106 protein-coding genes and 1 pseudogene (1 of these 107 cut by a window edge) are annotated in these 112,156 nt (G+C 60.1%); 50 read left to right on the forward strand and 57 right to left on the reverse strand.

Going from position 1 to position 112,156, the window contains the following annotated elements:
- Positions 1-155 precede the first annotated feature (155 nt).
- A complete protein-coding gene (locus ACYSTU_RS23685; RefSeq protein ID WP_499001931.1) occupies positions 156-563 on the reverse strand; it encodes an HPF/RaiA family ribosome-associated protein in 408 nt (135 codons plus the stop codon).
- A gap of 200 nt (positions 564-763) precedes the next feature.
- Entirely contained in the window at positions 764-1,711 is a 948-nt protein-coding gene (locus tag ACYSTU_RS23690) for a LysR substrate-binding domain-containing protein (RefSeq protein WP_499001933.1), read from the reverse strand.
- A gap of 135 nt (positions 1,712-1,846) precedes the next feature.
- On the opposite strand from ACYSTU_RS23690, the gene ACYSTU_RS23695 reads away from it, so the two are divergent.
- Together ACYSTU_RS23695 and ACYSTU_RS23700 are read left to right on the forward strand one after the other, a co-directional pair.
- Positions 1,847-3,223, forward strand: a complete 1,377-nt coding sequence (locus ACYSTU_RS23695) for an L-serine ammonia-lyase (protein ID WP_499001936.1) — start codon at positions 1,847-1,849, stop codon at positions 3,221-3,223.
- A 263-nt stretch (positions 3,224-3,486) separates the two neighbouring features.
- On the forward strand, positions 3,487-3,804 hold the full coding sequence (locus ACYSTU_RS23700; protein WP_016771632.1) for a DUF3509 domain-containing protein: 318 nt from the start codon (positions 3,487-3,489) through the stop codon (positions 3,802-3,804).
- On the opposite strand, the gene ACYSTU_RS23705 is transcribed toward ACYSTU_RS23700, so the two are convergent.
- A complete protein-coding gene (locus tag ACYSTU_RS23705; RefSeq protein ID WP_016771633.1) occupies positions 3,801-4,301 on the reverse strand; it encodes a phosphate-starvation-inducible protein PsiE in 501 nt (166 codons plus the stop codon). The two genes, ACYSTU_RS23700 and ACYSTU_RS23705, sit on opposite strands and share 4 nt — an antisense overlap.
- Before the next feature lie 336 nt (positions 4,302-4,637).
- On the opposite strand from ACYSTU_RS23705, the pseudogene ACYSTU_RS23710 reads away from it, so the two are divergent.
- A pseudogene (locus ACYSTU_RS23710) lies at positions 4,638-4,892 on the forward strand (YebG family protein); the annotation flags it as partial.
- A 169-nt stretch (positions 4,893-5,061) separates the two neighbouring features.
- On the opposite strand, the gene ACYSTU_RS23715 reads toward ACYSTU_RS23710, so the two are convergent.
- Entirely contained in the window at positions 5,062-6,081 is a 1,020-nt protein-coding gene (locus ACYSTU_RS23715) for a Glu/Leu/Phe/Val dehydrogenase family protein (protein ID WP_016771635.1), read from the reverse strand.
- Between the two features lie 184 nt (positions 6,082-6,265).
- Here ACYSTU_RS23715 and ACYSTU_RS23720 point away from each other — a divergent pair, with 184 nt between their 5' ends.
- The gene (locus ACYSTU_RS23720; RefSeq protein WP_024011653.1) at positions 6,266-7,069 is read left to right on the forward strand and encodes a SirB1 family protein; all 804 of its coding nucleotides are present in this window, start codon (positions 6,266-6,268) and stop codon (positions 7,067-7,069) included.
- 140 nt (positions 7,070-7,209) lie between these two features.
- On the opposite strand, the gene maiA is transcribed toward ACYSTU_RS23720, so the two are convergent.
- Genes maiA through hmgA form a run of 3 tightly spaced genes read right to left on the reverse strand, consistent with a single transcriptional unit; the run spans position 7,210 to position 10,470 of the window.
- Positions 7,210-7,845 (reverse strand): maleylacetoacetate isomerase, encoded by a 636-nt coding sequence (maiA, locus tag ACYSTU_RS23725; RefSeq protein ID WP_136491971.1) that lies wholly within the window; start codon positions 7,843-7,845, stop codon positions 7,210-7,212.
- 12 nt (positions 7,846-7,857) lie between these two features.
- On the reverse strand, positions 7,858-9,162 hold the full coding sequence (gene fahA / locus ACYSTU_RS23730; protein WP_136491970.1) for a fumarylacetoacetase: 1,305 nt from the start codon (positions 9,160-9,162) through the stop codon (positions 7,858-7,860).
- A 3-nt stretch (positions 9,163-9,165) separates the two neighbouring features.
- Positions 9,166-10,470 (reverse strand): homogentisate 1,2-dioxygenase, encoded by a 1,305-nt coding sequence (hmgA, locus tag ACYSTU_RS23735; protein WP_122750886.1) that lies wholly within the window; start codon positions 10,468-10,470, stop codon positions 9,166-9,168.
- A 163-nt stretch (positions 10,471-10,633) separates the two neighbouring features.
- Between hmgA and ACYSTU_RS23740 the strand changes: the two genes are divergently transcribed.
- Positions 10,634-11,413: an IclR family transcriptional regulator gene (locus ACYSTU_RS23740; protein ID WP_024011648.1), complete on the forward strand. Its 780-nt coding sequence runs from the start codon at positions 10,634-10,636 to the stop codon at positions 11,411-11,413.
- Positions 11,414-11,440: 27 nt separating this feature from the next.
- Here ACYSTU_RS23740 and ACYSTU_RS23745 read toward each other — a convergent pair whose 3' ends face one another.
- The 4 genes from ACYSTU_RS23745 to ACYSTU_RS23760 form a co-directional block, all read right to left on the reverse strand.
- Positions 11,441-14,905, reverse strand: a complete 3,465-nt coding sequence (locus tag ACYSTU_RS23745; protein WP_499001943.1) for a dermonecrotic toxin domain-containing protein — start codon at positions 14,903-14,905, stop codon at positions 11,441-11,443.
- A 151-nt stretch (positions 14,906-15,056) separates the two neighbouring features.
- Positions 15,057-17,612 carry a LuxR C-terminal-related transcriptional regulator gene (locus ACYSTU_RS23750; protein WP_499001946.1) on the reverse strand — a complete coding sequence of 852 codons (2,556 nt, stop codon included), beginning with the start codon at positions 17,610-17,612 and terminating at the stop codon, positions 15,057-15,059.
- Between the two features lie 138 nt (positions 17,613-17,750).
- Positions 17,751-19,118, reverse strand: coding sequence for a DUF1329 domain-containing protein (locus tag ACYSTU_RS23755; RefSeq protein ID WP_039759308.1), 1,368 nt, complete (start codon positions 19,116-19,118; stop codon positions 17,751-17,753).
- A gap of 23 nt (positions 19,119-19,141) precedes the next feature.
- Positions 19,142-20,935 (reverse strand): DUF1302 domain-containing protein, encoded by a 1,794-nt coding sequence (locus ACYSTU_RS23760; protein WP_038860649.1) that lies wholly within the window; start codon positions 20,933-20,935, stop codon positions 19,142-19,144.
- Positions 20,936-21,645: 710 nt separating this feature from the next.
- Here ACYSTU_RS23760 and ACYSTU_RS23765 point away from each other — a divergent pair.
- Entirely contained in the window at positions 21,646-21,834 is a 189-nt protein-coding gene (locus ACYSTU_RS23765; RefSeq protein WP_136491966.1) for a hypothetical protein, read from the forward strand.
- Entirely contained in the window at positions 21,834-22,094 is a 261-nt protein-coding gene (locus tag ACYSTU_RS23770) for a hypothetical protein (protein WP_016771644.1), read from the forward strand. The genes ACYSTU_RS23765 and ACYSTU_RS23770 overlap by 1 nt, the downstream gene beginning before the upstream one ends.
- A gap of 43 nt (positions 22,095-22,137) precedes the next feature.
- Here ACYSTU_RS23770 and ACYSTU_RS23775 read toward each other — a convergent pair whose 3' ends face one another.
- The 4 genes from ACYSTU_RS23775 to ACYSTU_RS23790 form a co-directional block, all read right to left on the reverse strand.
- Entirely contained in the window at positions 22,138-23,049 is a 912-nt protein-coding gene (locus tag ACYSTU_RS23775) for an SDR family oxidoreductase (protein ID WP_136491965.1), read from the reverse strand.
- A gap of 152 nt (positions 23,050-23,201) precedes the next feature.
- Positions 23,202-24,104, reverse strand: a complete 903-nt coding sequence (locus tag ACYSTU_RS23780) for an alpha/beta fold hydrolase (RefSeq protein ID WP_499001952.1) — start codon at positions 24,102-24,104, stop codon at positions 23,202-23,204.
- Positions 24,104-24,886, reverse strand: a complete 783-nt coding sequence (locus ACYSTU_RS23785) for a class II aldolase/adducin family protein (RefSeq protein ID WP_499001955.1) — start codon at positions 24,884-24,886, stop codon at positions 24,104-24,106. The genes ACYSTU_RS23780 and ACYSTU_RS23785 overlap by 1 nt, the downstream gene beginning before the upstream one ends.
- A gap of 175 nt (positions 24,887-25,061) precedes the next feature.
- Positions 25,062-25,517, reverse strand: coding sequence for a flavodoxin (locus ACYSTU_RS23790; RefSeq protein WP_024011641.1), 456 nt, complete (start codon positions 25,515-25,517; stop codon positions 25,062-25,064).
- Positions 25,518-25,669: 152 nt separating this feature from the next.
- Between ACYSTU_RS23790 and ACYSTU_RS23795 the strand changes: the two genes are divergently transcribed.
- Together ACYSTU_RS23795 and ACYSTU_RS23800 are read left to right on the forward strand one after the other, a co-directional pair.
- A complete protein-coding gene (locus tag ACYSTU_RS23795) occupies positions 25,670-26,146 on the forward strand; it encodes a PAS domain-containing protein (protein WP_016771648.1) in 477 nt (158 codons plus the stop codon).
- Between the two features lie 54 nt (positions 26,147-26,200).
- The gene (locus tag ACYSTU_RS23800; RefSeq protein ID WP_024011639.1) at positions 26,201-26,806 is read left to right on the forward strand and encodes a hypothetical protein; all 606 of its coding nucleotides are present in this window, start codon (positions 26,201-26,203) and stop codon (positions 26,804-26,806) included.
- Positions 26,807-26,809: 3 nt separating this feature from the next.
- Here the strand turns inward: ACYSTU_RS23800 and ACYSTU_RS23805 are convergent, their stop codons facing one another.
- Positions 26,810-27,769 (reverse strand): MerR family transcriptional regulator, encoded by a 960-nt coding sequence (locus tag ACYSTU_RS23805; protein WP_038861127.1) that lies wholly within the window; start codon positions 27,767-27,769, stop codon positions 26,810-26,812.
- A gap of 211 nt (positions 27,770-27,980) precedes the next feature.
- Between ACYSTU_RS23805 and ACYSTU_RS23810 the strand changes: the two genes are divergently transcribed.
- The 5 genes from ACYSTU_RS23810 (at position 27,981) to ACYSTU_RS23830 (ending at position 30,486) form a co-directional block, all read left to right on the forward strand.
- Positions 27,981-28,550, forward strand: a complete 570-nt coding sequence (locus tag ACYSTU_RS23810) for a putative antibiotic biosynthesis monooxygenase (RefSeq protein WP_217879347.1) — start codon at positions 27,981-27,983, stop codon at positions 28,548-28,550.
- A gap of 58 nt (positions 28,551-28,608) precedes the next feature.
- On the forward strand, positions 28,609-29,319 hold the full coding sequence (folM, locus tag ACYSTU_RS23815) for a dihydromonapterin reductase (RefSeq protein ID WP_217879346.1): 711 nt from the start codon (positions 28,609-28,611) through the stop codon (positions 29,317-29,319).
- Positions 29,320-29,391: 72 nt separating this feature from the next.
- Positions 29,392-29,763, forward strand: a complete 372-nt coding sequence (gene folX / locus ACYSTU_RS23820) for a dihydroneopterin triphosphate 2'-epimerase (RefSeq protein WP_016771653.1) — start codon at positions 29,392-29,394, stop codon at positions 29,761-29,763.
- 95 nt (positions 29,764-29,858) lie between these two features.
- Positions 29,859-30,155: a DUF1244 domain-containing protein gene (locus ACYSTU_RS23825; protein ID WP_016771654.1), complete on the forward strand. Its 297-nt coding sequence runs from the start codon at positions 29,859-29,861 to the stop codon at positions 30,153-30,155.
- Positions 30,148-30,486 carry a HopJ type III effector protein gene (locus ACYSTU_RS23830; protein WP_122881963.1) on the forward strand — a complete coding sequence of 113 codons (339 nt, stop codon included), beginning with the start codon at positions 30,148-30,150 and terminating at the stop codon, positions 30,484-30,486. The genes ACYSTU_RS23825 and ACYSTU_RS23830 overlap by 8 nt, the downstream gene beginning before the upstream one ends.
- A 195-nt stretch (positions 30,487-30,681) precedes the next feature.
- Here ACYSTU_RS23830 and trxB read toward each other — a convergent pair whose 3' ends face one another.
- Positions 30,682-31,644, reverse strand: a complete 963-nt coding sequence (gene trxB, locus ACYSTU_RS23835; RefSeq protein ID WP_016771656.1) for a thioredoxin-disulfide reductase — start codon at positions 31,642-31,644, stop codon at positions 30,682-30,684.
- A gap of 312 nt (positions 31,645-31,956) precedes the next feature.
- Between trxB and cysZ the strand changes: the two genes are divergently transcribed.
- Both cysZ and ACYSTU_RS23845 read left to right on the forward strand, forming a co-directional pair.
- Complete coding sequence (gene cysZ, locus ACYSTU_RS23840) at positions 31,957-32,709, forward strand: sulfate transporter CysZ (RefSeq protein WP_130887177.1); 753 nt, start codon at positions 31,957-31,959, stop codon at positions 32,707-32,709.
- 40 nt (positions 32,710-32,749) lie between these two features.
- The gene (locus ACYSTU_RS23845) at positions 32,750-33,949 is read left to right on the forward strand and encodes a glycosyltransferase family 4 protein (protein ID WP_499001964.1); all 1,200 of its coding nucleotides are present in this window, start codon (positions 32,750-32,752) and stop codon (positions 33,947-33,949) included.
- Between the two features lie 127 nt (positions 33,950-34,076).
- On the opposite strand, the gene ACYSTU_RS23850 is transcribed toward ACYSTU_RS23845, so the two are convergent.
- The 3 genes from ACYSTU_RS23850 to ACYSTU_RS23860 form a co-directional block, all read right to left on the reverse strand.
- A complete protein-coding gene (locus ACYSTU_RS23850; RefSeq protein ID WP_499001967.1) occupies positions 34,077-35,180 on the reverse strand; it encodes an NADH:flavin oxidoreductase in 1,104 nt (367 codons plus the stop codon).
- Positions 35,181-35,335: 155 nt separating this feature from the next.
- Complete coding sequence (locus tag ACYSTU_RS23855; RefSeq protein WP_016771660.1) at positions 35,336-35,818, reverse strand: glutathione peroxidase; 483 nt, start codon at positions 35,816-35,818, stop codon at positions 35,336-35,338.
- 123 nt (positions 35,819-35,941) lie between these two features.
- Positions 35,942-36,427 (reverse strand): FKBP-type peptidyl-prolyl cis-trans isomerase, encoded by a 486-nt coding sequence (locus ACYSTU_RS23860; RefSeq protein WP_016771661.1) that lies wholly within the window; start codon positions 36,425-36,427, stop codon positions 35,942-35,944.
- Between ACYSTU_RS23860 and ACYSTU_RS23865 the strand changes: the two genes are divergently transcribed.
- From ACYSTU_RS23865 to yihG, 3 genes are read left to right on the forward strand one after another with little or no spacing between them, the layout of a single operon-like run.
- On the forward strand, positions 36,396-36,722 hold the full coding sequence (locus tag ACYSTU_RS23865; RefSeq protein WP_073473919.1) for a DUF3565 domain-containing protein: 327 nt from the start codon (positions 36,396-36,398) through the stop codon (positions 36,720-36,722). The two genes, ACYSTU_RS23860 and ACYSTU_RS23865, sit on opposite strands and share 32 nt — an antisense overlap.
- A 51-nt stretch (positions 36,723-36,773) precedes the next feature.
- Positions 36,774-38,873: a phosphate acetyltransferase gene (pta, locus tag ACYSTU_RS23870; protein ID WP_024011632.1), complete on the forward strand. Its 2,100-nt coding sequence runs from the start codon at positions 36,774-36,776 to the stop codon at positions 38,871-38,873.
- The gene (yihG, locus tag ACYSTU_RS23875) at positions 38,874-39,779 is read left to right on the forward strand and encodes a 1-acylglycerol-3-phosphate O-acyltransferase, YihG family (protein ID WP_122610824.1); all 906 of its coding nucleotides are present in this window, start codon (positions 38,874-38,876) and stop codon (positions 39,777-39,779) included.
- 153 nt (positions 39,780-39,932) lie between these two features.
- On the opposite strand, the gene cysN is transcribed toward yihG, so the two are convergent.
- The 3 genes from cysN to ACYSTU_RS23890 form a co-directional block, all read right to left on the reverse strand.
- The gene (gene cysN / locus ACYSTU_RS23880; protein ID WP_499001972.1) at positions 39,933-41,831 is read right to left on the reverse strand and encodes a sulfate adenylyltransferase subunit CysN; all 1,899 of its coding nucleotides are present in this window, start codon (positions 41,829-41,831) and stop codon (positions 39,933-39,935) included.
- 9 nt (positions 41,832-41,840) lie between these two features.
- Complete coding sequence (gene cysD / locus ACYSTU_RS23885; RefSeq protein WP_016771664.1) at positions 41,841-42,758, reverse strand: sulfate adenylyltransferase subunit CysD; 918 nt, start codon at positions 42,756-42,758, stop codon at positions 41,841-41,843.
- A 250-nt stretch (positions 42,759-43,008) separates the two neighbouring features.
- Positions 43,009-43,767, reverse strand: a complete 759-nt coding sequence (locus ACYSTU_RS23890; protein ID WP_024011629.1) for a Nif3-like dinuclear metal center hexameric protein — start codon at positions 43,765-43,767, stop codon at positions 43,009-43,011.
- A gap of 104 nt (positions 43,768-43,871) precedes the next feature.
- On the opposite strand from ACYSTU_RS23890, the gene algW reads away from it, so the two are divergent.
- The 3 genes from algW (at position 43,872) to ACYSTU_RS23905 (ending at position 47,955) form a co-directional block, all read left to right on the forward strand.
- The gene (gene algW / locus ACYSTU_RS23895) at positions 43,872-45,029 is read left to right on the forward strand and encodes a Do family serine endopeptidase AlgW (RefSeq protein WP_016770590.1); all 1,158 of its coding nucleotides are present in this window, start codon (positions 43,872-43,874) and stop codon (positions 45,027-45,029) included.
- Positions 45,030-45,117: 88 nt separating this feature from the next.
- Positions 45,118-47,223: a TonB-dependent siderophore receptor gene (locus ACYSTU_RS23900; RefSeq protein ID WP_499001977.1), complete on the forward strand. Its 2,106-nt coding sequence runs from the start codon at positions 45,118-45,120 to the stop codon at positions 47,221-47,223.
- A 12-nt stretch (positions 47,224-47,235) separates the two neighbouring features.
- Entirely contained in the window at positions 47,236-47,955 is a 720-nt protein-coding gene (locus ACYSTU_RS23905) for a DUF4198 domain-containing protein (RefSeq protein WP_499001979.1), read from the forward strand.
- 193 nt (positions 47,956-48,148) lie between these two features.
- Here the strand turns inward: ACYSTU_RS23905 and hisC are convergent, their stop codons facing one another.
- The 10 genes from hisC to ACYSTU_RS23955 all read right to left on the reverse strand — a co-directional run bounded on the left by hisC (position 48,149) and on the right by ACYSTU_RS23955 (position 56,115).
- Positions 48,149-49,201 carry a histidinol-phosphate transaminase gene (hisC, locus tag ACYSTU_RS23910; protein WP_499001982.1) on the reverse strand — a complete coding sequence of 351 codons (1,053 nt, stop codon included), beginning with the start codon at positions 49,199-49,201 and terminating at the stop codon, positions 48,149-48,151.
- A gap of 3 nt (positions 49,202-49,204) precedes the next feature.
- Positions 49,205-50,542: a histidinol dehydrogenase gene (hisD, locus tag ACYSTU_RS23915; protein ID WP_499001985.1), complete on the reverse strand. Its 1,338-nt coding sequence runs from the start codon at positions 50,540-50,542 to the stop codon at positions 49,205-49,207.
- Positions 50,543-50,667: 125 nt separating this feature from the next.
- Complete coding sequence (gene hisG, locus ACYSTU_RS23920) at positions 50,668-51,303, reverse strand: ATP phosphoribosyltransferase (protein ID WP_016771668.1); 636 nt, start codon at positions 51,301-51,303, stop codon at positions 50,668-50,670.
- A gap of 128 nt (positions 51,304-51,431) precedes the next feature.
- Positions 51,432-52,697, reverse strand: coding sequence for a UDP-N-acetylglucosamine 1-carboxyvinyltransferase (gene murA / locus ACYSTU_RS23925; protein ID WP_016771669.1), 1,266 nt, complete (start codon positions 52,695-52,697; stop codon positions 51,432-51,434).
- 22 nt (positions 52,698-52,719) lie between these two features.
- Entirely contained in the window at positions 52,720-52,959 is a 240-nt protein-coding gene (locus ACYSTU_RS23930) for a BolA family protein (protein WP_016771670.1), read from the reverse strand.
- A 115-nt stretch (positions 52,960-53,074) separates the two neighbouring features.
- Positions 53,075-53,380, reverse strand: coding sequence for an STAS domain-containing protein (locus tag ACYSTU_RS23935; RefSeq protein ID WP_016771671.1), 306 nt, complete (start codon positions 53,378-53,380; stop codon positions 53,075-53,077).
- A complete protein-coding gene (locus tag ACYSTU_RS23940; protein ID WP_499001990.1) occupies positions 53,377-54,030 on the reverse strand; it encodes an MlaC/ttg2D family ABC transporter substrate-binding protein in 654 nt (217 codons plus the stop codon). Before ACYSTU_RS23940 ends, ACYSTU_RS23935 begins: the two co-directional genes overlap by 4 nt.
- 11 nt (positions 54,031-54,041) lie before the next feature.
- Positions 54,042-54,509 carry an outer membrane lipid asymmetry maintenance protein MlaD gene (gene mlaD, locus ACYSTU_RS23945; protein ID WP_016771673.1) on the reverse strand — a complete coding sequence of 156 codons (468 nt, stop codon included), beginning with the start codon at positions 54,507-54,509 and terminating at the stop codon, positions 54,042-54,044.
- Positions 54,509-55,306 (reverse strand): lipid asymmetry maintenance ABC transporter permease subunit MlaE, encoded by a 798-nt coding sequence (mlaE, locus tag ACYSTU_RS23950; protein ID WP_016771674.1) that lies wholly within the window; start codon positions 55,304-55,306, stop codon positions 54,509-54,511. The genes mlaD and mlaE overlap by 1 nt, the downstream gene beginning before the upstream one ends.
- On the reverse strand, positions 55,306-56,115 hold the full coding sequence (locus tag ACYSTU_RS23955; protein WP_076565862.1) for an ATP-binding cassette domain-containing protein: 810 nt from the start codon (positions 56,113-56,115) through the stop codon (positions 55,306-55,308). Before ACYSTU_RS23955 ends, mlaE begins: the two co-directional genes overlap by 1 nt.
- Before the next feature lie 272 nt (positions 56,116-56,387).
- Here ACYSTU_RS23955 and ACYSTU_RS23960 point away from each other — a divergent pair, with 272 nt between their 5' ends.
- The 10 genes from ACYSTU_RS23960 to ACYSTU_RS24005 all read left to right on the forward strand — a co-directional run bounded on the left by ACYSTU_RS23960 (position 56,388) and on the right by ACYSTU_RS24005 (position 63,391).
- Positions 56,388-57,362 (forward strand): KpsF/GutQ family sugar-phosphate isomerase, encoded by a 975-nt coding sequence (locus ACYSTU_RS23960; protein WP_024011623.1) that lies wholly within the window; start codon positions 56,388-56,390, stop codon positions 57,360-57,362.
- A complete protein-coding gene (locus ACYSTU_RS23965) occupies positions 57,362-57,886 on the forward strand; it encodes a KdsC family phosphatase (RefSeq protein ID WP_016771677.1) in 525 nt (174 codons plus the stop codon). The genes ACYSTU_RS23960 and ACYSTU_RS23965 overlap by 1 nt, the downstream gene beginning before the upstream one ends.
- 8 nt (positions 57,887-57,894) lie before the next feature.
- Entirely contained in the window at positions 57,895-58,467 is a 573-nt protein-coding gene (gene lptC / locus ACYSTU_RS23970; protein ID WP_024011622.1) for an LPS export ABC transporter periplasmic protein LptC, read from the forward strand.
- Positions 58,454-58,999: a lipopolysaccharide transport periplasmic protein LptA gene (lptA, locus tag ACYSTU_RS23975; RefSeq protein WP_016771679.1), complete on the forward strand. Its 546-nt coding sequence runs from the start codon at positions 58,454-58,456 to the stop codon at positions 58,997-58,999. Before lptC ends, lptA begins: the two co-directional genes overlap by 14 nt.
- On the forward strand, positions 58,999-59,724 hold the full coding sequence (gene lptB / locus ACYSTU_RS23980) for an LPS export ABC transporter ATP-binding protein (protein ID WP_024011621.1): 726 nt from the start codon (positions 58,999-59,001) through the stop codon (positions 59,722-59,724). Before lptA ends, lptB begins: the two co-directional genes overlap by 1 nt.
- Before the next feature lie 166 nt (positions 59,725-59,890).
- Positions 59,891-61,381, forward strand: coding sequence for an RNA polymerase factor sigma-54 (locus ACYSTU_RS23985; RefSeq protein WP_016771682.1), 1,491 nt, complete (start codon positions 59,891-59,893; stop codon positions 61,379-61,381).
- Between the two features lie 73 nt (positions 61,382-61,454).
- Entirely contained in the window at positions 61,455-61,763 is a 309-nt protein-coding gene (hpf, locus tag ACYSTU_RS23990) for a ribosome hibernation-promoting factor, HPF/YfiA family (RefSeq protein ID WP_007912419.1), read from the forward strand.
- A 12-nt stretch (positions 61,764-61,775) separates the two neighbouring features.
- On the forward strand, positions 61,776-62,240 hold the full coding sequence (ptsN, locus tag ACYSTU_RS23995) for a PTS IIA-like nitrogen regulatory protein PtsN (RefSeq protein ID WP_499001998.1): 465 nt from the start codon (positions 61,776-61,778) through the stop codon (positions 62,238-62,240).
- Positions 62,241-62,242: 2 nt separating this feature from the next.
- Entirely contained in the window at positions 62,243-63,100 is an 858-nt protein-coding gene (gene rapZ / locus ACYSTU_RS24000) for an RNase adapter RapZ (RefSeq protein WP_499002001.1), read from the forward strand.
- A 15-nt stretch (positions 63,101-63,115) separates the two neighbouring features.
- Complete coding sequence (locus tag ACYSTU_RS24005) at positions 63,116-63,391, forward strand: HPr family phosphocarrier protein (protein WP_016771685.1); 276 nt, start codon at positions 63,116-63,118, stop codon at positions 63,389-63,391.
- 34 nt (positions 63,392-63,425) lie between these two features.
- Here ACYSTU_RS24005 and ACYSTU_RS24010 read toward each other — a convergent pair whose 3' ends face one another.
- The 6 genes from ACYSTU_RS24010 to pmbA form a co-directional block, all read right to left on the reverse strand.
- Positions 63,426-64,319 carry a ZIP family metal transporter gene (locus ACYSTU_RS24010; protein ID WP_499002004.1) on the reverse strand — a complete coding sequence of 298 codons (894 nt, stop codon included), beginning with the start codon at positions 64,317-64,319 and terminating at the stop codon, positions 63,426-63,428.
- A 29-nt stretch (positions 64,320-64,348) separates the two neighbouring features.
- The gene (locus tag ACYSTU_RS24015) at positions 64,349-64,960 is read right to left on the reverse strand and encodes a superoxide dismutase (protein ID WP_123443393.1); all 612 of its coding nucleotides are present in this window, start codon (positions 64,958-64,960) and stop codon (positions 64,349-64,351) included.
- A 1-nt stretch (position 64,961) separates the two neighbouring features.
- Positions 64,962-65,402, reverse strand: coding sequence for a DUF2753 family protein (locus ACYSTU_RS24020; RefSeq protein ID WP_016771688.1), 441 nt, complete (start codon positions 65,400-65,402; stop codon positions 64,962-64,964).
- Between the two features lie 27 nt (positions 65,403-65,429).
- On the reverse strand, positions 65,430-66,806 hold the full coding sequence (locus tag ACYSTU_RS24025; RefSeq protein ID WP_499002007.1) for a class II fumarate hydratase: 1,377 nt from the start codon (positions 66,804-66,806) through the stop codon (positions 65,430-65,432).
- The gene (locus ACYSTU_RS24030) at positions 66,787-67,194 is read right to left on the reverse strand and encodes a hypothetical protein (protein ID WP_016771690.1); all 408 of its coding nucleotides are present in this window, start codon (positions 67,192-67,194) and stop codon (positions 66,787-66,789) included. The genes ACYSTU_RS24025 and ACYSTU_RS24030 overlap by 20 nt, the downstream gene beginning before the upstream one ends.
- A gap of 252 nt (positions 67,195-67,446) precedes the next feature.
- The gene (pmbA, locus tag ACYSTU_RS24035; protein ID WP_024011613.1) at positions 67,447-68,793 is read right to left on the reverse strand and encodes a metalloprotease PmbA; all 1,347 of its coding nucleotides are present in this window, start codon (positions 68,791-68,793) and stop codon (positions 67,447-67,449) included.
- Positions 68,794-68,901: 108 nt separating this feature from the next.
- Between pmbA and yjgA the strand changes: the two genes are divergently transcribed.
- On the forward strand, positions 68,902-69,426 hold the full coding sequence (yjgA, locus tag ACYSTU_RS24040) for a ribosome biogenesis factor YjgA (protein ID WP_016771692.1): 525 nt from the start codon (positions 68,902-68,904) through the stop codon (positions 69,424-69,426).
- A gap of 51 nt (positions 69,427-69,477) precedes the next feature.
- Here yjgA and tldD read toward each other — a convergent pair whose 3' ends face one another.
- The 8 genes from tldD to mreB form a co-directional block, all read right to left on the reverse strand.
- A complete protein-coding gene (gene tldD / locus ACYSTU_RS24045) occupies positions 69,478-70,920 on the reverse strand; it encodes a metalloprotease TldD (protein ID WP_016771693.1) in 1,443 nt (480 codons plus the stop codon).
- Positions 70,921-70,924: 4 nt separating this feature from the next.
- Positions 70,925-71,785 (reverse strand): carbon-nitrogen hydrolase family protein, encoded by an 861-nt coding sequence (locus ACYSTU_RS24050; protein WP_499002013.1) that lies wholly within the window; start codon positions 71,783-71,785, stop codon positions 70,925-70,927.
- A gap of 127 nt (positions 71,786-71,912) precedes the next feature.
- A complete protein-coding gene (locus ACYSTU_RS24055) occupies positions 71,913-75,716 on the reverse strand; it encodes a YhdP family protein (protein ID WP_499002016.1) in 3,804 nt (1,267 codons plus the stop codon).
- Positions 75,717-75,791: 75 nt separating this feature from the next.
- Positions 75,792-77,249, reverse strand: coding sequence for a ribonuclease G (gene rng / locus ACYSTU_RS24060; RefSeq protein WP_016771696.1), 1,458 nt, complete (start codon positions 77,247-77,249; stop codon positions 75,792-75,794).
- Positions 77,250-77,307: 58 nt separating this feature from the next.
- Positions 77,308-77,904, reverse strand: a complete 597-nt coding sequence (locus tag ACYSTU_RS24065; RefSeq protein ID WP_499002019.1) for a Maf family protein — start codon at positions 77,902-77,904, stop codon at positions 77,308-77,310.
- A gap of 37 nt (positions 77,905-77,941) precedes the next feature.
- On the reverse strand, positions 77,942-78,433 hold the full coding sequence (gene mreD, locus ACYSTU_RS24070; protein WP_024011608.1) for a rod shape-determining protein MreD: 492 nt from the start codon (positions 78,431-78,433) through the stop codon (positions 77,942-77,944).
- The gene (mreC, locus tag ACYSTU_RS24075; RefSeq protein WP_080902498.1) at positions 78,433-79,536 is read right to left on the reverse strand and encodes a rod shape-determining protein MreC; all 1,104 of its coding nucleotides are present in this window, start codon (positions 79,534-79,536) and stop codon (positions 78,433-78,435) included. Before mreC ends, mreD begins: the two co-directional genes overlap by 1 nt.
- 140 nt (positions 79,537-79,676) lie before the next feature.
- Positions 79,677-80,714 carry a rod shape-determining protein MreB gene (gene mreB, locus ACYSTU_RS24080; protein ID WP_002555108.1) on the reverse strand — a complete coding sequence of 346 codons (1,038 nt, stop codon included), beginning with the start codon at positions 80,712-80,714 and terminating at the stop codon, positions 79,677-79,679.
- 211 nt (positions 80,715-80,925) lie between these two features.
- Here mreB and gatC point away from each other — a divergent pair, with 211 nt between their 5' ends.
- The 6 genes from gatC to ACYSTU_RS24110 all read left to right on the forward strand — a co-directional run bounded on the left by gatC (position 80,926) and on the right by ACYSTU_RS24110 (position 86,212).
- Complete coding sequence (gatC, locus tag ACYSTU_RS24085) at positions 80,926-81,213, forward strand: Asp-tRNA(Asn)/Glu-tRNA(Gln) amidotransferase subunit GatC (RefSeq protein ID WP_024011606.1); 288 nt, start codon at positions 80,926-80,928, stop codon at positions 81,211-81,213.
- A 16-nt stretch (positions 81,214-81,229) separates the two neighbouring features.
- Positions 81,230-82,681: an Asp-tRNA(Asn)/Glu-tRNA(Gln) amidotransferase subunit GatA gene (gatA, locus tag ACYSTU_RS24090; RefSeq protein ID WP_024011605.1), complete on the forward strand. Its 1,452-nt coding sequence runs from the start codon at positions 81,230-81,232 to the stop codon at positions 82,679-82,681.
- A 10-nt stretch (positions 82,682-82,691) separates the two neighbouring features.
- Positions 82,692-84,137, forward strand: a complete 1,446-nt coding sequence (gene gatB / locus ACYSTU_RS24095) for an Asp-tRNA(Asn)/Glu-tRNA(Gln) amidotransferase subunit GatB (RefSeq protein WP_016771702.1) — start codon at positions 82,692-82,694, stop codon at positions 84,135-84,137.
- 218 nt (positions 84,138-84,355) lie between these two features.
- Positions 84,356-84,727 (forward strand): septal ring lytic transglycosylase RlpA family protein, encoded by a 372-nt coding sequence (locus ACYSTU_RS24100; RefSeq protein ID WP_499002024.1) that lies wholly within the window; start codon positions 84,356-84,358, stop codon positions 84,725-84,727.
- Between the two features lie 97 nt (positions 84,728-84,824).
- Complete coding sequence (locus ACYSTU_RS24105; protein ID WP_499002151.1) at positions 84,825-85,835, forward strand: calcium/sodium antiporter; 1,011 nt, start codon at positions 84,825-84,827, stop codon at positions 85,833-85,835.
- Entirely contained in the window at positions 85,832-86,212 is a 381-nt protein-coding gene (locus ACYSTU_RS24110) for a carboxymuconolactone decarboxylase family protein (RefSeq protein ID WP_024011602.1), read from the forward strand. Before ACYSTU_RS24105 ends, ACYSTU_RS24110 begins: the two co-directional genes overlap by 4 nt.
- A gap of 100 nt (positions 86,213-86,312) precedes the next feature.
- On the opposite strand, the gene ACYSTU_RS24115 is transcribed toward ACYSTU_RS24110, so the two are convergent.
- The 5 genes from ACYSTU_RS24115 to kdgD form a co-directional block, all read right to left on the reverse strand.
- Positions 86,313-87,254, reverse strand: a complete 942-nt coding sequence (locus ACYSTU_RS24115) for an AEC family transporter (protein ID WP_016770674.1) — start codon at positions 87,252-87,254, stop codon at positions 86,313-86,315.
- A gap of 284 nt (positions 87,255-87,538) precedes the next feature.
- Complete coding sequence (gene garD, locus ACYSTU_RS24120; protein WP_016771706.1) at positions 87,539-89,092, reverse strand: galactarate dehydratase; 1,554 nt, start codon at positions 89,090-89,092, stop codon at positions 87,539-87,541.
- An 11-nt stretch (positions 89,093-89,103) separates the two neighbouring features.
- A complete protein-coding gene (locus ACYSTU_RS24125; protein ID WP_499002029.1) occupies positions 89,104-90,465 on the reverse strand; it encodes an MFS transporter in 1,362 nt (453 codons plus the stop codon).
- 100 nt (positions 90,466-90,565) lie between these two features.
- Positions 90,566-92,011 (reverse strand): aldehyde dehydrogenase family protein, encoded by a 1,446-nt coding sequence (locus ACYSTU_RS24130; RefSeq protein ID WP_499002032.1) that lies wholly within the window; start codon positions 92,009-92,011, stop codon positions 90,566-90,568.
- A 71-nt stretch (positions 92,012-92,082) separates the two neighbouring features.
- Entirely contained in the window at positions 92,083-92,994 is a 912-nt protein-coding gene (gene kdgD / locus ACYSTU_RS24135; RefSeq protein ID WP_016771708.1) for a 5-dehydro-4-deoxyglucarate dehydratase, read from the reverse strand.
- A 298-nt stretch (positions 92,995-93,292) separates the two neighbouring features.
- Between kdgD and ACYSTU_RS24140 the strand changes: the two genes are divergently transcribed.
- Together ACYSTU_RS24140 and ACYSTU_RS24145 are read left to right on the forward strand one after the other, a co-directional pair.
- A complete protein-coding gene (locus tag ACYSTU_RS24140) occupies positions 93,293-93,673 on the forward strand; it encodes a hypothetical protein (RefSeq protein ID WP_130902191.1) in 381 nt (126 codons plus the stop codon).
- A 206-nt stretch (positions 93,674-93,879) separates the two neighbouring features.
- The gene (locus ACYSTU_RS24145; RefSeq protein WP_499002037.1) at positions 93,880-94,239 is read left to right on the forward strand and encodes a hypothetical protein; all 360 of its coding nucleotides are present in this window, start codon (positions 93,880-93,882) and stop codon (positions 94,237-94,239) included.
- A 5-nt stretch (positions 94,240-94,244) separates the two neighbouring features.
- Here the strand turns inward: ACYSTU_RS24145 and ACYSTU_RS24150 are convergent, their stop codons facing one another.
- From ACYSTU_RS24150 to ACYSTU_RS24165, 4 genes are all read right to left on the reverse strand, one after another.
- Complete coding sequence (locus ACYSTU_RS24150) at positions 94,245-94,991, reverse strand: FadR/GntR family transcriptional regulator (RefSeq protein ID WP_024011597.1); 747 nt, start codon at positions 94,989-94,991, stop codon at positions 94,245-94,247.
- Between the two features lie 190 nt (positions 94,992-95,181).
- Positions 95,182-96,909: an ABC transporter ATP-binding protein/permease gene (locus tag ACYSTU_RS24155; RefSeq protein ID WP_110603712.1), complete on the reverse strand. Its 1,728-nt coding sequence runs from the start codon at positions 96,907-96,909 to the stop codon at positions 95,182-95,184.
- 96 nt (positions 96,910-97,005) lie between these two features.
- Positions 97,006-97,566, reverse strand: coding sequence for a response regulator transcription factor (locus ACYSTU_RS24160; protein ID WP_003221630.1), 561 nt, complete (start codon positions 97,564-97,566; stop codon positions 97,006-97,008).
- Positions 97,559-98,821: an ATP-binding protein gene (locus tag ACYSTU_RS24165; RefSeq protein ID WP_136491945.1), complete on the reverse strand. Its 1,263-nt coding sequence runs from the start codon at positions 98,819-98,821 to the stop codon at positions 97,559-97,561. Before ACYSTU_RS24165 ends, ACYSTU_RS24160 begins: the two co-directional genes overlap by 8 nt.
- A 411-nt stretch (positions 98,822-99,232) precedes the next feature.
- On the opposite strand from ACYSTU_RS24165, the gene ACYSTU_RS24170 reads away from it, so the two are divergent.
- The gene (locus ACYSTU_RS24170) at positions 99,233-99,949 is read left to right on the forward strand and encodes an SIMPL domain-containing protein (RefSeq protein ID WP_016771714.1); all 717 of its coding nucleotides are present in this window, start codon (positions 99,233-99,235) and stop codon (positions 99,947-99,949) included.
- Between the two features lie 168 nt (positions 99,950-100,117).
- Here ACYSTU_RS24170 and ACYSTU_RS24175 read toward each other — a convergent pair whose 3' ends face one another.
- On the reverse strand, positions 100,118-100,480 hold the full coding sequence (locus ACYSTU_RS24175) for a DUF6124 family protein (protein ID WP_499002041.1): 363 nt from the start codon (positions 100,478-100,480) through the stop codon (positions 100,118-100,120).
- A 1,171-nt stretch (positions 100,481-101,651) separates the two neighbouring features.
- Between ACYSTU_RS24175 and ACYSTU_RS24180 the strand changes: the two genes are divergently transcribed.
- From ACYSTU_RS24180 to ACYSTU_RS24215, 8 genes are all read left to right on the forward strand, one after another.
- A complete protein-coding gene (locus ACYSTU_RS24180; RefSeq protein ID WP_016771716.1) occupies positions 101,652-103,277 on the forward strand; it encodes an ABC transporter substrate-binding protein in 1,626 nt (541 codons plus the stop codon).
- A gap of 300 nt (positions 103,278-103,577) precedes the next feature.
- A complete protein-coding gene (locus tag ACYSTU_RS24185) occupies positions 103,578-105,176 on the forward strand; it encodes an ABC transporter substrate-binding protein (RefSeq protein ID WP_136491941.1) in 1,599 nt (532 codons plus the stop codon).
- Positions 105,177-105,352: 176 nt separating this feature from the next.
- Positions 105,353-106,774 (forward strand): OprD family porin, encoded by a 1,422-nt coding sequence (locus ACYSTU_RS24190; protein WP_136491940.1) that lies wholly within the window; start codon positions 105,353-105,355, stop codon positions 106,772-106,774.
- A gap of 77 nt (positions 106,775-106,851) precedes the next feature.
- Entirely contained in the window at positions 106,852-108,447 is a 1,596-nt protein-coding gene (locus ACYSTU_RS24195) for an ABC transporter substrate-binding protein (protein WP_024011590.1), read from the forward strand.
- 73 nt (positions 108,448-108,520) lie between these two features.
- A complete protein-coding gene (locus ACYSTU_RS24200) occupies positions 108,521-109,531 on the forward strand; it encodes an ABC transporter permease subunit (protein ID WP_016771720.1) in 1,011 nt (336 codons plus the stop codon).
- An 11-nt stretch (positions 109,532-109,542) separates the two neighbouring features.
- A complete protein-coding gene (locus tag ACYSTU_RS24205) occupies positions 109,543-110,469 on the forward strand; it encodes an ABC transporter permease subunit (RefSeq protein ID WP_016771721.1) in 927 nt (308 codons plus the stop codon).
- 10 nt (positions 110,470-110,479) lie between these two features.
- A complete protein-coding gene (locus ACYSTU_RS24210; protein WP_016771722.1) occupies positions 110,480-111,448 on the forward strand; it encodes an ABC transporter ATP-binding protein in 969 nt (322 codons plus the stop codon).
- On the forward strand, positions 111,448-112,156 hold the 5' portion of the coding sequence (locus ACYSTU_RS24215; protein ID WP_071174376.1) for a peptide ABC transporter ATP-binding protein. The gene runs 272 nt beyond the window's last position; only the first 709 of its 981 coding nucleotides appear in the window; it begins with the start codon at positions 111,448-111,450; its stop codon lies beyond the right edge, outside the window. The genes ACYSTU_RS24210 and ACYSTU_RS24215 overlap by 1 nt, the downstream gene beginning before the upstream one ends.

Consider the following 112,156-nt stretch of genomic DNA (forward strand, 5'->3'; position numbering starts at 1 on the left):
TGAAAACAACCGGATCGACTCCCTCTCCCTCGGGAGAGGGCTGGGGTGAGGGGCTACGGTCTTAAACCCTGCGAGCAATCACCAACACCACAAACAAAAAAACGGGCCTGCATCAGCAGGCCCGTTCTCCTTGTGTGACTTGTGAAATCAGCGCATCAACTGTTGATCGCTGCCTGTTCGTTCTCGTCGAATTCTTCCGCCAACAGCTTGTCGTTGGCTTTGCCGCTAAATGGCACTACAGCGGCGCGTGGTTTACCTCGCAGTTTGCCGAACAGATGATCCAGTGCGTGCTCGAGTTTTTCGGCAGCACCGTCGATCGCCTCTTCCAGCGAATCGGCTTTGTGGGTCACGGAAATCGGTTGGTGGCCTTTTGGCCGCGCTTCCAGTTGGCAGCGCAAGTCATGGGGACCTGGTTTTTCGCCGTTCTCGTCGCTCAGGTGGACTTCGACACGGGTCAGGTCTTCTTCATAACGGTCGAGCGTGCTCTCAATAGTTGTACGTACCCACTCCTCCAGTCGCTTACTGCTTTGAATATGGTTATCGCTGTTGACTTGGATTTGCATAGTTCATCCCTTATTTCAGCTAGCTCGCTGGAGGCCTTGAAGTGAATTTCCTGACCTCCTGGTTACAACAATCGGCCCGAGCGGCGAACATTTCAACCCCTGAAAAAAGAAAAATATTCATTCGCAAAAAAAGCCGGACAACCGAGCGAGGCGCTGTTAATGTCGGGAGTTGGGTCGACCCGCTCCGCAGAAAAATCTGCTCACATCTGCTGCTCGGTCAGCGGGTGCAAACTGCGAAAAATCCCTGCCTCCTCCACCAGCCAGTCGTGCACAGCGCGCACGCCCGGATGGCTCAACGCCCCCGGTGCATACAGCAGCACATAGCGTTTATGGTTGGGCACCGACAAGCCGAACGGCACGATCAAAGTGCCGCGCTCCAGCTCATCGTTGAGCAACGTGCGCCGGGCAATCGCCACGCCCATGCCAGCGATCGCCGCTTCGATGGTCAGGTGATTGCGATTGAATGTGTGGCCGCGTCGCACATCGGCGCCTTCGAAGCCGATCGCGTTCAGGTAGAACTCCCATTCCGCGTACTCGTAACTGCCACGCCAGGCGGTGATATCGTGCAGCAACGGGAAATGCATCAGATCCGCCGGCCCGTGCAACGGCGGTCGCCCGCGCAACAGGCTCGGCGCGCACACCGGGAAAATCTGCTCGTCGAGCAAGGCTGTGGATAACAATCCTGGGTAACTGCCATCGTTAAGGTCGATGGCCAGATCGAAATCGCCCTCATGCAGTGGCACGCTGCTGTCCTCGGCCACCAGGCGCAACTGGATATCCGGAAAGCGTTGCTGCAAGCGCGGCAGGCGCGGAGTCAGCCACTTGCCAAGAAACGACGGGATCGAGCGCAACCGCAGAGTCCCGCTGATCATCCCGGCGTCCAGCCGGCGCAATTCCGCATCGATGCTGCCATAGGCTTCATTGACGGTAATCGCCAGCCGCTGCCCCTGTGCACTCAACTCAACGCCGCGCGCGCGCCGATGAAACAGGCGAAAGCCCAGGCGCTCTTCCAATTGGCGAATCTGCTGGCTGACCGCGCCCGGGGTGATGTGCAGCTCTTCGGCACAACGGGTGAACGACAGGTGCCGCGCGGCACAGGCAAACACCTGCAGCCAGACATAGGTCTGGGCATGCAATTGACGACTCATTGTTTAGTCCTGCTAAAGGCTGTCTTAGGAGGTTTCGTTGGTCACCTCGAAGCGAGGCAGTCATTATCGCCGACATTGCGCTTGTCCGACAAAAAATGGCAGCGATTCCTACTCCATTGCTTGTAAGGGTTTAGCATGGCTATCAGTGTTTTCGATCTATTCAAAGTGGGCATCGGCCCGTCCAGTTCCCATACCGTCGGTCCGATGCGTGCAGCGGCGACCTTTGCCCAGGCTCTGATCGATCAGCATCTGCTCAATGATGTGCGACGCGTGCAGATCCGCCTGTACGGTTCGCTCTCGGCCACCGGCGTTGGCCACGCCACTGACCGCGCAACGGTCATGGGCCTGATGGGCGAGTGGCCGGACAGCATCGATCCTTCGACCATCGATCCACGCATCCAGCAACTGCGCGAAACCGGGCAACTGTCCCTCGCCGGTCAACGTTCAATTGCTTTTGACTGGCAGAGCGATCTGCTGCTGCTCGACGAGAGCCTGCCCTACCACCCCAATGCGATGTCGCTGAGCGCCTTTGGCGCAAGCGCCGAGCTGTTCACGCAAACCTATTACTCGGTGGGCGGCGGTTTCATCGTCGAAGCGGCTGAAGCCGAGTCTGGTGTGGCGCCAACCAGCGACGTGGTGTTGCCCTATGATTTTTCCAGCGCCGCCGAACTGCTCGCCCTGTGCAAACAACACAATCTGCGCGTGTCCGAACTGATGATGGCCAACGAGCGCGCCTGGCGCAGCGATACCGAAATCCGTCAGGGCCTGTTGCACATCTGGTCAGTGATGCGCGAGTGCGTCGAACAAGGTTTGCGCCACGAAGGCATCCTGCCCGGCGGTCTGAAAGTACCGCGCCGCGCAGCGAAACTGCACCGCAGCCTGTTGGAAATCGGCAAACCGAATGTGATCAGTTCGACCCTGTCGGCGATGGAATGGGTCAACCTGTTCGCCCTTGCCGTCAACGAAGAAAACGCAGCCGGCGGGCGCATGGTCACCGCGCCGACCAATGGTGCCGCCGGGATCATTCCGGCGGTTCTGCACTACTACATGAAATTCAATCCGGCTGCGTCTGACGATGATGTCGTCGCGTTTTTTCTCGCTGCAGCCGCCGTCGGCATTTTGTGCAAAAAAAACGCCTCCATCTCCGGCGCCGAAGTTGGCTGTCAGGGCGAAGTCGGTTCGGCTTGCGCCATGGCCGCTGCCGGCCTGGCCGACGTCCTCGGCGCGACACCGGAGCAACTGGAGAACGCTGCCGAAATCGGCCTGGAACACAACCTCGGCCTGACCTGCGATCCGGTCGGTGGTCTGGTGCAAGTGCCGTGCATCGAGCGCAATGCCATCGCGGCGGTGAAGGCGATCAACGCCACACAGATGGCTCTGCGCGGCGACGGCAATCACTTTATTTCCCTCGACCGGGTGATTCGCACCATGCGCGACACCGGGGCCGACATGCACGACAAATACAAGGAAACCTCGCGCGGCGGGCTGGCGGTGAACTGGGTGGAGTGCTGATTGGCCTGACTGCACTGTCAGCGATCATCATCTCATTCCTGCCCTGAAAACGCGCCACAAAAAACGGCGAGCCCCGAGGCTCGCCGTTTTTTTCGCCGCGTTTATTGTTCGACAATTTTTCCGGCATGCCCCTTGCTACATCACCCTTGAGGCAAACGGACATTGCAAACCTCAGCGAACGAGATGCCAGTGGTCTGGTGTTGCGAACCAAATCAGATCATGGCCGGTCAACAACTGCACGTTCAATCAGGCGGTGACGCATCATGGACAACCCATTTCAGATCATTACCGATGCTTTCGCGCCGGACTATCAGATCAATCTGAGCATTCAGGGCCTGGACGGCAGCATCATGCTGACCCTGTCCAACGCCGGCCGCATCGTGGCCAAGCGCATGATCAGCGCCGAACAGCGCAACGATCCCGAGCGTTTGAAACGGCTGGTACAAAGCATCCAGTTCGGCATCGCCATCGAACAGGGTCACAGCGCCATGTCGATTCTCGAAGCCATGACCAGCGGCGCCGGGCTGACCCCGCCACCGCCACGGGTCAAAGGCCAGCCCGGCCAGGCGGCGGGCCTTTAGAGCTCGCCCTTCTCCACTTCAGGATGTTCGCTGGAGCCCGTGCCGATCTTGCGCTGCGGGTTCTCGATCTTCACCGAAGGGAATTGCGACGAAGCGTAACGCACCACCAGGATCGCAAACGCCAGCAGCAAAATGCCGCCGCACAGGTAGATGATGCCCATGTCCGGCGGGTTGTGGTGCGAGACGTTGGAGATCAGCAGGCGCGTCAGTGCAGTGATCGCCACGTAGATCAGGAAGCGCACCGGCATGTGGTTGGTCTTGAAATAAATCCCGACCATCGCGCCCAGTTCCAGATAGATGAACAGCAACAGAATGTCATCGATCTTGATGTGCCCGACTTCGAGCATCCCGAGAAACTCCATCACCGCCGCCCACGCCGTCACCGCACCGATGGCGAACAGCGCCAGATAGTGGAAGGTTTCGACGAACAGGTTGCCCAGGGACTCGGCCAGTTGATGCACGTTACGCCGCAATTTCTCGGCCCAGTTTATTTTCACGATGAGTTTCCTTAGCCCGTTTCGGGCGGATGATGCGTATCGCACGTGACGGTTTTGCGCGCGCGCCTTGTTGCAACGGTTTTCATGCAGGTTCAGGGCCACGCATCATGGCGATCCGCTGCAAATCCCGCGCCGTGGCGTTTGGTCGCACCGCTAGAGTTTCTGTGGGAGCGAGCCTGCTCGCGGATAGCAGCCACACCGTCCCCTGACAAACGCCAAATCCGGTCTACATTGAAAAGCCACTACCCATGGCGCAGGGATTCGCTTATCCTTTTCGCTGTATATGGATACAGTAGTCGTCAAGACAACTTAACGTGAAGGCATGTGAGGTGGTGAATGGCCGTCGAAGTGGTATACCGCAGCAGCCGAGATCTGGAGCGCTTGTTCATGGATAAAGCCGAAGCTGATCGTCATGACAAAATGCTCGAACTGGCCGAATATCTGGCTGATGTGCTGCAAAAAGCCGTTCCGTCCCTGACCGAACAGCAAGTGGAAGAAGCCGGGATTTACATGGCGAAGAATCGTGATGTGTTCGCCCGGGCATTCAAGAGCCAGCCCGATGCGCTGTCGGAGCTGATCAATGCGCCGGCCGAGCCTGTCGAAAAAGCTGAAGCGGCAGAACCTGACGAGGCGCCGGCGAAGCCCGCCAAAGCAGCGAAAGCGCCGAAGTAATCAGAAAGATCGTCCGATCGCGGCCCGAGCCTTCGGCAGCTCCTGCATTCCGAATGTAGGAGCTGCCGAAGGCTGCGATCTTTTGCTTTCAGCGATACAAAACCTTTTCCGCCAACTCATCCGCCACCCGCGCCGGCGAACGTTTTTCCGCCTGAGCATGGGCGAAGACTTCGGTCAGCCGCGAACTGATTTTCGACAGATGCGCCGTAATCGTCGGCAACTCCTCGCCACGATGTTTAAGCGAAACGTAAATAAGCCCGCCGGCATTGATCACATAGTCCGGCGCATAAAGAATCCCGCGCCGTTCCAGTTGATCCGCCACATCCAGATGGGAAAGTTGATTGTTCGCCGAACCGGCCACAGCGGAACAGCGCAGTTGCGACACAGAGTGACTGTTGAGCACACCGCCCAACCCACAAGGCGCAAGAATGTCGCAAGGCGTGCTGAGCAATGCGTCGTTGGCGATCGGGTGAGCATTGAGCTGCTCCATCGCCAGTTGCACCTTGCCGTGGTCGATGTCACTGACCAGCAACTCGGCGCCGGCAGCGTGCAGTTGCTCGGCCAGTGCATAACCGACATTGCCAAGCCCCTGAATCGCGATGCGCAGGCCTTCGAGGTTGTCGCTGCCCAGACGCGCCATCGCCGTGGCGCGAATGCCGGTGAACACGCCCATGGCCGCGTGCGGTGCCGGATCGCCTGCCGAGGTGGTGCTGGTGACATGCCGGGTCTGCTGGGCAATGCAGTCCATGTCCGCCACTGAAGTGCCGCTGTCGATGGCGGTGATGTAGCGACCGTCGAGCTGCTCGATGCAACGGCCGAAAGCCTCGAATAATGCGGCGCGATTCTCGACATGGGCCGGGCGCACGATCACCGCCACCCCGCCGCCCTGCGCAAGGCCGGCCAGCGCCGCTTTGTAGCTCATGTTTTGCGCCAGGCGAATGGCGTCCTCGACCGCAGATTCGTCGTTGGGATAGGCAAGGTAACGGCAGCCGCCCAGGGCTGGCCCCAGGCGACTGTCATGAATGGCAATGACCGCCTTCAACCCGGTGACCGGGTCCACGCTCAAGTGCAGCGATTCCAGGCGAGTGCTTTGCATGAGAGCGAACATCGACAGGCTCCCGAATCACTTCTTGTAGAACGCCAGTATAGGCTTGCCCCTGAAAATTGCTGGCGCGCACCAGCATGAGCCGCCGAGCGGACAATGTTGCGCCGCTATAACTCGCGCTCAACGCGCCCGGCACTGGACGAACAACCCGGACGGGGCTAAAACGAGGCATTGGAGGGAGATTCAGATGAGTGCGCGCCAACGCTTTTTCGAATGCCTGCATCGTTCACCGCCGGCCCTGCTGGAAGCTGCGCTGTGGATAAGTGCCGAGCACGACAAAACCCTCGAGCCCGAGGCATGGTTGCGCACCTTCAAGGATCTGCAACTACGCGTCAGCTATGGGCTGCCGATGCTGCCGGTCAGCGAACTGGCGCAACCGCTGTTGCGGCGCATGGTCGATCTCGGTTTCGCACAGGATGATTTCCTGCCGCTGCGCCCGCAGGCGGCGCTGCTGCATCGTGTGTTGCACACCCAGCGCGGTCAGCCGCTGGCATTGGCGTTGATCGCACTGGAGCTGGCGCATGGCCTCGAGATTCCTTTGGTCGGGGTCAACTTCCCCGGGCATTTCCTGTTGCGGGTACCCGGCGCCGACCACTTGCTCGACCCTTGCGGCGGTCGACGCTTGTATCCCAACGACTGTCGCGAACTGTTGCAACGCCAATACGGGCCGAACATGCAGCTCAGCGCCGAGCATCTGCTGACGGCCACGCCAGTGCAGATGCTGCAGCGTCTGTCACGCAACCTGCGCCAATTGCATCTGACCCACGACGATCACATCGCCGCGCTGATCGACGCAGAACGAGTGCTCGAACTGGGTGATGCGAAGGCCTCTGATTACATGGCCCGGGCCAGTCTGTATCAACGGCTGGATTGCCCGAACGCTGAGCGCTTCGATCTGGAGCATGCGTTATTGCTCAGCGAAGACCCGATCCAGCGGCTGCGCCTGACCGAGCGCCTCGGCCATCTGCCGCCCAACTCCGTCGTGCATTGACCGCTTTTTGCAGGTTTGCCCCCATCCTTGAGGCCCACACAAACCTGTGTGGGAGCGAGCCTGCTCGCGAAAGCGGTGTGTCAGCTGAATGAAAGGCCACTGACACGCCGTCTTCGCGAGCAGGCTCGCTCCCACAGGAATTACGGGGTGTCTGGTTGATTGGCAGGATGCGCCTTGATAAACGCCGGATGTTCAGCCGCCAACGCAGCCACACGGCAAATCTTCGGATACGCCTCCAGGCTGACGTTGAACCGCTCTGCCGCATACAACTGCGGAATCAGATACACATCTGCCACGCACGGCCATTCGCCAAAACAGAAACCGCTGTCGCCGATCAACTGCTCCACCGTTGCCAGCCCTTGGCTGATCCAATGGCTGATCCACTCCACCACTTGCGCCTCATTCTGCCCCGCCTGGCGCAGGCGATTGAGCACGCTGACGTTGTGCAGTGGATGCACATCGCAGCCGATTACCGCCGCGACACCGCGCACCTGCCCGCGCGTCAGCAGATCATCCGGCAGCAACGGCACCTGTGGATAACGCTCTTCCAGATACTCGATGATCGCCGGCGATTGAATCAGCAGCGCGCCGTCATCAGTGCGCAAGGTTGGCACCCGGCCCTGGGGATTGAGCGCCAGATACGCCGGCTGCCGATGTTCCCCACCCGACGGTGCGATCAGGTTGATCGGCAGCGCCTGGTAATCGAGGCCCTTCAACGCCAGTGCGATTCGCACCCGGTACGATGAAGTGGAACGGTAATAGCCATAGAGATCCATAAGCCGCTCCTGTCAGCGTGCAGCGATCACGGTGCCGCGACATTCGCCGAAGCCGATCGAGGCAAAACCTTCGCGGGCACAGCGAGCGCGCAGGATGATTTCGTCACCGTCCTCAAGGAACTTGCGCACTTCGCCGGAAGCCAGTTCGATCGGTTTCTTACCGCCCTCAGTGATCTCCAGCAAGCTCCCAAACTGGCCGTTTTCCGGGCCGGACAAAGTGCCCGAACCAAACAGGTCGCCAGCCTGCAACTGGCAACCGTTGACGCTGTGGTGCGCGACCATTTGCGCGACGGTCCAGTACATGTAGCGGGTGTTGCTCAGGGTCAGGCGATGGGCGGGCAGGTTCTGCTCGCGCATGGTTTCGGTACGCAACAGCACTTCCAGTTCGATGTCGAAGGCACCGCCGTCCTGATCACGCTTGTCGAGCAGATACGGCAGCGGCTGCGGATCACCTTCAGGGCGCGCCGGTTGCGCCGTGCGGAATGGTTCCAGTGCTTCAGCCGTCACCACCCACGGCGAAACACTGGTAATGAAACTCTTCGACAGAAATGGCCCGAGCGGCTGGTATTCCCAGGCCTGGATATCCCGCGCCGACCAGTCGTTGAGCAGGCAGAAACCGGCGATGTGCTCGGCAGCGTCACCGATGGCAATCGGCTCGCCCATCTCATTGCCCTGGCCGATCCAGATGCCCAGCTCCAGTTCGTAATCCAGACGTGCGCATGGGCCGAATACCGGTTCGGTCTGCCCGGCCGGCAGCGTCTGGCCCTTCGGCCGGCGCACGTCGGTGCCGGACGCTCGCACCGTGGAAGCGCGACCGTGGTAACCGATCGGCACGTGCTTGTAGTTCGGCAACAGCGGGTTATCCGGACGGAACAGTTTGCCGACGTTCTGCGCATGCTCTATGCCGACGTAGAAGTCGGTGTAATCGCTGATTCGCGCCGGCAGGTGCATCTGGCAATCGGCAGCCAACGGCAAGAGTTTCGCGCCTTGCGCTTCGATGTTGCCACGCAGCGTGCTGCCTTCACTGAACAGTTCGATCAGGCGTTCGCGCAGGGCCACCCGCGCCTCACGACCGAGTTCAAAAAACGCGTTCAACTGCCCGCCCTGCATGGCTTCCACCGCACTGCGTGCGACACCGTCGAACAGACCGGCCTCAAGCGCCACCTGCAAATCGAAGATGTGCTCGCCGATCGCCACGCCTGCACGCGGCGCAGAACCCTTGAGGCTGAACACGCCCAGCGGCAGATTCTGCAACGGAAAATCGCTGTGACCGTTGGCCGAAGCGACCCAACTGCGGGTGATGGAATTCTGTGTCATGGGTTATCTCCGGGTCGGGTCGAACGTGGCGGGCAGCGAGGCCCAGCAAGCGTCATAACTGGATTGCAATTGAGGGCAGTCGAGGGCGAAACGGCTTGGGCGCAGCACCTGGCTGGTCTCGAACATGAAGGCCATGGTGTTATCGATTTTTGCAGGTGCAAGCTCGGCGTTGATCGCCCTGGTGCAGGTCTCGCCGTCCGGGCCGTGGGCGCTCATGCAGCTGTGCAACGAAGCGCCGCCGGGCACGAAGCCTTCAGCCTTGGCGTCGTATTCGCCCTGGATCAGGCCCATGAATTCGTTCATCAGGTTGCGGTGGAACCACGGTGGCCGGAAGGTGTTTTCGGCGACCATCCAGCGCGGCGGGAAGATCACGAAATCGAGGTTGGCCAGACCGTGCACGCTGGTCGGCGAGGTCAGTACGGTGAAGATCGAAGGATCCGGATGATCGAAACTCACCGTGCCAATGGTGTTGAAACGGCGCAGGTCGTATTTGTACGGCACGTTGTTGCCGTGCCAGGCGACCACATTGAGGGGTGAGTGATTGAGTTCGGTGGCCCACAACTGGCCAAGGAATTTCTGCACCAGAGTCGTCGGTTGCTGGAGGTTTTCGTAGGCGGCGACCGGGGTAAGGAAATCCCGTGGATTGGCCAGACCGTTGCTACCGATCGGCCCCAGATCCGGCAGGCGCAGCGGCGCGCCATGGTTCTCGGCGAGGTAGCCGCGTGCCTGTGGATCGAGCAGCTCGACGCGAAACTTCAGGCCACGCGGTAGCACGACGATTTCCAGCGGCGCCACCTCGAGTACGCCCAGTTCGGTGGCGATACGCAGGCGACCGAGTTGCGGCACCAGCAGCATTTCACCGTCAGCGTTGAAGAACACCCGCTCCATCGAACGGTTGGCGGTGTAGTTATAAATGCTGATGCCGGACGGTTTCTCGGCGCCGGCGTTGGCCGCCATGCTGACCAGGCCATCGATGAAATCCGTCGGTTCGGTAGGCAGCTCCAGTGGATTCCAGCGCAGGCGATTGGGCGTCACTTCACCCAACGGTCCGCCGGCCAGTTGCCGTTCCAGTTTGACGAACGCCGGGTGGTTGGCCGATGGCTGAATCCGGTACATCCAGGTGCGGCGCGCTTCGCTGCGCGGCATGGTGAACGCGGTGCCGGAGAACAATTCGGTATACAGGCCATACGGGGCTTTTTGCGGGGAATTCTGGCCAACGGGCAGCGCGCCGGGCAACGCTTCGGTGCTGAATTCGTTGCCGAAGCCGGACTGGTAAACCAGGTCCTGCGCGGTTGAATCGAGGTTCATGGAGCCTCCTGAACAGGGAGTCGGCAATGGCCCATCGCTCTGGCTCAGAGGTCTCGGCACGCCGGGGTTGTTATTATCGTAATCTGATTACGCATAACGTAATTTGCTCGCTATCCAGCGTCAAGCTATAAAGACGCCCATTCGAACCGGAACCGCCAGCCCCATGGAAAAAACCAGCGACAGCAACGGCAAACAGAAAGTCCGCTCCGCCGAGGTCGGCACCGACATCCTCAAGGCTTTGGCCGAGTTGTCACCGTCGACTTCGCTGTCGCGTCTGGCCGAACACGTGCAGATGCCGGCGAGCAAGGTGCATCGCTATCTGCAGGCGTTGATTGCTTCGGGATTTGCCGAACAGAACGCCGCCACCAACCATTACGGCCTCGGTCGCGAAGCGCTGCGGGTGGGCCTGGCCGCACTCAACAGCATGGACGTGCTGAAAGTCGCCGCCCTGCCGCTGTCCGAGTTGCGCGACGAACTCAACGAAACCTGCTTTCTCGCGGTGTGGGGCAATCAGGGCGCAACCGTGGTGCATATCGAACCGGCGGTGCGCGCGGTGACGGTGGTGACGCAATTGGGTTCGGTGCTGCCGCTGCTCAGCTCGTCCACCGGGCTGGTGTTCAGCGCTTACCTGCCGCACCGGGAAACCGATGAATTGCGCGAGCAGGAAATCGCTGTCGCGGAGCATCCGCTCAAGGATGAAACAGCCTATGCAGCGCTGTGTGAACAGATCCGCGAACGCGGTCTGCATCACGTGCATGGTTTGTTGATGCCGGGTGTGGATGCGCTTTCTGCGCCAGTGTTCAACGCGGTCGGGCAGATCGCTGCGGTGCTGACCATCGTCGGCCCGACCTCGTTGTTCCACGCCGACGAAAACGGCCCGGCGGCGCAGCGGTTGTTGGCTGCGACGCGGGCCGTGAGTTGGCGCATGGGTTACGAAAGTTAAGTAATGCTTATGTGCGCTCGAAACGACTCAACGCACCGTGGTCTTGCTCAATGCGCTGTCACCCTCTTGCATCAGTGACTTGAAGAAACCGATCAGCTCATCGGCGGGGTCTTCATGGCCGGTGTAATACGTGACGAGTTCCGCGACCGTGCGGGCGTCTTCAAACAGACTTAGAAACGAGCGTTGCGCACGGGTAAGTTCTTTAACCGGCGCCCCCGCCGCTGCAGCCTGACCCAATGTCAGCAATCCGCTCAATACATCCTGCACATGCCCCAGCGCGGCGGAATAATCACCCCGTCGGTGCGACTGCGACGCGTCGTAGATGCTTTTCATCACCTGCACAGCCACCACCACAGTGCCTACGGGTGGCACCACCAGGCTGACGATGTTTGCGGCCTTCAACAGGTTTTCATAAACCAGGGCGGCAATTATTTCATTGAGACTGGTGGTCCGTTCGTCGATGTCACTCAATACACGGCGCACTCGCTCGTCGTGGAAAGTGAACAGATCGGGCAGTAACGAACGCTGCTGCGTGCGAATGACCGGTCGGGTATCAACCGTTGCGACCAGATTATCGAAGTAATCATTGATCACTTTCTGGTCAATCAGCAGTATCCGCTCGCTGTAGTAGGTCCTGAACGGGCCTTTGCGAAAACGAATCGAAGGAATGAAATCAGCGATCGGCCGGAAGCTGACTTGATCCGGCGCGTCAGGCGTATAGAGCAAGTCGAAGAAACCTGACGATAACTTCAGTCGAAAAATATAAACGCCGCCAACTGTACGGTCACCGGCAGCCGTCAGACCCAGCGTGCCGATGTTGAATTTATACAGCCCGATGTCGCCTTCGGAGACGCTATTGACGATTGATGGATAGCCGCCACCTTCTTTCAGATTGTCGATAATCCGTTCGACAGCAGAGAAAGATTCAGTGGTTAATCTGCCGTTGGTATAGTCGGCAAATGCATTGCGGTACATCTCACAGCGGATTTTCCGGGCGTGTACAGCGCGTTTGAATGAGTAATCAGGATGCGCCTTGTTCTGATATTGCTCTTTCAGCATCGCGGTATATCTGTCGCCGGGTCGGAATGTTTTCGACAGCGAGGAAAGGTCGCGGATGTCCAGTTTTTCAACGATGGGATGGCCGTTGACCAAATAGTATTTCGGGCTGAATTTCGTTTCGTAGGCTGGATGCGCCGCTTCAAAAGCGAGTCCTTCAAGCAAAACGTCGGTAACGCTCTTACGAAAGTCTTCGGTTTGCACAATGATCTGGTCGGGATTGACCGAAACGTAACTGCCACGCGAACGCAAAATGTCTTCGATCTGAGCTTTCACCGAGTCGTAAGTGAATTGCTCGAATGTCGGAAAACCATTGTCTCGCGCCTCAACCATGGACAGTGCCTTGAATTCGGTGCTCAGACGCGAATAGCGCTTGCGGCCCTCGAAGCCAAGCGCGCGATAACCGGCCGGTGCAATGGCTTTGTGCAGGGCAACTTCGGCGCGGTAGGCGACATTCGCGTAGTCCGCCAAGGGTGCTTTGGGATTCAGGCCGAGATCAACCGGTCGGCTATCGAGCGTATAGCGATAGCTCAGTTGTGTACGAGCGCTGCCGAGCAACTCACCCGCTTCGTGCAGATAGTCCGGATGGATCAGCAATGCAGCGTATTCACGATCAGCGGACAATGCCGACTCCAGCCAGCGGTTTGCCGCGTAGATATCGGCAAATTTATGCAGTTCGAATTCACCGGCAGCCGTTTTGATCAACATCAGCGACGGTACATACTCTCGGGCCGAAATGATCAGGACCTCTTTCAACGCCGGCACCTGGGATCGGATTCGCATTCCCTGAACCGTCACCGCAGGATCATTGGCCATGGCCCGCGCGATAATATTGGCATCAGTGGAATCCAGTTTCCCGGAGTGACGAGCAACAAAAGCCGCGAACTCCATCTGACTGCAGAGATAGTTGCGATAAGCCTCCTGGTAAGCCACCGAGGGCGAGTATGCAAGACTGCCGGTAAATTCCAGTCGCAGGTTACGATTTTCCAGCCACTGTTCAAGCGCTACTGCCGTCAGCCGACTTCCGGCAGGAGCGCCGATGATAGTCAGAGCCGCTTTATAACCAGTGTCGTGCAGCCCGAAAACAATAAACTCCGTCAGCGTCCGGGTTTCTTCCTGTTCGATAGTACGCCCGGCAATTTGCAGACTGTACGAGCTATGGACACTTATCGATTCCGGATCCAGTTGTTCACCAAGTACCCTGTCCGCCCATTCGGCGAATGTGCGCACTACATAATCCTTGAATGAAAAACATGCATCGAAGGTGTTTGAGTAGACAGCCTGGTATTGATCCCGCGACTCTTCAAGCTCGCTATAGCGCTGTTGCATATCGCTACCCGCGGCATGCAGCCATAGCGGCCAGTCGGTGCGTTTCAATGCAGCCCAAAGCAGATAGAAGCGGGTTTCGATGCCGTAACGCAGCACATGCAGGCCTTGATTGTCCTGCAGCATGGAAGTCAGCGGTTTTGCCAGTTGTTCCTGGCCGCCGATCAAGAGTGAAACACTTTCAAGCTGACCTTTGAGGTGAGCCTCGGCACAAAACGCATGAGGACTTTGCGCAGCTTTCAGATACCTGATCTGGTCTCCACCCAGGGACAGTCGCTGCTGAAGTTTGCTATGCAGATCGATATTTTTTTCAAAAAATTCAAAGCCGTTCTCCGGCGTATGCAGGAGATAAGAGGTTGACTCATTCACCAGCGGCATTTCTGCATCCGCACGCTCGGCGTTGTCCAGAACGAAACAAGGCTGAAGCGACAGCAGGTAATCCCGTTCAGGTTGCAGCCTGACTTCAAACGCTGCGCGACCGCCATCTGCGTCGAGCAGATGAGCGAATCGCTCGCCCAACCAGGCGTCAAAATTGTTGGCCATGACCGACAGCGAAAGCTCTGCACTGGTGACCACGGCGCAGGCTTCGATGAAAGCCTGCTTATTGGACAACGGTGCCGTGTCCGGTCTCATGGACCTGACTGGCGCCGCCCAGAACTTTGCGATCTCGGTTTGCAATGTCTTTTGCAACCCGGTGGTCACCGCAGCAATCAGATCCTCGACAATAAGGACATTGAGAGCATTGACCTTGAACTGCTCATTCCGCGTGTCCGGCAGAGAATAAACCCCATCACCGCCCATTATGTAAGCGGGGCTGACATTATTATCAAGACAATGAACAGTCACTTCCCAAAGAGTGCCAGAAGGACGACTTCCATTATCGGGAAAAGCCGAGTCCGTATTGATGTAAACATTGTCAATATCGATTGTCTTGCCCAAACGCTTCAATTCACTGTCAAGCATGCTGCGAAGAATATCCAGCACGCTCGGCATGGCGTCGACGATCTTGAATAGATCTTCCTTTGCCTGGATTGCCTTTTCCCACTCTTCAGGCCAGGTAACTTGCTCACCCAAAGAACCACGCATCAGACTTTTATATAACTTGACCACATCTTTTCCTTACTTGACTATCCAGAGCTGCGAACACAGCCGCTGTAGATAGCTGCAAGGTAGTTTCTTTTCCAGGCAACTTGAAGGGCGAACAATTTACAAAACATGCCAACAAACACATGCAATCTTTTGTACTGCAAAACTTCATAATCTAAATCAGTATCCCCATCAACTTTGCTTTTGCCACCGCTTGAGTTCTGCGCTCCACACCCAACTTTCCATTAATACGTCGCGCATGGGTTTTTACTGTATGCAATGAAATAAACAGTTGTTCGGCAACCTGCTGATTCGAAGCACCTTGAGCAATCAATGTCAGCACTTCGCGCTCGCGTCGACTGAGGCCCGGGGCATGATCAGCGTTATCGCTCAGCCAGACAGGAATCTGCTTGCCAGACGCCGTGCCGGCGCTGCCTCGGCGTAATTCCCACTCGCGCATGGCTTGCTGCAACCGGCAGCGCTCCGCCAGCATTGCGGCTCGCTGGAAAGCTTGCTGCGCCGCCACCGTGTCACCGTGCAATTCGGCCAACTGGGCGAAGGCCAGCAGCAACTCCGTTTCCGCCGCCAACATGCCTTTGGCCTGAGCGCGTTTCAGCAATCGTTCAATGGTGGGCAGAGCGGTTTCGTCAGGGATCGATTGCGCATTCGCGCAGGCCAGCAGGTATTCGATGCGAATAATCAGTTCGAACGTCGCGGGTGGCGCCTGCAACGCAGAAGGTCCCCGGTAATGCCGTAACAGTCGGCTCAACGCTTCTTGCACAAGATGCGGTCGGCCCTGCTGCAACCAGAACTGGCTGCTGACCTGCAACACAACACCGCGATAGACCGTATCGGGAATCTGCCGCTGCTGCATGACCCTTTCGGCCTCGCGCAGGCGCTCGAAAGCGCAGGCATAATCGCCGCGATTGCCGGCCAGTTGCGCCTGCCCGAGGTAGCCGTACAAGACTCGTTTGTCTGCACTGCGCAGGCAATCTTCAAGACCCTGGCTGAACAACTGCGCAGCCTGCTCTTCAAGGCCCATGCACAGCGCCAGTCGTCCGCGTCGCAAGGCGATACGGCCGAGCAGCGGCGTGGGCACCATGCTGCGCTGACGCAGCAAGTGCTCGATCTCCACCAGCAGGCTTTCCGCACGCAAAGGCGCGCCTCGCTGCTCGAGCCATTGCGCATGGTCAAGCTCAAGCAAGCCTTCGAACAGCAACGAGCCGTGAGCCCGCGCCAGGCACAGCGCCTCGCGGTTGAGGGCATGGGCCTGATCGAGCTCACCGCACAGCAACGCCTGCTGGGTCAGTCCCGACAAGCACATCACACGGGCCTGCCAGGCATCGTCAGCCAGTGCAGACAACGCCTCCTGAAAGCAGGCGCGTGCCGGCTCCATTTGCCCTTGCAGGTGAAACAGCCATCCCTGTTGCGCCTGCCAGCGGGCCAGCAGCTGCTGCTCCAGTTGCGCTGTCGGCTGCGGCATGAAGCGGCCGAGATGAGCCAGGCATTGCCCGGCCTGTTCGAACCGGCCGGCAAACAATAAGGCGCCCGTGACCAGCACGATCAGCTGGGGTGTCATCAGGGTCAGCTGCTGGCTTTGCTGCTCGTGCAAACGCAACAGCAGGACGACCGTCTGGTCTTCGAACAAGTCTTCGAAGCTGAAATGCTGCAACAGGCTGACGGCAGTTTCGTATTCCTCGGCCAACAACGCTTGTTCGAACGCCGCTCGCCAATCCTGCGTCGCGCTGAACCACTGACAGGCGCGCCGGTGCCAAGAACGCGCGCACGGCCAATGCGATTCCTGGATGATTCGCGACAGCGGGCGGAACACCTGGAGCCAGTCAGCGGACGCTTGCCAAGGCTCGATGAAGCAGCCCAGCACTTGCAGATCACGCAGCAACTGAGCGCCTTCGCCAGGGCCGAACAAATGCTCGCATAACGGCGCGTTGAACCGTGGCAGATGAGCCAGCACACGCCATGCCTCGTCCTGCTCCGGGGTCAGGTTGCTGAACAGTTCGTGCTGCAGATAATCGAGCAGAGTGTCGACACGCTGCTGCGGCTGCAGGTTTTGCGACCAGTCGCACTTTTGCAGGAGCGCCATGCGCGCCCCCGCGCACCAGCCGCCGGTACGCTGGATGATACGGGCAGCGACACGCTCGGCCTGGTCTGGCGGCAAATGGTGCAGCACCGATACCACTTCATCGTGAGTCAGCGCCAGGCTGGCGCTTTCGAATTCGTAGAGTTCGTCATCGAGCAACAGCCGCGGCCAGTTGCACTGCGGCCGGCGCCGAGTGCTGATCCACCAGGTGAGCGCCGGGCTGCTGACCGCCAGCAAGCGATCCAGCAGAGTATCCATTGCCGGATCCGGCAGACGACTGTAATCGTCCACAAACAGCGAAGTCGGCCTCGACCAATGGGCCAGTTCCGCCATCAGTTGCGTATCGTCAAGGCCTTCGACCAGCCCGAGCGCCCGCGTCAGACGCTGGCAGAATTCTTCGCTGCTGAGCGCCGCGCCCGCCAGCGGCAGCCAGATGGCCTCGCACTCTGCACGCACCTGAAGAAGACATTCGGTGAGCAGTGCGGTTTTGCCACTGCCTGCGGGCGCGCACAACAGCTTCACCCGCGCGCTGGATGCCAGCAAAGGTGTGCTCAAACGGCTGCGAGGTTGATGATGCGAAGAAAGCCTGGGCAAAAATCCGGGTCGATCCAGGCACGGGGTCATGGCGGTCATCGGGTGAGCCTTCTTATCGTTGTGCGCTCACCCTAGCCCTCTCCCGCGCCCTTGTTGACAAGTATTCAGCACGCTGATTGATGGCCATAAAAAAGGCGACCGTGCGGTCGCCTTTTGTCCAGCGGTACAGCAGACCCGTTACCGTACGCCCTCGGCGCGCAGAGCCGATGGTGTGTAATCGGCGGCCTTGGCTTCGAAGCCGAATTCGAAGCTGTGCTTCTCTTCGTTCTTCATGCCCAACGCAATGTAGCGGCCGGCGATGATGTCGTAGAGCGCTTCCAGCGTGTATGCCTGGGCCTGATGATCGTAGTAGTACTGCGCGTGACCTTCGGCGACGCGCCACAGTTGCCCGCGACCGTCGTAGTGATCGGCCAGTGCCACTTGCCAGCTGTCCTCGTCGATGTACATGTGGCGCTTGGCGTAGATGTGCCGCTCGTTCGGTTTCACCGTGCCGATCACTTCCCAGACGCGGTGCAGTTCGTAACGGGTCAGGTCCTGATTGATGTGCCCGGCCTTGACGATGTCGTCGTACTTGAGCTTCGGCGAGTCGAGCTTGTAGCTGTTGTAGGGAATGTACATTTCCTTCTTGCCGACCAGTTTCCAGTCATAGCGATCCGGCGCGCCGGAGAACATGTCGAAGTTGTCGGAAGTCCTCAGGCCATCGGCCGCTGTACCCGGGCCGTCATAGGCCACTTGGGGTGCGCGCCGGACCCGGCGTTGACCGGCGTTATAGATCCACGCCAGACGCGGTTCCTTCACCTGATCGAGGGTTTCGTGCACCAGCAGCACGTTACCGGCCAGCCGCGCCGGGGCGGTCACCGATTGCTTGAAGAAGGTCAGCACGTTGGCGGCTTTTTCCGGGTCGATGTCTTTCATCAGTTGCGGCACGGCGATCTCTTCTTCGAAGCGGATCGGCGTGTAGCTGCCGTTGGTCTGCGGCGTGACCTGGGTAATGATCCGCCGCAGATTGCCACCGTGATAACGGGTGATGTGGTTCCACAGCACCTCGACGCCGTTCTTCGGAATCGGGAAAGCGTAGTAGCGATTGCCGGTGAAATTAGCCAAGCCGTTGCCGTCGTTGATCGCGTTGACGTTCAGCGCGCTGCGCTTGGCCGACTCATAGATTTCCGCTGGTGCCCCCACGGTGCGGTGGGTCGGGTAGACCGGGATCTTGTAGGTTTCCGGGTAGCGTTTGAACATCGCCACCTGGCCATCGGAGAGCTTGCTTTTGTACTGCTCGACGTTCGCGGCGGTGATGGTGAACAACGGTTTTTCGTTGGCAAACGGGTCGGCGAGGAAGCCCTTGCTGTCCACCGCACCGGCGTTTTTCGGGATGCCGCCGGTCCAGGCCGGAATCGAACCGTCCGCATTGCCGGCCTTCTCGGCGCCGAGCGGGGTCAGGCTGGTGCCGAGTTTGTTCGCCTCATCCGGCGACACCGCCGCCATCACGTTGGCCGCCAGCAGACTCAAGGCCAGCACGCCACATTGCAGAATCGTTTTGCGCATTGCAGTCATCCTTCTCGGGCAGATCAGAAGTTCACGCCGAAGCTCAGGGCCACGAAGTCACGGTCTTCGAGGACGTTGTAGTCGCCACCGAAAAAGTCGGTGTAACTCAGGCTTGCGGTGTAGGTGTTGCGGTAGTCGGCATCGACGCCGAAGCTGATGGCTTTCGCACCTTCGTTGAACAGACCGTTGGGGCCGTAACCGGCGACGTCATGGGACCACGACAGGTTGGGCTTGAGGTTGATCCCGCCGATGACGTTGGCGTAATCGAGAATCGCCCGGGCGCGATAGCCCCACGAAGTCGAGGTGACGAAGCCGTCGGTATCGCCGCCGAAACCATACTGGCCGTACACCGAATCACGGCCGTAACGCAGCTCACTGCGGGACTCCAGACCACCGACATGCACCACCGCCGCTTCACCGACTACGGTCAGGCGTTCGGCGCCGAGCACCTGATCGAAGAAGTGTGTGAGGGTGCTCTGGATTTGCGTGACTTCCTTGCGCCGGTAGCCTTTGTTGTCCGCACCCGGCGAAGTAGCGAGTGGCGATGCGGTGCCGCCGGCAATCGGGTTGACCAGTGCCAGGGTCAGGTCGTTGGTGTTGACCTGCACCGGCGCGTTCGGCCGGTAGCTGACCTCGCCGGTCCACGCGGTGCCGGTGGGCAGCGTGGTGGAAAAACTGGCGCCGTACAGGCGAATGTCTTCCGGGTATTCGAGGTAATACTGACCGCGCCCGAGCATCACGCTTTGCGCCAGCCCCGCACCGCTGCCAGGCGCGAGGCCGTTGGCAATGCCGACCATGCCTGGCAATGCCGCCAGTGTCGACAGCCCCGCCGTGGTGGTGCCGACCGTCGGCGTACGGCTGTGGTAGTTCATGAAGTAGAGGCCGTACTCGGTGTCTTCGCCGAGCCAGCGCAGCGCCGTGCCCCACTGCCCGGAATCGCGCGCATCGCGATCGCCGCCACGGGGAATCACCACGCCCTCGCGGGTGACCTGAATGCCTTGGCCGAACGCGGTGGTCAGCGGCACCAGTGGCGCCACCGCCGGACTGCCGACGGTGTAGCCGTTGTTGCAACCGTCCGCCGCGACGTCGACGCCAAAGAACGTGCCGCAGTTGTCGAGAACGGTCTGGTCCCACTCCAGTTGGTAGAAGCCTTCGACCGAAAGTTTGTCGGTCAGACTCTGCGAACCAAACAGCATGTTCACCGGAATCAGGCCTTCCTTGATCTCCGCACCAGGACGGCGGAATGCCGAGACGTCGACCGGGTTGATGCTGTTGATCGAGTTGCCGATGAAGGTACTTTCGCCCCAGCTCACCACCTGCTTGCCGGCCCGCACGGTGCCGGGCAAATCAGCGATGGCGTAGTTGTGATAGACGAAGGCATCGAGGATCTGCGCGCCGGAAGACTTGGCGCCTTCCTTGCGGCCGCTGTCGCTGATCTGTTTGAACTCGCGGTCTTCGTCCTTGAGTTCGAAGTCGTACCAGTATTTGCCCCGCACGAACACGCCGGTATCGCCGTACTTCAGTTCGAGGTCGTGGATACCCTTGAAGATTTTCGAGAAGGTTTCGCCCTTCTTGAAATTCAGGCGCCCGTCATCACCGGTGGACGATTGTCCGCTGCCGCCATTGACCGTGCCGACCAGCGAACTGTCGGCATCGCGCAGGCCCCAGCTCGCGCCGACCGAAAGTGACGAGTCGAAGGTGCCTTCGATTTCGCCGATGTTGAAGGCGACCGCGTGCGCCTGGGCGCCGCAACCCAGAGCCACCGCAGCGGCAAGCGCCTGCGGTGTGAAGATGGCGCGCATTGTTGTTTTTGTCATGCGTCTTCCCCGGTGAGTGACAGAAGGCCCCACCCTACTGCCGGTCGCTGCGGTCGATAAGCGCACCAAGGAGGTATTTGCGTTGTCGCTCGAAAGGATGAATGGCCTTGTAGCGCGGGGCCTTGAGCGGTTCATGGGCTGGCTGGATGGCGCATCATCAGCGCCATTCATGGGCACCCCACTGTTGCGCGCCCCGTAACAGTGCATGTCTGGAATCGGTATTTTTCCTACAGGCTTGAGACCTTATTCTGAGCGCGCTTTCCCGGCACACGCCGCAAAGCGCGAAGCCCGCTACGCTGAATCGCGAGCGACTGGCTACAGATTCTGGATAAATCGATGTTTTCGGTTTACCGCCCCGCTGTTCACTGACGTTGATTTGTAGCTCCTTGATCCAACGTCTTACCTTGGCCGCTGCGTTTGCAGCGGCCTTTTTTATGGGCGTTTAAAAAGGCTGGATAGCGGTTCGGTAACGCTTCCGATCAGCGCGTCAGACATTTCTTCGAAGCTCGGATGAATACCCTCTGCATCGATAAAAACCCGTGAAAACCCTTTCGACATAACGCCCTGTTACTGACGGGCTTCTCGGATTTGATTACCGCCACTCTGAGGTAACTTGAAACACCTCAACCATTCGCTGGTGACACGGACGTCATCGCCACCCGTGCGCACTTTTCGAGCGAGTGAAAACGCACATTCAAAAGGACATGAATATGCCAAAGCCTCCACCGTTAGAACTGGATGCATTACACATTCAATCCTTATGCGGGGCGACCGAAGAGGGGAAGCACAGTGGGCGTAGTTTCAACCCTGACGAGCTTCTCTACACGCCCGAAGCACTGGCTGCAGCAATGGAGCAGGAAGAACGTGATTACCAGAAATTGCTGAAGGAGATGTGGTAATGAGCACCGTTGAGATGATTGTTAAAAATGAACCTCTGGATGACATAGTCACGGTGTTCGCGTTACTTCAGGCAACGCCACATCTGGACATGATGATCAGACGCCACAATCGAGACCTGATCGACGAGTATGGGACCCTGGAAGCATCGTACGCTCGGCTCTTCGCTGCCGGGATTTTACTGGAGGGAGAAAAGGGCCTAGCTATCAAGGGACCTAACTGGAAGCCGCCCAAGTTCATGACAGAAAAAAGATACATTTGAAAACTGGAGCCACCCGCCGCGAGGGTTGGTGGCTCCGTTAATTTCAAATCGAATACTTCTGCAAATTCGCCATCATTTCCTTCAACGCTTCAATATTGTCCTTCGGGTGCGCCGCCCCTTCGAAATCACAAATCTGCTGCCAGTGCGCCGCGACGTCTTCCGGCGAGAACCCCTCGCGCGGATCGAAGCCGGCACCGAGGCTGCGTTCCCAGCGCACCTTGCCCATCCAGCCGCCGCCGACTTCGAACAGGCCGGACGTTTCCTCGCATTGCTCGCTGGCCAGATACACCACCAGCGGGCTGACCAGTTCCGGCTTCAATTGCTCGAATACTTGCGGCGGGATCAGGCCCTCGGTCATGCGCGTGCCGCCGGTCGGGGCGATGGCGTTGACCAGAATGTTGTTCTTGCGCCCTTCGATCGCCAGCGTTCGGGTCAACCCGTAAAGCCCGAGTTTGGCCATGCCGTAGTTGGACTGACCGAAATTACCGTAAATGCCAGAAGTCGACGCAGTGAAAATCACGCGACCGTAGTTTTGCTCGCGCAGATGCGGCCAGGCGGCACGGGTAACCTTGTAGGCGCCTTCGACGTGGACGCGATAGACCAGATCCCAGTCGGCGTCGTCCATCTTGTGAAATGACTTGTCGCGCAGGATCCCGGCGTTGTTCACCACGACGTCGACGCGGCCGAAGGCATCGAGGGCGTTCTGTACCAGTTTGTCGCCGTCAGTCACCGAGTCGTGGTTGGCTTCGGCAATACCGCCGGCCTCACGGATTTCCGCCACTACGCGGTCGGCAGCCGAAGCATTGGCGCCCTCGCCCTGCGTCGAGCCACCGAGATCGTTGACCAGCACTTTGGCGCCGTGCCTGGCGAACAGCAGCGCATGGGCACGCCCGAGGCCGCCACCGGCGCCGGTGACAATCACGACTTTATCTTCGAAACGCACAGGTTCATTCATCGCGGCAACTCCAGCAGGCCAAGGGATATTGCCCCGAGTGTCAGGCACGGCGCTTTGGGTCACAACGAACACGGCTGCGGCTGAATGGTGCGCGATAAGGCTGAGGGATGATCGAGTGTCAGGACGCCGAGAGCCCGTGCTCTCGGCGAGAATCAGGAGTAAGCCACTTTGCGCGGAGGCAATACCAGACGATCGCGAAACGCCAGATAGTGCTTGAGCACCAGCGCCGGCACCTCGGTTTGCGGATAGTGGCCGATGCCGGGTAAGAGCACGGTGTCTGCATCAGGGATCAGTTCGCGATATCGCTCGACCATGTGCACGCCGGAGATCGGATCGACTGCACCGTCAATGACCCGCAAAGGGATATCACCACGCTGCATGGCCGCCACCCAGCGCTCGCGCTGCACCCGGCGCTCAGGAATGTAAGTGATCAATTTGTGCATGATGCGCGGGCCATGGTTGCTGTCGACCAGGCTCCAGTAATCATCCAGTTCGCTTTCAGTGGGCTGGGTCTGCGGGCCGAAGATCTGCCGGAAACCTTTGACCAACGCCTCACGGCTGAAGGCGCGGCCAAGCAGCCAGCCAATCGGGCTGAGCAGCAGTTTCTGCATCAGCAACGGACGATGGGTTTCCGGAAATAGACCGCCATTAAGGAATACGCAACTGGCAACTTCGATGCGTTTTTCGTAATGCCGCGCGAGCAGTTCCTGAGCGACGCTGTCGCCGTAGTCGTGAGCGAGGATGTGCACGGCTTGTTCAACCTGCAGATGGGCGAGCAGTGCCTGTTGCAGATCGGCCTGTTCCAGCAGGCTATAGGTGTGATTGCGCGGTTTTGCCGAATCGCCGAAACCGAGCATGTCGCAGGCGATCACCTGATAACGCTGCGCCAGTGGCTGCCACAGGTAATGCCAATCCCAACTGGCGGTGGGAAAACCGTGAATCAGCAACAGCGGTTCACCCTGCCCGACTGTCCAGTAGCGGATCGACTGGCCACGAAAGACAAAAGTCCGGCTGCGCTTGCGCCAGACACTCAGAGGAATCTCGGCGAGCGGCATTAGAATTTATACCCCGGATCCTGCAGGTCGAGTTTGCGCAGCAGCGCCGGCCACGCCAGCGCGCCGCCCATGCCTTGAGCGCTCTTGGTGACGCCGGCAATCATTGCCTTGGCGCCGGCGAGAATCTGCGGTTCGATGGCGATCAGTTCGGCACCTCCAGTCTGCGCCATGACCTGAATGTCGCAGGCTCGCTGGAAGGTGAACATCATCAGAAAGGTATCGGCAATGGTGCCACCACAGGTGAGCAGACCGTGGTTGTGCAGCATGAGGAAACTGTTGTCGCCGAGGTCGGCTTGCAGGCGCGCCTTTTCTTCATGGTTCAGGGCCACGCCCTCGTAGGCGTGATAGGCCAGGCTCGACAACACAAACAGTGACTGTTGACTGATCGGCAGCACCCCCTGCCTTTGCGCCGACACTGCAACGCCTGACGCAGTGTGCGTATGCAGCACGCAAACCACATCGTGGCGCACTTCGTGGACGGCGCTGTGAATGGTGTTACCGGCGGGGTTGATTTCGTACGGGCTGTCCATGAGTTTGTTGCCGGCCTGATCGACTTTCACCAGGCTCGAAGCAGTGATCTCGTGGAACATCAGGCCAAACGGATTGATCAGGAAATCTTCGGTGCCGGGCACCTTGGCCGAGATATGCGTGAAGATCAGATCGTCCCAGCCGTGCAGCGCGACCAAGCGATAACAGGCGGCAAGATCGACACGGGTCTGCCACTCGGCAGCGCTGACCTGATCTTTGACGTTCGGTGACGATTGGACGGGGGCTACGCTCACTGTATGCACCTCTGCGTTCTTCTTGTTCTGCTCGTGTCAGCAGTCTAGTCAGGCGCAGGGCATCGCGTAGTTGCATTGGCAGCCAGCTTGATGACTGAACGAGTCAGCCGGGCAAACAGCCTGGATCCGTTGCAATGCAACAACGCTTAGAAGGTGCAGCAATTATTGCTCGCAATCAGCCCTTGAGCGCTTCAATCAATTGCGCCAGCCACGGCTCGGCATCGGTTTCCGGCGTGACGCTTTCGCTGGCGTCGATGCGCAGCATTTCCTGAACCTCGTTTACCCCCAGTTCGGCAAACAGTTCGCGCATCTGCTCGCCACCGCCGCAGAAGGTGTCGCCATAGCTGGCATCACCGAGGGCGATCACCGCGCCGGGCAGGCCGCGCAACGAAGCCGGCAACTGATCGTGCAGGGTCGAATACAACGGTTGCAGGTTGTCTGGCAACTCGCCCATGCCAGTGGTCGAAGTCACAGCGAGAAGGGCCTCGGGACCGAACGCCTGAATATCGGCCAACGCGGCGCGCGAGTTGTAGAAGGTTTCAAAGCCGGCGGCTTTCAGCAGGTTCTGGGCGTGGAGGGCGACTTCTTCGGCGGTGCCGTAGACCGAACCTGAGAGGATGGCGACTTTCATCAATCTGATCCTGGAACTGAAAAAAGAGCCGCGATAGTAACAGCCCATGCCGCGAAGTTGCGATTGGCTCTCAATGCAAGCTGCTGGCCTATAGACAGTCCGCGGCTTTCTTCTAGAATGCCTGCCACTGACATAACGGAAGGGATTCTCGGATGATCAACGCCAGCCTGCTGCAAATGGTGATTAATGCGTCGAATGACGGAATCGTGGTCGCTGAAAAGGAAGGCGAGCAGGACAACATCCTTATTTACGTCAACCCTGCCTTCGAGCGCATGACCGGTTATAGCAGTGAGGAAATCCTCTACCAGGACTGTCGTTTTTTGCAGGCTGGAGACCGTGATCAACCAAGTCTGCAGCTTATTCGCGAGACATTGCGTGAAGGCGGTTCCTGCCGGGAGATCCTGCGCAACTATCGCAAGGATGGCACGCCGTTCTGGAACGAATTGTCATTGTCGACGATAAAAAATGCCGATGACGGGCAGACTTATTTCATCGGCGTGCAAAAAGATGTAACGCTTCAGGTCAAGGCGCAGCAGCGGGTTGCGCAGCTGGAAGCACAAGTGGCGGCGCTGCAAAGCGAGCTAGCGGCGTTGAAAGCGACGAACGGCGCAAACAAAACCGCGAACTGATGGTCATTAACTACAATCACCAATGACTTTGTAACTATTCACTTCGAGTTAGCCATGCAACGCGACGCCCTCCTCACCCAGGACGAGCTGGATTTCATCCAGACCATGCAGCACAACCCGCAACTTAACGTGCGGGATGCAACGTCGAGTCTGCTGGTTAATGGTGGTTCGCAGATCCGTGACCTGCTGACACGTCTGGCTGCTCACGAGCAGGTGACGATCCAGGCCAACTTCGAAAATCAACAGATGACTTTTCCGCTGCATCTGGTGGAAGACGAGTTCCACGCGCTGCATCTGCGTCTCGGTGTGCCGAGCATCTACGAAGACGGCCCGATGGTGCGCCCATGGCGCCTGGTACTGGAAGAGCCGGTGGCGCTGGAAAACGCCAAAGGCCAGCCCGGCACGCTGTGGGTACACGAGGTATCGCACAAAGGTGTGTTGCTGGAAGTGCGCAACAAGACCAAACCACCGAAACATTTCGCCCTGTGGTTCAGCCCTTCCGGTTATGAGCGCATTTCGTTGCGCGGCCATTTCGAGCGTGAGACCGAGCAAGGTTTCTTCGCCTACGAACTGAGCCAGACCGATGCCGACGAAACCGAGCGCTTGCGCCAGTTCATCCTGCAACAGCATCGCCTGACCCACCCCGCCCTTCACGCCTGAGTTTCAGGTATCCAGTTTGCCTGCCATGAATTGCTTCATGCGTTGACGCATTGTCGCGCCCTCATTTCCCAGGCATGCCACCGATGAACCGGCCAGGCTGTCTTCGGCCAGTTCCGAGGCATCGCCAGCCAGCATCAATTGGCAATCCAGACTCAGTGCCAGACGATTCAGGCGCCGGGGCAGCTCCGGACCGGGGGCATGGTTTGAAAACAGCACAAGCGCGTCAGGCTTGACCTTTTCGCAGACCAGCGTCAATTCATCGAAAGGCTGGCCCGTAGTCAGCACCCGCACGCCAGAATCGTTGCCACTGAGAAACAGCGCCGCGACCAGCAACTCAAGCTCTCTGCATTGCCCCGCAAGCGCACTGACGACCACCCGGCGCGGTTGAGCCCCCCGCAGCATGACGATGCGCTGCAGCACGCGCGCCCTGAGAAATCCGTCGAGAAACAACCATTCGCTGGTTTGCCCGAAAGCGTCCTGGCGCTGCAGCAATTGCCGCCACAACGGCATGATGATGGCTTCGAACACCACTGGCAGCGTGTACGACGAGAAAATCTGTCCGTAGACGCGATCCAGCTGCTGATCGTCGAACTCACTGACCGCCTGCTGAACCTGCTCCTGCCATTGCTTGTAATCGGCCTGCACATGATCATCGGGGATAAAGTTTGCCAGCACCTTCAGAGGCTCTGTTTTCGCCAGGATCTTGCCGACTTTGCTCACGGCCACGCCGCGATCGATCCAGTCGACGATGCTGCGAACACGCTCGATATCGTTCATGGAATACAAACGATGCCCGCTTTCGGTGCGGGTCGGCTGGATCAATCCGTAGCGACGCTCCCAGGCCCGCAGGGTCACCGGATTGACGCCGGTGAGGCGCGCCACTTCGCGGATGGGGAACAGCTCTTCGCGTTCGAGCGTGCCGGGTGCTGTTGAGGCCGGGCGAGTATCCGTGATTACAGGCATCTGGCGGTCAACTTCCATGTCGGTTTATTGGATCCCATTTTAAACATGATGGACTGGAAACCTTCAAGTAGTGATCTGCGACGAATATGGCTGGTTTAATCGACAAAATCAGGAATAATCCTTGCTTGTTGTAAAGCGCAGGCCTCTACCCCGGCCTGCGTCAGGCGAAGTTCCTACCCGGAACGACGCGCTCGAAATACGGAGATACAAAATGTCTACTTCCCCCGTTACGTTGATGGTAGCGCGTCGCGTCGCTGATGGCCGCTATCACGATCTCATTGCATGGTTGCGCGAAGGCGAACAACTGGCCACCGACTTCCCCGGCTACCTGGGTTCCGGCGTCCTTGCGCCACCGCCCGGTGACAACGAATTCCAGATCATCTTTCGCTTTGTCGATGAGCAGACCCTGCATGCTTGGGAATACTCGGCGTCGCGTACCGCCTGGCTTAACCGCGGCAGCGATTTGTTCCAACATCCCAAAGAGCACCGGGTCAGCGGCATTGAAGGCTGGTTTGGTGCTGCCGGGCAACGCCCACCGCGCTGGAAACAGGCCGTGGCGATCTGGCTTGCGTTTTTCCCGGTGTCGCTGATTTTCAACTTTATCCTCGGCCCACTGCTGGCTGAGTTGAGCCTGTTGCCGCGGATATTGATCGGCACGGCGTGCCTGACGCCGCTGATGGTGTATTTCTTCATCCCGTTGTCGACGCGCCTGCTGGCGAACTGGTTGAACAGCACGCCGACGCGGCCATTGGCTGGCGCACCGTCGGCGCAGAATCTCTGATCTGCAGCGGGCGGCGAGCCTGTTATAGTTTTCGCTTCAACCGCGATGCGAGCCGCCCATGCCAGATTCCGCAGCCCCGATCCTCATCACCGGCGCCGGCCAGCGTGTCGGCTTGCACTGCGCGCAGCGCTTGATCGAGGACGGCCACCCGCTGATTTTCACTTACCGCACCGAGCGACCGGGCGTGCAGGCCCTTCGCGATCTTGGCGCGACAGCGTTGTTCGCGGACTTTTCCAGTGAGGCAGGAATACTGGCCTTCATTGATTCATTGAAAGCGCACACCGACAGTTTGCGCGCGATTGTGCACAACGCCTCCGAATGGCTGGCGGAAACCCAGGGCAGCGAAGCACAAGCCTTTAATCGCATGTTCAACATTCACATGCTCGCGCCTTATCTGATCAACCTGCACTGCGCCGAGTTGCTGCAGCGCTCGACGCCTGCCGACATCATCCACATCAGCGACGATGTCACCCGCAAAGGCAGCAGCAAGCACATCGGTTATTGCGCCAGCAAGGCCGGGCTCGACAGTCTGACCCTGTCGTTTGCCGCGCGCTTTGCGCCGGCCATCAAGGTCAACGGCATCGCCCCGGCGCTGTTATTGTTCAACCCCGACGATGACGCGGCGTACCGCACCAAGGCGCTGGCCAAGTCCGCGCTGGGTATCGAGCCCGGCAGCGAGGTGATCTATCAGAGCCTGCGCTATCTGCTCGACAATCCCTATGTCACCGGCACGACCCTCACCGTCAACGGTGGACGGCACGTCAAATAGGCCGTCCCGCTTCGGCCGCGAGTCGAGTAAGATCCACCAGAACGCCTGCAATAGACTGGACGGAGCAAATCAATGCCACAACTTCAACCGGGGATGGCGCGCATCCGGGTCAAGGATCTGCGCCTGCGCACCTTTATCGGCATCAACGAGGACGAAATCCTCAACAAGCAGGATGTGCTGATCAACCTGACCATTCTGTACGCGGCGCAGGAGGCGGTGCGTGACAACGACATCGACCACGCGCTGAATTACCGCACCATCACCAAAGCGATCATCGCCCACGTCGAAGGTAACCGCTTCGCCCTGCTCGAACGCCTGACCCAGGAATTGCTCGACCTGGTGATGACCAATGCATCGGTGCTGTACGCCGAAGTCGAAGTCGACAAACCGCACGCGCTGCGCTTCGCCGAGTCGGTATCGATTACGCTCGCGGCGAGTCGCTAGCTTCAAGCCTCAAGCCGCAAGCTGTAAACTTTGCTCACAGACACCCATCTTGCAGCTTGAAGCTTGCCGCTCAAAGCTGTCTCGAAGAGACCCCCATGACTGATCAACAACGCCTGGAACTCGAAGCCGCCGCCTTTCGCCGACTGGTCGCTCACCTCGACAGCCGCAAGGACGTGCAGAACATCGACTTGATGAACCTTGCCGGGTTCTGCCGCAACTGCCTGTCGAAGTGGTACAAGGCCGAAGCCGATCAACGCCAGATCGAGGTCAGCCTCGATGACGCCCGCGAAGTGGTGTACGGCATGCCCTACGCCGAGTGGAAAGCCCAATACCAGCAAGAAGCCAGCGCCGCGCAGCAAGCAGCGTTTGCCAAAGGAAAACCCAATGACTGATCTGAACACCCTGCGCGCCAGGCTCAAGAGTGGCGAGCATGTTTTCGCCGACACCCTGGCGTTCATCGCCGCCGGTTACGACTACCAGCCGCAAGCATTCAACAACGGCGGCGTGGAAAACGCTGCCGGGCAGAACGAAGGTTCGTGCAAGACACTGGGCCTGGCATTGCTTGAGGGTCTGAGTGATGAAGAAGCGCTGCTGGCGTTCGGCGAGCATTACCGTTCGGTGCTGGCGACGCCTGAGGGCAGCGATCACAGCAATATCCGCGCGTTGATCAAGCACGGCCTGGCCGGGGTTGAATTCACCGCACAACCCCTGACCCGTCGCTAACAACGGGATTCGGATCGTTCCCACGCTCCGCGTGGGAATGCCTCATTGGACGCTCTGCGTCCGCTTTGGGACGCAGAGCGTCTCGGGCTGCATTCCCACGCAGAGCGTGGGAACGATCGAATTGCGTTGGAGCAGGAAGAGCGTGCACAAAAAAACCGGCCAATCTCTGGCCGGTTTTTTTTGTGCCCTGCGGACTTAGAACGTGGCGTTCTGCAGGCCGTCCAGGTAGCGCTCGGTGTCCAGTGCCGCCATGCAGCCGGCGCCGGCCGAGGTGATGGCCTGACGGTAAACGTGGTCAGCCACGTCACCGGCAGCGAAGATGCCTTCGACGCTGGTGGCAGTCGCATTGCCTTCACGGCCGCCCTGCACAACCAGATAACCGTCTTTCAGCGTCAACTGGCCTTCGAACAGCGAAGTGTTCGGAGTGTGGCCGATGGCGATGAACACGCCGTCGACTTTGATTTCGTCGAAGCTGCCATCGTTATTGCGCAGACGCGCACCGGTGACGCCCATGTTGTCGCCGAGGACTTCGTCCAGGTTGGCGTTCAACTTGAGGATAATCTTGCCTTCAGCCACACGGGCGTTGAGCTTGTCGATCAGGATCTTCTCGGCGCGGAAGGTTTCGCGACGGTGAATCAGAGTCACGGTGCTGGCGATGTTGGCCAGGTACAGCGCTTCTTCGACAGCGGTGTTGCCACCGCCAACCACAGCGACCGGCTTGTTGCGGTAGAAGAAACCGTCGCAGGTCGCGCAGGCCGACACGCCTTTGCCCATGAACGCTTCTTCCGACGGTAGGCCCAGGTAGCGGGCGCTGGCACCGGTGGCGATGATCAGTGCATCGCAGGTATAGACGGCGCTGTCGCCGGTCAGGGTGTATGGCTTGGCAGCGAAGTCCACGGCGTTGATGTGATCGAATACGATCTCGGTCTCGAAACGCTCGGCGTGCTCGCGCATGCGCTCCATCAGCACCGGGCCGGTCAGACCATGAACATCACCCGGCCAGTTGTCGACTTCGGTGGTGGTAGTCAGTTGACCGCCGGCCTGCATGCCGGTGATCAGCAGTGGCTTGAGGTTGGCGCGGGCCGCGTAGACCGCAGCGCTGTAGCCGGCGGGGCCGGAACCGAGAATGATCACTCGCGAATGACGGACTTCAGACATGAATCTGCTCCTGTTGGCCGGCCATGAAAAATCTGGCGCGGACGCCGGACGGCCGGCGGAATAAAAAAGGACCGTGGACACCTTGGGGAAGGCTTGAACTCGACAGTCCTGTAAAAAGTTGGGTGCAGCGTATCGAGGGGGGCAAGATTAAGGAAATACGGTTTAACAATCCAGCTCATAGGTGGTCTCTATGCCGAGACGCTGACGAGATAGACCTCTTTGTTACAGTGAATGTCGATTGCTCTGCCGCGCTTTCGCCGCTAGGGCAAAGCCGGTAACGTCGGCGCGTTTTCCCTTGCTTCGGAGCACCTTATGCCCGCCCCTGTTCTGTCCGGCCCGCAATACCTGCGCGAAGGCCTCAAACTGGTCCTGAGCCCTGGCCTGCGCCTGTTCGTGTTGTTGCCGCTGGCGATCAATCTGGTGCTGTTCGTCGGATTGATCTATCTGGCCGGCCACCAGTTCAGCCTGTGGGTCGACACGCTGATGCCGTCGTTGCCTGAATGGCTGAGTTTCCTCAGCTATATCCTCTGGCCATTGTTCGTGGTCCTAGTGGCCTTGATGGTGTTTTTCACCTTCACCATGCTCGCCAACATCATTGCCGCACCGTTCAACGGCTTCCTTGCGGAAAAAGTCGAAGTGGTGGTGCGCGGCACTGATGATTTCCCGGCGTTCAGCTGGGGCGAACTGATCGCGATGATCCCGCGCACCCTCACCCGGGAAATGCGCAAGCTCGGCTACTTCCTGCCGCGCGCCATCGGCCTGTTCATCCTGTCGTTCATCCCGGTGGTAAATATCGTCGCCGCGCCGTTATGGCTGCTATTCGGCGTGTGGATGATGGCCATCCAGTACATCGACTACCCGGCGGACAACCACAAACTCGGCTGGAACGAGATGCTGGCCTGGCTGCGGCAAAAGCGCTGGCAGAGCATGAGCTTTGGCGGGATCGTCTATCTGGTGCTGCTGATTCCGGTGGTCAACATCCTGATGATGCCGGCGGCGGTAGCCGGGGCGACGTTGTTCTGGGTGCGCGAGCGTGGTGCCGAAAATCTGGTGATCCAACACTGATCGCGTCACAAATCCATCATCCGACCGTAACAAGCTCGACATGGCCTCAGCCGACACTGAGGTCATGACGACAGCTCTACATATCACCCTCATCAGCGAAACCTTCCCACCGGAAATCAACGGCGTGGCCAATACCCTTGGCCGCTTGTGCGAGGGTTTGCGCACACGTGGGCATCAGGTAGAGCTCGTGCGCCCGCGCCAGGCCACCGATCCGCAACGCAGCGAAGACGATGCACTGTTGCTGTGTCGCGGATGGCCACTACCGGGCTATCCGGGACTGCAATGGGGCCAGTCGTCGATGCATAAACTGCTGCGCCGCTGGAAACGCCAGCGCCCGGATGTGCTGTACATCGCCACGGAAGGCCCGCTCGGATTGTCGGCACTGCGCGCCGCACGGCGCCTGGGGATTGCGGTGGTGAGCGGTTTTCACACCAACTTCCAGCAATACACCAGCCAGTACGGCCTCGGTCTGCTGACGCGGATGCTCACTCATTACCTGCGCTGGTTTCACAATCGTTCGGCAATGACTCTGGTGCCGAGCGTCAGTCAGCGCCTGGAACTAGAGCGGCGGCATTTCGAGCGGCTGGCGTTGTTGTCGCGGGGTGTGGACAGCCAGTTGTTTCATCCGAGCAAACGTCAGAGCGCGTTGCGTGAGCAATGGGGACTCTCTGAGACGGATATCGCGGTCATCCACGTAGGAAGGCTCGCCCCGGAGAAAAATCTTGGCCTGCTCAAACGCTGCTTTGAAGGTCTGCGCGAAACTTATCCACAGCGCCATCTGAAGCTGATCGTGGTCGGAGATGGCCCGCAGCGTTCGGCGCTGGAAAAAGAACTGCCGGAGGCGATCTTCTGCGGCGCGCAACGGGGAGAAGCACTGGCGGCGCACTACGCCTCAGGAGATCTGTTCGTATTTCCCAGCCTGACCGAAACCTTCGGCAATGTGGTGCTGGAAGCCCTGGCTTCGGGACTCGGCGTTGTTGCCTATGATCAGGCAGCGGCGGCGCAGCATATTCGCCACGGCTACAACGGCGTGTCAGCCATGCCCGGCGATGAGCAGGCATTTTGCGAGGCGGCGGCATGGTTGCTGGAGGAGGATGAGCGGTTACGCTGTGTACGGCTGAATGCGCGGCAGCATGGCAGTCGCCAGGGCTGGGCGGCGATTATCGAGCAGTTCGAGGGGTATTTGCGTGGGGCTTGTGTGGGGGAGCTGGTATTGCCTGGGGCGCAGACACAACCTTAGATTCTCGGCGACATAGAAACAGCTTTCGCGAGCAGGCTCGCTCCCACCTGGGTACTGCATTCTTTCAGACGGAATGCGGTCGAAGGTGGGAGCGAGCCTGCTCGCGAATGGTTCGAACTGGCGCAGCTTAAACCAGCGACATCAACGCCTCACGACTGAACGGCAGAATGTCCTGCTCACGCCCTTCACGGACTTTCTGCGCCCAGTCCGGATCGACCAGCAGCGCGCGGCCCACTGCTACCAGGTCAAACTCTTCTTTGTTCAGACGCTCCAGCAGGTTTTCCAGACTGGCCGGTTGCGCAACTTTATCGGTGTTGACCATGAACTGCAGGAACTCGCCGTCCAAGCCGACGCTGCCCACGGTGATGGTCGGTTTGCCGGTCAGCTTGCGGGTCCAGCCAGCAAGGTTCAGATCCGAACCGTCGAACTCCGGCTCCCAGAAGCGTCGGGTCGAGCAGTGGAAAATGTCCACGCCAGCGTCGGACAGCGGCTTGAGAAACTCGCCCAGCGCTTCGGGGGTTTGTACCAGACGCGCGGTGTAATCCTGCTGCTTCCATTGCGAGAAGCGGAAGATGATCGGGAAACCCTCACCGACAGCCGCGCGCACTGCTTGAATCAATTCGATGGCAAAACGCGAACGGTTGGCCAGGCTGCCACCGTATTCGTCGCTGCGCTGGTTGCTGCCTTCCCAGAAGAACTGGTCGATCAGATAGCCGTGGGCGCCATGGATTTCCACACCGTCCATGCCGATGCTTTGCGCATCTTTGGCAGCCTGGGCAAACGCAGCGATCACGTCCTGGATGTCCTGCTTGGTCATGCCGTGAACAACGACCTGACCGTCCTTGAGTTTTTCCGACGGACCGTAGCCCGGCACGCTGGCGTCCGGCTCGGTGCCGAGGCGACGTACGCTGCCGACATGCCACAGTTGCGGGACGATCTTGCCGCCCTCGGCGTGCACGGCGTCGACGACTTTTTTCCAGCCGGCGAGCGGCGCGTCACCGAAAAATTGCGGCACGTTAGGATAGCCGTTGGACGCGATGTGGCCGACGGTGGTGCCTTCGGTGATGATCAGACCAACCCCGGCGGCCGCACGACGGCGATAGTACTCAATGACTTTGGAATTCGGCACACCGCCCGGCGAAAACGAACGGGTCATTGGCGCCATGACCACGCGGGTCGGCAGTTCGAGGGCACCGAGATGGAACGGTTTGAACAGGGCTTGAACAGGCATCGAGAGGCTCCACGAAAACGTTGGCGACAGGCATGAATCGATATGACGGCGATAATATCCGCCACGTCCTTTGCGTGACAGCACTATTGATCTGAATGATTAAGGGTCAAAAGGCAGGCAAAAAAAATCGCAGCTCAATGCTGCGATTTTCTGATTCAGGCTAAGGCTTTTTCGATCGCGGCAATCACTGTCGGATCATCCGGCGCCGTGCGCGGCGAGAACCGCGCCAGTACCCGGCCATCCTTGCCGAGCAGAAACTTTTCGAAGTTCCAGGTGATGTCACCGGGAAATTCGGCGCCCTCGCCCGCCAGCAGGCGATACAACTGATGCCGCTCGTGGCCGTTGACTTCGAGCTTGCTCGACAACGGAAAGGTCACGCCATAGTTGAGGCTGCAGAACTCCTGGATCTCTTTCTCCGAGCCTGGCTCCTGACCGGCAAACTGGTTGCACGGCAGGCCCAGCACAGCAAAGCCTTTATCTTTGTATTGCTGGTAGAGGTTTTCCAGTGCCGCGTACTGAGGGGTCAAGCCGCATTTGGAGGCCACGTTGACCACCAGCACGACTTGGCCCTTGAACGGCGCCAGCGGTAGCTCCTGACCATCCAGGGCTGTCAACTTAAGGTCGTGAAAAGCACTCATGCCGAACTCCAGGATTCTCGTGTTCTACTCGAAACAGCCACTTGGCGAGGCCACCAAGGACAGCCGCGGACTAAAAAGGCGCCCACAGGCGCCTCTCCAGTACTCGAAGCTTAGCGCAGAAAATCAGTGGTGATGGCCACCTTCGCCATGGACGTGACCATGAGCGATTTCTTCCTGGCTGGCGTCACGAATGTCAACGATCTTCACTTCGAAGTTCAGGCGCTGACCGGCCAGAGGGTGGTTGCCATCAACGGTGACGTCGTCGCCGTCCAGATCACGGATGGTGACGATCTGCATCTGGCCGTCCGGAGCCGAAGCGTGGAACTGCATGCCGACTTCCAGCTCGTCAACGCCTTCGAACATGCTGCGGCTCAGGGTGCTGACCAGTTCAGCGGCGTATTCACCGTAAGCATCTTCCGGCTCAACGGCTACTTTCAGCTCGTCGCCGACAGCTTTGCCTTCAAGGGCTTTTTCCAGGCCCGGGATGATGTTGCCTGCGCCTTGCAGGTAAACCAGCGGAGCGCCGCCGGCGGAGCTGTCGATGACCTCACCAGCGTCGTTGGTCAGGGTATAGTCGATGGAGACAGCCTTATTGGCGGCGATCAGCATGGGGCGAGACCTTTTGCATAAGAATATAGAAAGGCCAAGTTTAGCGAAGCAATCGCGTGAAAGCGACCACAACCCGGACAAACGGGTTTCGACCATCACCGGCTTCCATCAGGACGAAGATGGCCATTGGGTGGTCGAGCTTTCCTGTGGCCACACCCAGCACCTGCGCCACCAGCCGCCGTGGCAAACCCGCGCCTGGGTCCTGGATCCGGCGCAACGTATTGAAAAAACAGGTCAACCCTTTGCCTGCGGTTGGTGTGCACAAGGCTCGGTTAGCGCTAACCTTGGCGACTGAATTTCGGTAGTCGGCCAGACATAGGCTGACACCCTTGCATAGAGAATTCCCATGCAAACTTTTTTTATCGCCCCCACCGATTTTGGCGTGGGTCTGACCTCCATCAGCCTCGGGCTGGTGCGCACGCTTGAACGCGCCGGCCTCAAAGTCGGCTTCTTCAAACCGATCGCCCAGCCGCATCCCGGCGACACCGGCCCTGAACGTTCCACCGAACTGGTGGCGCGCACCCATGGCCTGAAACCGCCACAACCGTTGGGACTGGCGCACGTCGAACGCATGCTCGGCGACGGTCAGCTCGACGAACTGCTCGAAGAAATCATCGCCTTGTATCAGCAAGCGGCGGTCGGCAAAGACGTGCTGGTGGTCGAAGGCATGGTGCCGACCCGCAGCGCCAGTTACGCCGCGCGGGTCAATCTGCACTTGGCCAAGAGTCTGGATGCCGAGGTGATTCTGGTCTCGGCGCCGGAAAACGAAGTGCTCGCCGAGCTTTCTGGCCGTGTCGAGCTTCAGGCTCAATTGTTCGGTGGCCCGAAAGATCCGAAAGTCCTCGGCGTGATCCTCAACAAGGTCAAGACCGACGAGAGCATGGACGCCTTCGCCACGCGTCTGAAGGAACATTCGCCGTTGCTGCGCAGCGGTGATTTCCGCTTGCTTGGCTGCATCCCGTTTCAGCCGGAACTCAATGCGCCACGCACCCGCGACGTCGCCGACCTGATGGGCGCGCAAGTGCTCAACGCGGGCGACTACGAAACCCGGCGCATGAGCAAAATCATCATTTGCGCACGAACCATGCGCAACACCGTCGAGCTGCTCAAACCCGGCGTGCTGGTGGTGACGCCGGGTGATCGCGACGACATCATCCTCGCCGTCAGCCTCGCAGCAATCAACGGCGTGCCGCTGGCCGGCCTGCTGCTGACCAGTGACACCCTGCCCGACCCGCGCATCATGGATCTGTGCCGGGGCGCGTTGCAGGCCGGTCTGCCGGTGTTGTCGGTGAGCACCGGCTCGTACGACACCGCCAACCTGCTCAATGGCCTGAACAAGGAAATCCCGATCGATGACCGCGAGCGCGCGGAGATCATCACCGATTTCGTCGCCAGCCACCTCGACGCCAACTGGCTGCACCAGCGCTGCGGCACGCCTCGGGAGATGCGCCTGTCACCGGCGGTGTTCCGCTATCAATTGATCCAGCGCGCGCAAGCGGCGAACAAGCGCATCGTGTTGCCCGAAGGCAGCGAGCCGTTCACCGTGCAAGCAGCGGCGATCTGTCAGGAACGCGGGATCGCCCGCTGCGTATTGCTGGCCAAACCCGAAGACGTCGAAGCGGTCGCCCGCGCGCAAGGCATCGTGCTGCCGCCGGGTCTGGAAATCCTTGACCCGGACCACATCCGCGAGCGCTACGTCGAGCCGATGGTCGCCCTGCGCAAGAGCAAAAGCCTCAACGCACCGATGGCCGAGCAACAACTGGAAGACACCGTGGTGATCGGCACCATGATGCTTGCGCTGGACGAGGTCGACGGCCTGGTCTCCGGGGTAATCAACACCACCGCCAACACCATCCGCCCGGCCCTGCAACTGATCAAGACCGCACCGGGCTGCACGCTGGTGTCGTCGGTGTTCTTCATGCTGTTCCCGGAAGAAGTGCTGGTCTACGGCGACTGCGTGATGAACCCGCACCCGAGCGCCGCGGAACTGGCCGAGATCGCCCTGCAAAGCGCCGACTCGGCGGCCGCATTCGGCATTACTCCACGGGTGGCGATGATCAGCTATTCCAGCGGCGAATCGGCGCGCGGTGAAGAAGTCGAGAAAGTCCGCGAGGCGACTCTGCTCGCTCATGAGCAACAAAACTCGCTGTTGATCGACGGCCCGTTGCAGTACGACGCTGCCGCGAACGCCGACGTGGCGCGGCAACTGGCGCCGAACAGTCAGGTCGCCGGGCGCGCCACGGTGTTTGTGTTCCCCGATCTGAACACCGGCAACACCACGCACAAAGCCGTACAGCGCAGCGCCGATTGCGTCAGCCTCGGGCCGATGCTGCAAGGCCTGCGCAAACCGGTGAACGACCTGCCGCGCGGCGCGCAAGTCGATGACATCGTCTACACCATCGCGCTCACCGCGATTCAAGCCGCCAACCGACCTATGGATGTGTAAATGCTGGATTTTCTACCCGCACCCGTGCGCGGCGTGATCGCCTCGCTGCTGTTGGCGCTCAATACGATTCTGCTGTGCTCGTTCCTGTTCTGCGTGGCGTTGGTCAAGGCTTTGCCGTTTGCCTTTACCCAGCGCATCGCCGGTTGGCTGATGAGCCACACCCACGAGGCGTGGATCAGCAATAACAAAGGCTGGATGAATCTGGTACGGCGCACCCGCTGGCACCTCAGCGGTCTGCAAGGCCTCGACTATCAGCACTCGTACCTGATCACCAGCAACCACCAGAGCTGGGTGGATATTCTGGTGCTGCAATACGTGCTCAACCGCAAGATTCAGCCGCTGAAGTTCTTCCTCAAGCAGGAGCTGATCTGGGTGCCGGTAATCGGGCTGGCCTGGTGGGCGCTGGGCTTTCCGTTCATGAAGCGCTACTCCAAGGCCTACCTGGAAAAACACCCGGAGAAGAAAGGCAAGGACCTGGAAACCACGCGCAAGACCTGCGCGAAATTCCGCCATAACCCGGTGGGAATTTTCAACTTCGTCGAAGGCACACGCTTCACCGAAGGCAAGCATGCGCAGCAGCAGTCACCGTTCAAATACCTGCTCAAGCCCAAGGCCGGCGGGATCGCCTTTGTGCTCGATGCGATGGGTGAACAGCTGGAGTCGATCGTCAACGTGACGATTCATTACCCGGCCGGGCGTCCGGGGTTCTGGGATTTGCTCTGCGGCAATGTGCGCGATGTGGTGGTGCATTTTGAAGAAATCAAAATCCCGCCGGCCTTCATCGGCAAGAACTACGACCAGGACGGCGAGTACCGTTTGCAGTTTCAGGGCTGGATCAATCAGCTGTGGCTGGACAAGGATGCGTTGCTGGAGCAGATGCACCGCGAATATCCACCCAAACACTGACCCCTGTGGGAGCGAGCCTGCTCGCTCCCACAGTTGATCGTTCCCACGCGGAGCGTGGGAACGATCACCCGGCCAAAAAAAGCCCGCCGATGATCACTCACCGGCGGGCTTTTTCTTGCCGCTTGCAGCTAGAAGCTTGTCGCTGCTTCTACCTTAGATCGCGCCACGCTGACGCAACAGCTCCAGCACTTGCTTGACGCTTTCTTCCAGGCTCAGCGACTGCGTGTCGATCACCAGGTCGGCATTGAGCGGCACATCGTACGGGAAGGATTCGCCCGGGATGTTGTCGCCGCCAGCGGCGTACAGACCTTGCGGATCACGTTCGGCGCACACAGTCGGCGAGGCCTGCACATAGACCGTCAGCAAGCGATCCTTGCCGATCAGTTCCTTGGCCTGCTCGCGACCTTCGGCACTCGGCGCGACGAACGCGGCCAGGGTCAGCAGCCCCGCTTCGTTGAACTGACGCGCCACGTGCGCGGCTCGACGCCAGTTCTCGGTACGGCCGGCGCGATCCTGCGGTAGCCCCTTGTTCAGGTCCTGACGCAGGTTCTGGCCATCGAGGACAAACACCGCGCGCCCCATGTCGAACAGCTTGCGCTCGACCGCATACGCCAGGGTGCTTTTGCCCGCACCGGACAGGCCGCTGAACAGCACGGTGGCTGGTTGCTGGCCGAAGCGCTGGGCACGTTCTTCGGTCGCCACGTGGGCCAATTTGCCGTGGTGGGTGGCGGTGCCATGGGCCACTGGCTGAGCGACGATCATGCCGGCGCCAACGGTGCCGTTGGTCAGGCGATCGATGACGATGAACGCGCCGGTGGTGCGGTTGCTTTCGTAACCGTCGAGGGCGATCGGCGCGTCGAGCGCGATCTTCACCTTGCCGATTTCGTTGAGCTGCAACGCGCTCGCCGGGCCTTCTTCCAGAGTGTTCACGTCGACCTTGTTGACGATGCTGGCGATCGAGCCCGGCACGTAACTGGTGGCGCGTTTGATGTCGTACTTCTTGCCCGGCAGCATCGGCTCTTCAGCCATCCACACCAGCATCGCTTCGAAGCTGTCGGTGACCGGTGGCACGTTGTCGGCATGCACCAACAGGTCGCCACGGGAGATATCGATTTCGTCTTCCATGGTCAGCGTTACCGCCTGACCGGGACCGGCGTGTTCCAGCTCACCTTCGAAGGTGACGATGGACTTCACGCGGCTGCTCTTGCCCGACGGCAGCACCACGACTTCGTCGCCCTTGTGCACGATGCCGCTGGCCAGGGTGCCGGCGAAACCACGGAAATTCAGGTTCGGACGGTTGACGTACTGCACCGGGAAACGCAGATCGGTGAAGTTGCGATCGCCCGCCACTTCCACAGTCTCGAGGATTTCCATCAGCGACTGGCCGGTGTACCACGGCGAGCGCTCGGACTTGTTCACCACGTTGTCGCCTTTAAGGGCAGACATTGGCACGAAGTGCATGCTGGTCGGCTTCATCTTCAAGCCTTCGGCGAACTTCAGGTAGTCAGCCTTGATCGACTCGAACACGCCTTCGTCGAAGTCCTTCAGGTCCATCTTGTTGATAGCGACGACGATGTGCTTGATCCCCAGCAGGGACGCGATGAAGCTGTGCCGACGGGTCTGGGTCTGCACGCCGTAACGAGCGTCGACCAGAATGATCGCCAGGTCACAGGTGGACGCACCGGTGGCCATGTTGCGGGTGTACTGCTCATGGCCGGGAGTGTCGGCGATGATGAATTTGCGCTTGGCGGTGGAGAAATAGCGGTAGGCGACATCAATGGTGATGCCCTGCTCACGCTCGGCCTGCAGACCGTCGACCAGCAACGCCAGGTCGATGTCGTCACCGGTGGTGCCGGATTTCTTCGAATCGCGGGTGATCGCTTCGAGGTGATCTTCGTAGATCATCTTCGAGTCGTGCAGCAGGCGCCCGATCAGGGTGCTCTTGCCGTCATCGACGTTACCGCAAGTCAAAAAGCGCAGCAGCTCTTTACGTTCGTGCTGGCCCAGGTAGGCGAGGATGTCCTCGCTGATCAAATCAGATGCGTGCGACATGACAGCCCCTTAGAAATAGCCTTGACGTTTTTTGTCTTCCATCGAGCCTGCGCCATCGTGGTCGATGACCCGGCCCTGGCGCTCGGAAGTTCGCGTCAGGAGCATTTCCTGAATGATGTCCGTGAGGCTTTCGGCCTCGGACTCCACCGCGCCCGTCAACGGGTAACAGCCAAGGGTGCGGAACCGCACTTTCTTTTTCACGATGCGCGCTTTGTCTTCATCGGACAGGTGCTCGAGGATGCGCTCGTCGTCGATCATGATCAGCGTGCCGTTCTTCTCGATCACTTCGCGTTCGGCGGCGAAGTACAGCGGCACAATCGGGATGCCTTCGAGATAGATGTACTGCCAGATGTCCAGCTCGGTCCAGTTCGACAACGGGAACACACGGATGGATTCGCCCTTGTTGACCTTGCCGTTGTAGACATTCCAGAGCTCTGGACGCTGGTTTTTCGGGTCCCAGCGGTGCTTGCTGTCGCGGAACGAGTACACGCGCTCTTTGGCGCGGGATTTCTCTTCATCGCGACGGGCGCCGCCGAACGCGGCATCGAAACCATGCTTGTCGAGTGCCTGTTTCAGGCCTTCGGTTTTCATGATGTCGGTGTGTTTGGCGCTGCCGTGGGTGAACGGGTTGATGTTCTGCGCCACGCCATCGGGGTTGATGTGGGTGATCAGGTCCAGGCCCAAGTCTTCGACCATCTTGTCGCGGAACTTGTACATTTCCTGGAATTTCCAGCGGGTGTCGACGTGCATCACCGGAAACGGCAGTTTGCCCGGGAAGAACGCCTTGCGTGCCAGGTGCAGCATCACGGCGGAGTCTTTACCGATGGAGTACAGCATCACCGGGTTATCGAACTCGGCGGCCACCTCGCGGATGATGTGGATGCTTTCCGCCTCCAGCTGTTTCAGATGCGTCAGTTTGTCGACCATGGCTACTCACGAAAGCTTTCTTATGAACGGCCAGCGGGCCGTGTTCGAGCGAGGAATCCTAGCACAGCGACCTCTTCTAATCAGGACGCCAACTAGATCGAAAGGGTATATGAATATGCCTGCCAGTTCGGCCCGTCAGGGCCGAATGTGGGAGCGAGCCTGCTCGCGAAAGCGGATTGTCAGGCACCTTTGTATTGAAGGTCTGACGCCTTCGCGAGCAGGCTCGCTCCCACAAGAGTTTGCGGTGAGCTCAGATCGGGTTGGGGCAATCGATAAAGATGTGCTCAAGGGCAAAGCGCTTCGCCAGATACTCACCCAGCGCCTGCACGCCGTAGCGTTCGGTGGCGTGGTGGCCAGCGGCGATGAAGCTGATGTCGTTTTCCCGGGCGCTGTGGAAAGTCTGCTCGGAGGCCTCGCCACTGATGAACAGGTCGACACCCGCCGCCACGCCCTGGTCGATATAACCCTGTCCACCGCCGGTGCACCAGCCGACGCGGCGGATCATGCCGCTGCCTTCGATCAGCAGCGGCTCGCGGCCCATGACTTCCTGCACCTTGCGCGCGAAATCCCGCGCAGTCATTGGCTCATTCAGCGAGCCGACCAGCCCGACGACTTTCGGATTGCTCGGGTCGAGCGGCCCTTCGACAGTGATGTCGAGCTGACGCGCCAGTTGCACGTTGTTGCCGACGTCCGGGTGCAGATCCAGCGGCAGGTGATAGGCGAGCAGACTGATGTCGTGCTTGAGCAGGGTTTTCAAGCGGCGCTGTTTCATGCCGGTGACGCAAGGGTTTTCGCCTTTCCAGAAATAACCGTGGTGGACCAGGATCAGGTCGGCCTCGGCTTCGACGGCGGCGTCCAATAAAGCCTGGCTGGCGGTGACGCCACTGACGATGCGCATCACCTGCGGGCGGCCTTCGACCTGTAATCCGTTGGGGCAATAATCGGCAATTTTCGCACTGCCCAGGTAACGGTCGGCTTCTTCGACGAGGGTGCTGAGGGCAACGGCCATGAAAGACTCCTAAATATCCCGTTCAGAGGCACGCGCGGCCTCGTATAATGCGCGACATTATGGGCGGTCTGACCTCGCCTGCAACCTTTCCAGGAACGTGCTTAATGCTCAAGGCGCTGCGTTTTTTTGGCTGGCCGCTGTTGGCCGGTGTGCTTATCGCTCTGTTGATTATTCAGCGTTACCCCGAGTGGGTCGGGCTGCCGAGCCTCGACGTCAATCTGCAACAGGCCCCTCAGACCACGATCGTGCAGCAGGGGCCGGTGTCCTATGCGGATGCAGTGGGCATCGCCGCGCCGTCGGTGGTCAACCTGTACACCACCAAGGTCATCAACAAACCGGCGCATCCCTTGTTCGAGGATCCGCAGTTCCGCCGCTTCTTCGGTGACAATTCGCCGAAACAGAAGCGCATGGAATCGAGTCTCGGTTCCGGGGTGATCATGAGCCCGGAAGGCTACATCCTCACCAACAACCACGTCACCAGCGGCGCCGACCAGATCGTCGTGGCGCTCAAGGATGGTCGCGAGACGCTGGCACGGGTGATCGGCAGCGATCCGGAAACCGACCTTGCTGTCCTCAAAATCGATCTGAAAAACCTGCCCGCAATCACCGTCGGCCGCTCCGACAGCATTCGCATCGGCGACGTTGCGCTGGCCATCGGCAACCCGTTCGGCGTCGGCCAGACCGTGACCATGGGCATCATCAGCGCCACCGGCCGCAATCAGTTGGGCCTGAACAACTACGAAGACTTCATCCAGACCGATGCGGCGATCAACCCGGGCAACTCCGGCGGTGCGCTGGTCGATGCCAACGGCAACCTCACCGGTATCAACACGGCGATCTTTTCCAAATCCGGCGGCTCGCAAGGCATCGGTTTTGCCATCCCGGTGAAACTGGCGATGGAAGTGATGAAGTCGATCATCGAGCACGGCCAGGTGATTCGTGGCTGGCTGGGCATCGAAGTACAACCGCTGACTCAGGAACTGGCGGAGTCGTTTGGCTTGTCCGGGCGCCCGGGGATTGTCGTCGCCGGAATCTTCCGTGACGGCCCGGCGCAGAAAGCCGGTCTGCAACTGGGCGATGTGATTCTGAGCATCGATGGCGAGCCGGCCGGCGATGGTCGCCGCTCGATGAACCAGGTGGCGCGGATCAAACCGACCGACAAGGTGACAATTCAGGTCATGCGCAACGGCAAGGAGCTGAAGCTGACGGCTGAAATCGGCCTGCGTCCACCGCCGGCACCGGTGAAAGAAAAAGAAGAGTAAAAATGTTTTCGCGCCAGTGGCGCGAATAACAGACATTCTCAACAGGCATGTTATATTGTTTCAATTCTAGCAATTGGAACAACATAACATGTCGTCTCGCAAAAAGGCCTCGCTGCTGGGCCTGACTCTGGGTTTGCTCTGCGATCCCGCCTTCGCCGATGAGCCGCAGCCCGTTGAACTGGAAGCCATCAGCGTCACTTCCGACTACGAATCACCCACCGGCCCGGTCAGCGGTTATCGCGCGACTCGCTCGGCCAGTGCGACCAAAACCGACACGGCGATTCGCGATATCCCACAAGCCATCAGCGTCGTTCCGGCCAGTGTGCTCTCGGATCTGGGCAGCACCAGCGTTGAACGCGCGCTGGATTTTGCCGGCGGCGTATCGAAGCAGAACAACTTCGGCGGCCTGACCCTGTACGAATACAGCGTGCGCGGCTTCACCACCTCGGAGTTCTACAAGGACGGCTTCAGTGCCAATCGCGGTTATCCGAGTACGCCAGATGCGGCCAATATAGAACGCATCGAAGTGCTCAAGGGCCCAGCCGCCAGCCTGTACGGCCGGGGTGATCCCGGCGGCACGGTGAACATCGTCACCAAGAAGCCGCAGCCCGAAGCGTTCACCACTGTGCAAACCAGCGCCGGCAGTTGGGATCGCTACCGCACCGCGCTGGACGTCAACACGCCCCTTGATGACCAGGGCAATGTGCTCTCGCGCATCAACTTCGCCGTAGAAGACAACAACAGCTTTCGCGACCACGTCGACAGCCAGCGGGTATTCGTCGCGCCCTCGATCAGTTGGCAGTTGAACCCGGACACCTCGCTGCTGGTGGAGAGCGAAATCGTCCGTCACAACTCGACGTTCGATCGTGGCGTAGTGGCGCCGAACAACAAGTGGAGCGGCGTATCGCGCTCGACCTTCCTCGGCGAGCCCAACGACGGCAACATCGACAACCACAACAACCTGCTCCAGGCCACTCTTGAACACCATCTGAACGACAGCTGGAAACTGCGCCTGGCCAGTCACTACAAGGAAGGCAAGCTCTGGGGCGACGCTTCCGAAGCACGACCGCTGAACGCCGACGGCCACACGGTCAACCGCCGCTTGCGCGAACGCGATACGAGTTGGCACGACAGCATCACCCAACTGGAACTGCGCGGTCTGTTCGACCTCGGGCCGTGGCAGCATGAATTGCTGATCGGCACCGAGTACGAGAATTACCGCAAGGACGAACGCGTCACCACCATTGCTGGCGGCCCCTACGCCATCGACATCTATAAGCCGGTCTACGGCCAGCCGAAACCCAACGGCGCACGCTCGGGCACCGACTTCTTCGAACACGTCGAAAGTCATGCGCTGAATCTGCAGGACCAGATCATCTTCACCGACAAGCTGCGCGGCATGGTCGGCGCGCGCTTCGAGCATTTCGATCAGCGCATCGACGATCACAGCCGCAACGCCAAAAGCCAGCAGCGCCACGACGCACTGACTCAACGCGCCGGCCTGCTCTATCAGCTCACGCCGAACACCGGCCTGTTCGCCAACGCCTCGACCTCGTTCAAACCGAACAACGGCCTGGATGCCTCCGGCAAATCCTTCGACCCGGAAGAAGGCGTCGGTTACGAAGTGGGGATCAAGAACGAACTGTTCGATGAGCGCGTGAGCAGCACCCTCGCCTTCTTCCACATCGACAAGGAAAACGTTCTCGCCCTCGATCCGGGCACCGACACCAGCCGCGCCATGGGCAAGGCGCGCAGTCAGGGTTTCGATTGGCAAGTGAGCGGTCAGGTGACCGACGCAGTGCGGGTCATCGGCGCCTTCGCCTACATCGACGCCGAGGTGACCAAGGGCGACGCGACCATTCCTACCGGCAGCCGCATCCTCGGCGTGGCCAAACGCAGCGGCAGTCTGCTGGGTGTTTATGAATTTCAGGATGGCCGACTGCGCGGTTCAGACGTCGGTGCAGCGTTCACCTACGTCGGCGATCGCTCGGGCGAATCCGGCAGCGACTTCGAATTGCCGGCCTACCAGACCGTCGACCTGCTCGCGCATTACAAGGCCAGCGACAACGTCACGCTCGGCCTGAACCTGAACAACATCTTCGACGAGAAATACTACGAGCGCTCCTACAGCAACTACTGGGTCAATCCCGGCGAGCCACGCAATTTCACCGTCAGCCTGACACTCAACCTGTAAAAGGACGTCACCATGCACTACGGCAAATCCCTTCTGCTCCTCGCTGCGCTATTCACCGGTCAGGTGTCGGCGCACGGCCTGTGGACAGAGGAGCGACGCGGCAACATCGAAGTGGTCTACGGTCACGGCGCCGAAGACAACGCCTTCATGGCGCAGAAAATCAGCGGTGCCTGGGCTTATGACGCAAGCGGCAAAATGATCCCGGTCAGCGTCGAGCGCCTGGCCGATCATGCCCGTTTGAAACCATTGAAGCCACCGGCGGTGCTGGCCGTGGCGCTGAACAACGGCATGTGGTCGCAGACGGCGGACAAGAAGTGGATCAACGAAGGACGCAGCAAAGTGGCCGGCGCTACCGAGGCCACGCAGACGTTCAAGTACAGCCTGGCGATCTATCAGCCGGGGGCGAAGTTGCCGAAACTGGAGCAGATCAAACTGCTGATCCTGCCGGAGGTCGATCCGCTGACGGTCGGGCCGGGTAAATCGTTACCGGTGCGGGTGCTGCTCGATGGCAAACCGGCGGCGGGGGTGAAGTTGTATGGCGACTATCGCAGCGCGCCAAACACCCTGAGCACCGAGACCGACAAGGATGGGCGTGCGCAGGTGCTGGTGCGTAATGAAGGGTTGAATGTGATTGCGGCGCAGGTTGAAGTGCCGGTGAAGGGCAGCGCTGATGTGGATAGTCGTGGGTTGTTCAGTTCGCTGACTTTCTTGGGCGAGCCGCATCACGAATAAAAGCACACCCTCACCCCAGCCCTCTCCCAGAGGGAGAGGGAGCCGACCGAGTTGTCTTGCGGGATACATCGACCTGAAAGACCGAGTCGATTATGGATTCGGTAAACCAAATTCAGGTCGGTGAAATTCTGCAATATTCCCCATTCAGTCCCCCCTCCCTCCGGGAGAGGGCTAGGGTGAGGGGCTTTTGCTTTTAGAGGTCGCCAAGGCCGTCGATCAACGCCTGATTCTGCTCCGGCGTACCCACCGATATCCGCAAGAACTGCGCAATCCGCTCCTGCTTGAAGTGCCGAACGATCACGCCCTGCTCGCGCAGCTTGGACGCCAGGCCCGCCGCATCATGCTGCGGGTGGCGAGCGAAGATGAAGTTGGCCGCCGACGGCAGCACTTCAAAGCCTTTAGCCTGCAACTGCGCCACCACCCATTCGCGGCTCTCGATCACCTGACGACAGGTCTTGTCGAAATACTCGCGATCGGCAAACGCCGCCGCCGCGCCGACAATCGCCAGACGATCCAGTGGATAGGAGTTGAAGCTGTTCTTGATCCGCTCCAGCGCTTCGATCAGGTCCGGATGCCCTACCGCCAGACCGACACGCAGGCCGGCCAGCGAACGTGACTTGGACAGCGTCTGCGTCACCAGCAGATTCGGATAGCGATCCACCAGACTGATCGCCGTCTCGCCACCGAAGTCGATGTACGCCTCATCCACGACTACGACCGAATCAGGACTGGCCTTGAGGATTTGCTCGACCGCGTCCAGCGCCAGCAGGCACCCGGTCGGGGCGTTCGGGTTGGGAAAAATGATCCCGCCATTCGGTTTGGCGTAGTCGGCCGTGTTGATCTGGAATTGCGCATCCAGCGGCACCGCGTCGAATTCAATGCCGTACAGACCGCAGTAGACCGGATAGAAGCTGTAGCTGATGTCCGGGAACAGCAGCGGCTGATCGTGTTGCAGCAAGCCGTGGAAGATGTGCGCAAGCACTTCGTCCGAACCGTTGCCGAGGAACACCTGACAGGTTTGCACGCCGTAGTATTCGGCCACGGCGTTTTTCAGCAGATCACTGTTCGGGTCCGGGTACAGGCGCAGGTTGTCGTTGAGCTCGGCTTGCATCGCCGCCAGCGCTTTTGGCGACGGGCCATACGGATTTTCATTGGTATTGAGCTTGACCAGTTTGGTCAGCTTCGGCTGTTCGCCCGGCACGTAGGGCACCAGATCCTTGACGAACGGGCTCCAGAATTTACTCATCGCTCAGTTCCCCTGCCCTTTCAGAAAGTCTTGGTCTTTGATGCGGTATTCGGCGCTGCGCGCGTGGGCGCTCAGCGATTCACCACGGGCCAGTACCGATGCTGTTTTGCCCAGCTCGGAAGCGCCGGCCTCGGAGCAGAAGATGATCGACGAGCGCTTCTGGAAGTCGTAGACGCCCAGTGGCGAGGAGAAGCGCGCGGTGCCGGAAGTCGGCAACACGTGGTTCGGACCGGCGCAGTAATCGCCCAACGCTTCGGAAGTGTGGCGGCCCATGAAGATCGCACCGGCGTGACGAATCTGCGGCAGCCAGGCTTGTGGATCAGCGACCGACAATTCCAGGTGTTCCGGGGCGATGCGGTTGGCGACTTCGATGGCTTGAGCCATGTCACTCACCTGAATCAGCGCACCACGGCCATTGATCGAAGTTTCGATGATGGTCGCGCGGTCCATGGTCGGCAGCAATTTATCGATGCTCGCGGCCACCTTGTCGAGGAACTCGGCGTCCGGGCTGACCAGAATCGCTTGCGCGTCTTCGTCGTGCTCGGCCTGGGAGAACAGGTCCATGGCGATCCAGTCCGGATCAGTCTGGCCGTCGCACACCACAAGAATTTCCGAAGGGCCGGCGATCATGTCGATGCCGACCTGGCCGAACACATGGCGCTTGGCCGTGGCGACATAGATATTGCCCGGGCCGACAACCTTGTCGACACGCGGCACGCTTTCGGTGCCATAAGCCAGGGCGGCAACCGCTTGCGCGCCGCCGATGGTGAACACGCGGTCGACACCGGCGATGCAGGCAGCGGCCAGCACCAGCTCGTTGATTTCGCCGCGCGGGGTTGGCACGACCATGACTACTTCCGTCACGCCGGCGACCTTGGCCGGAATCGCGTTCATCAATACCGACGACGGATACGAGGCCTTGCCGCCCGGCACGTACAGGCCGGCACGATCCAGCGGCGTGACTTTCTGGCCGAGCACCGTGCCGTCAGCCTCGGTGTAGCTCCAGGAATTCTGCTTCTGTTTTTCGTGATAGCTGCGCACGCGAGCGGCGGCTTTTTCCAAGGCCTCGCGTTGCGGCACAGTGATGCGGGTCAAGGCCAGCTCCAGGCGCTCGCGCGGCAGGATCAGGTCGGCCATCGAGGCGACTTCGAGGCCGTCGAACTTCTGGGTGAATTCGACCAGCGCCGCGTCGCCGCGCTCGCGCACAGCCTTGATGATGTCCAGCACGCGCTGATTGACCGAGTCGTCAGACACACTTTCCCAGCTCAGCAGATGATCCAGATGATGCGCGAAATCCGGGTCAGCAGCGTTGAGTCGGCGAATTGCAGTGGTTGCGGTCATAGCGAGAGCCTCATAGGAATGGCAAATAACTCAGGCGCCCGAAACTAGCATTCGATCCGCTTGGGCACCTGAGAATTCTGGCTATGAGGCGGATAGACGGCGCGGCCTCGGGCCGCGCAGGTAGATCAGCCGCGGTGTCGCGATTCCACTGCGTTGCGCAGGGTGTCGATCAACGCCTGGATCCGGGCGTGCTGCATTTTCATTGAAGCCTTGTTGACCACCAGACGCGAGCTGATCGTGGCGATCAGTTCCTGGGGTTCCAGGCCGTTGGCGCGCAGGGTGTTGCCGGTGTCGACCACGTCGATGATCTTGTCGGCCAGCCCGATCAGCGGCGCCAGCTCCATCGAGCCGTACAGCTTGATGATGTCGACCTGACGGCCCTGCTCGGCGTAATAACGCTTGGCAACGTTGACGAACTTGGTCGCCACGCGCAGACGGCCCTTGGGCTCGGCCGCACCGATCTTGCCGGCGGTCATCAGCTTGCACTGGGCGATCTGCAGGTCCAGCGGCTCGTACAGGCCCTGACCGCTGTATTCCATCAGCACGTCCTTACCGGCGACGCCGAGGTCGGCCGCGCCATGCTCGACATAGGTCGGCACGTCGGTGGCACGTACGATCAGCAGACGCACGTCGTCCTGGGTCGTGGGAATGATCAGCTTGCGGCTCTTGTCCGGATTCTCGGTCGGCACGATGCCCGCTTCAGCGAGAAGCGGCAGGGTGTCGTCAAGGATGCGGCCCTTGGACAGTGCAATGGTCAACATGGGAAACGTCAGTCCTTATCAAGGTACTCATGCCCGGTCGCAATCGGCGCCGGACACACATCGAGGGTGCGTACACCCTCGACTCGAAACGAATTCAGTGGACACGTCCCTGTGTCCCGATGCAGCGATCAGCCCGGAACGCGACGGATCTTGGCACCCAGCATTTGCAGTTTTTCTTCGATGCACTCGTAACCACGGTCGATGTGGTAGATGCGGTCGATCAGCGTGTCGCCTTCGGCAACCAGCGCGGAAATTACCAGACTGGCCGATGCACGCAGGTCGGTGGCCATGACTGGCGCGCCCTTGAGTTTCTCGATACCGGTGACGATCGCGGTGTTGCCTTCAACCTGGATGTGCGCGCCCATGCGGTGCAGTTCGTACACGTGCATGAAACGGTTTTCGAAGATCGTCTCGATCACCGCACCAGTGCCTTCGGCAATGGCGTTAAGCGAGATGAACTGGGCCTGCATGTCGGTCGGGAACGCCGGGTACGGCGCAGTGCGCACGTTGACCGCTTTCGGGCGCTTGCCGTGCATGTTCAGCTCGATCCAGTCTTCACCGCAGGTGATTTCCGCACCGGCCTCACGCAGCTTTTCCAGTACCGCTTCGAGGATGGTCGGATCGGTGTCCTTGACCTTGACGCGGCCACCGGTCACGGCAGCAGCGACCAGATAGGTGCCGGTTTCGATACGGTCAGGCATGACTTTGTAGAAAGCCGAACCCAGACGCTCGACGCCATCGATGGTGATGGTGTCGGTGCCAGCACCGGAAACCTTGGCGCCCATGGCGTTGAGGAAGTTCGCCAGGTCGACTACTTCAGGTTCGCGCGCGGCGTTCTGCAACACGCTGCGGCCTTTGGCCAGTGCAGCGGCCATCATGATGTTCTCGGTACCGGTCACGCTGACGGTGTCGAAGAAGAAGTGCGCGCCGCGCAGGCCGCCTTCAGGCGCCTTGGCCTTGATGTAGCCGCCTTCGACGTCGATGACCGCGCCCATGGCTTCCAGACCGCGAATGTGCAGGTCGACCGGACGCGAACCGATGGCGCAACCACCAGGCAGTGCGACTTCGGCTTCACCGAAACGCGCGACCATAGGACCCAGTACCAGAATCGACGCACGCATGGTTTTCACCAGTTCGTACGGCGCGATCAGGGTCTTGATGGTGCGCGGGTCGATTTCGACGCTGAGCTTCTCGTCGATCACCGGCTCGATGCCCATGCGCCCGAACAGCTCGATCATGGTGGTGATGTCGTGCAGGTGCGGCAGGTTGCCAACGGTGACCGGGCCATCGCACAGCAAGGTCGCAGCCAGAATCGGCAGGGCGGAGTTCTTCGCGCCGGAAATGCGGATCTCGCCATCAAGACGAGCGCCACCGGTAATAATCAATTTATCCATTAGTATCTCGACGCCCTAGGGCTCAGGTGCGCTCGGCCCAGGCCGCGCGGCTGAAAAATTTCATAGTGACCGCATGGATGCTGCCATCGGTGATCCATGGGTTCAAATGGGCATAGACCTGCTGCTGACGCTTCACCGGGCTCAACGCCGCCAGTTCATCGCTGATCACGTTCAGCTGGAAATTGCAGCCTTCGCCTTCAACTTCTACCAGCGTTCCTGGCAGCTTTCCTTCAAGGAAGCTCTTCACTTCTACGGCCTGCATGCTCAACCTCAATCGGCGCCCTGTGCGCACGGGTCGGACATCATACAAAAAAGCCCCGCGCCTGCGAACCCCGCAACGCAGGACTCTGACGGGGGGCTTCTTTATAGATGATGGTTCAGGGTTGCGCCAACAACTCGGTCAGTTCACTGACCTGAGCGATTTCGCGCATGTCGTCAGGCATCGCGCGAATGCTGACGGCCTTGCCGGCCGCTTGCGCATCACGCATGAAGCACAGCAGCAACGACAGGCCGACGCTGCTGGACTTCTGCACTGCCGAACAATCGATGACCAGCGCCGACGCCTTGCTCGATTTGATCAGCGCCTGCCCTTCCTTGCGCAGGTCCGGCCCGGTGCGGTAATCCAGCACGCCACTGAGCACCAGTTCGTCGACATCACTCATGCGAACTGCCGCCTCACTCATTGCGGTGGCTTCCCGGCGGCTTTGTCGGTTTCTTCCTTTGCCTTGGCGACTTCACCGGCCCAGCCATCGATGGTCTTGTCCAGATCATTGCCATTGCGCTGCATGGCGTCGGCAAACTGGTCACGGAACAGCTTGCCAATGTTGATGCCATTGATGATCACGTTGCGCAGTTTCCACTCGCCGCTGATCTTCTCAAGCGTGTACTGCACCGGATAGATCGCGCCATTGCTGCCCTTGACGGTCATGTTGACGCTGGTGCGCTCGCCCGATTCGTCTTTGGCCGGGTCAACCGTGATGCCCTGGTTGTTGTATTCCAGCAGCGCGTTGCCATAGAACTGGAACAGACCGCGCTTGAAGTTTTCCTGAAAGCGCTGCATCTGCTCAGGCGTGGCATTGCGCGAATACTTCACGGTCATGATGCTTTTGGAGATGCCCTCGGCATCCACCACCGGACCGACAATGTTGTTCAGCGCCGCATAGAAATCCTGCGGATCCTGCTTGTACTTCTCTTTGTTCGCCTGCAAATCGGCAAGCATCCGGTTCGTGGTGTCCTGAATCAGGTCATGAGCCGATTGCCCCGGTGCAGCGTTAGCCATCAACGGCAGGGCCGCGAGCAACACCAACAGGCCACGTCGCAAGATAGAGATCATTCAAAAGCTCCTCATTTGGCGTCTTTGCTAACGGTATTGAGCAGGAATTTACCGATCAGGTCTTCCAGTACCAGTGACGACTGCGTGTCGTGGATGGTTCCACCGTCTTTCAACTGGGTGTCTTCACCGCCGACGCTGATACCGATGTATTTCTCGCCCAGCAGACCCGCGGTCAGGATAGACGCTGTGGAATCGACCGGCAGGTTGTCGACCTTTTTATCCACTTGCAGCGTGACCCGACCGGTGAAGCTGTCGCGATCCAGATCGATAGCGGTGACCTTGCCGATGGTCACACCGGCCATGGTCACTTTGGCTCTGACCGTCAGACCGGCGATATTGTCGAAATACGCATACAACTTGTAAGTGTCGGTGGACGAAGTCGGAGACAGGCCGCTGACGCGCAAGGCGAGCAGCAGCAAAGCCAGGATCCCTGCCAGCAGGAACAGGCCGACACCGATTTCCAGGGTGCGGTTTTGCATCAGAAATCTCCAAACATCAAAGCGGTCAGAATAAAGTCCAGGCCGAGCACTGCCAGCGAGGCAAACACCACGGTCTTGGTGGTGGCACGACTGATCCCCTCGGAAGTGGGCTCACAGTCATAGCCTTGGAATACGGCGATCCAGGTCACCACAAAGGCGAAAACGACACTTTTGATCACGCCATTGAGCACGTCACTGGTGAAGTTCACGCTGTTCTGCATGTTCGCCCAGTACGAGCCTTCATAAACGCCCAGCCAGTCGACTGCCACCCACGAACCGCCCCAGATGCCGACGACGCTGAAGATCATCGCCAGCACCGGCAGGGAAATGAAGCCGGCCCACAGGCGCGGGGCAATGATGTACTTGAGCGGATCGACACCGATCATTTCCAGGCTGGACAACTGCTCGGTGGATTTCATGTTGCCGATCTCGGCGGTCAACGCCGAACCGGCGCGCCCGGCAAACAGCAAGGCGGTGACCACCGGCCCCAGTTCACGCAGCAGCGTCAGGGCGACCATCTGCCCCACCGCCTGCTCTGAACCATAGCTGGAAAGAATGCTGAAGCCCTGCAACGCCAGGACCATGCCGATGAAAATACCGGAGACCACGATGATCACCAGCGACATGACGCCGACCGAATGCAGCTGCTTGACCAGCAGGCCGAAACCACCGCTGATACCGCCACGGCCCAGCAGGGCGTGAAACAGGAACAGGGTCGCTCGACCAAACACCGCGACCGCGTCGATCGCCGATTCGCCGAACCGACGCACGCGTTCCATCAATGAAATTCTGCGCATCAACGCTTCCCCAGAAGATCTGCGCGGTAATCCGTCGCTGGAAAGTGATACGGCACCGGGCCATCGGGATCACCGGTCATGAACTGGCGGATACGCGGATCATCGGAATTCATCAGCTCATCCGGTGTGCCTTGGCCCAGCACCTGACCATCGCCCACTACATAGATGTAGTCGGCAATGCTCGCGGTTTCCGCCAGATCGTGCGAAACCACGATGCTGGTGATGCCCAGAGCATCGTTGAGCAGGCGGATCAGGCGCACCAACACGCCCATGGCGATCGGGTCCTGGCCCACGAAGGGCTCGTCGTACATGAGAATCTGCGGATCGAGGGCAATCGCCCGGGCCAGCGCCACGCGGCGCTTCATGCCGCCGGACAGTTCGTCCGGCATCAGCTCGATGGCGCCACGCAGCCCCACCGCCTGCAATTTCAGCAGGACGATGTCGCGGATCATGTCTTCCGGCAGTTGAGTGTGCACCCGCAGCGGAAAGGCCACGTTCTCGAACACATCGAGGTCGGTAAACAGCGCACCGCTCTGAAACAGCACGCCCATGTGCTTGCGCGCATCGAACAGATCGCTGCGCGACAGCGTCGGCAGGTTCTGCCCGTTGACCCAGACTTCGCCGCCGGACGGCCGCAACTGCGCGCCCATCAGGCGCAGCAGCGTGGTCTTGCCGCAGCCGGAAGGCCCCATGATGCCGGTGACCTTGCCGCGCGGGATGCGGATATCGACGTTATTGAAAATGCTCCGCGCACCGCGCTTGAAGGAGACTCCCTTCAGCTCGACCGCGTAGGCGTTATCGGCACTCATCTAAACTCCTTGCGATGCAGCCTCTCACTGGGATGCCAGACTTTCCTCGGAAACACCTGCATCCCGGGCAGGCCGAACTGGCGGCGAACTATATCACTGCAAAGGCTGAGCGCCCAAGCGAGAACCCGGCCAAGATCGCCGACTGAAGAGGGCCCGAGCGAGTTTCAGAGGGTTTTGGTAACCAGTAATGACAAAGCACGTCGAACTTGCGTGAGGCTTTGCCACATAACCGCTATAATCGCCGCCTTTTCATCGGCCCATACGATTCTGACATGAGCAAAACCCGCGACCTGATTCAATCGGCACAACGCACCATCCGCCTCGAAGTGGAAGCCGTCCAAGGCTTGATGGCCCATATCGACGCCGATTTCGTACGCGCTTGCGAGATGATTCTGGCCAGCAAGGGCCGCGTGGTCGTGGTCGGCATGGGCAAATCCGGGCATATCGGCAACAAGATCGCCGCCACCCTGGCCAGCACCGGCACTCCGGCGTTTTTTGTGCATCCGGCCGAAGCCAGCCACGGCGACATGGGCATGATCACCCGCGACGATGTGATTCTGGCCCTGTCGAACTCCGGCTCGACCAACGAAATCGTAACGCTGCTGCCATTGATCAAACGCCTGGGTATCCAGCTGATCAGCGTCACCGGTAATCCGCAGTCGCCATTGGCGAAGGCTGCCGAGGTCAATCTCAATGTGCATGTCGAGCACGAAGCCTGTCCGTTGAATCTGGCGCCGACCTCTTCTACTACTGCAGCGCTGGTCATGGGCGACGCCCTCGCCGTGGCCTTGCTGGAAGCGCGTGGTTTCACCGCTGAAGATTTTGCCTTCTCGCATCCCGGCGGCGCCCTTGGCCGTCGCCTGCTGCTGAAAGTCGAAAACGTCATGCACGCTGGACAGGAGCTGCCGCAGGTACAACGCGGTACCCTGCTCAAGGACGCGCTGATGGAAATGACCCGCAAGGGGCTGGGCATGACCGCTATTATTGAAGCCGATGGCAAGCTCGCCGGGATCTTCACCGACGGTGATTTGCGCCGCACCCTGGATCGCGCGATCGACATCCGCAGCGCCACCATCGATCAGGTGATGACCGCCCACGGCAAGACCGCCCGGCCCGACATGCTCGCCGCCGAAGCCCTGAAAATCATGGAAGACCATCGAATCAACGCCCTGGTAGTCGTCGACGAGGAGGATCGCCCGATCGGCGCCTTCAACCTCTCCGATCTGCTGCGCGCAGGAGTCATGTAATGAGCAACGATCTGCTGCAACGCGGCAAAGCGATCAAACTGGCAGTCTTCGACGTCGACGGTGTGCTCACCGACGGCCGCCTGTACTTCCTCGAAGACGGCAGCGAGTTCAAGACCTTCAACACCCTCGACGGCCAAGGCATCAAGATGCTGATGAATGCCGGCGTGCAGACGGCGATCATCAGTGGTCGCAAGACCCCGGTGGTCGAGCGCCGCGCGAAGAACCTCGGCATCCCGCACCTGTTTCAGGGGCGGGAAGACAAACTGGTGGTGCTCGACGGCCTGCTCGCGCAACTGGGCCTAAGCTATGAAGAAGTCGCCTATCTCGGTGACGATCTGCCAGACTTGCCGGTGATCCGCCGTGTAGGGCTGGGCATGGCGGTGGCCAACGCTGCCGATTTCGTCCGCGAACACGCCCACGGCGTTACCCGCGCCCGTGGCGGCGAAGGTGCCGCCCGCGAATTCTGCGAATTGATCCTGCGCGCCCAGGGCCGCCTCGAAGCGGCCAACGCCGCGTACCTGTGAGCCTGACCATGTTTAGCAAAAAGTTTCGCAATTTCCTGCTGTTCGGCTGCATCGCGGCGATTTTCGCTGCGGTCGGCTACTGGAACATCAGCCCGGAACGCTTCCTCGACAAGCCACCGGTTTCGGCTGCCGAGAATCCGATCGACTGGTACGCGACCAACACGCATACCATTCAGTACCTGCCGGACGGCAAGGTGCAGTACGAGATGACTTCCGACAAGGCCGAGCACGTCAAGGCTACAGATGTCACCCTGGTGACCAAGCCTGATTTGAACATGTATCGCGGCACCGACTTCCCGTGGCACGTGACCAGTGAGCGCGGCGAAGTGAATTCCGGCGGTACCGAAGTGGAATTGATCGACTCGGTACGCGTACAGCGCACCGACGAGAAACAGCGCGGCACCCTGATCACCAGCACCCGCATGACCGTGTTCCCGCAGCAGGAATATGCGCAGACTGCGCAACCCGTTAGAATCGAGGGCGCTGGCGGCGTATCGACTGGCGTCGGAATGAAAGCGTACCTGAAGGACAGCAGGATACACCTGCAATCGAACGTAAGAGGACAGTATGAGGCTCGTTAAAACCCTCCCTATTTTGCTCAGTCTGGGCGCAGCACTGGGAAGCGCGAGCGCCTGGTCCCTGCCGAACGATCAGCAGCAGCCTATCCGCATTCAGGCCGACGACGCCCAACTGGACGACAAGAATGGCATTGCCACCTATAAAGGTGACGTGATCATTACCCAAGGCTCGATGATCGTTAAAGGCAACACCGTGACCATGACGCGCGCGCCCAATGGCGACATCGATGTGGTGACCTCGGTCGGCAACCTGGCCTATTTCGAGCAGTTGCAGACCCAGGGCGACGCCAACCCGGTCAAGGGCTACGGCGTGACGATTCAATACCACGCCCAGCAGAATCGGGTGGTGCTGATCGACAAGGCCAAGGTTATCGACAAGGACAACAACGTCACCCAGGGCGAAAAAATCGTCTACGACACCGTGAAGAAACTGGCCAGCGCCGGTCGCGCCACGGGCAGCAAGGTCACCGAATCGCGCCCGCGCATCGACATGGTGATCCAGCCGAAGAAGAAAACCGAAGAGAAATCCCAGTAATGGCAACTCTGAAAGCTCAGCACCTGGCCAAGGCCTATAAAAGCCGCCAGGTCGTGCGTGACGTCAGCCTGTCGATCGACAGCGGGCAGATCGTCGGCTTGCTCGGCCCGAACGGCGCAGGCAAGACCACGTGCTTCTACATGATCGTCGGCCTGGTGCAGGCGGATCAGGGCCGTGTGCTGATCGATGATCTGGACGTCAGCCACCAGCCGATGCACGGCCGCGCCAAGGCCGGTATCGGCTATCTGCCGCAAGAAGCGTCGATCTTCCGAAAACTGTCGGTCGCCGACAACATCATGGCGATCCTCGAGACCCGCCCGGAGCTGGACAAGGCCGGTCGGCGCAAGGAGCTGGAAAGCCTGCTGCAGGAATTCCACATCAGCCACATCCGCGACAACCTCGGCATGAGCCTGTCCGGTGGTGAGCGCCGCCGGGTGGAAATCGCTCGCGCCCTGGCCACTGCGCCGAAATTCATCCTGCTCGACGAACCGTTCGCCGGTGTCGACCCGATCTCGGTCGGCGACATCAAGCAGATCATCCACCACCTCAAGGCCAAGGGCATCGGTGTGCTGATCACCGACCACAACGTCCGTGAGACGCTGGATATCTGCGAAACCGCTTACATCGTCAACGACGGTCAACTGATCGCAGAAGGTGATGCCGAGACCATCCTGGCCAACGATCTGGTCAAGGAAGTGTATCTGGGTCACGAGTTCCGCCTGTAAGCGCGACAGCGCTGTATCGATTCAAGGCGCATTTATCCGCTTTAATTGTTACGGCGCTCTAGGCAAACACTTCAGTTTCAGGCATATAATTTGCTTAAGTTTGGCGCTTCGGCGCCCTGTAGTGGATGGCGCAAAGCGCCGGCGAATAAGGTGTTAAGCCCCTGCCATGAAACCATCGCTAGTCTTGAGAATGGGCCAGCAGCTGACGATGACACCGCAGCTGCAACAGGCCATCCGCCTGCTCCAATTGTCGACCCTGGACCTGCAACAGGAGATCCAGGAGGCTCTGGAATCCAATCCGATGCTCGAACGCCAGGAAGAAGGCGACGACTTCGACAATGCCGATCCTCTGGCCGACAACGCCGAACAGAAGCCCGCCGAAATCCAGGAACCCTCCTACCAGGAAACCGCCCCGACGGTGGACAACCTCGAGGATGGCGAGTGGAACGAGCGCATCCCCAACGAACTGCCAGTGGATACCGCCTGGGAAGACGTCTACCAGACCAGCGCCAGCAGCCTGCCGAGCAGCGATGACGATGAGTGGGATTTCACCACCCGCACATCCGCCGGCGAGAGCCTGCAGAGCCATCTGCTTTGGCAACTGAACCTGGCGCCGATGTCCGACACCGATCGCCTGATCGCCGTGACCCTGATCGACTGCATCAACAATCAGGGCTATCTGGACGAAACCCTCGAAGAAATTCTTGAAGCGTTCGATCCTGAACTGGACATCGAGCTCGACGAGATCGAAGCCGTCCTGCATCGCATCCAGCAATTCGAGCCTGCCGGGATCGGCGCCCGCAACCTCAGCGAATGCCTGCTGCTGCAATTGCGTCAGTTGCCCGCGAAGACGCCGTGGCTGACCGAGGCCAAGCGTCTGGTAGCCGATTACATCGACCTGCTCGGCAGTCGCGATTACAGCCAGTTGATGCGCCGGATGAAGCTCAAGGAAGACGAGCTGCGCCAGGTCATCGAACTGGTGCAGAGTCTCAATCCGCGTCCCGGTTCGCAGATCGAGTCGACCGAAGCCGAATATGTCATTCCCGATGTGATCGTGCGCAAGGACAACGAGCGCTGGCTGGTCGAGCTGAACCAGGAATCGGTGCCACGTCTGCGCGTCAATGCCCAGTACGCCGGGTTTGTGAAACGTGCCGACACCAGCGCCGACAACACTTTCATGCGCAACCAGTTGCAGGAAGCCCGCTGGTTCATCAAGAGCCTGCAGAGCCGCAACGAAACCCTGATGAAAGTGGCCACGCAGATCGTCGAACATCAGCGCGGTTTCCTCGAGTACGGCGACGAAGCGATGAAGCCGTTGGTATTGCATGACATCGCCGAAGCGGTCGGCATGCACGAATCGACGATTTCCCGGGTGACCACACAGAAATTCATGCATACCCCGCGCGGTATTTATGAGCTGAAATACTTTTTCTCCAGCCACGTCAGCACCTCCGAAGGCGGCGAATGCTCGTCCACGGCGATCCGCGCGATCATCAAAAAACTGGTCGCCGCGGAAAATCAGAAAAAGCCGTTGAGTGACAGCAAGATCGCTGGTTTACTGGAGGCACAAGGCATTCAGGTGGCTCGCCGCACCGTCGCCAAGTACCGCGAATCCCTCGGAATCGCGCCTTCGAGCGAACGCAAGCGGTTGATGTAAGCCACGTTACAGCGTTCCAGTGGCAGGCTTTTCGGCCTGCCGCTTTATGCTCTGGCAACGAAGGAGAAGCTGTATGCAAGTCAACATCAGTGGACACCAACTGGAAGTGACCCAACCTCTGCGTTCCTACATCGAGGAAAAACTCCAGCGACTGGAGCGACATTTCGACAAGATCACCAACGTGCAGGTCACGATGTGCGTCGAAAAGCTGAAGCAGAAGATCGAAGCCACCTTGCATATCCCCGGCAGCGAAGTGGTCGCCAACGCAGAAGATACCGACATGTACGCTGCGATCGACTCACTCACCGACAAGCTGGATCGCCAACTCAAAAAGCATAAGGAAAAGACCCAGAGCCTCCTCCAGGGCGCGACCGGTCGTTAACACCCCTATCCCATGATCCGACTTGAAACCATCCTGACCCCCGGCCGTTCCCAAGTGAACGCGCCGGGCGGCAGCAAGAAAAAAGCCCTCGAACAGATTGCCAACCTGATCCACCGCGAAGTGCCGGATCTGGCGATGCAGGAAGTCTTCGAGGCGCTGATCGCCCGTGAAAAACTCGGTTCCACCGGTTTTGGCAACGGCATCGCCATTCCCCACTGCCGCCTCAAGGGCTGCACGGCACCAGTCAGTGCCCTGCTGCATCTTGAAGCCCCAATCGATTTCGACGCCATCGACGGCGCTCCGGTGGACCTGCTATTCGTACTGCTTGTCCCGGAAGCCGCAACCGACGCGCATCTGGAGTTGTTGCGCCAGATCGCCAGCATGCTCGACCGCAAGGAAGTTCGTGAAAAACTGCGCAGCGCCGCGAGCAACGAAGCCTTGTACCAGGTTGTACTGGACGAGCAGAACGGGCACTAATCATGCGTTTGATCATTGTCAGTGGCCGTTCGGGCTCGGGTAAAAGTACCGCCCTGAATGTCCTTGAGGACAACGGCTACTACTGCATCGACAATCTGCCGGCCGGTTTGCTGCCGGAACTGGCCGAGCGTGCGCTGATTCACACGGAACTGGCGCAGCCGCTGGTCGCCGTGTCGATCGATGCGCGCAACCTGCCCAGCCATCTGTCACGCTTCCCTGAGTTGCTCGAAGACGTGCGTGCCAAGCATATCAAGTGCGATGTGCTGTACCTGGACGCCGACGAGGAAACCCTGCTCAAGCGTTTTTCCGAGACCCGTCGTCGTCACCCGCTGAGCAACGCCAATCGCTCACTGGCCGAGGCGATTCACGACGAAACCGCCCTGCTTGGTCCGATCGCCGATCTGGCCGACCTGAAAATCAACACCACCAGCCTGAATCTGTATCAACTGCGCGATACCCTGAAGTTGCGTCTGTTGAATCAGCCTGAGCCCGGCACGGCGTTTCTGGTTGAATCATTTGGCTTCAAGCGCGGCATGCCGGTCGACGCCGACCTCGTGTTCGATGTGCGCTGCCTGCCCAATCCGTACTGGAAACCCGAGCTGCGCGCTCAGTCCGGCCTCGATGCCCCTGTGGCCGATTATCTGGCGCAGCAGCCGGATGTCGAAGAAATGTATCAGGACATCTACGCCTACCTGAACAAGTGGCTGCCACGTTTCGCCGCCAGCAACCGCGCCTACGTGACCATTGCCATCGGCTGCACCGGCGGGCACCACCGCTCCGTCTACCTGACCGAACGTCTGGGCCAGGCCCTGCAGAAAACCCTGAAGAACGTCCAGGTTCGCCACCGCGACCTCACCTAAAGGATCCACACCGCGATGCCTGCTCGTGAAATCGAAATCATCAATAAGCTGGGTCTGCATGCTCGGGCATCGGCCAAATTCGTCGGCGTGGCCGGTCAGTATCCAGACTGCACGATCCGGGTGGGACGCACACCTGAAACGACTGTCGACGGCAAGAGCATCATGGCAATGATGATGCTCGCGGCGGGTAAAGGCACCAAAATCCATTTGAGCACCGAAGGCGAACAGGCTCAGGAAGCCATGGACGCATTGGTCGATCTGATCGAAAGATATTTCGACGAAGGTGAATAATCCGCGAGGCGGGGACACTGTTCCTCGCCTCCATTCACCCCAACGCCGTATCCATCACCATCATCAAACAAAACCCGACCAACAGGCCCAGACTTGCCAGCTTGTCATGCCCATGACGGCGCGACTCCGGAATCACTTCGTGGGTCACCACTAGCAACATCGCCCCGGCCGCCAACGCCAGTCCCAGCGGCAACAGCACTTGAGCCAGACTCACCAGCCACGCGCATACCAGTGCAAATACCGGTTCGACCAGCCCAGACGCCGCGCCGATGAGAAACGCCCTGAACCGTGACATCCCCGCCCCGGCCAGCACCAACGCAATCACCAGCCCTTCCGGCACATCCTGCAACGCAATGCCCATCGCCAGACTGTCGGCGTCCGCCATCCCGCCGCCGGCAGACACCCCGACCGCCATGCCTTCCGGAATGTTGTGCGCGATGATGGCGAACACGAACAGCCAGATTCGTGGTGGAATCACCGGATGCTCCAGCGTGCCGACGAGCATCTCCGGCGAGGCACCCGAAACGCGCCGATCCACCAGATACAGACCGAACGCGCCGAGCAGGATGCCGAAGCAGATCAGGCCACTGGCGGCCCACGGCGTAAGACCAAGACTCTCCGCCGCAGCAATGCCGGGCACGATCAGCGAAAACGCCGTCGCCGCCAGCATCACCCCGGCACCAAATCCCAGCAAGGTGTCGCTGAGTGCCTGCGGCATGCGCCGGACCACCAGCACCGGCACGGCGCCAAGCGCCGTGCCCAAGGCGCAGATGGCACCGCCCTGCAAGGCGCGCAACAGCCGCGGTTCCAGATTCAGCCACTGCAAACCGTGGGCGACCAGCAAAGTCATCCCCGCCAGCAGCAACAGCGAGCCCACCGCGTAACGAAACATGCGCCCGCTGCCAATCGCCAGTGTTTCCGTGCCCATAGTCAGCCCTGATTGTTTTTATTGAAGGCTTAAACCAGTGCGGCCTGATAGCGCGCAGCAACTTCCGGCCAGTTGATCACGTTGTAGAACGCGTTGATGTATTCCGGGCGACGGTTCTGGTAACGCAGGTAGTAAGCGTGCTCCCAGACGTCGAGACCAAGGATTGGTGTGTTGCCGGTCATCAGCGGGCTGTCCTGATTGCCGCTGCTTTCCACGACCAGTTTTTTCTCCGGTGTCACGCTGAGCCAGGCCCAACCGCTGCCGAAACGGGTCAGCGCGGCCTTGGTGAAGGCTTCCTTGAAACTGTCGAGTCCGCCCAGTTGCTCGTCGATGGCCTTGGCCAGAGCGCCGTTGGGCTTGCCGCCACCGTTGGGCACCATCACTTCCCAGAACAGCGAATGGTTGGCGTGGCCGCCGCCCTGATTGATCACCGCCGCGCGAAGTTTTTCCGGCAGCTGCTGGACGCTGGCGACGAGTTTTTCCACCGGCCACTCGGCAAACTCGGTGCCTTCCACGGCGGCATTGAGGTTGTTGATGTAGGTCTGGTGATGCTTGGTGTAATGGATTTCCATGGTCTGCGCATCGATGTGCGGCTCGAGGGCATCGTAGGCATAAGGCAAGGCAGGCAAGGTAAAAGCCATTTCAGTGGACTCCATACTGATGGGGATTTGAGGCGCGGCGGGCATTGCCGGTGTCCGGATGCAGCAGGCGCTGGGTGCGCGGGTACTCGCCGTGCTCGCTGATGAAATTCAACAGTTCGACGTAGGTTTTGCTGCTCTGGCGCAACGCCGCCTCACGCAGCGCCGGGCGAAGGCGTTCGTCCTGCATGGTCTGCAACAAACGTTGATGGATAGCGCACAGGTATTCGGCGCTCTCCTCCGGTTGGTTCAGGCGCAAATGCAGGTCGGCGAGGTTGTGATGAGAGACGACGCAGGCCGCCACCGCTTCGTCGGCATCCGCCCAGCGTTCGAACAACACTTGCGCCAGGGCCAGGGCTTGCAGGTAAGCCTCACGGGCGTCGATCAGTTCGCCCAGCATGAAGCAGCGATTGGCCCGTTCGATCGTGCGTTTCCAGTGCTCCATGGTGAGCCTCCAAAGCGGTTGCGGGGTTTACACGCCGCCGGCGGTGAGTTTCTCGGGGTTGAGCAACTCTTCCAGCTGGCTGCGCGACAGGTCGGTGTGTTCCAGAGCGACGTCGATCACCGCGCGGCCTTCCTTGTAGGCCTGCTTGGCGATTTCGGCGGCTTTCTGGTAACCGATGATGGGGTTGAGCGCGGTGACCAGAATCGGGTTGCGCGACAACGCTTCTTGCAAGCGCGATTCGTTGACCTTGAAAGTAGCGATTGCCTTGTCACCGAGCAGGCGACTGGAATTGGCCAGCAGTTCGATGCTGCTCAGCAGGTTGTGCGCGATGATCGGCAGCATCACGTTCAGTTCGAAGTTGCCGGATTGGCCGGCCACGGTGATCACCGAGTCGTTGCCGATCACTTGCGCAGCGACCATCGCTGTGGCTTCCGGGATCACCGGGTTGACCTTGCCGGGCATGATCGATGAACCCGGTTGCAGCGCTTGCAGTTCAATTTCGCCGAGGCCGGCCAGGGGACCTGAGTTCATCCAGCGCAGGTCGTTGGCGATTTTCATCAGCGACACCGCAGTAGCTTTGAGCTGGCCGGAGACAGAGACCGCAGTGTCCTGCGAGCCAATCAGCGCGAACAGATCCTTGCCCGGGGTGAACTGCACGTCGGTCAGTTGGCTCAGATGCCGACTGAATCGCGCGGCGAACTCCGGATGCGCATTGATCCCGGTACCGACCGCGGTGCCGCCCTGCGACAGCGCTTGCAGGCTTGGCAGCAAATCCTGCAGATGGCCGATATTGGCCTTGAGCTGCTGCGCCCAACCGTTGAGCACCTGGCTCATGCGCACCGGCATCGCGTCCATCAGGTGGGTGCGCCCGGTCTTCACATGGTGATGCACTTGCTCGGCCTTGCGCTCGATGGCCTGGACCAGATGCAACAGCGCCGGCAGCAATTGTTCATGCAGCGCCAGCGCGGCGCTGACGTGGATGGTGGTCGGGATGATGTCGTTGCTGCTTTGCCCGCAGTTGACATGATCATTGGCGTTGACCGGCTCGCCGAGCATGCGACTGGCCAGCGTCGCGATCACTTCGTTGGCGTTCATGTTCGAGCTGGTGCCGGACCCGGTCTGGAAGATATCCACCGGGAAATGCTGCATGAAATCGCCTTCGAGCAGACCTTGCGCGGCATCACTGATGGCTTTGCCCTGGGCCGCGCTGATCTGGTTCAGCTCAACGTTGGCCCGGGCAGCGGCGGCTTTGGCGAGGATCAGCGCGCGGACGAACTGCGTCGGCATCGGCTTGCCGCTGATCGGGAAGTTGTCCACGGCGCGCTGGGTCTGCGCGCCATAGAGCGCATCGACCGGCACCTGCAGTTCGCCCATGCTGTCGCGCTCAATACGTGTCTTGGTCATGCGAATGTCCTTGCAGCAAATCAATGAGAGGAATCGACGGTTGCAACTCGCAAGTGGCGAGCTGCCAGGTGTAGCGTTGCCAGCGCCGCAAGCGGCATTGGCATAGAGACAGGCGCTCCATTTCACGCAAGGGGCGCCAGGCTTGATCGAGACAGACGCTGCGCCAGTGCCACGGCAACGCGATGTCGGTGGCGGTATCGAGCAGCAGACGGAAAGACGTTTCGGCGACGGTCCAGGGCGAAGTGGCCGTGCAACAGGACAGATAGCGTCCTTCGGCGAGGTAGTGTTCGATCAGGCGCGGTTCGTCAGGATCCAGCGCGCAACGGATCTGGCGGCTCATCCAGCGCCAGCTTTCGAGGTAGGGCTGCTCGTGCAAGGCAGAACTCATGATCCGGGACTCGTTCGGAGATGAGATTTATTATTAGATGATAATGATAACCAACACAAGCACTCGAGTTTGCGCTGCACACTTGTGGGAGCGAGCCTGCTCGCGAATGCGCTGTGTCAGTCAGCACATTTACAACTGATCCACCGCTTTCGCGAGCAGGCTCGCTCCCACAGGGGATTTGTGCGAAGCGAATAAAAAAGGCGCGCCATCCAGAACGGATGGCGCGCCTTTTTTTGTTGGCGGATTCGCGGCTTAGCTGCCGGCGACAGTCATCCGCTCGATCAATACAGACCCGGTGCGGATGTTGCTGCGCAGCTCCAGATCATTACCCACCGCGACAATCTGCTTGAACATGTCGCGCATGTTGCCGGCGATGGTCACTTCCTGCACAGCGAACTGGATCTCGCCGTTCTCCACCCAGAAGCCCGCCGCACCGCGCGAATAGTCGCCGGTGACCATGTTCAGGCCGTGGCCCATCAATTCGGTGACCAGCAGTCCTCGGCCCATGCGCTTCAACAACGCTGCCTGATCCTCATCACCGTGGGTGACGAACAGGTTGTGCACCCCGCCCGCGTTGGCGGTGCTCGGCATGCCCAGTTTGCGCCCGGAATAGGTGCCGAGGATGTAGGAGACCAACTCGCCCTTTTCGACGAACGGTTTCGCGTAAGTCGCCAGGCCATCACCGTCGTAGGAAGCACTGCCCATGGCACGCATCAGATGCGGACGCTCATCAATGGTCAGCCATTCCGGGAACAGCTTCTGCCCCAGTGTGCCTTCGAGAAACGACGATTTGCGATACAGACTGCCGCCGGATACTGCCGAGAGGAAGCTGCCGAACAGACCGCCCGCCAGTTCGGCGGAAAACAGCACCGGCACCTCGCATGTCGGCACCGGCCGCGCGCCCAGACGGCTCGCCGCCCGTTGCGCGGCACGCTGGCCGATGCTCACCGGATCGGCGAGCAGACTGCCCTGGCGATTGACGTCATACCAGTAATCGCGCTGCATCTGGCCGTCGGCTTCAGCGATCATCACGCAACTCAGGCTGTGCCGGGTCGACGCGTAGCCGCCGATGAAACCGTGGCTGTTGCCGTAAACCCGGCAGCCCTGATGGGTGCTGAGGGTGGTGCCGTCGGCGTTCTTGATCCGCGCATCAGCATCGAACGCCGCGGCCTCGCAGAGCAAAGCCTTCTCAATGGCCTGCTCCGGGGTGATGTCCCATTCGTGGAACAGGTCGAAATCCTGCACATCCCTGGCCATCAGTGCGGCGTCGGCGAGGCCCGAGGCTTCATCTTCGGAAGTGTGCTTGGCGATGGCCAGTGCTGCTGCGACGGTTTCACGAATCGCCTCCGGCCCGGTGGCCGAGGTGCTGGCCGAGCCTTTGCGCTGGCCGACATACAAGGTAATGCCAAAACCCTGATCACGATTGAATTCAACGGTTTCGACCTCGCGCTGACGCACCGAAGTCGACAGCCCCTGCTCCAGCGACACCGCGACTTCACAGGCGCTGGCGCCCTGGCGCTTGGCTTCGGCGATGATCTGCTCGACCTGTTCTTGCAGTGCCGGCAATGCCTGCGGGCCGACGCTTTGAACTGCACTCATGCTCATCTCCACTCAAATTCTGCTTTCGGCTGGGGTCATCGAGCGACCGGGCCGGACAAGCGGCCCCCGACTGGTTATCATGGCGGCGTTTCTTTGCGGACTGCCACCATGGTTGATTCTTACGACGACTCCCTCGATACGGGAGAAAAAAGCAAATCTCAGGTCAAACGCGAGTTGCATGCGCTGGTTGACCTCGGCGAGCGCCTGACCACACTCAAGCCTGATCTGGTCGCCAAACTGCCGTTGACCGACGCTTTGCGCCGGGCATTGGCCGATGCGCCCAAGCACACCGCGAACATCGCGCGTAAACGGCATTTGCAGTTCATCGGCAAACTGATGCGCGACCAGGACACTGACGCGATTCTGACTCTGCTCGATCAACTCGATGCCTCCACTCGCCAGTACAACGAGCGTTTCCATAATCTGGAACGCTGGCGTGACCGCCTGATCGCGGGCGATGACGCCGTGCTGGAGAAATTCGTCATCGAATACCCGGACGCCGATCGCCAGCAATTGCGTTCCCTGATCCGTCAGGCCCAGCATGAGGTTGCGCAAAACAAACCACCTGCTTCGAGCCGCAAGATCTTCAAATACATTCGGGAGCTGGACGAGACTCAACGCGGCCTGCGTTGAAAATCGCCACCGGGTGGCCGTCCTGCGCGCCACCCGAAAGCCCCGCCGCTCTTATGCGCCCGTGCCACCCACGGTAATCGCATCGATTTTCAGCGTTGGCTGGCCGACACCCACCGGCACCGACTGCCCATCCTTGCCGCACGTACCCACACCGCTGTCCAGCGCCAGATCGTTACCGACCATCGACACCCGGCTCATCGCCTCGGGGCCGTTGCCGATCAATGTCGCGCCTTTGACCGGTGCGGTGATCTTGCCGTCCTCGATCAGATAAGCCTCGCTGGTGGAGAATACGAACTTGCCGCTGGTGATATCGACCTGACCGCCGCCGAGGTTCGCGCAGTAGATGCCCTTCTTCACCGAAGCGATGATTTCCGCCGGATCACTTTCGCCACCGAGCATGTAGGTGTTGGTCATCCGTGGCATCGGCAGGTGCGCGTAGGATTCGCGACGACCGTTACCGGTGCGTGCCACGCCCATCAGGCGCGCATTGAGCTTGTCTTGCATATAGCCCTTGAGTACGCCGTTTTCGATCAGCGTGGTGCACTCGGTCGGCGTGCCTTCGTCATCGACGCTCAGCGAACCGCGACGGCCGCTCAAGGTGCCGTCATCGACGATGGTGCAAAGTTTGGAGGCAACCATTTCACCCATGCGCCCGCTGTAGGCCGAGCTGCCCTTGCGGTTAAAGTCGCCTTCCAGACCGTGACCGACCGCTTCGTGCAGCAGCACCCCGGACCAGCCGGAACCGAGCACCACCGGCAAGGTACCGGCCGGCGCCGGAATCGCTTCCAGATTCACCAGCGCCTGGCGCAGCGCTTCGCGGGCATAACCCATGGCGCGGTCTTCGGCGAGGAAGTAGCGGTAATCGGTACGCCCACCGCCGCCGTGCCCGCCGCGTTCGCGACGGCCATTTTGTTCGACGATGACGCTTACGTTGAAACGCACCAGTGGACGCACGTCGGCGGCCAGGCCACCGTCGGTGGAGGCAACCAGGATTCGCTCCCAGACCCCGGCCATGCTCACGCTGACCTGCTGAATCCGTGGGTCGAGTGCGCGGGTGGCGACGTCGATGCGTTTGAGCAACTCGACTTTTTCCGCGCGGCTGAGCACTTCCAGCGGGTTATCGGGCGCGTACAGTTGCGCGACGTCCTGGCTGGTGAACGCCTGCACGGTGCCGTTCTGCCCGGCGCGGGAGATCGAACGCGCCGCACGCGCCGCTGCACCGAGGGCCTCGAGGGTGATCGCGTTGCTGTAGGCAAAACCGGTTTTCTCACCGGACTGCGCGCGCACGCCGACACCCTGATCGAGGTTGAAGCTGCCTTCCTTGACGATGCCGTCTTCCAGCGCCCACGACTCGGAAATCTGGCCCTGGAAATACAGGTCGGCGGCATCGATGCCCGGCCCGGCCAGATCGCCGAGCACGCCTTGCAGGCTCTCGATCGTGACACCGCCGGGTGCCAACAGGTGATCACTGACTGAGGACAACAACTCGCTCATAGGTTTACGCCTTAAATTCGTGTTCTGAAGCAGGCCGCTGGGCGCCCTGCGAGAAAAACCGCCGATGACGCGTCACCGGCATGCGCGCCCGGATGGACGCTTGTTCATCGCTGTCGCGGGCGGCCATCAACACCGCCTCGCCTTGATCCTGCTGGGCCAGCACACGCCCCCACGGATCGACAATCGCCGCATGCCCGAAGGTCTCGCGTGGCCCCGGATGACTGCCGCCCTGTGCGGCCGCGAGGATATAACACTGTGTTTCGATGGCCCGCGCGCGGATCAGTACATCCCAATGCGCGGCGCCGGTTACGGCCGTAAACGCCGACGGTGCGGTAATCAATTCGGCACCGGCGGCACGCAATTCACTGTACAGCTCCGGGAAACGCAAGTCGTAACACACGCTCAGACCGACGCGCCCCACCGGCGTATCCGCCACCACTACATTACCGCCATAAGCATAGTCATCGGATTCACGGTATTGGCCGCGATTGTCGGCGACATCGACATCGAACAGATGCAGCTTGTCATAGCGCGCGACGATCTCGCCGTATTCATTGATCAACAACGAGCAGGCATTGGCTTTGGCCGTGGGTTGACCCAACGGTGGCAACGGCAATGTGCCGGCGACTATCCATAAGGTGAGGTCGCGGGCGGTCTGTTTCAACCAGGGCAGGATCGGCCCTTCGCCCAAGGCCTCGGCGCGGCCGATATCAGCGACGTCACGACGGCCCATGGCGGCGAAGTTTTCCGGCAGCACCGCGAGTTTCGCCCCGCCGGCGGCGGCCTGTTCAAGCAGGCGTCGGGCCTGGGCCAGATTGGCCGGCACGTCACTCTGGCTGACCATTTGAATCACCGCTAAAGACATGGCCGCTCCTCGGGATTTGCATATGACTGTGTAGGAGCTGCCGAAGGCTGCGATCTTTTGATTTTTTTTAGAGCCAGATCAAAAGATCGCAGCCTTCGGCAGCTCCTACAGGGGTAGTGTCTGCTAGTTAAAAAGGCTTGTCGAAGGTGATTTTCGGCTCTTTCCATGGGCCTTTGACGGTGTACTTGACGCTGGCGAAGCGCGCCACGCGGTCGCCGATCAGCTTGTCGATGAGGAACAGCGCGCCGCCGACCGCCGGTGCGCCGACGAGCAGCGCGGCGATCGGCAGGTTGTTGGTCACCGGCAACGTCACCAGCAATTTTGCATCGACCTTGTCACCGACCAGATCCAGCGTGCCGTCCAATTCCAGATTGCTCGAAGGCCCGGTCAGGCGAATCGGCTCACGTGTCACGTAGACACCATTGTTCGCCACCAGCAGACCTTTGACCCGGTCGTAGCTCAGGCCTTTTCCGAACAGGTCGGAGAAGTCCAGACGCAGGCGCCGGCCGATCGAGTTGAAGTTGAGCAGACCGAACACCCGCAGCGCCTGAGCACCACCTTCCACTTCAACGAACTGGCCCTTGTTCAGCGAGGCGTCGAGGGTGCCGGAGAAGCGCTTGGTCGCCAGCCACGCCGGCGAGCCCGGCCAACGTCCATCGACGTCCATATGGAATTCTTCGCTGGTCACGCTCGGCGCGAAGCCCCAGCCTTTGAGCACGTCGGCCAGATTCTTGCCGCCAATGCGGCCCTTGTACCAACTGCTGGTCGCCCCCGGCGCGCCTTCCCAGCCGCCGTTGCCTTGCAGGAGGATTCCCTTGAGGCCCATATCGAGGTTGTTCAGTGCGATGCCCTTGGCGGTCGGCCGCACTTTCAGCGACCAGCCACCCACCAGATCGGGGCCGAGGAACAATTGATTGAGGGTGATATCCAGCGCCGGGATTTTCGTCGGATCGACTGACGCCAATGGATCCGGCGCGTTCTCGTCAGCCTGCACCGCCGGGTCCGGCGCCGGCAGTTTCACGTATTGCAGATTCACCGCAATCGGCACGCCGTTGGCGTCCGGCAGGCTGGCCGTGCCCTTGGCCTGCTGACTATCGAGAGCGAGATTCCATGCGCCGGGCTTGCGATTGATCTGCACCGAGGCCTGATCCAGCGTGGTGCCGAGCGCGGTCAATTTGCCGACTTTGATGTCAGCACTGCTCAGCAGTTGTTTGGCGCTGCCGCCCGGATCCCCGCCAGCGTACTTGCTGGCCAGATCCTGCCACGGCGCGACGTCCAGTTCCGACAGCACCCCGCGAATGCGCAGGCCCTTGGCGCCCGGCAACACCGCTTCGCCAGCACCGAGAAACAGTTCGCCACGGCCATCGGCAAAATTACTCGGCGGCGCGGCAAAGGTGAAATTGGCCAGTTGATCGTAATTGACCCAGTAACGCCGCTCCTGCCCTTGCAAGGTCATGCGGAATACCGTGTCACGCCCGACATCGGCGGCCATGCCGAACGGCGCCGGCAGATCCACCGCCACGCCTTTGAGGCTGGAGCTGACCAGCAACTGGCTGTCGGCCCCGGAAAGATTCAACTGCAACTGATACGGAATCGTTCCGGACACCGGCAACGGCTGGGTCACGCCCAGCCAGTCGGTGAGCTTTTTGACTTCAACCTGTCCGGATGCGGCGACGCGAGTCTTGATCTGATTGGGGCTGCCGTCGGCGAAGATCTGCGCAGTGAACGGTTTGTCGAAGGCCCGCGCAGAGATGTTCTGGCCGCTGAGGCCTTTATTGCTGTCGAAGCGGAAATCGCCCTTGAGCTGGCTCAGTTCCAGTTTCGGTTCGGCCAGTTTCAGCCGCGCGTTGGCGGTTTTGAAATCGACGAGGATTTTCGGTTGCTCGCCCTTGGCCAGCGGAATGTCCAGTTTGAGCTTGCCATTCAGATCACCCGCGCCCTCCCAACCGGCAAAGGTTTCGCCAGTGCCGATCGGCGCGTCCTGAAGAATTTTCAAGCCATCGCCCAGGCCACCGGCAAATGCGCCATCAAGAAACAAATGCGAGTTCTGCCCGGCCGGTACGTGAGGAATATTGACGAAGACATCGCTGACTTGCGTATCGAGCAATTGGCCCTTGCTGGCCCAGATGCGCACGCCGCTGTCCTCGATGAACACGTCACCGCTGACCTTGCTCACGTGCGGCCAGCCCGGCTGAAAGGCCAGTTCGGCGTCATGCACTTTGAAGAACAGGCTGATGCTGCGATCAGCCTCGCCGGCATTCTTGCTCAGCGAGCCCTGATACTGGAAGAAACCCTGATCCACCGTGCCTTTGAGGATCGCCGTGCGCAGCCATTCATCAAGCGCCGGGCTCAACACCGCCGGCAAGTATTTCGCGGTATAGCGACCGTCGCCATCGACCAGGCCGACGCGCAGATCCATGTAATCTTCCTGGCTATGGTCGAAGTGCAGGCGGATGAGGAAGTCGCCGGCAATCTTGCCCTCCTCGCCCAGCACCTTCAGGTACGGCGCAATCAGGGTGAAGCCATCCTTGTCGAGCTTCCACGTCAGCCGCGCATTGGCCTGCAAGTATTGCCATGGCTTGGCGAAAATCGGATCGAGGTGCAGGACGAAGTCCTTGCTGTCGAGGCGCAACTCACCGCCGTCCAGATTGCCACTCAGGCTGCCACTGACATTCCGCGCCGCCGGAGCGCCGTGGTAGGCATCGAAACCGACGTTGTCGAGATTGGCGGCAAAGCCGAATTTGCTGCCATCGGTGGCGGTCGGGCGGAAGTCCAGCAGCACATTACGCAGGCCGCCGGTTACCTTCAAACGCTCGACCACTGTGGCGAAGCTTTGCGGCAACGGCCCCAACGCATTGAGCAGCGGCGTGATCGGGGTCAGATCGAGGCGATCGGCCTGCAGATGCCAGAGCTCTTCAGCCTTGGCGCTGGCGCGAGTCTGCTGCACCTGCACATGGGATTCCCAGCGGGTGTCGCCGAAGCTCATCGCCAGTGAATCAAGAGTGACCTTCGCGCCCTCTGCGGTGTTGCGGTAATAGGCGTTGAGCGCCAGATTGTTGATCTGGATCGGCTTGCGCTCGGCGTAGGCACCGGTCACTTGCGGCGCATTCAGGCGAAACGCGGCGCTTTGCAATGCGCCTTCGGCCCAATCGACCCAGAGTTCGCCGCCGGCCTTGATCTCGGAAAAATTCCATTGCTGGGTCAGGCGCTCGGGCAGCCATTTCGACCAGTCGCTTTGCGGCAGGCTGGCATAACCCTCGATGACGCTGTTCTGCCACTGATCAGGACGCAACTGGCTGCGCAGGCTCAGCGCGACAGGCTGGCCATCGGGCAAGGTCAGACGCGCGTCGAGACGCTGGCGGCTGGCGCCGGTACGCAGATTCAGACCGACATAGGTGAGCGTCATGGGCGGGTGGTCGAGCGGTTGCAGGGTCACCTGGCTGTCGAGCACCGACAATTGCCTGATCATCTGCGAGCGCTGGAACAGTTGCACCGCATCGAACGGTTGATCCTTCTGCACCGGCAACCCTTCCAGCGCCCAAGTGCCGTCTTCAGCTTCCTTGAGGCTGATCTTCAAACCGTTGAGTTCGATATGCGCGAGGCGCACTTCGCGGGCGAGCACGCTGCCCCACATATCCGGCACCACCCGCACGCGGTCGAGGCGCAGCGCGTTGGCACCGTCGCCGACCATCACGTCGTGGGCCAGCAGGATCGGTGCGAAACCGCTCCAGTTGCCTTCCAGCTCACCGATTTGCAAAGGCATGCCGAGGGCGGCGCTGGCCTTGTCTTCGATGTCGGCGCGGTATTCCGCCACCAGTGGCGTCAGCTCGCGGCCGAGGCTGACGTACAACGCCATCAACACCAGAACCAACGCGCACAGGCCCAGCCCCCAGCGGGTGAGTGCGGCCAGAATGCGTGTCAGACGCTCCATGTCAGTTGGCTCCCATGGCAAAAATACTGCGAAAAGCTGAGGCCAGCCGCGTTGAATGAGTGGTGATGCAGGGCTTCAGAGCAGCACCACGTCATATTGTTCCTGGGAATACATGGTTTCCACTTGGAAACGTATGGTGCGACCGATGAAGCCTTCAAGCTCGGCGACGTTACCGGATTCTTCGTCAAGCAAGCGATCGACCACTTTCTGGTTGGCCAGTACCCGATAACCCTCGGCCTGATAGGCCCGCGCCTCGCGCAGAATCTCGCGGAAGATCTCGTAACAGATGGTTTCGGCGGTCTTCAGTTTGCCGCGTCCCTGGCAACTGCTGCACGGCTCGCACAGCACCTGTTCGAGACTTTCACGGGTGCGCTTGCGGGTCATCTGCACCAGGCCCAGCTCGGTGATGCCGATGATGTTGGTCTTGGCGTGATCGCGCTCCAGCTGTTTCTCCAAAGTGCGCAGGACCTGACGCTGGTGCTCTTCATCTTCCATGTCGATGAAGTCGATGATGATGATCCCGCCGAGGTTGCGCAGGCGCATCTGCCGGGCAATCGCCGTGGCCGCTTCGAGATTGGTCTTGAAAATGGTTTCTTCGAGGTTGCGATGACCGACGAACGCCCCGGTGTTGACGTCAATGGTGGTCATGGCTTCCGCCGGATCGATCACCAGATACCCCCCGGACTTCAGCGGCACCTTGCGCTCCAGCGCGCGCTGGATTTCATCTTCGACTCCGTACAGATCGAAGATCGGCCGCTCGCCCGGATAGTGTTCCAGACGATCGGCGATTTCCGGCATCAGTTCGGCGACGAATTGCGTGGTTTTCTGGAAGGTCTCCCGCGAGTCGATGCGGATCTTCTCGATCTTTGGATTGACCAGGTCACGCAGGGTGCGCAGGGCCAGGCCGAGGTCTTCGTAGATCACGCTCGGCGCGGCGATGGTCTTGATCTGCTCGTTGATCTGGTCCCAGAGGCGCCGCAGGTAACGGATGTCCATGAGGATTTCATCAGCGCCCGCGCCTTCAGCGGCTGTGCGCAGAATGAAACCGCCGGCCTCCTTGATGCCTTCTTTGGCCACGCAATCACTGACCACCTGCTTGAGACGCTCGCGCTCGGCTTCGTCTTCGATCTTCAGGGAAATGCCAACGTGGGCAGTGCGCGGCATGTACACCAGATAACGCGAAGGGATCGACAGTTGCGTGGTCAGGCGTGCGCCTTTGGAGCCGATCGGGTCTTTGGTGACTTGCACCACCAGACTTTGACCTTCGTGCACCAGCGAACTGATGCTTTCCACCGCCGGGCCTTCGCGCAGGGAGATTTCGGCGGCGTGAATGAAAGCTGCACGATCGAGGCCGATGTCGACAAATGCCGCCTGCATGCCCGGCAGTACGCGAACGATCTTGCCTTTATAGATGTTGCCGACGATCCCGCGTTTCTGCGTGCGCTCGACGTGGACTTCTTGCAGCACACCGTTTTCGACCACCGCCACGCGCGATTCCATCGGCGTGATGTTGATCAGAATCTCTTCACTCATGGCAGGATCTCGTTCAGGCATGTTCACGATAGTGGCCGCATCTGGATTCGTACGACGCTCAGGGCGTGTTCAGGTTTTGCCAACAGGGTATGCCGAAATGGCCCAACACCTCGCAGGTTTCGCACAACGGCAGGCCGACCACCGCCGAATAGCTGCCGTCGAGCCCGGCGACGAACACCGCACCCAGGCCTTGAATGCCATAGCCGCCGGCCTTGTCGCGCGGTTCGCCACTGGCCCAGTAGGCGCCGGCCTCTTCGCGGCTGATGCTGCGAAAACGCACGCGACTGCGCACCACCCGCGACTCGCAGCGCTCACCTTCAAGCACGGCGATGGCGGTCAGCACTTCGTGTTCGTTGCCGGACAACATCATCAGCATGGCGCATGCATCGGCTTCGTCCACCGGTTTGCCAAGTATTTTGCCGTCGAGTACCACAGCGGTGTCGGCGCCAAGCACGCAGAACGGCTGGTCAGAGACGACCGAGCGGCGCCCGGCCTCAGCCTTGCCACGCGCGAGGCGGTCGACATAGGCCGAAGGGGATTCTTCAGGCAGCGGGGTTTCGTCGATGTCCGCGCTGATGGCGGAGAACTGCACGCCGATCTGCGTGAGCAATTCCCGGCGGCGCGGTGAGCCGGAGGCGAGGTAAAGCAGTTTCATCAAAACATCTCCCTGTTCAGTGCCCTGCTTCACCGGCTCAATAGATTCTGTAGCGTCGGCACATCCCGCGAAGGGCGAAGCTGACCCACGGCCAGAGCAAGGCACTGACCAGCGCCGGCAAGACCAGCGCCAGGGTTGGCTGACGGTTGCCGGTCAGAGCGCTGAGCCACAGTTGCGCCAATTGTGCGAGGCCGAAGATCACCAGGATCACCAGGCACTGCTGCCACATCGGGAACATGCGCAGACGCTGCTGCAACGACAACACGAGGAAAGTAATCAGGGTCAGGATCAGCGCGTTCTGCCCGAGCAGGTCGCCCTGCAGGACATCTTCGGCCAGTCCCAGACAGAAGGCGGTGACCATGCCGACCGTGTGCGGCATATACAGCGCCCAGAAGGTCACGAGCAAGGCCAGCCACAGCGGGCGAAGGATTTCCATGAAGATCGGCAACGGCGATACGCTGAGCAGGATACCGACGAAGAACGTCAGCCAGATCATCCAGCCGTTTCCGGATTTTTTCGCGCCGACCATTATTCTCGTCCCCCGGTAGTCGCTGGCGGTTTCGCCGGTGGTTTGCTCGCGGCCGGCGGTTTGGCAGCGGCCGGAGCGGCAGCGGGCGGTTTGCTCGCGGCGGGCTTGGCTGGCGTGGCGGCTGGCGCCGCTGCTTCAGCGGCCGGCGCTGCGGTAGCGGTCGACGGCGTGGCAGGCATGATCAACGGTTTCGGCACGCTGGCCGGCAACATCGGGCCGCCGCCGTGGGCATCAAGCTGTTCCTGGGCCTGGGCGGCGTCATTGGCGCGTTCCTCGGCGGTGCGGCTGTCGCTGAACACCAGCAGCAGATAGCGGCTGCGGTTCAGGGCGGCGGTCGGTACCGCACGGACAATGGCGAACGGTTGGCCGGAGTCGTGGATGACCTCTTTTACCGTGGCCACCGGATAACCGGCCGGAAAACGCTGGCCAAGGCCGGAGCTGACCAGCAGATCGCCTTCCTTGATGTCGGCTGTGTCGGCGACATGACGCAATTCCAGGCGCTCAGGGTTGCCGGTGCCACTGGCAATCGCGCGCAGACCGTTACGGTTCACCTGCACCGGAATGCTATGGGTGGTGTCGGTCAGCAGCAGGACACGCGAGGTGTACGGCATCAATTCAACCACCTGGCCCATCAGCCCGCGCGCATCAAGCACCGGTTGGCCGAGCACCACGCCGTCGCGCTCACCTTTGTTGATGATGATGCGATGGGTAAAGGGGTTGGGGTCCATGCCGATCAACTCGGCCACTTCGACCTTTTCATTGACCAGTGCGGAGGAATTGAGCAACTCGCGCAGCCGAACGTTCTGCTCGGTCAGGGCCGCGAGCTTTTGCATGCGCCCCTGCAACAGCAGGTTTTCGGTCTTGAGTTTTTCGTTTTCGGCGACGAGCTCGGTGCGGCTGCCGAACTGACTGGCGACCCCTTCCCACAAGCGGCCAGGCAGGTCAGTAATCCAGTAGGCATCCATGAGCACCAGCGACGCTTGCTTGCGCGCGGGCTTGAGCAGGTCGAAACGTGCATCGACCACCATCAGTGCGACCGCGAGCACGGCCAGCACCAACAGGCGCACGCCCAACGAAGGGCCTTTGGTGAAAAGCGGTTTAATAAGCCGCTCCTCCCAGGCAAATGTTCTGTTTATTCATACGGCATCAAACCGGCCTGGATGAAGACTGACAGAAGATAAACGCCAACAGGCAGCACTGCAAAGTGCTGCCTGTGCGTTCACCCACGTATTGCATTCGAAGCTTATTCGCTCGAAAGCAGATCCATGGTGTGCTTATCCATCATTTCCAGCGCACGGCCACCGCCGCGAGCAACGCAAGTCAGCGGATCTTCGGCAACGATCACCGGCAGACCGGTTTCCTGAGCCAGCAACTTGTCGAGGTCACGCAGCAGCGCGCCACCACCGGTCAGCACCAGGCCACGCTCGGCGATGTCGGAAGCCAGTTCCGGCGGCGATTGCTCCAGCGCGCTTTTCACGGCCTGAACGATGGTTGCTAGCGACTCTTGCAGAGCCTCGAGCACTTCGTTGGAGTTCAGGGTGAATGCGCGTGGAACGCCTTCGGCCAGGTTGCGACCGCGAACATCGACTTCGCGCACTTCGCCGCCCGGGTAGGCCGTACCGATTTCCTGCTTGATGCGTTCAGCGGTGGATTCACCGATCAGGCTGCCGTAGTTGCGGCGCACGTAGGTGATGATCGCTTCGTCGAAACGGTCGCCGCCGACACGTACGGATTCGGCGTAAACCACACCGTTCAGGGAGATCAGGGCGATCTCGGTGGTACCACCACCGATGTCCACGACCATCGAACCGCGCGCTTCTTCAACCGGCAGGCCGGCACCGATCGCAGCAGCCATCGGCTCTTCGATCAGGAACACTTCACGGGCACCGGCGCCAAGGGCCGATTCACGGATGGCGCGACGCTCAACCTGGGTGGACTTGCATGGAACGCAGATCAGCACACGAGGGCTGGGCTGCAGGAAACTGTTTTCGTGAACCTTGTTGATAAAGTACTGCAGCATCTTTTCGCAGACGCTGAAGTCGGCGATCACGCCGTCCTTCATCGGACGAATGGCAGCAATGTTGCCCGGCGTACGGCCGAGCATGCGCTTGGCCTCGGTGCCGACAGCGACGACACTTTTCTGGTTACCGTGTGTCCGAATGGCCACAACCGATGGCTCATTCAGGACGATACCGCGCTCGCGCACGTAAATAAGGGTGTTGGCAGTGCCCAGGTCAATGGAAAGATCGCTGGAAAACATGCCACGCAGTTTCTTGAACATGGGAAAGGGACCCTAGGCAACGCGTGGGTAAAAAAGTGCGGCAAACTCTAACAACGACAGGGATTTTGGGCAAGGCGCCAATATGTTAAATTGGCCGCTTTTCTGTGCACCAAGCCCCACAATCGCGGCCTTATGACCGTAGAAGTGCGGTAGTGTTCCGACAATCTAACACACGGACGCCGTCCGTTCTGTTTTCCACTGGAGAATCCCGATGGCGCTAGAACGCTCCGACGTGGAAAAAATCGCGCATCTGGCCTGCCTTGGCCTCAACGATGCCGATCTTCCGCACATTACTTCCGCCCTCAACAGCATTCTCGGGCTGGTCGACGAAATGCAGGCCGTTGATACCGACGGTATCGAGCCGCTGGCCCACCCCCTGGAAGCCAGTCAGCGCCTGCGCGCCGACGTGGTGACCGAGACGAATAATCGCGAGGCCTACCAGTCCATCGCACCAGCGGTCGAAAACGGCCTGTATCTGGTTCCGAAAGTCATCGACTAAAGGGAAAGAGCCTGCAATGCATCAAATGACTCTGGCCGAGATCGCCCGCGGTCTCGCCGATAAAAAGTTTTCCTCCGAAGAGCTGACCAAAGTCCTGCTGGCGCGTATTACCCAGCTCGATCCGCAGCTCAACAGTTTCATCAGCCTCACCGAGGATCTGGCCATCGAGCAGGCGAAAGCCGCCGATGCACGCCGGGCCAACGGTGAGAGCGGCGCCCTGCTCGGCGCGCCGATCGCCCACAAGGATCTGTTCTGCACCCAGGGCATCCGCACCAGCTGCGGCTCGAAGATGCTCGACAACTTCAAGGCTCCATACGACGCCACCGTAGTCGCGAAACTGGCCGCTGCCGGCGCCGTGACCCTGGGCAAGACCAACATGGACGAATTCGCCATGGGTTCGGCCAACGAGTCGAGCTGGTATGGCGCAGTGAAAAACCCGTGGAATCTGGAACACGTACCGGGTGGTTCGTCCGGTGGTTCGGCGGCGGCAGTTGCCGCTCGTTTGTTGCCAGCCGCCACGGCCACTGACACCGGCGGTTCGATCCGCCAGCCGGCGGCGTTCACCAACCTCACCGGCCTGAAGCCGACCTACGGTCGCGTTTCGCGCTGGGGCATGATCGCTTACGCCTCCAGCCTCGATCAGGGCGGCCCGTTGGCGCGCACGGCCGAAGACTGCGCGATTCTGCTGCAAGGCATGGCCGGCTTCGACCCGAACGACTCCACCAGCATCGATGAGCCGGTTCCGGATTACTCCGCCAGCCTCGGCGAGTCGCTGCAAGGCCTGCGCATCGGCGTGCCGAAGGAATACTTCAGCGCCGGTCTCGACCCGCGCATTGCCGAGCTGATCCAGAACAGCATCCAGCAGTTGCAGAAGCTCGGTGCGGTGATCAAGGAAATCAGCCTGCCGAACATGCAGCACGCCATTCCTGCGTACTACGTGATCGCCCCGGCAGAAGCCTCCTCCAACCTGTCGCGTTTCGACGGCGTGCGTTTCGGCCACCGCTGCGAAAACCCGGAAAACCTCATCGACCTGTACAAGCGCTCCCGTGGCGAAGGCTTCGGCGCCGAAGTACAGCGCCGGATCATGGTCGGTGCCTACGCGCTGTCCGCCGGTTACTACGACGCCTACTACCTGAAAGCGCAGAAGATCCGTCGTCTGGTGAAGAACGATTTCATGGCTGCGTTCAATGAAGTCGACATCATCCTCGGCCCGACCACGCCGAACCCGGCCTGGAAGCTTGGCGCGAAGAACAGCGACCCGGTCGCTGCCTATCTGGAAGACGTCTACACCATCACCGCCAACCTCGCGGGCCTGCCGGGCCTGTCGATGCCGGCCGGTTTTGTCGACGGTCTGCCGGTGGGCGTGCAGTTGCTCGCGCCGTATTTCCAGGAAGGCCGCCTGTTGAACGTTGCCCACCAGTATCAGCTCAACACTGACTGGCACACCCGCACCCCAACCGGCTTCTGAGGAGACACACATGCAATGGGAAGTCGTGATCGGGCTGGAGATTCACACTCAGCTCACCACCCGGTCGAAAATCTTTTCCGGTAGTTCCACCACGTTCGGTTCCGAGCCGAACACCCAGGCCAGCCTGATCGATCTGGGCATGCCCGGCGTGCTGCCGGTGCTCAACCAGGAAGCGGTGCGCATGGCGGTGATGTTCGGTCTGGCGATTGACGCCGAGATCGGCCAGCACAACGTGTTCGCCCGCAAGAACTACTTCTACCCGGATCTGCCCAAGGGCTACCAGATCAGCCAGATGGAATTGCCGATCGTTGGCAAAGGCCACCTGGACATCGCCCTGGAAGACGGCACGGTCAAACGCGTCGGCATCACCCGTGCGCACCTGGAAGAAGATGCCGGCAAGAGCCTGCACGAAGAATTCAACGGTGCCACCGGCATCGACCTGAACCGTGCCGGCACGCCGCTGCTGGAAATCGTTTCCGAGCCGGACATGCGCAGCGCCAAGGAAGCCGTGGCTTACGTCAAGGCGATCCACGCGCTGGTGCGCTACCTGGGCATCTGCGACGGCAACATGGCCGAAGGCTCGCTGCGTTGCGACTGCAACGTCTCGGTACGGCCGAAAGGCCAGGTCGAGTTCGGCACTCGCTGCGAGATCAAGAACGTCAACTCGTTCCGCTTCATCGAGAAGGCGATCAACTCGGAAATCCAGCGCCAGATCGAGCTGATCGAAGACGGCGGCAAAGTGATCCAGCAGACCCGTCTGTACGATCCGAACAAGGACGAGACCCGTCCGATGCGTTCGAAAGAGGAAGCCAACGACTACCGTTACTTCCCCGATCCGGACCTGCTGCCGGTGGTCATCGAAGAGTCGTTCCTCGGTGAAGTGCGTGCCACCCTGCCGGAACTGCCACCGCAAAAGCGCGAACGCTTCCAGAGCCAGTTCGGTCTGTCGGCCTACGACGCCAACGTGCTGGCCACCAGCCGTGAACAGGCGGATTACTTCGAGAAAGTCGCAGCCATCGGTGGCGACGCGAAACTGGCGGCGAACTGGGTGATGGTCGAGTTGGGCAGCCTGCTCAACAAGCAGGGCCTGGACATCGAAGACTCGCCAGTCTCCGCCGAGCAACTGGGCGGCATGCTGCAGCGCATCAAGGACAACACCATCTCCGGCAAGATCGCCAAGGTGGTGTTCGAAGCGATGGCCAACGGCGAAGGCAGTGCTGACGAGATCATCGAGAAGCGCGGCCTCAAGCAAGTCACCGACACCGGCGCGATCTCCGCCGTGCTCGATGAAATGCTCGCGGCCAACGCCGAACAGGTCGAACAGTACCGCGCGGCAGACGAAGCCAAACGCGGCAAGATGTTCGGCTTCTTCGTCGGCCAGGCCATGAAAGCCTCGAAAGGCAAGGCCAACCCGCAGCAGGTGAACGAACTGCTGAAAAGCAAGCTCGAAGGCTGACCACCAATGGAGCCAGATCCAAAGCCTGGCTCCATCCCCTGTGGAAGGGACCTGTGGCGAGGGGATTTATCCCCGTTGGGCCGCGAAGCGGCCCCAATTGCTGAGCTTGATTTGCACCAGATAAATCGAGTTCTCAGTTTTGGGACTGCTGCGCAGTCCAACGGGGATAAATCCCCTCGCCACAGGTCACTCCTACATTTGATCCGGGATACCTTTGAATGAAGCGCCTGTTTTTGAGCACCGCCCTGCTCTCTCTGCTGGCCGGTTGCGCCAGTACCGACACCATCGACCCGCACGGTTACGACCAGACCGGCGTCGCCTCCTACTATGGAGCCAAACATCACGGTAAGCGCACCGCCAGCGGCGAAGCGTTCAACCAGCATTCCCTGACCGCCGCCCACCGCCAGTTGCCGTTCGGCACGCGAGTGAAGGTCACCAACCTGAAAAATGATGAATCAGTCGTGGTCCGCATCAATGACCGTGGCCCGCACACCCGTGGCCGGCTGATCGATCTGTCGCGCGAGGCCGCCGATGAAATCGGCATGCTGCGCAGCGGCACCGCACGGGTTCGCGTGCAGGCCTTGGACTGATGGAGCGCCGACCATTTTCGGACTAGCCGATCTGCCGCTGATCAACGTCATCGAATTGCTCAGCGGCCTGGTTCTTTTGCTCATCGGCGCCGAGCTGATGGTGCGCGCCGCCGTGCGTCTGGCCGAGCGCCTGCACGTGCGTCCGTTGATCATCGGCCTGACCATCGTCGCCCTCGGCAGCAGCGCGCCGCAGATGACCGTGAGCCTGCAAGCGGCGCTGACCGACAACCCGGACATCGCCGTCGGCAGCGTGGTTGGCAGCGGCATCTTCAACATCCTCGTAACCCTTGGCCTGTCGGCGTTGATCATCCCGCTGCGCGTATCGCGGCAGTTGGTGCGCCTGGATATCCCGCTGATGATCGGCGCCAGTCTGCTGGTATTCATCCTCGCGTGGAATAAAGACCTCGGGCGTTTCGACGGCGTCCTGCTGCTCGGGGCCTTGGCGCTGTACCTTGGCTTGTTGTTCCGCCAGTCGCGACACTCGACGCGACCTCATACCGAACGCCCGAAGGATACGCAGCAATCCTGGCTGATCAGTGTGCTGATGATTCTCGCTGGCCTTGCCATGCTGGTGTTCGCCGGGCGTTTGCTGCTTGGCGCCGCCGTGGTCGTGGCCACCGACCTGGGCCTGTCCGAACGGGTCATCGGCCTGACCGTGGTCGCGGTCGGCACTTCGCTGCCGGAACTGGCGACTTCGCTGATCGCGGCGTTGCGCGGGCAGCGCGACATTGCCGTGGGCAACGTGATCGGCGCCAACCTGTTCAACCTGCTCGGGGTGCTCGGCCTGACCGCCCTACTCGCACCGACGCCGCTTTCCGTCTCCCCCAACGCGCTGGATTTCGACTTGCCAGTGATGCTCGGCGTCGCGGCGCTGTGCTTGCCGGTGTTCTATTCCGGCTACCGCGTTACCCGGGCCGAAGGCTTGCTGCTGCTCGGTTTGTATCTGGTCTACGGGCTGCATGTGGTGTCGTTCACCACCGGCATGCCGCTGGCCGGCAAACTCGAGCGCTTGATGCTGTTTTATGTCCTGCCGTCGCTGCTGACGTTTCTGCTGTTCACGTCGATCCGCGCCTGGCGTCGCCAACACCACAAGAGAGATGTGCCATGAGCGAGTCGAAGCAGTCCGGGGTTGAAATCCGTCGTCAGGTCATGGGCGATGCGTTCGTTGATCGCGCCCTGGGCAACGCCACCGAGTTCACCCAGCCGTTGCAGGATTTCGTCAATGAACACGCCTGGGGCGGGGTGTGGAATCGTGAGGGGCTGCCGCTGAAAACCCGCAGCCTGATTACCCTCGCCGCACTGACCGCGTTGAAGTGTCCGCAGGAGTTAAAAGGCCATGTGCGCGGTGCGCTGAACAATGGCTGCACGGTGGAAGAGATTCGCGAAGCGCTGCTGCATTGCGCGGTGTATGCCGGCGTACCGGCGGCGATCGATGCGTTTCGCGCGGCGCAGGAAGTGATCGACAGTTATCAGAAACCGCAGTGACCGCCTTCGCGAGCAGGCTCGCTCCCACAATTGCAATGCGCTTCCCTGTGGGAGCGAGCCTGCTCGCGAAGAGGCCCTGGCAGACACCGCAAATCCTTGGTCAGATCCACCCACCCCACTGCAACACAAAGATCCCGACATTGGTGGTAATCGCCGCCATCAACGTGGTCATCACGATAATCGCCGCTGCCAGCTCATGATTGCCCTGCGCCGCCCGGGCCATGACGAAACTTGCCGCCGCCGTCGGGCTGCCAAAGTAGAGAAACAGAATCCCCAGTTCCGCCCCGCGAAAGCCCCACAACCACGCGCCCACGGTTGCCAGTAACGGCAGACCGACCATCTTCACCAGGCTGGAGCTGAGCGCCATCTTGCCGCTCTTGCGCAACGCCGCCAGTGACAGCGTGCCACCGATACAAATCAGCGCCAGCGGCAACGTGGTCTGCGCCAGATACTGGCCCGAGGTTTCCAGCCAGCCCGGCAAACCGATCTTGAAATAAGCGAACGGCGCCGCCGAAATCACGCTGATGATCAGCGGGTTGCTGAACACGCTTTTGCAGATGCTCCACGGATCGGACTTGATCACCGGGCTGTACACCGCCAGCACGATGGTCGACAGGGTGTTGTAGAACAGGATCACCAGCGCCGCGAGAATTGCCCCGAGGGAAATGCCGTAATCGCCGTACATGCTCGCGGCGAGCGCCAGGCCTATCACGCCGTTGTTGCCGCGAAACGCACCCTGGGTGTAGATGCCGCGATCTTCCCGCGGACACTTGAAAATCGCCCAGCCCCAGGCCACAGCGAAACTCACCAGGGTCGCGAGGGAGAAGTAGATGAGTAGCGAGGGTTGCAGTGCGGCGTGCAGGTCGGCGTGGAGGATGCCGAGGAACAGCAGCGCCGGCATGGTCACGTTGAATACCAGCGACGAGGCGGTGTGGATGAAGTTGTCGTTGATCCAGTCGATGCGCTTGAGCAGCACACCGAGAAACAGCATGGCAAACACCGGCGCGGTGATGTTCAGGGTTTCAAGAAAGATTGCCAGCATGCCGGAGAGCCTTGGGTGAGCGTCGATAGGGGGCTAATGATAAGCCACTTTCACCCTGATCGTTCCCACGCTCTGCGTGGGAATGCAGCCCCGGGACGCTCTGCGTCCCAAAGCGTGACGCGGAGCGGCACATGAGGCATTCCCACGCAGAGCGTGGGAACGACCACAGGCACCGCAAGTCCTTCGGCGTCTGGCAGATCGCTTTCGCGAGCAGGCTCGCTCCCACATTTGCAATGCATTTCCCTGTGGGAGCGAGCCTGCTCGCGAAGAACGATGACGCGGTCTCAGGTAATCGGCGCCGGGTTGAACAAGGTGATGTCGTTATGCAGCTTGTGCTTCTCCGCCCAGGTCTGTTGCTTGCCACTGGCAACATCCAGGTAATAGTGAAACAACTCCCAGCCGAGTTCTTCGATGGTCGCGCGCCCGGTGGCAATGCGTCCGGCATCGATGTCGATCAGATCCGGCCAGCGCTGCGCCAGTTCGGTCCGCGTCGACACCTTGACCACTGGCGCCATGGCCAGCCCGTAAGGCGTGCCGCGGCCAGTGGTGAACACGTGCAGGTTCATCCCCGCCGCCAGTTGCAGCGTACCGCAGACAAAATCACTGGCCGGCGTCGCGCAGAAAATCAGGCCTTTGTGCTTGAAACGCTCGCCCGGGCCCAGCACGCCATTGATCGCGCTGCTGCCGGACTTGACGATCGAGCCCAGGGACTTCTCGACAATGTTCGACAACCCGCCCTTCTTGTTGCCGGGCGTGGTGTTGGCGCTGCGATCGGCTTCGCCCTTGGCCAGGTAACGATCGTACCAGTCCATCTCGCGTACCAGCTCTTCGGCGACGGTTTGCGTTTGCGCCCGCGAAGTCAGCAGGTAGATCGCATCGCGCACTTCGGTGACTTCGGAAAACATCACTGTCGCCCCCGCACGCAACAGCAAGTCCGAGGCATAACCCAGCGCCGGGTTGGCGGTGATGCCGGAGAACGCGTCGCTGCCGCCGCACTGCATACCGAGAATCAGCTCGGAGGCCGGCACTGTTTCGCGGCGGCGCTGATCGAGCTTCTTCAGGCGCACTTCGGCCAGTTCCATGATCTGCTCGATCATTTCGGTGAAGCCGTGACTGGAATCCTGCAAGCGGTACAGCCACGGATCGCTGAGATCCACCGAGGCATCGTCCTCGTGCATCACCTGCCCGGCCTGCAATTTCTCGCAGCCCAGACCGATCACCAGCGCCTCGCCGCCCAGGTTCGGGTTGCGTGCCAGATTGCGCACGGTACGAATCGGGATGTAGGCATCGGTCGCGGTAATCGCCACACCGCAGCCATAACTGTGGGTCAGCGCCACCACGTCATCGACGTGCGGGTACTTCGGCAGCAGCTCTTCCTTGATGCGCTTGACCGCGTGATCGAGCACGCCGGTGACGCACTGCACGGTCGTAGTGATGCCGAGAATGTTGCGCGTGCCGACGGTGCCGTCGGCGTTGCGATAACCCTCGAACGTGAAGCCTTCCAGCGGTGCCTGCGCATCCGGCACATCGGTGGACAGCGGCAAGCTGTCCAGCGGCGGCGCGGTCGGCATGCGCAGTTGATCTTCCTTGACCCAACTGCCGCGACGGATCGGCTGCAACGCGTAGCCAATGATCTGCCCGTAACGAATCACCGGGCCGCCTTCGGGAATATCCTCCAGGGTGACCTTGTGGCTCTGCGGCACGAAATCCAGGGTGACCAGGCCGTCGGCGAACTCGGTACCGGCCGGTACGCCCTGATCGTTGACCACCACTACAACGTTGTCCCGCTCGTGCAGGCGGATGTAGCGCGGCGAGTCGGAATGTTCAATCAACTGCATGACGCCGCTCCTCAGGAATGCGCTTGAGACAAATTGCCGGTAGCTTCATTGCCGCCCTTGGCTGGCGGCTCTTTCAGGACCACACGCTTGATCGGGCCGACGATCACCAGATAGCTGAACACCGCGACCAGTGCGTTGGCGCCGACAAACACCAGCGCCCACTTGAACGAGCCGGTGGAGCTGATGATGTAGCCGATCACGATCGGCGTGGTGATCGAAGCGATGTTGCCGAAGGTGTTGAACAGGCCACCGCTCAGACCGGCGATCTGTTTCGGCGAAGTGTCGGAAACCACCGCCCAGCCCAGTGCGCCAACGCCTTTGCCGAAGAATGCCAGCGCCATGAAGCCCACCACCATCCATTCCACGTCAACATAGTTGCACGCGACGATGCTGCTCGACACCAGCAGACCGGCGATGATCGGCGCCTTGCGAGCGAAAGTCAGCGAATGGCCCTTGCGCAGCAGGTAGTCGGAAATCACCCCGCCGAGCACGCCGCCGATAAAGCCGCAGATGGCCGGCAACGAAGCGATGAAACCGGCCTTGAGAATGGTCATGCCACGCTCTTGCACCAGATACACCGGGAACCAGGTCAGGAAGAAATAAGTGATGCCGTTGATGCAGTACTGGCCCAGATACACGCCCAGCATCATGCGGTTGGTCAGCAGCTGACGGATGTAATCCCACTTCGGACCGTCGGACTTCTTGCCCTTCTGATCCATGTCGACCATGCCGCCGTTGTCAGCGATGTGCTTGAACTCGGCCTCGTTGACCCGTGGGTGTTCGCGCGGGCTGTAGATGACTTTCAGCCACACCAGCGAGAACACGATACCGAGGATACCCATGACGATGAACACGTGCTCCCAGCCGAAGCTGTAGACGATCCAGCCCATCAACGGCGCGAACAGCACGGTGGCAAAGTATTGCGCCGAGTTGAAGATCGCCGAAGCGGTGCCGCGTTCAGCGGTCGGAAACCACGCCGCCACGATGCGCGCGTTGCCGGGGAACGATGGCGCTTCCGCCAGGCCAACGAGGAAACGCAGCATGAACAGCGCAACCACTGCCGAGGACATGCCGAATTCACCGACGAAGCCTTGCAGCACGGTGAACAGCGACCAGGTGAAAATGCTCAGGGCATAGACTTTTTTCGAGCCGAAGCGATCGAGCAGCCAGCCACCGGGAATTTGCCCGGCGACGTAGGCCCAACCGAATGCGGAGAAGATGTAGCCGAGGGTGACGGCGTCAATGCCAAGGTCCTTTTGCAGGCTGGAGCCGGCAATGGCGATCGTGGCACGGTCGGCGTAATTGATCGTGGTCACCAGAAACAGCATGAGCAGGATCAAATAGCGGACGTGAGTCGGCTTGGAGGATTGCATGCAGATGTACTCCCACTGATTATTTTTATGCGGGTAAAACATTCTTTGGTCTTGTGCCGCGCAGGGCCTCAGGCGATGGCCCGGCGCGGGTGCAGCGGGGTTACGATCCGATGTAACTGGTCTTCACGACCGTGTAGAACTCTTGTGCATAGCGGCCCTGCTCACGGGAGCCGTAGGACGAGCCTTTACGCCCGCCGAACGGTACGTGGTAATCCACACCGGCGGTCGGCAGATTGACCATCACCATCCCGGCCTGGGAGTGGCGCTTGAAGTGGTTGGCGTACTTCAGCGAGGTGGTGGCGATGCCGGCCGACAAGCCGAATTCGGTGTCGTTGGCCATTGCCAGCGCAGCTTCGTAATCAGCCACACGAACAATGTTGGCCACCGGGCCGAAGATCTCTTCGCGGCTGATGCGCATCGACGCTTCGCTGTCGGCGAACAGGGTTGGCGCGAGGAAGTAGCCCTCGGTGTCGCAAGTCACCACACCGCCGCCGCTGACCAGACGTGCACCTTCGGACTGGCCGATGTCGATGTACTTCATGTCCTGTTCCAGCTGCGCCTGGGAGACCACCGGACCGATGTCGGTGCCGGCCTTCAGCGCGTGGCCGACCTTGATCGACTTCATGCGCTCGGCCATCGCTTCAACGAACTTGTCGTGAATGCCGGCGGTGACGATCAGACGGCTCGACGCAGTGCAGCGCTGGCCGGTGGAGTAGAACGCGCTCTGCACCGACAGCTCGACCGCTTGCTTGAGGTCGGCGTCGTCGAGAATGATCTGCGGGTTCTTGCCGCCCATTTCCAGCTGCACTTTGGCTTGGCGCGAAACGCAGTTGACGGCGATCTGGCGGCCAACGCCCACCGAACCGGTGAAGCTGATGCCGTCGACTTTCGGGCTGTTGACCAACGCCTCGCCAACCACCCGACCGCTGCCCATTACCAGGTTGAACACACCGGCCGGGAAGCCCGCGCGGGAAATGATTTCCGCCAGCGCCCAGGCGCAACCCGGCACCAGATCGGCAGGCTTGAGTACGACGCAGTTGCCATAGGCCAGGGCCGGAGCAATCTTCCACGCCGGGATGGCGATCGGGAAGTTCCACGGGGTGATCAGACCGACCACGCCCAGCGCTTCACGGGTGACTTCGACGTTGACGCCCGGGCGTACCGACGGCACATAGTCACCGGACAGGCGCAGGCATTCACCGGCGAAGAACTTGAAAATATTGCCGGCGCGGGTCACTTCACCGATCGCTTCCGGCAGGGTCTTGCCCTCTTCACGGGCCAACAGCGTGCCGAGCTCTTCGCGACGGGCGAGAATCTCGCTGCCGACTTTATCCAGCGAATCGTGGCGGGCCTGGATGCCCGAAGTCGAGTACGCCGGGAACGCAGCGCGAGCAGCGTCGATGGCGGCGTTGACCTGGGTCAGGTCAGCCTTGGCGTAGTCGCCGATGGTGTCGCTGAGTTCGGACGGGTTGATGTTGGCCGAGTAATCGGTACCGGCGACCCATTCGCCATTGATGTAGTTGTCGTAGCGTTTTGCAGTTGTCACAGGGCAGCCCTCAACTCTAAAAGCCTTCACGCAAAAAGCCGCTGATTGCTCAGCGGCCTCGCTTTTCTCGTTTATTGCGCGCCTTGCTTGTCGATCAGCGCGGCGAGCATTTCGTACTCTTCGCCGGTCAGGTCGGTCAGCGGCGCACGCACCGGACCTGCGTCATAGCCGGCGATTTTTGCACCTGCCTTGACGATGCTCACGGCATAACCGGCCTTGCGGTTGCGGATGTCCAGGTACGGCAGGAAGAAGTCGTCGATGATCTTGCCGACGGTGGCGTGATCTTCGCGAGCGATCGCGTGGTAGAAGTCCATCGCGGTTTTCGGGATGAAGTTGAACACCGCCGAGGAGTACACCGGCACGCCCAACGCCTTGTAGGCAGCGGCGTAGACTTCGGCGGTCGGCAAACCACCCAGGTAGCTGAAGCGATCACCGAGGCGGCGACGGATCGACACCATCAACTCGATATCGCCCAGGCCATCCTTGTAACCGATCAGGTTCGGGCAGCGCTCGGCCAGACGTTCCAGCAGCGGCGCGTTGAGGCGGCAAACGTTGCGGTTGTAGACGACCACGCCGATCTTCACCGATTTGCACACGGCTTCAACGTGGGCGGCAACACCGTCCTGGCTCGCTTCGGTCAGGTAGTGCGGCAGCAGCAGCAGGCCCTTGGCGCCCAGACGCTCGGCTTCCTGAGCGTATTCAATGGCCTGGCGGGTCGAACCACCGACGCCGGCGAGGATCGGCACGCTGGTTGCGCAGGTGTCGACGGCAGTCTTGATGATTTCCGAATACTCGCTGGCGGCCAGGGAGAAGAACTCACCGGTGCCGCCGGCGGCGAACAGAGCCGAAGCGCCATACGGAGCCAGCCATTCCAGGCGTTTGATGTAGCCCGCGCGGTTGAAATCGCCCTGCGCGTTGAAATCGGTCACCGGGAAAGACAGCAGGCCGGCAGAGAGGATGGACTTCAGTTCTTGTGGATTCATTATTCGAACACCCTGGTAGCAACGTTTTATTGTGAGTGGACCGTTCAGCCTTCGCCGAAGTTGTAGGTCATCGTACAACTTAAAAAATAACCGTCAACTGCATTTCATCGTTGGCAGGGCTTTTTTGTCCGACAAAATCGCTGTTTATGCTTCTGGAAATCGCTGGAAGGCCCGTCCTTGAAGCATTTTCTCGCGGAAATATCTGGTCTGGATTCGTTTAATTCTGAGAGGACCAGCGGCTCGTAAAGTACGTCGACTGCCACGAAGGATCGTGGCGGACCACTCAAAGGAAGCCGCTATGTCGATGCATTTTGCCGCCCCCACCCTCACCCATGCCGCCCCGGCGCAAGACGATTGCGTGACGCTTCAGCTCTCGCAATTGCCGGACATCCTCACCGTGCAGGTGCCGGATTCCAGCGATTTCGCAGCGAACTGGAGCGTCTACGCGATTCTCGGCAGCGATGGCGAGGAACCCGAATGGGAAGGTGATGAGGTGGACACTGGCGCCTGGGACGACGCCGAGGATGAAATGGAGAAGCTGTTCGACATCGAGGTGCAACTGCCGAAAGAGGCGCTGCAACCGTATCTGAACCGCGAGGTGGAGCTGCGTTACAAGTTCCGCGATGAGTCGAGTATGGAGCCGTATTCGCAGGCGTTGAGGTTGCGGATCGAGGCGTGAACACGATGTTTCTCATCACCATTTCACGTTTCCAGACGTAGCCGCTTTGCGTGACGACCGTTGGTCGGGACTGGTATTTCTAACAGGTGCGCAAGAAGGGGCGTAACTGAGCTAATGACCGCAGGGGATAGCGAACCGGCCCCTATCGTAGCGCGTCATTACTACGGAATTAAAAGGTTTGATTAGGTATAAAAGGAATTTCAATCATGACTCCAAAAGCAACAAACCTCGCCCCGCCTCAACTTCTCGAAGCCACCGTGCATGACGGGAAACTCAAGCTTTACATCCATAATTTGGTTGACCCTGCTCACGGCATCGTCGAGTCGTACCCAGATGTTATGGAGGGAGACAAGGTCATCTTCGAGGTGAGCACTTCCACAGGGAACCAAGATAAGCAGGAGCTCGAAGTAAAATCACCCACCGATGCCTCATTTGTATTCAATATTGCGAAAAAAATCTTTGCAGAAAAATTTGAGCCGGGTGCCATCGCTACATTGAGCTATAGCGTGCAGAGATCTGGTAATACTGCACCGTCTGAAAAGCAGAAGGTTTATCTCGAACTCTGACAACATCACCCCTGCGCCTGCGCCTCTTCATGGGCCTGGCGCAGTCTTTCGCGGCTATTGGTCAGATGCAACCGCATTGCGGCGCGCGCAGCATCGGAATCCTGACGGGCAATCGCGTCGTAGATTTCCTCGTGCTCGCGACTCAGGCGGCCCATGTAGTGCTGTTGATCATCGTGGGCCAAGCGCGCCGAGTTCAGCCGCGTACGTGGAATGATGCTGGTGCCCAGGTGGGTCATGATGTCGGTGAAGTAGCGGTTGCCGGTGGACAGGGCGATTTCCAGGTGGAAAGCGAAGTCCGACGACACCGCATCGCTGGCATGCGAGGCGCTTTCGTTCAAGGCGTCGAGGGCGGCGCGCATGGTTGCCAGTTGCTCGGGGCTGCGGCGCTGCGCGGCGAGGCCGGCGGATTCGACTTCGAGGCTGATGCGCAATTCGAGGATCGCCAGCACGTCACGCAGGGTGACCACGGTCGCCGGATCGATACGGAAACCGCTCGGGCTCGGCGTGTCGAGAACAAAGGTGCCGATGCCGTGGCGGGTCTCCACCTGACCGGCGGCCTGCAGACGGGAAATCGCCTCGCGCACCACGGTGCGGCTGACACCATGGGCTTCCATGATCGCCGACTCGGTGGGCAATTTGTCGCCACGCTTGAGCAGGCCATCACGGATCTGCTCGCTCAACACCGTCACCAATTCCTGGGCGAGGCTGCGGCGCTTGCGGGGGAGGCGCGGGGTGTCGATCAGCTTTTCCATGGTCTGCGTCTTGTCTCGAAAGTTCGGCTTGGCGCCATCATAGCTCAAGCGAGTTGTACGATCACTTTCCGTTCCACACAAATCCTGTGGGAGCTGGCTTGCCAGCGATGAGGCCATATCAGGCGACATAGATGTCGCCTGTTGCGCCGCCATCGCTGGCAAGCCAGCTCCCACAGAGGTATTGCACTATTCAGGCAGTTACGGGTTGCTCCACCAGGTGCCCGCTGTCGATCCGCACATGCCGTGGATGGAATCGTTTCAAACTGCTTCGGTGACCGACGCTGACGATGCTCAGACCCGGAATCTCGTCGATCAACGCCTGATACAACGTCGCCTCGTCCTCTTCATCCATCGCCGATGTAGCCTCGTCCATGTACAGCCATTGCGGTGAATAAAGGAGTGCGCGGGCGAAGGCCAGGCGTTGTTGCTCGCCCGGTGAAAGCATGCGCTGCCAGTGATTGGCTTCATCCAGCCGCCCAACCAAGTGCGGCAGACGACAGGTTTCCAGCACCTGTGCATAACGCTCCGGCGTGTAAGTGTCGCCCGGTTGTGGATAACTCAACGCTTCACGCAATGTGCCGATCGGCAGATAAGGCTTCTGCGGCAGGAACAGATAACGCGCCGCCGGCAAACGAATATTGCCGTGCCCCGCCGGCCACAAATGCCCCATCGCCCGCAGCAATGTGGACTTGCCGCTGCCGGAACGGCCGCTGAGCATCACGCGCTCACCCGGCTCAACGGTCATGTCAGCGTCGGTCAGCAGGTGACGACCATCGGCCAGATCGAGGCCGAGGTTGTGCACCTGCAACTCACTGCCCTGGTTCTGCACGTCGATGGCCGGGGTGCGTTGTTCGTTGTCGCTCATGGCCTGACGGAAACTCAGCAAACGATCACAGGTGGCGCGCCACGCGGCGAGATCCGAGTAGGCAGTGATGAACCAGCTGAAATTCTCCTGCACGTTGCCGAACGCCGAGTTGATTTGCATCAGCTCGCCCAGTTCGATCTTGCCGGACAGATAGCGCGGTGCGGCGACGACAAACGGGAAAATGATTGCGATCTGACCGTAACCGGAGGTGAAGAACGTCAGGCGCTTGGACACGCGCATGATGTCCCAGAAATTGTGCCAGACCAGCCCGAAGCGGTTGCTCAGGCGGCGGTTCTCATTCGGTTCGCCGTTGTACAAGGCGATGCTTTCAGCGTTCTCACGCACGCGCACCATGGAAAAACGCAGGTCTGCTTCGAAGCGTTGTTGCTTGTTGTTCAGACCGATCAGACGGCGACCGATCAAATGCGTCAGCCAACTGCCCACCGCCGCATACAACAGCGCACACCAGAACATGTAGCCGGGAATTTCGATGCCGAACACTTCGATACTGCCCGACACGCCCCACAAAATGATCGAGAACGACACCAGACTGACAATCGTGCGCAGCAGCCCGAGGCCCAGGCTCAGGGTGTTGGCGGTGTAAGTGTTGAGGTCTTCGGAAATCCGCTGGTCGGGGTTATCGGTATAACCGCCCTGCTCCAGCTGATAGTAATTCTTGTGGTCTAGCCAGCGCTTGAAGTGCTTTTCGGTCAGCCAAGCCCGCCAGCGGATCGTCAGCATCTGCGTCAGATACAAGCGATACACCGCGCCGAGAATCGCCACCGTCGCGATGCCGCAGAAATACAGGATCAACTGCCAGAACGCGGCTTCATCCTTTCTCTGCAAAGCGTTGTAGAAATCCTTGTACCAACTGTTGATCCACACCGAGATCGCTACGCTGAACAGCGTCAGCGCAATTACGGCAATCAGCAACGTCCAGGCCTTGCCCTTCTCTTCGCTGCGCCAGTAAGGCGTGGTCATCGCCCAGACTTTGCGAAAAAACTGCCCGCGCACAGCATCGTTGACCGCGGAATATTCAGCGTTCTGATTCATGGATAAGGCTCGATAGTAAAAAGAACGGACACGCGCCGATCATAGATGATCGGCGCGTTTTATCGCGAGGGCTGGCGATAGTCGTTCAGCTCAGGTTCAGCGACGAACCGGACGCTTCTGCAATTTGCGCTGCAAGGTACGGCGGTGCATGCCCAGCGCGCGGGCCGTGGCGGAAATGTTGCCTTCGTGCTCGGTTAGCACGCGCTGGATGTGCTCCCATTGCAGGCGATCGACCGACATCGGGTTTTCCGGGACCAGACTGTCGAGGTCGGCATGCTCGGACAGGAGCGCGGCCAGAACGTCGTCGGCATCGGCGGGTTTGCACAGGTAGTTGCAGGCGCCACGCTTGATCGCTTCCACCGCCGTGGCAATGCTCGAATAACCGGTGAGGATCACCACGCGCATTTCCGGATCGAGTTCCAGCAGCTTGGGCAGCAGAACCAGACCGGAATCGCCGTCCATTTTCAGGTCCAGCGCGGCGTAATCTGGCAGATCGGCCTGGGCGATGGTCAGGCCTTCTTCCGCAGAACCGGCAGTGCTGACGCGAAAGCCGCGGCGGGCCATGGCGCGGGCCATGACGCGGGTGAAGGTCGCGTCGTCGTCGACCAGCAGCAGATGCGGCAGTTCTTCGCCTTCGACTTGGATTTCGTCACTCATGTTGGTCTCCTCGGGCGCCGTGGGGCAGGCGCAGCTCGGTGAGCGTGCCGCCTTCCTCATGACTATAGAGTTTCACTGAGCCGCCGGCGCGTGTCACGCTGGCCTTGCTCAAAAACAGGCCCAGGCCGAAACCTTTGCCCTTGGTGGTAAAAAACGGTTTGCCGATCTGCTCGGCGATGGCCAGCGGCACACCGGCGCCGTGATCGCGAATGCTGATCGTCAAAGTCTCTACGTCCCAGTCCAGCGTCACCTGGAGATTTTCCGGGCAGGCGTCGGCTGCATTGTTGAGCAGATTCAGCAAAGCCTGGGTCAGATCCGGCGGCGGCGCCATGCGCGGCACCGCACCCTGGCCAAGACGCTGGAAGCGATAACTGGCTTCCGGGCGCATCAGGTGCCAACGGTTCAACGCCTCGTCGAGCCAGTCGGTAACGTCCTGCATCTCCACAGCCAGACGCCGATTGGCCTCAGCGGCGCGGACCAGTTGCTGCAAGGTTTCCTTGCACAGCTTGACCTGATCCTGCAGCACTTTCAGATCGTCCTGCAGCAACGCATCGGGGTGATCCTGCTGCATTTCCTTGAGCAGCACGCTCATGGTCGCCAGCGGTGTGCCCAATTCATGCGCCGCACCGGCGGCCTGGGTCGCAACGGCGAGCAGCTGCTGATCGCGCAAGCCTTCTTCGCGGCGAATCGCGCGCAGCTCTTCCTGCCGACGTAGCTCTTCAGCCATGCGCGCGGCGAAGAACGTGATGACCGCAGCAGCCAGGGCAAAGCTCAGCCACATGCCGTAGATCTGCAGATTCTCACGGGCGACCGGCAGGGTTTCCAGCGGATAGAAACGCGTCAGCATCAGCGTGTACAGCGCCAGCGCGATACCGGACAGAATCACCGAATAACGCCACGGCAAGGTCACCGCCGCGATGGTCAGCGGCACCAGATAATAAGAAACAAAGGGGTTGGTCGAACCGCCGGAGAAATACAGCAGCGCACTGTGAATCACCAGATCGCAGGCCAGTTGCAGCGCGTACTCAAGCTCGGTCACCGGCCACGATGTGCGCAGGCGCACGGCAGTGAACACGCAGAGCAGAATCGAACAGCCCAGGGTCATCGCCAATTGCACCCACGGCAATGGCAACAATTGCAGCCAGTAGGCCAGACCCACGGACCCGGCCTGCGCGGCGAGCACCAGGGTGCGGATGAAAGTCAGCCGCCAGAGGTTCTGGCGAGTGGCGGAAGTCAGTTGTACGGGGGCGAGCATGAGCTCTCCTGATGAGCGCTCCAGGCGGATCGCACGGAGTATAACCAACGCGCGGGGTTCAGAGGCGAAAGTGCGGCAAACGACCACATGGCGGCGATGGAGAATTCATCTGAGTTGAAGAAGATGCCGAGGGCTATTGGCGATCAATTGTGGCGAGGGGATTTATCCCCGCTGGGTGGCGGAGCCGCCCCCAAATCATGCGACCTCATTTAACCAGACATACCGCATCAGCCGGATTTGCGACTGCTGCGCAGCCGAACGGGGATAAATCCCCTCGCCACAGAAGCACTCCCCACTGCGCGCAGGCATCTGTATAGAAGTTGTAACTGGGCGAACCGGATCATAGAAGTTAGAGTCTGATGGTTCACGCAGGCCGCGACCCATCACCTGCGCCTCATTCAAGGAGCCTTCATGCACACATTTCGCCGCAGCGCCGCCCTCCTCGCTCTGACCGTCGGCAGCGTCGCCAGCCTCCCGGCGCTGGCCGCCGATGAGCTGCACTACAACCAGATTTCCCTGCGCGCCGAAGTCAGCCAGGAAGTGGCCCGCGACCAGATGATCGTGACGCTCTACACCGAAGAGCAGAACACCGACCCGGCCAAACTCGCCGCCGCCATCAGCACCACCATGAACAAGGCCACCGCCCAGGCCAAACAAGTCAAAGACATCACCCTGCGCACGGGCAGCCGCAACAGCTATCCGATCTACGACACCAAAGGCCAGAAGATCACCGGCTGGCGCGAACGCGCCGAACTGCGCCTGGAAAGCACCGACTTCGCCGCCCTGTCCAAACTCACCGGCGAGCTGCTGACCGACCTGAAAATGGGCGGCATGGACTTCGCCATCGCCGACCCGACCCGCAAGGCCAGCGAAGACCAGTTGCTCAAAGAAGCGGTCACCGCCTTCAAGACCCGCGCCCAACTGGCCACCGACGCCCTGGGCGGCAAGGGTTATAAAATCGTCAACCTGAACCTCAACAGCAACGGATACCCACAACCGTACCTGCGCGCGCCCATGATGATGAAAGCCGCAGCCATGGACTCCGCACCAGTCACCCCGGAAGTCGAAGCCGGCACCAGCCAGGTCAGCATGACCGCTGATGGCTCGATTGAAGTGTTGATGCAGTGATTTGAGCTTGGCGGAATGAAGGACCGGCAATCAGTAAATGGTTGCCGGTTTTTTTGTGTCCGGGTTTTGTAGTGAATGATCCACCGCTTCGCGAGCAGGCTCGCTCCCACAGGTTGAACGCATTTGAATGTGGGAGCGAGCCTGCTCGCGAAGAACGATAACGCGATCTCAAGCGTGCGGATCAACCCGATCCAGCGCCCGATTCACCGCCAGCTCCGCCAGCATGATGATCTGCTGAATCGCCAGCGCCGTATTGCGCTGCGGACGACCGAGCTGATCAGCGAAATCACTGGCCAGGGTGTTGGCTGAAGTAAGGGATTCACAGGCGTGGGCGAGCAGGCTTTCGGTGTCGATGTCGGGCCGGATCAGAAACATCGTGCCGGGCGGATGGGGTTTGCCGGGTGGCGGGCAGAGATAGAAATCGAGGGCACGCTTGATGGCTTCGCGGTTCTTCGCGAGATCGTCGGCGCGCAGCGCGGCTTCAAGGGGGGTTGAGGTTTCTTCGGGTGGGTCGGGGACTGGTTTGGTCATTAAATAGCCCTACTTTGCTAAATGAACGCCATCACCTGCCGTTTCTCACGCGGCGAAGTGGGTGGCAACTATGTGCGGGGTGAGAAACCGGAAAAATAGGAAAACCGGCCAGACCGAAGTCTGCCCGCACACAGTCGCCATATCGCTATTGCAGACAACTGAAGAGCTGGCGGCAATTATGCGGACATGCGCACTGAATCACTAATTTTCCGGGTTCTCACACCCGATCGCTGAACAACCAGCGACGACCCAAGCCTAGAGAGCGGACGTCCGACGGACAACCTGAAAACCTTGTGGGAAGGTTCGGGTTATTGGGCATCGCAATTAAACAAACTCCAGCCCTCGGGGGCCTGGACGTGCCTCATCGCGAGCAGGCTCACTCCTACAAAAGCCAAGGCAAAGCAGCGCAGCTGCCCGCGGCGAAGCCGCCCCACTCCACAATGAGCGCAAGCTCGAGTACCGCTTTTGATCTTGATCCACCGGCGACGTCGGAAGGCTGAGTGGAGGGATTGATCCGGGCGTGGGAGCGCAGCGACCGTTCGACGAAGTCGAACACAGCGGAAGGAGGTGCAGCGAAGCAAACCGGAGCCGCTGCGCCCGGATCAGTCCCGGAGCGAAGGAACCCGAGCCTGCGAGGGCCGAACGCAGGAGCAAGCCTTTTGGGTTACCTTTTTGGCGTTTGAAAAAGGTGACCCGCCGTAAGGGCGGAACCGCAATCCGCAACACCCGCAGAAACGGATATACACCCAAAACCCAAGAGCCTGGTCGGCCCAAAGGCCGCCAAGGTACCACCAATCGAAACACCCAGTTGCACCAAGTAAAACTCCCCAATCCCTGCCCCAATCCACCCCACCCTGAGCCACCCCAACAACCCCTCAACCCCGCCCATCCCCAAGGGTATAAATAAGTAACACCAAGCCCCACCCAAGCGCACAGAACAAGACCGGCGCACCATTTCAGTGCCGCGAATGCACCGCAAAAACCACCCGCAAACGGTCAAATGCGTCAAAAGTTATACGGATGCGACATTAAGGTACGTTCGTGCCACCGTTTAACGCCGCCGACCGCTCTGGATCTTGCATTGGGTATGGGGCCTGCATAAGTATCCGCAGGCACGACTCACGAGGTCGTACCTCACAACTAAAAAATGACAACAAATCATGAGGCCAACATGCTTAAACACGCGGTCATTCCGTTTCTAGTCGGCGCAGGCTTGTTAGCCTCCGCACCTTTCGCCACCGCTGCGACTAACCTGGTGTTCTGCTCCGAAGGGAGCCCGGCCGGTTTTGATCCAGGCCAGTACACCACCGGAACCGACTTCGACGCCTCAGCCGAAACCATGTTCAACCGCCTGACCCAGTTCGAGCGCGGCGGCACCGCCGTGATTCCCGGTCTGGCGACCAAGTGGGACATTTCCGACGATGGCCTGACTTACACCTTCCACCTGCGTGAAGGCGTCAAGTTCCACACCACCCCGTATTTCAAGCCGACTCGTGAATTCAACGCCGACGACGTGCTGTTTACGTTCAACCGCATGATCAACAAGGACGACCCGTTCCGTAAGGCCTACCCGACCGAATTCCCGTACTTCACCGACATGGGGATGGACACCAACATCACCAAGATCGATAAAGTCGACGACCACACCGTCAAGTTCACTCTGAAAGAAGTCGATGCCGCGTTCATCCAGAACATGGCCATGAGCTTCGCGTCCGTGCAGTCCGCCGAATACGCGGCCCAACTGCTCAAGGATGGCAAAGCCGCCGACATCAACCAGAAGCCGATCGGCACCGGCCCGTTCGTGTTCAAGAGCTACCAGAAAGACTCGAACATCCGTTACACCGGCAACAAGGATTACTGGAAACCTGAAGACGTGAAGATCGACAACCTGATCTTCGCCATCACTACCGACCCATCGGTGCGTATCCAGAAGCTGAAGAAGAACGAGTGCCAGGTCACCCTTTTCCCGCGTCCGGCCGATCTGAAAGCGCTGAAAGAAGACAAGTCGCTGAAGATGCCGGATCAAGCTGGCTTCAACCTGGGCTACATCGCTTACAACGTGATGGACAAGGTCAAGGGCAGCAACGAGGCCAACCCACTGGCTGACCTGCGCGTGCGCCAGGCGCTGGACATGGCCGTGAACAAGCCGCAGATCATCGATTCGGTTTACCAGGGTGCCGGCCAACTGGCGGTCAACGCCATGCCGCCGACCCAGTGGTCCTACGACACCACGATCAAGGATGCCAAGTACGACCCTGAGAAAGCCAAACAGCTGCTCAAGGAAGCCGGCGTCAAGGAAGGTACCGAGATCGTCCTGTGGGCGATGCCGGTGCAGCGTCCGTACAACCCGAACGCCAAACTGATGGCTGAAATGCTCCAGTCCGACTGGGCCAAGATCGGCTTGAAAGTGAAGATCACCAGCTACGAGTGGGGCGAGTACATCAAGCGTTCCAAAGGTGGCGAGAACCAGGCCATGATCATTGGCTGGAGCGGTGACAATGGTGATCCGGACAACTGGCTCAACGTTCTGTTCGGCTGCGACTCGCTGAGCGGCAACAACTTCTCCAAGTGGTGCGACAAGAAGTTCGACGGCCTGGTGAAAGAAGCCAAACGCACTACCGACCAGGGCAAGCGCACCGAGCTGTACAAACAGGCGCAACACGTCCTCAAAGATGCAGTTCCAATGACACCTATCGCTCACTCGACGGTGTATCAACCCATGCGCGCCAACGTGCAGGATTTCAAGATCAGCCCATTTGGCCTGAATTCCTTCTACGGCGTCAGCGTCAGCAAGTAAGACATTGCAACGGCGGCGTTTCTGACGTCGCCGTTGCTTTATCTACCGGGAAAAAAGGAAAAGGCCTACACCCAAATCCGCCGCAGATGATTGCTTCGGTATAGGCGCGTCGACTTTTCCTACGAGCATTAAGGCAATTACGTATTTACTGCCAGAGGCACGGTGCCTACCGTCGCGTACTGACCAGTGTCTGCGTGGGCCACCGGTTTTGCCGTACGTATTGGATTGAGCTCAATGCGACCAGAAAGTCCCGGGACAGGGACCCTGACGCATTGCACAACACTAAAAAGAGGGAGCGTCATGCGCCATACCTTGATTTTTTCCGCACTGTTGGGCGCCGGCCTGTTGGCCGCCACGTCTGCAAGCTACGCCGCCAGCGACAGCCTGGTGTTTTGCTCGGAAGGCAGCCCGGCGGGTTTCGATACCGCGCAGTACACGACGGCCACCGACAACGACGCCGCCGAGCCGCTGTACAACCGCCTCGTCGAGTTTGAAAAAGGCGCGACCAATGTCGTACCGGGCCTGGCGACCAAGTGGGACATTTCCGAAGATGGCCTGAAATACACCTTTCACCTGCGTGAAGGCGTGAAATTTCATACAACCCCTTACTTCAAGCCGAGCCGCGATTTCAACGCTGACGATGTCGTGTTCACGTTCACTCGCATGCTCGATGCGCAACAGCCATTCCGCAAGGCCTATCCCACCGAGTTTCCGTACTTCAACGGGATGAGCCTCAACAAGAACATCGCCAAGGTCGAGAAGACCGGGCCGCTGACCGTGGAGTTCACGCTCAACAGCGTCGACGCCGCGTTCATCCAGAACATCGCCATGAGCTTCGCTTCGATTCTGTCTGCCGAATACGCCGACAAGCTGCTGGCCGACGGCAAGCCGAGCGACATCAACCAGAAGCCGATCGGCACCGGGCCGTTCGTGTTCAAGAGCTACCAGAAAGACTCGAACATCCGTTACACCGGTAACCCGCAGTACTGGGATCCGAGCCGGGTCAAGCTGAAGAACCTGATTTTCGCGATCAACACCGACGCGTCGGTACGTGTGCAGAAGCTCAAGGCCAACGAGTGCCAGATCACCCTGCACCCGCGCCCTGCCGATGTTGAAGCGCTGAAGGCCGACCCGAAACTGCAACTGATTTCCAAGCCGGGTTTCAACCTCGGCTATATCGCCTACAACGTGCGCCACAAGCCGTTCGATCAACTGGAAGTGCGTCAGGCACTGGACATGGCGGTGAATAAACAGGGAATTCTCAACGCTGTTTATCAAGGCGCCGGCCAACTGGCCGTCAACGCCATGCCACCGACCCAGTGGTCCTACGACGACACCATCAAGGACGCAGCCTACAACCCGGAAAAAGCCAAGGAACTGCTCAAGGCCGCCGGCGTGAAAGAAGGCACCGAGATCACCCTGTGGGCGATGCCAGTGCAGCGCCCCTACAACCCGAACGCCAAGCTGATGGCCGAAATGCTCCAGTCCGACTGGGCCAAGATCGGTCTGAAAGTGAAGATCGTCAGCTACGAATGGGGCGAGTACATCAAGCGCACCAAAAACGGCGAGCACGACGTCAGCCTGATCGGCTGGACCGGTGACAACGGGGACCCGGACAACTGGCTGGGCACGCTGTACAGCTGCGACGCCATCGGCGGCAACAACTACTCCATGTGGTGCGACCCGGCTTACGACAAGCTGATCAAACAGGCCAAGGTCGTCACCGACCGCGACCAGCGCACCGTGCTTTATAAACAGGCCCAGCAATTGCTTAAACAGCAAGTGCCGATCACGCCTGTCGCCCACTCGACGGTCAACCAGCCGTTAAGCATCCGGGTCGAAGGGTTCAAAGTCAGCCCGTTCGGCCGCAACGTGTTCTCGGGTGTCAGTATCGATTAAACCAACCGATTAGCCGCAATGCTGAGGGGAGCCGTCTACTCCCCTCACGCAAGCGCTTTGCCGAAATTCGCCCATCCGGCTTTTTGCAAACGTTTGCGATGTGTGAACGAGTTCTAAACCAATAACCGGCATACCAAAAAAAGCCGGGATAAAAAGAAAGTAAAGGAGCTTCACCCATGAAACTGAGCAGCACCGCGATACTGGCCCTGGCCATCAGCAGCATCACTGCTACCGCGTACGCCGAACCTGCAAGTCAGGAGTTCGTCCCTACCACATTGGCCGGCAGCAGCGCCCAAAGCGAGGCCAAAGGCTTTATCGATGGACAAAGCCTGGGCGGTACAACCCGTAACTGGTATGCCAACGAATTGCGTCGTCGCGACGACCGTTTCAGCTACGTGAAAAACAGTGACAAGAACACCACGCCTACCGTACGCACTCCGACGCCACGCCGGATCAACTGGGTGCAAGGCACCATCGTCAACTACACCTCGGGCTTCACCCAAGGCACCGTGGGCGTGAGCACCGAAGTCGCCGCTTATAACGCCATTGTGCTGGATCGTGATCGCAAGGACATTGCTGGCGGCTCCAACCGGACCCTGGCGGATTCCGACGGCGACGCTGTCGACCAATGGAGCAAGCTGGGTCTGGCCAATGTCAAGCTTCGTGTATCCAACACCACATTGACCGCAGGTCGCCAGAACTTCAGCACGCCGATTGTCGATGTCATCGGTAACCGTCCGCTGCCTTCGAGCTTTGAAGGTATTACCCTGCACAGCGAAGAATTCAACAACCTGTCGTTCGACGCGGGTGGCTTCGACCGCGTTTCCCCTCGTACCGAGCAGAGCCTGTCGAAATTTCGCACCGAGTATTCAGCCACTGGCGTGGAGACCGACAAGGTTTACGTTGCCGGCGTCAACTACCAACCGTTCAAGAGCCTGAAAACCAGCTTTTACGGTTCCAACGTGGAAGACTTCTGGAACCAGTACTACTTCGGCGCAACCCACGAACTGGGTGACAGCCAGGTGCTGAGCCTGACCACCGGTCTGAACTACTACAAGACCGTCGACGAAGGCAAAAAGCTGATGGGCAACATCGACAACGATACCTACTCGCTGTCGCTGGGTCTGACTCACCAGGCCCATAGCCTGACGTTCTCGTACCAGGAAGTTAACGGTAACGAGTACTTCGACTACCTGCACGAAACCAACGGCATCTACCTGGCCAACTCCCTGCTGTCGGACTTCAACGGCCCGAACGAGAAGTCGTTCCAGATCGCCTACGGCATCAACATGGCCGAGTACGGCGTACCTGGCCTGAAGTTCAATATCTACCAGGCACGCGGTTGGGGCATCGACGGTACTCACTACCGCGGCACCGCCTACACCGATCCGGGCGCCAAGCGTGGTGACCTGAGCCTGATGGACGGCGAGTCTCACTATGAATACGGTGTCGGGGCTTCCTACGCTGTGCAAAGCGGCCCGCTCAAAGCCACTGCAATTCGCGCGACGTACACCACTCACCGCGCCAGCGAACATCAGGCTGACGGCAACATCAACGAGTTCCGTCTCGTAACCACCATCCCGTTCAACATTCTGTAAAAACGCCAACCGACGGCTGACTCATGATGAGTCGGCCGTTCGGTTTTCTGTCTTCAACCGATTGCAGAGGGTTATCGATGAAAATGCTTCCCCTACGTGCGGCCATCGCGGCTGCGTTGCTGAGTGTCGCTGTCGGCGCCTCGGCCAAACCCTTGGTGGTCTGCACCGAAGCCAGCCCGGAAGGCTTCGATATGGTCCAGTACACAACTGCAGTCACGGCGGACGCTGTGGCCGAAACCATCTTCAACCGCCTGGCCGATTTCAAGCCCGGCACCACAGAAGTGATCCCGGCGCTCGCCGAGTCCTGGGACATCAGCGAAGACGGCCTGACCTACACGTTCCACCTGCGCAAAGGCGTCAAGTTTCACACCACCGAATATTTCAAGCCGACCCGCGACATGAATGCCGACGACGTGGTCTGGAGCTTCCAGCGTCAGCTGGACCCGAATCACCCGTGGCACAAACTGTCGAGCGTGGGCTTCCCCTACTTTGAAAGCATGGGCTTCAAGGAACTGCTCAAAAGCGTAGAAAAAGTCGACGACAACACGGTCAAGTTCACCCTGACCCGTCGCGAAGCGCCGTTCCTGGCTGACATCGCCATGGCGTTCTCGTCGATCTACCCGGCCGAATACGCCGACCAGTTGCTCAAGGCCAACAAGACCGGCGATCTGAACAACAAGCCGATCGGCACCGGCCCGTTCATCTTCCAGCGCTACGCCAAGGATGCGCAGGTGCGCTTCAAGGCCAACCCGGATTACTTCCGTGGCAAGCCGCCGGCCGACGCGTTGATCCTGGCGATCGCCACCGACAACAACGTGCGCCTGCAAAAGCTCAAGGCCAACGAGTGCCAGGTTGCGCTGTATCCGAAACCGGATGACATCCCGAGCATCAAGAAAGACAGCAAGCTGAAAGTCGACGAGCTGGACGCGATGACCGTTTCGTACATCGCCATGAACACCCAGCACAAGTACATGAGCGACGTACGCGTGCGCAAAGCCATCGACATCGCGTTCGACAAGGAAGCCTACGTCAACGCGCTGTTCGGCAAGGGTAACGCGTCGGTGGCGGTCAACCCGTACCCGCCGACCCTGCTCGGCTACAACCATGACCTGAAGAACCCGCCACGCGACCTCGACAAGGCGCGCGCGCTGCTCAAGGAAGCCGGGGTTCCGGAAGGCACCACCTTCACCCTGTTCACCCGCAACGGCGGCGGTCCGACCAACCCCAACCCGATGCTCGGTGCGCAAATGATGCAGGCTGACCTGGCGAAAGTCGGGATCAAGATCGACATCCGCGTGATGGAATGGGGCGAGATGCTCAAGCGCGCCAAGGCCGGCGAGCACGACATGGTCTCGGCCGGATGGGCGGGCGACAACGGCGACCCGGATAACTTCCTGACGCCTATGCTCAGTTGCGAGGCCGCCAAGAACGGCGAAAACTACGCACGCTGGTGCAACGAGAAATTCCAGGCACTGCTGGATGAAGCGCGGGCTAAAGTAGATCCGGCCGAACGCGCCGCGCTCTACGAACAGGCCCAAGTGCTGTTTAATCAGGACCAGCCATGGATCAGCATGGCCCATACTCGGATGTTCACTGCAATGCGCAACAATGTAGAGGGCTACCACATCAGCCCTCTCACCACTAATAACTTCGCCACCACCCAGGTGAAGTAGATAAGAAACGCCCGGTGCTCCTGACCTATGGAACACCGGGCACGCCTAACCGGCTGATGAGGTACCACACAAGATGTTTAGTTTTATTGCCCGCCGACTGGGGTTGTTGATCCCCACGTTTTTCGGCATCACCTTGCTGACTTTCGCGTTGATTCGCATGATTCCGGGCGACCCCGTGGAAGTGATGATGGGCGAACGTCGGGTCGACCCCGAAATGCACGCTCAGGCAATGGAACGCCTGGGGCTGAACAAGCCGCTGTATGCCCAGTATCTGGACTACATCGGCAAACTGGCCCAGGGCGATCTCGGTGAGTCGTTGCGTACCCGTGAAAGTGTGTGGACCGAGTTCACCTCTCTTTTCCCGGCGACCCTGGAACTGTCCATGGCCGCCCTGCTGTTCGCTGGCATCCTCGGGCTTCTGGCCGGGGTGATCGCGGCACTCAAACGAGGATCGCTGTTCGACCACGGGGTGATGGGCATCTCCCTCGCGGGCTATTCGATGCCGATCTTCTGGTGGGGCCTGATCCTGATCATGTTCTTCTCGGTGAGCCTGGGCTGGACTCCGGTTTCCGGGCGCATCGACCTGCTGTATGACATCGAGCCGAAAACCGGCTTCATGCTGATCGACACGCTGCTGGCCGATGACGTCGGCGCGTTCTTCGACGCCCTGCATCACCTGATCCTGCCGGCGATCGTGCTCGGCACCATTCCGCTGGCGGTAATCGCGCGGATGACCCGTTCGTCGATGCTCGAAGTGCTGCGCGAAGACTACATCCGCACCGCCAAGGCCAAAGGCCTGTCGCCGTCGCGCGTAGTGTTCGTCCACGGTCTGCGTAACGCACTGATCCCGGTGCTTACGGTTGTAGGTCTGCAAGTCGGTACTTTGCTGGCCGGTGCGGTCCTGACGGAAACCATCTTCTCCTGGCCCGGCATCGGTAAATGGCTGATCGAAGCCATCGGCGCCCGGGACTATCCGGTGGTGCAAAACGGCATCCTGTTAATCGCCTGCCTGGTGATTCTGGTCAACTTCGTGGTGGACATCCTCTACGGCTTTGCCAACCCACGCATCCGTCATCAGCGCTGAGGTCAATACCCATGAGCACTCCAACATCCTCAGTAGCCACCGCCACGTCCGCCGTGGATCAAAGCCTGCTGTACCCGTCGCCGTACAAAGAATTCTGGCAAGCGTTCTCGAAGAACAAGGGCGCCGTTGCCGGCCTGCTGTTCATGCTGCTGATCATCTTCTGCGCGATCTTCGCGCCGTGGGTCGCGCCGCATAATCCGAGCGAGCAATACCGTGACTTCCTGCTGACGCCGCCGGCGTGGCTCGAAGGCGGGCAGATGCAGTTCCTCCTCGGCACCGATGAACTCGGCCGTGACCTGCTGTCGCGTCTGATCCAGGGTTCGCGCCTGTCGTTGCTGATCGGCTTGTCGTCGGTGGTGATGTCGCTGATTCCGGGGATCCTGCTGGGTCTGTTCGCCGGTTTCTTCCCGAAAGTGGTCGGCCCGACCATCATGCGTCTGATGGACATCATGCTGGCCCTGCCGTCGCTGCTGCTGGCCGTGGCGATCGTCGCCATCCTCGGCCCTGGCCTGATCAACACCGTGATCGCGATTGCCGTGGTTTCCCTGCCGTCCTACGTGCGTCTGACCCGTGCTGCCGTGATGGGCGAACTGAACCGCGACTACGTCACCGCCGCGCGTCTGGCCGGTGCCGGTCTGCCGCGTCTGATGTTCATCACCGTGCTGCCCAACTGCATGGCGCCGCTGATCGTGCAGGCGACCCTGAGCTTTTCTTCGGCGATTCTCGATGCCGCTGCACTGGGCTTCCTCGGCCTCGGCGTCCAACCGCCAACCCCTGAGTGGGGCACCATGCTGGCCTCGGCCCGCGACTACATCGAACGCGCCTGGTGGGTGGTAAGTCTGCCTGGTCTGACCATTTTGCTCAGCGTGCTGGCAATCAACTTGATGGGCGACGGCCTGCGCGATGCGCTGGACCCGAAACTCAAGAACGCCGCCTGAGGAGATTCAAATGTCACTGCTAGAAATCAAGAATCTCAACGTCCGCTTCGGCGACAAGACCGCGACCCCGGTGGTCGACGGCCTAGACCTCAAGGTCGACAAGGGCGAAGTACTGGCCATCGTTGGCGAGTCGGGTTCGGGTAAATCCGTGACCATGATGGCGCTGATGGGCCTGATCGAGCATCCCGGCATCGTCACCGCTGACTCGCTCAGCTTCGACGGCAAGGACATGCTCAAACTGAGCAATCGTCAGCGTCGGCAGATCGTCGGCAAAGACCTGTCGATGGTCTTCCAGGACCCGATGACCGCACTGAACCCTAGCTACACCGTCGGTTTCCAGATCGAGGAAGTGCTTCGCCTGCACCTGAAAATGTCTGGCAAGCAAGCGCGCAAGCGTGCCATCGAACTGCTGGAAAAAGTCGAGATCCCGGGCGCCGCCAGTCGTATGGACGCCTATCCGCATCAACTGTCTGGCGGTATGAGCCAGCGCGTCGCGATCGCCATGGCGATTGCCGGCGAGCCGAAACTGTTGATCGCCGACGAACCGACCACCGCGCTGGACGTGACGATTCAGGCGCAGATCATGGATCTGCTGCTGGCGTTGCAGAAAGAGCAGAACATGGGCCTGGTGTTGATCACTCACGACCTCGCGGTCGTGGCGGAAACTGCCCAGCGCGTCTGCGTGATGTACGCCGGCCAGGCGGTTGAAGTCGGTCAGGTGCCGCAACTGTTCGACATCCCGGCGCACCCGTACAGCGAAGCGCTGCTCAAGGCGATTCCCGAGCACAGCCTCGGCGCCTCGCGTCTGTCGACCTTGCCGGGCATCGTCCCGGGCCGCTACGACCGTCCGCAGGGTTGCCTGCTGTCGCCGCGCTGCCCGTACGTGCAGGACAACTGCCGCACCCAGCGCCCGGGCCTTGATCCGAAAGCCAACAGCCTCGCCCGCTGCTTCTACCCGCTGAACCAGGAGGTGGCGTAATGGCCGTCGTACTTACCGCCCGCGACCTGACCCGTCACTACGAAGTCTCCCGTGGCCTGTTCAAGGGCCACGCCACCGTGCGCGCGCTCAACGGCGTGTCGTTCGAACTGGAAGCCGGCAAGACCCTCGCCGTAGTGGGTGAGTCGGGCTGCGGCAAATCCACTCTCGCCCGCGCCCTGACGCTGATTGAAGAGCCGTCGTCGGGCTCGCTGCAGATCGCCGGTCAGGAAGTTGCCGGCGCCGACAAGGCCGAGCGCAAGCAACTGCGCAAAGACGTACAGATGGTGTTTCAGAGCCCGTATGCGTCGTTGAACCCACGGCAGAAAATCGGTGATCAACTGGCCGAACCGCTGCTGATCAACACCAAGCTGTCGGCCACCGAACGTCGCGAGAAAGTCCAGGCGATGATGAAGCAGGTCGGCTTGCGCCCTGAGCATTACCAGCGCTATCCGCACATGTTCTCCGGCGGTCAGCGCCAGCGTATCGCTCTGGCGCGGGCAATGATGCTGCAACCGAAAGTGCTGGTGGCGGACGAACCGACTTCGGCGCTGGACGTGTCGATTCAGGCCCAGGTGCTGAACCTGTTCATGGATTTGCAGCAGGAGTTCAACACCGCCTACGTGTTCATCTCGCACAACCTTGCGGTGGTGCAACATGTGGCCGATGACGTGATGGTGATGTACCTCGGTCGCCCGGTTGAACTGGGTC

The organism is Pseudomonas glycinis, from assembly GCF_054871425.1.

Excerpts from the sequence above, each read along its gene's own strand:
- ACYSTU_RS23685 (WP_499001931.1), bottom strand. The coding sequence starts at position 563 with ATGCAAATCCAAGTCAACAGCGATAACCATATTCAAAGCAGTAAGCGA.
- ACYSTU_RS23690 (WP_499001933.1), bottom strand. The coding sequence starts at position 1,711 with ATGAGTCGTCAATTGCATGCCCAGACCTATGTCTGGCTGCAGGTGTTT.
- ACYSTU_RS23695 (WP_499001936.1), top strand. The coding sequence starts at position 1,847 with ATGGCTATCAGTGTTTTCGATCTATTCAAAGTGGGCATCGGCCCGTCC.
- ACYSTU_RS23700 (WP_016771632.1), top strand. The coding sequence starts at position 3,487 with ATGGACAACCCATTTCAGATCATTACCGATGCTTTCGCGCCGGACTAT.
- ACYSTU_RS23715 (WP_016771635.1), bottom strand. The coding sequence starts at position 6,081 with ATGTTCGCTCTCATGCAAAGCACTCGCCTGGAATCGCTGCACTTGAGC.
- ACYSTU_RS23720 (WP_024011653.1), top strand. The coding sequence starts at position 6,266 with ATGAGTGCGCGCCAACGCTTTTTCGAATGCCTGCATCGTTCACCGCCG.
- maiA (WP_136491971.1), bottom strand. The coding sequence starts at position 7,845 with ATGGATCTCTATGGCTATTACCGTTCCACTTCATCGTACCGGGTGCGA.
- fahA (WP_136491970.1), bottom strand. The coding sequence starts at position 9,162 with ATGACACAGAATTCCATCACCCGCAGTTGGGTCGCTTCGGCCAACGGT.
- hmgA (WP_122750886.1), bottom strand. The coding sequence starts at position 10,470 with ATGAACCTCGATTCAACCGCGCAGGACCTGGTTTACCAGTCCGGCTTC.
- ACYSTU_RS23740 (WP_024011648.1), top strand. The coding sequence starts at position 10,634 with ATGGAAAAAACCAGCGACAGCAACGGCAAACAGAAAGTCCGCTCCGCC.
- ACYSTU_RS23750 (WP_499001946.1), bottom strand. The coding sequence starts at position 17,612 with ATGACCGCCATGACCCCGTGCCTGGATCGACCCGGATTTTTGCCCAGG.
- ACYSTU_RS23755 (WP_039759308.1), bottom strand. The coding sequence starts at position 19,118 with ATGCGCAAAACGATTCTGCAATGTGGCGTGCTGGCCTTGAGTCTGCTG.
- ACYSTU_RS23760 (WP_038860649.1), bottom strand. The coding sequence starts at position 20,935 with ATGACAAAAACAACAATGCGCGCCATCTTCACACCGCAGGCGCTTGCC.
- ACYSTU_RS23765 (WP_136491966.1), top strand. The coding sequence starts at position 21,646 with ATGCCAAAGCCTCCACCGTTAGAACTGGATGCATTACACATTCAATCC.
- ACYSTU_RS23770 (WP_016771644.1), top strand. The coding sequence starts at position 21,834 with ATGAGCACCGTTGAGATGATTGTTAAAAATGAACCTCTGGATGACATA.
- ACYSTU_RS23775 (WP_136491965.1), bottom strand. The coding sequence starts at position 23,049 with ATGAATGAACCTGTGCGTTTCGAAGATAAAGTCGTGATTGTCACCGGC.
- ACYSTU_RS23780 (WP_499001952.1), bottom strand. The coding sequence starts at position 24,104 with ATGCCGCTCGCCGAGATTCCTCTGAGTGTCTGGCGCAAGCGCAGCCGG.
- ACYSTU_RS23790 (WP_024011641.1), bottom strand. The coding sequence starts at position 25,517 with ATGAAAGTCGCCATCCTCTCAGGTTCGGTCTACGGCACCGCCGAAGAA.
- ACYSTU_RS23795 (WP_016771648.1), top strand. The coding sequence starts at position 25,670 with ATGATCAACGCCAGCCTGCTGCAAATGGTGATTAATGCGTCGAATGAC.
- ACYSTU_RS23800 (WP_024011639.1), top strand. The coding sequence starts at position 26,201 with ATGCAACGCGACGCCCTCCTCACCCAGGACGAGCTGGATTTCATCCAG.
- ACYSTU_RS23805 (WP_038861127.1), bottom strand. The coding sequence starts at position 27,769 with ATGCCTGTAATCACGGATACTCGCCCGGCCTCAACAGCACCCGGCACG.
- ACYSTU_RS23810 (WP_217879347.1), top strand. The coding sequence starts at position 27,981 with ATGTCTACTTCCCCCGTTACGTTGATGGTAGCGCGTCGCGTCGCTGAT.
- folM (WP_217879346.1), top strand. The coding sequence starts at position 28,609 with ATGCCAGATTCCGCAGCCCCGATCCTCATCACCGGCGCCGGCCAGCGT.
- folX (WP_016771653.1), top strand. The coding sequence starts at position 29,392 with ATGCCACAACTTCAACCGGGGATGGCGCGCATCCGGGTCAAGGATCTG.
- ACYSTU_RS23825 (WP_016771654.1), top strand. The coding sequence starts at position 29,859 with ATGACTGATCAACAACGCCTGGAACTCGAAGCCGCCGCCTTTCGCCGA.
- ACYSTU_RS23830 (WP_122881963.1), top strand. The coding sequence starts at position 30,148 with ATGACTGATCTGAACACCCTGCGCGCCAGGCTCAAGAGTGGCGAGCAT.
- trxB (WP_016771656.1), bottom strand. The coding sequence starts at position 31,644 with ATGTCTGAAGTCCGTCATTCGCGAGTGATCATTCTCGGTTCCGGCCCC.
- cysZ (WP_130887177.1), top strand. The coding sequence starts at position 31,957 with ATGCCCGCCCCTGTTCTGTCCGGCCCGCAATACCTGCGCGAAGGCCTC.
- ACYSTU_RS23845 (WP_499001964.1), top strand. The coding sequence starts at position 32,750 with ATGGCCTCAGCCGACACTGAGGTCATGACGACAGCTCTACATATCACC.
- ACYSTU_RS23850 (WP_499001967.1), bottom strand. The coding sequence starts at position 35,180 with ATGCCTGTTCAAGCCCTGTTCAAACCGTTCCATCTCGGTGCCCTCGAA.
- ACYSTU_RS23855 (WP_016771660.1), bottom strand. The coding sequence starts at position 35,818 with ATGAGTGCTTTTCACGACCTTAAGTTGACAGCCCTGGATGGTCAGGAG.
- ACYSTU_RS23865 (WP_073473919.1), top strand. The coding sequence starts at position 36,396 with ATGGAGACAGCCTTATTGGCGGCGATCAGCATGGGGCGAGACCTTTTG.
- ACYSTU_RS23860 (WP_016771661.1), bottom strand. The coding sequence starts at position 36,427 with ATGCTGATCGCCGCCAATAAGGCTGTCTCCATCGACTATACCCTGACC.
- pta (WP_024011632.1), top strand. The coding sequence starts at position 36,774 with ATGCAAACTTTTTTTATCGCCCCCACCGATTTTGGCGTGGGTCTGACC.
- yihG (WP_122610824.1), top strand. The coding sequence starts at position 38,874 with ATGCTGGATTTTCTACCCGCACCCGTGCGCGGCGTGATCGCCTCGCTG.
- cysN (WP_499001972.1), bottom strand. The coding sequence starts at position 41,831 with ATGTCGCACGCATCTGATTTGATCAGCGAGGACATCCTCGCCTACCTG.
- cysD (WP_016771664.1), bottom strand. The coding sequence starts at position 42,758 with ATGGTCGACAAACTGACGCATCTGAAACAGCTGGAGGCGGAAAGCATC.
- ACYSTU_RS23890 (WP_024011629.1), bottom strand. The coding sequence starts at position 43,767 with ATGGCCGTTGCCCTCAGCACCCTCGTCGAAGAAGCCGACCGTTACCTG.
- algW (WP_016770590.1), top strand. The coding sequence starts at position 43,872 with ATGCTCAAGGCGCTGCGTTTTTTTGGCTGGCCGCTGTTGGCCGGTGTG.
- ACYSTU_RS23900 (WP_499001977.1), top strand. The coding sequence starts at position 45,118 with ATGTCGTCTCGCAAAAAGGCCTCGCTGCTGGGCCTGACTCTGGGTTTG.
- ACYSTU_RS23905 (WP_499001979.1), top strand. The coding sequence starts at position 47,236 with ATGCACTACGGCAAATCCCTTCTGCTCCTCGCTGCGCTATTCACCGGT.
- hisC (WP_499001982.1), bottom strand. The coding sequence starts at position 49,201 with ATGAGTAAATTCTGGAGCCCGTTCGTCAAGGATCTGGTGCCCTACGTG.
- hisD (WP_499001985.1), bottom strand. The coding sequence starts at position 50,542 with ATGACCGCAACCACTGCAATTCGCCGACTCAACGCTGCTGACCCGGAT.
- hisG (WP_016771668.1), bottom strand. The coding sequence starts at position 51,303 with ATGTTGACCATTGCACTGTCCAAGGGCCGCATCCTTGACGACACCCTG.
- murA (WP_016771669.1), bottom strand. The coding sequence starts at position 52,697 with ATGGATAAATTGATTATTACCGGTGGCGCTCGTCTTGATGGCGAGATC.
- ACYSTU_RS23930 (WP_016771670.1), bottom strand. The coding sequence starts at position 52,959 with ATGCAGGCCGTAGAAGTGAAGAGCTTCCTTGAAGGAAAGCTGCCAGGA.
- ACYSTU_RS23935 (WP_016771671.1), bottom strand. The coding sequence starts at position 53,380 with ATGAGTGAGGCGGCAGTTCGCATGAGTGATGTCGACGAACTGGTGCTC.
- ACYSTU_RS23940 (WP_499001990.1), bottom strand. The coding sequence starts at position 54,030 with ATGATCTCTATCTTGCGACGTGGCCTGTTGGTGTTGCTCGCGGCCCTG.
- mlaD (WP_016771673.1), bottom strand. The coding sequence starts at position 54,509 with ATGCAAAACCGCACCCTGGAAATCGGTGTCGGCCTGTTCCTGCTGGCA.
- mlaE (WP_016771674.1), bottom strand. The coding sequence starts at position 55,306 with ATGCGCAGAATTTCATTGATGGAACGCGTGCGTCGGTTCGGCGAATCG.
- ACYSTU_RS23955 (WP_076565862.1), bottom strand. The coding sequence starts at position 56,115 with ATGAGTGCCGATAACGCCTACGCGGTCGAGCTGAAGGGAGTCTCCTTC.
- ACYSTU_RS23960 (WP_024011623.1), top strand. The coding sequence starts at position 56,388 with ATGAGCAAAACCCGCGACCTGATTCAATCGGCACAACGCACCATCCGC.
- ACYSTU_RS23965 (WP_016771677.1), top strand. The coding sequence starts at position 57,362 with ATGAGCAACGATCTGCTGCAACGCGGCAAAGCGATCAAACTGGCAGTC.
- lptC (WP_024011622.1), top strand. The coding sequence starts at position 57,895 with ATGTTTAGCAAAAAGTTTCGCAATTTCCTGCTGTTCGGCTGCATCGCG.
- lptA (WP_016771679.1), top strand. The coding sequence starts at position 58,454 with ATGAGGCTCGTTAAAACCCTCCCTATTTTGCTCAGTCTGGGCGCAGCA.
- lptB (WP_024011621.1), top strand. The coding sequence starts at position 58,999 with ATGGCAACTCTGAAAGCTCAGCACCTGGCCAAGGCCTATAAAAGCCGC.
- ACYSTU_RS23985 (WP_016771682.1), top strand. The coding sequence starts at position 59,891 with ATGAAACCATCGCTAGTCTTGAGAATGGGCCAGCAGCTGACGATGACA.
- hpf (WP_007912419.1), top strand. The coding sequence starts at position 61,455 with ATGCAAGTCAACATCAGTGGACACCAACTGGAAGTGACCCAACCTCTG.
- ptsN (WP_499001998.1), top strand. The coding sequence starts at position 61,776 with ATGATCCGACTTGAAACCATCCTGACCCCCGGCCGTTCCCAAGTGAAC.
- rapZ (WP_499002001.1), top strand. The coding sequence starts at position 62,243 with ATGCGTTTGATCATTGTCAGTGGCCGTTCGGGCTCGGGTAAAAGTACC.
- ACYSTU_RS24005 (WP_016771685.1), top strand. The coding sequence starts at position 63,116 with ATGCCTGCTCGTGAAATCGAAATCATCAATAAGCTGGGTCTGCATGCT.
- ACYSTU_RS24010 (WP_499002004.1), bottom strand. The coding sequence starts at position 64,319 with ATGGGCACGGAAACACTGGCGATTGGCAGCGGGCGCATGTTTCGTTAC.
- ACYSTU_RS24015 (WP_123443393.1), bottom strand. The coding sequence starts at position 64,960 with ATGGCTTTTACCTTGCCTGCCTTGCCTTATGCCTACGATGCCCTCGAG.
- ACYSTU_RS24020 (WP_016771688.1), bottom strand. The coding sequence starts at position 65,402 with ATGGAGCACTGGAAACGCACGATCGAACGGGCCAATCGCTGCTTCATG.
- ACYSTU_RS24025 (WP_499002007.1), bottom strand. The coding sequence starts at position 66,806 with ATGACCAAGACACGTATTGAGCGCGACAGCATGGGCGAACTGCAGGTG.
- ACYSTU_RS24030 (WP_016771690.1), bottom strand. The coding sequence starts at position 67,194 with ATGAGTTCTGCCTTGCACGAGCAGCCCTACCTCGAAAGCTGGCGCTGG.
- pmbA (WP_024011613.1), bottom strand. The coding sequence starts at position 68,793 with ATGAGTGCAGTTCAAAGCGTCGGCCCGCAGGCATTGCCGGCACTGCAA.
- yjgA (WP_016771692.1), top strand. The coding sequence starts at position 68,902 with ATGGTTGATTCTTACGACGACTCCCTCGATACGGGAGAAAAAAGCAAA.
- tldD (WP_016771693.1), bottom strand. The coding sequence starts at position 70,920 with ATGAGCGAGTTGTTGTCCTCAGTCAGTGATCACCTGTTGGCACCCGGC.
- ACYSTU_RS24050 (WP_499002013.1), bottom strand. The coding sequence starts at position 71,785 with ATGTCTTTAGCGGTGATTCAAATGGTCAGCCAGAGTGACGTGCCGGCC.
- ACYSTU_RS24055 (WP_499002016.1), bottom strand. The coding sequence starts at position 75,716 with ATGGAGCGTCTGACACGCATTCTGGCCGCACTCACCCGCTGGGGGCTG.
- rng (WP_016771696.1), bottom strand. The coding sequence starts at position 77,249 with ATGAGTGAAGAGATTCTGATCAACATCACGCCGATGGAATCGCGCGTG.
- ACYSTU_RS24065 (WP_499002019.1), bottom strand. The coding sequence starts at position 77,904 with ATGAAACTGCTTTACCTCGCCTCCGGCTCACCGCGCCGCCGGGAATTG.
- mreD (WP_024011608.1), bottom strand. The coding sequence starts at position 78,433 with ATGGTCGGCGCGAAAAAATCCGGAAACGGCTGGATGATCTGGCTGACG.
- mreB (WP_002555108.1), bottom strand. The coding sequence starts at position 80,714 with ATGTTCAAGAAACTGCGTGGCATGTTTTCCAGCGATCTTTCCATTGAC.
- gatC (WP_024011606.1), top strand. The coding sequence starts at position 80,926 with ATGGCGCTAGAACGCTCCGACGTGGAAAAAATCGCGCATCTGGCCTGC.
- gatA (WP_024011605.1), top strand. The coding sequence starts at position 81,230 with ATGCATCAAATGACTCTGGCCGAGATCGCCCGCGGTCTCGCCGATAAA.
- gatB (WP_016771702.1), top strand. The coding sequence starts at position 82,692 with ATGCAATGGGAAGTCGTGATCGGGCTGGAGATTCACACTCAGCTCACC.
- ACYSTU_RS24100 (WP_499002024.1), top strand. The coding sequence starts at position 84,356 with ATGAAGCGCCTGTTTTTGAGCACCGCCCTGCTCTCTCTGCTGGCCGGT.
- ACYSTU_RS24105 (WP_499002151.1), top strand. The coding sequence starts at position 84,825 with ATGGTGCGCGCCGCCGTGCGTCTGGCCGAGCGCCTGCACGTGCGTCCG.
- ACYSTU_RS24110 (WP_024011602.1), top strand. The coding sequence starts at position 85,832 with ATGAGCGAGTCGAAGCAGTCCGGGGTTGAAATCCGTCGTCAGGTCATG.
- ACYSTU_RS24115 (WP_016770674.1), bottom strand. The coding sequence starts at position 87,254 with ATGCTGGCAATCTTTCTTGAAACCCTGAACATCACCGCGCCGGTGTTT.
- garD (WP_016771706.1), bottom strand. The coding sequence starts at position 89,092 with ATGCAGTTGATTGAACATTCCGACTCGCCGCGCTACATCCGCCTGCAC.
- ACYSTU_RS24125 (WP_499002029.1), bottom strand. The coding sequence starts at position 90,465 with ATGCAATCCTCCAAGCCGACTCACGTCCGCTATTTGATCCTGCTCATG.
- kdgD (WP_016771708.1), bottom strand. The coding sequence starts at position 92,994 with ATGAATCCACAAGAACTGAAGTCCATCCTCTCTGCCGGCCTGCTGTCT.
- ACYSTU_RS24140 (WP_130902191.1), top strand. The coding sequence starts at position 93,293 with ATGTCGATGCATTTTGCCGCCCCCACCCTCACCCATGCCGCCCCGGCG.
- ACYSTU_RS24145 (WP_499002037.1), top strand. The coding sequence starts at position 93,880 with ATGACTCCAAAAGCAACAAACCTCGCCCCGCCTCAACTTCTCGAAGCC.
- ACYSTU_RS24150 (WP_024011597.1), bottom strand. The coding sequence starts at position 94,991 with ATGGAAAAGCTGATCGACACCCCGCGCCTCCCCCGCAAGCGCCGCAGC.
- ACYSTU_RS24155 (WP_110603712.1), bottom strand. The coding sequence starts at position 96,909 with ATGAATCAGAACGCTGAATATTCCGCGGTCAACGATGCTGTGCGCGGG.
- ACYSTU_RS24160 (WP_003221630.1), bottom strand. The coding sequence starts at position 97,566 with ATGAGTGACGAAATCCAAGTCGAAGGCGAAGAACTGCCGCATCTGCTG.
- ACYSTU_RS24165 (WP_136491945.1), bottom strand. The coding sequence starts at position 98,821 with ATGCTCGCCCCCGTACAACTGACTTCCGCCACTCGCCAGAACCTCTGG.
- ACYSTU_RS24170 (WP_016771714.1), top strand. The coding sequence starts at position 99,233 with ATGCACACATTTCGCCGCAGCGCCGCCCTCCTCGCTCTGACCGTCGGC.
- ACYSTU_RS24175 (WP_499002041.1), bottom strand. The coding sequence starts at position 100,480 with ATGACCAAACCAGTCCCCGACCCACCCGAAGAAACCTCAACCCCCCTT.
- ACYSTU_RS24180 (WP_016771716.1), top strand. The coding sequence starts at position 101,652 with ATGCTTAAACACGCGGTCATTCCGTTTCTAGTCGGCGCAGGCTTGTTA.
- ACYSTU_RS24185 (WP_136491941.1), top strand. The coding sequence starts at position 103,578 with ATGCGCCATACCTTGATTTTTTCCGCACTGTTGGGCGCCGGCCTGTTG.
- ACYSTU_RS24190 (WP_136491940.1), top strand. The coding sequence starts at position 105,353 with ATGAAACTGAGCAGCACCGCGATACTGGCCCTGGCCATCAGCAGCATC.
- ACYSTU_RS24195 (WP_024011590.1), top strand. The coding sequence starts at position 106,852 with ATGAAAATGCTTCCCCTACGTGCGGCCATCGCGGCTGCGTTGCTGAGT.
- ACYSTU_RS24200 (WP_016771720.1), top strand. The coding sequence starts at position 108,521 with ATGTTTAGTTTTATTGCCCGCCGACTGGGGTTGTTGATCCCCACGTTT.
- ACYSTU_RS24205 (WP_016771721.1), top strand. The coding sequence starts at position 109,543 with ATGAGCACTCCAACATCCTCAGTAGCCACCGCCACGTCCGCCGTGGAT.
- ACYSTU_RS24210 (WP_016771722.1), top strand. The coding sequence starts at position 110,480 with ATGTCACTGCTAGAAATCAAGAATCTCAACGTCCGCTTCGGCGACAAG.